We start from the raw sequence: 112,151 nt of genomic DNA, 5'->3' as shown, positions 1-112,151 counted from the left end.
ATCGTCACACCGGGTGCGAACTGTCGGTGGGGTGTGGAACCCTGACGAAGTGGTCAATAGCCCTTCTCAGACCCCGGCCGAGGCCTACGTGGCCTCCCAGCGCCGTGCTCGGTACCCCCAGCTGACCCGGTTCGCCGCGGAATCGTCGTTCGAGTTCGACGACTTCCAGATTCGCGGCTGCGAGGCGCTCGAAGACGGCCACGGTGTGCTCGTCTGCGCGCCGACCGGTGCCGGGAAGACCGTGGTCGGCGAATTCGCGGTGCACCTAGCCCTCGCCGAGGGCCGCAAATGCTTCTACACGACACCCATCAAGGCGTTGTCGAACCAGAAGTTCGCCGACCTCGTCGGCCGCTACGGCGCCGACGCCGTCGGCCTGCTGACGGGTGACACCTCGATCAACGGCAACGCGCAGGTCGTGGTCATGACCACCGAGGTCCTGCGCAACATGCTGTACGCCGGGTCCTCGACCATCGCGGAGCTCGCGTACGTGGTGATGGACGAGGTCCACTACCTCGCCGACCGGTTCCGCGGCGCCGTCTGGGAAGAGGTCATCCTCCACCTGCCCGAGCACGTCCGGGTCGTCGGTCTGTCGGCGACGGTGAGCAACGCCGAGGAGTTCGGCGAATGGCTCGTGGAGGTCCGCGGCGACACCACCGTCGTCGTCGACGAGCATCGTCCCGTCCCGCTGTGGCAGCACATGCTGGTCGGCAACCGGCTGATGGACCTGTTCGCGGGCCAGGAGGAACACGCGCCCGGCGCCGAACTGCGGATCAACCCCAGCCTGCTGCGCCGCACCGAGGAGGTCGGCCGCGGTTTCGCCCCGGCCGGGATGCGCGGGCCGAGGGGCCGGCGAGGGGCGCCGTCACGGATGCCGCGGTTCCGGCCGCCGTCGCGCACCGACACGGTCGAGCGCCTGGACAACGCCGGTCTGCTCCCCGCCATCGTGTTCATCTTTTCCCGTGCCGGCTGCGACGCCGCCGTCGGCCAGTGCGTCCGGTCCGGCCTGCGGCTCAACAGTCCCGAAGAGGTCGAGAAGGTCCGCCGCATCGTCGCCGAACGCACCAAGGACCTGCCTGAAGGCGACCTCGGCGTCCTCGGCTACTGGGAATGGCGTGAGGCGCTCGAACGCGGCATCGCCGGGCACCACGCCGGGCTGCTCCCGGCGTTCAAGGAGACCGTCGAGGAACTGTTCGTCCAGGGTCTGGTGAAGGTCGTCTTCGCCACGGAGACGCTCGCCCTCGGCATCAACATGCCCGCGCGCACAGTCGTGCTGGAACGGCTGGTGAAGTACAACGGCGAGGCGCACGTCGACCTGACGCCGGGGGAGTACACGCAGCTCACCGGGCGAGCCGGGCGGCGCGGGATCGACGTCGAAGGCCACGCCGTCGTCGCCTGGCAGCCGGGGATCGACCCGAAGCAGGTCGGCGGTCTCGCCTCGACCCGGACGTACCCGCTGCGGTCGTCGTTCCGGCCCGGTTACAACATGGCGGTGAACCTGGTCGCGCAGGTCGGTGCCGAGGCGGCCCGCGATCTGCTGGAACAGTCGTTCGCGCAGTTCCAAGCCGACCGGTCGGTGGTCGGGACGGCGAGGCGGATCGAGCGGAACAAGGAGGCCCTGCGGGGTTACACCGCCGCCATCACCGGTGAGTTCGACGAGATGCTCGAGTACGTCGAGCTGCGCACGAAGATCTCGGCCAGGGAGAAGGCGCTCTCGCGGCAGAACACCTCCGCGCGCCGGGCCGGCACGGCCGAGTCGCTGGAGAAGCTCCGCAAGGGCGACGTCATCGCCGTGCCCGCGGGCAGGCGCGCGGGTCTCGCGGTCGTCGTAGACCCTGGCCTCGACCCGATCCGTGAACCGCGGCCCGTCGTGGTCACCGAGGACCGCTGGTCCGGTCCGCTCTCGGTCTCCGACTTCCCGGCGCCGGTGGAAGCGCTGGGGAACATCAAGCTCCCGAAGCACATCGAGCTGCGTTCACCCCAGACTCGTCGTGACATCGCCTCGAGCCTTCGCAACGCCGGAATCTCTTTGCCCGGCAGGCAAAAGCGCCGCGCCGGGGCCAATGAGGACGGTGAGCTGGCCGCGTTGCGGCGCGCGCAGCGCGCGCATCCGTGCCACGGTCTGGCCGAGCGCGAGGCGAACCTGCGCTGGGTCGAGCGGTACCAGCGTCTCTCGGCCGAGACCGAGCAACTGGAACGCAAGGTCGCCGCGACCACGCATTCGCTCGCGCGTGCGTTCGACCGCATCCTGCGGCTGCTCGGCGAACGCGGCTACCTCGGCCCCGAGTCCAAGGGCGACGGCGAGGACCGCGTCACCGAACACGGCAAGCGCCTCACCCGTCTCTACAGCGAGTCCGACCTGCTCGCCGCCGAATGCATCCGGCACGACGTCTGGAAGGGCCTGGCACCCGCCGAACTCGCGTCCGTCGTCTCGACGCTGGTCTTCGAGGCACGCCGTGACACCGCGGGGGAGCCGCGCCTGCCCGCGGGCAAGGTCCTCGACGCCTGGCAGGCGACCACGCGCCTGTGGATGGAACTCACCGAGGACGAGCGGCGGCACAAGCTGGACCGCACTCGCGAGCCCGACGCCGGCTTCGCCTGGCCCATCTACCGCTGGGCGCGCGGCGAATCGCTGGAGAAGGTCCTCACCGCCGCCGAGGCCAACGGGCAGGAGCTGTCCGCCGGTGACTTCGTGCGGTGGTCACGGCAGGTCATCGACCTGCTGGACCAGATCCGCGACGTCCTCGGCAGGGCGGATCCGGTGGGCGCGGCGGCTTCGGACGCGGTGAAGGCTTTGCGGCGAGGGGTTGTGGCGGCGGGCGGCGCGTAGCGGGTCTCGCGGGGGGTAAGGACGGGTTAGGCCAAGGGTGTCTCAGGTACCTGCTGCGGTGCGCGGGTGGCGGTGTCGCGTGACCAGCGGGACAACTCGCGTGACTGGATGGACGACACGTGTGTTCAGAAAGACGACTCGCCGCGCAGCCGGCCGCGCGCGTGTCGTCCGTCGGCTCACACGTGCCGTCCAACCAATCACGCGACACGACCGGGCAGGCGTGAGCGAGGGGGTGTCCGGCTGTCCTGAAGGCCACCGTCGAGACGTTGAGCGTCCTGAAGGTGGGCCTTCAGGACACCTGCGGCAGGGTCGCGACCCCGCCTCGCGAGTGGTGAGGACGGTTCTGACCGCCTGCAGCATTCACAAGCGGGCCCCTTGGCGGGTTTCCGCAAGTAGTCGTCTACTTGCGGCCGGGCAACGGCGAGGAAAGAGCGGGACGTGTCCCCAATGCCTCATTGGGGACACCCAGCACACCCTGCCGCAAGACCGGACTGACCACTCACGAGACCCAAGCACCTCCGAAGGGTCCCGCGACCAGCGCTGGGTCGTTGTTGATGAAGGAATTGGGACACTCAACGTCCCAATTCCTTCATCAACAACGACCGTGACCCGAGGCGAAAGGACGGTTAGAACCGTCCCTGCCATTCACGAGGCGTTGGGCTGACCGGCGGATTCGATGCCTCCACTGGTGTGAGCACGGTCGCGTCGAGTTGTACCGACACCACCCGGGAACAGTGGGCAGAGGCGCCGACCTGTGGTTGGATCGCCCACGACGGCCAGGTGATACCGGCCGGTGACGATGGCGGAGAAGGCGGAGGCGAAACGATGAGCACGCCGTATGGCGGCAACGACCCGCAGCAGCAGCCCCAATGGGGGCAGCAGCCGGGCTACGGGCAACAGCCGGGCGGCGCTCAACCGCCGAGCGGGCCGCAGCAGCAACCGCAATGGGGTCAGCAGCCGCAGTACGACCCGTCGCAGACGCAGCAGCAACAGCCCCAGTGGGGCCAGCAGCCCGCGCCCTACGACCCGTCCCAGCAGCAGCCGGGGTATCCACAGACCGGTCAGCAGCCCGGCTACGACCCCTCCCAGACGCAGCAGCAGTGGGGTCAACAGCAGCCGCAGTACGGCCAGCAGCCGGGTTACCCGCAGAGTGGACCTCAGCAGCAGCCCGGCTACCCACAGAGCGGACCTCAGCAGCAGCCGCAGTACGGGCAGCCGCAGCAGCAGGGCCAGTACGAGTACGGCCAGGGCCAGCTCCAGGGCACCCAGGGCGAGGCGCAGGACAAGCCGAAGCCCAAGAAGGGCCTGTTCATCGGGATCGGCGCGCTCGTGGTGATCATCGCCGCGGTCGGCATCCTCGGGTTTGTCACGCCGGGCTGGTTCAACACCCAGGTCTTCAACAACACGCAGATGCAGACCGACGTGCAGAAGCTGCTCACCGAGACCTACGGGATCAAGGAGATCAGCGCGGTCTCCTGCCCGTCGGGCCAGGAGGTCAAGGACGGCGTGAAGTTCACCTGCACCGCCACGATCGAGGGCAAGCCCCAGGAGGTGCCGATCACCGTGAAGGGTGACACCGGCAACTACGAGGTCTCACCTCCCGCCACCGCCAAGTAAACGACGGGCGCTCGGGGCGGTCGATCCTGCATGATCGTCCCATGAGCGACTTCTCAGTGCGGCCGCTCCGGTCCGATGAAGACCGGGCGGCGTTGGATCTGTTCAGGCGGGCCTTGCACGTCAAGGAGCTGACCGACGAGGAGTGGTCGGCCGCCGCGGTGTCGTCCCAGCCGGAACGTGGCTTGGGCGCGTTCGACCCGGAACTGATCGGCACCGTCCGGTCCTTCGATTCGGAAGTGACCCTGCCCGGCGGTGGCACCAGGCCGCTCGCCGCGGTCAGTCTCGTCGGTGTCCGCGCCGACCGCACTCGCCGTGGCGTGCTGACGGCGTTGATGCGCGCGCAGTTCGAGGATTTCGCCGCCCGCGGTTTCCCCGCAGCGATGCTGCACGCGTCCGAAGGCGCGATCTACGGCCGGTTCGGCTACGGCATCGCAGCGCGGGGCAAGTCGATCGAGGTCGACAGGCACCGGGCCCGGTTCCGCCCCGAGGTCCCGGCCGGTGGGCAGATCTCGTTGCTGGATCTGGAAGGCACCATCGAGCAGTGGCCGTCGCTCTTCGACGCCCTCCCGCGTACCCGCCCGGGCATGATCGCGCGGAGCCCGAATCTGTGGCCGGGCTACGTTCGTGAGGCGCGCCGGGCGACCACTCCGATCGCGACCGCTGTGCACCGTGGCCCGGACGGGGTCGACGGCTACGTCACCTACACCGTCGAGCGGGCCCATTCCGGCGCCCCGACGCAGATGAAGATCCAGTCCTTCCATCACACGAGTCCCGACGCGTTCGCCGGGCTGTGGCGATACCTGCTTTCCGTGGATCTGGTCGACCGCATCACCGCCGAGAAACGGCCGCTCGACGAACCGGTCGAGTTGCTGTTCACCGACCCGCGCCACGCGACGGTGCAGAAGACCCAGGACGAAGGCTGGCTCCGGCTGGTCGACGTGGCCAAGATGCTCGGCGCCCGGACCTACCGCGGTGAACCGGTCGTCATCGAGGTGAACGATCCCTTCCTGGAGCACAACTCCGGCCGCTACCGCCTCTCCGAGGACGGCGTCGCCCGCACCACGGACCCGGCGGACCTCGGACTGGACGCCGATACCCTGTCGATGCTTTACCTTGGCGGCTGGCGCGCGTCGGATCTCGCGACCGCAGGACGCGTCCGCGCGACCGGCGAGTCCGCGCTGGAGCGTGCGGACCTGCTGTTCAGCACGCGAGCGAACCCCTGGTGCGGTACCTTCTTCTGACGCTGGAAGATCACGTTCGGTGGGGGTGGAGAAGCTTGAGCAGGCGAGCCGTCGCGACGGTCGTTCTGTGCTGTGCCGCTTCCGCGGTGCTGTCGGCGTGTTCGGACACTCCGGCACCCGCACCCGCACCCGCGCCGGCGACGAAGACCGTCACGGTCCCGCCGACGACGAGCACGCCGGTCACGAGCAGCACGTCGGGCGGTTCGTCCTCCTCCAGCGCTCCGGGCAGAGTCTTCGACCCCAGGACCATGCAGGCGGACGTGAAAAAGGTCCTCACCGAGACTTACCAGATCCGCGACGTCGGTGAGGTGCTCTGCCCGTCGAACCAGACGGTCAAGGACGGCAGCACGTTCAGCTGCACCGTCCAGGTCGGCGGGGAGGGCAAGACCGTCACGATCACCGTCACCGGTGAGGACGGCCGCTACGAAGTCGGCGCACCCGGCTGAAAACCGGTTGGGATTCGCCGGTTCCGGGCGGCAGGATCCCTGCCATGAGCGAATTCCACGTACGTGCCGTGGCCGAAGGTGAACAACGCGCCTGTCTCGAACTGCTCGAACAGGCCTTGCACGCCAAGCCGATTTCGGACGAAGCCTGGGCCAAGATGGCTCCGACCTGGCCCGCGGCCGGGAAATTCGCCGCATTCGACGCTCACGGCACCCCGGTGGGGATCGCCAGTTCCTTCCACACCGAGCTCACCGTCCCAGGTGGACGGAAGCTCGCGACCGCCGCCGTCGACGGGATCGCCGTCCGCGCCGACTGGACCCGCCGCGGCATCCTCACCGCGATGATGGCCACCCAGCTAAAAGACATCGCCGCGCGTGGTGTCCCGCTCGCCGCGTTGCATGCTTCGGAAGGCGTCATCTACGGCCGCTTCGGCTACAGCGCGGCCACCTACGGGAAGGGTGTTCTCGTCGAGCGCCCCCGGGCCGAACTCCGTGACGGTGTGGGGCGCGACGGCGTGGTCCGTTTCCTCACCCCTGCCGAGGCGGTCGAGCGCGTTCCCGCTCTGTACGGCCGGTTCGCGGGCGAACGGCCGGGTTTCGCCGCCCGTCCCGAGATGTGGTGGCCTGGTTTCTTCGGCCGGATCGTCACCGGGGACGGCGGCTACCGTGCGGCCGTCCACAGTGGACCGGACGGCGAGGACGGCTTCGTCGTCTACCAGACCGTCGACATGCGCGATCGGCAGGCGCCGGAGCGCGGTGCGCTGCTCGACATCCGTGAACTGCACGCCGCGACACCGCGGGCTTGGGCGGGACTGTGGCGTTTCCTGCTGTCGATCGACCTGGTCTCGGCCGTCGCCGGACGAGGCCGACCGGTGGACGAGCCGATCGCCGGACTGCTCACCGATCCACGTGCGGTGAACACCACCGAGGTCACCGACGACCTGTGGGTGCGGCTCGTCGACGTGCTCGCCGCGCTGCAGGCGCGCACCTACGGAACCGCCGAAGCCGTGGTGCTGGAAGTGCTCGACAGGCAGCTACCGGACAACAACGGCCGCTACGCCGTCGGCCCGAGCGGCGTGGATCGCACCACCGCCGAAGCGGACCTGAGGTTGGACGTCGACACCTTGGCGTCGCTGTACCTCGGCCACGGCCTCGTCAGCGACCTGGTGACGACTGGCCGTGTCGAGGTGCTGGACGAGGCGGCGGTCACCCGTGCCGACGCGCTGTTCCACACCGTGCGTGCTCCGTGGTGCGGGACGTTCTTCTAAGCCGGGTCGCGACGGGGTTTGATCCGCACCCGCGGCAGCGTGGGTGCGGGCAACCACGCCATGGTGCCCTCATAGCCCTCCACCCGGCCGAACCGATCCGCCTGCGCCTGCCACGCCTCGCGGTACTCGGCGATCTCCTCGTGGCTTCGGCCGACGAAGTTCCACCACATGAGGAGTTCCTCGGTGAACGGGGTCCCGCCGAGGAGGAGTACCCGGGCCGCTTCGCCGCCATGGTTGGCCAGTTCCAGTCGTCCAGGACCGGGGGCGAGGTAGGCGAGTTCCCCGGTGCCCAGCGCGGTTCCGGCGACGGTGACGGAGCCGATGTCCTGCAGGACACCGTGTTCGAAGGCCGGGTCGACGTCGAGGATCACGGCCGACCCGGGCTCCACGGTGAGTTCGGCGCCCAGCAGGGGAGTGAACGGCGGGACCGGTGACGTGGTCCCGGCGAGGCTGCCGAGGAAGACCCGCGCGGTGGCGCCGTCCAGCCGGCGCAGCGGCGGCGCGTAGTGCCGGAAATCCCGTGCGGTGTCGCGGTGTTCGTCCGGTAACGCGATCCACAGCTGGACGCCGTGCAGTGTCGAAGTGTCCGGTGTGGACACCTCCGAGTGCGCGATGCCGTGCCCCGCGGTCATCAGGTTGAGTTCACCTGGCCGGACCAAGGCACGCGTGCCGATGCTGTCGCGGTGCTCGATCTCGCCGCTGAACAGCCAGCTCGCGGTCTGCAGCCCGGTGTGCGGATGCGGCGCGACGTCCATCCCGCCCGATTCCGACACGTCCTGCGGTCCGTAGTGGTCGGCGAAACACCACGCGCCGATCAGGGACCGCCGCCGTTGCGGAAGTGTCCGGCGGACGCGGAGCGCGCGCGGCCCGCCGAGCGGGACCTCGCGCGGGGTCAGCACGGTGACGCCGTCGCCCGGCCGGCCCCGGCACAGCAGTTCGGCCGGGTCGGTCTCGGTGTTGCTCAAGACTTGGGGAGCGCGGCCAGCAGACGCTCCACCGAACGACCGAGGTTCCAGCGCTCCGCCAGTTCCGCGACCTTGTCCGGGTCGGCGGGCTCGGACGGCACGGTGTCCGGCCGGGACTGCTCGACCGGCGCGTCGGCGGCGACCCGGACGACGGTCGGCGCGACCGCGAGATAGTCGGCGGCGTCGGTCAGCCGCAGTCGCGTCTTGAGCGGCACGCGCGAGTCCCCGGCGTTGGACGCCTCGATGAGTTCCTGCAACGAACCGAACTGGGTGATCAGTTTCGCCGCGGTCTTCTCACCGATCCCGGCCACGCCGGGCAGCCCGTCCGACGGGTCCCCGCGCAGCGCGGCCATGTCGGCGTACCCGGGGCCCGCGTTCCCCGCCGGGATCCCGTACTTCTCGGCGAGCTCGTCCGGGCCGAGGATCTCGGCCTTGTTCCAGCCCTTGCCGACGTAGATGACGACCGCGGGCGTCGGTTCGTGGCGTACCAGCTGGAACAGGTCACGGTCACCGGTGATGACCTCGACCGGTGACCTCTTCTCGCGGATCGCGAGCGCGCCGATGACGTCGTCGGCCTCGTACCCGGCGGCCTCGGCCGTCGCGAGCCCGAAGGCCTCCAGCAGTTCCAAGATGATCGGCACCTGTGGCGTGAGTGTGTCCGGCACCTCTTCGACGTCGCCGCCCTCCGGGACCTCTTCGGCCACGCGGTGTGCCTTGTAGCTGGGCAGCAGGTCGGTGCGGAACTTCGGCCGCCAGTCCGCGTCCAGGCACGCCACGAGCCGGGCGGGCCGCCGGTCGACGAGGATCCGCGCGACGGTGTCGGTGAACCCGCGCACGGCGTTGACCGGCGTCCCGTCCGGGGCGGTCATCGACTCGGGCAGTGCGTAGAACGAGCGGAAGTAGAGGCTCGCGGAATCAAGGAGGGCGAGAGGTCCGGTCACGCGGACAGCCTGCCACGTTCCGGCCCGAATGTCCGTGAAGGACCCGACCCCCAGCCGAGTCCTCCACGGACACCGGTCAGGCGGCGTAGGGCCGGGCCTGACGTGCGTCGCGCAGAGCCTGCGCCCACCAGCTCAGCTGGTTCAGCTGTGTGGTGGCCGCGAGATCGGCGCCGTCGGCGTCCATATGTGCGCCGTCGGGCCCGAAGTTGTTCCAGGCGTAGGGGAAGCTCACGGTCTCGCGGATCGTCACGGCGTGGAGTTCGGCGAAGACCGGACGCAGGTGCTCGACCGCGCGCAGGCCGCCGGAGATCCCGCCGTAGGAAACGAAGGCGACCGGTTTGCCGTGCCATTCGCGGCTGGTGTTGTCGAGGGCGGTCTTGAACGGGCCGGGGTAGCTGTGGTTGTACTCGGGGACGATCACCACGACGGCGTCTGCGGCTGCGACGCCGGGCGAGAGGCCGTCGGGGGTTTCGGCGAGGTCGATGACGGACAGGTTGACGTCTTCGCGTTGTTTGGCGTGATCAAGGAACCACTTCGCGACTACGGGAGCGAAGCGTCCTTCGCGGACGCTGCTGATCACGACGGCGAGGTTGTAGGGCGCGGCAGTTGTCATGTCGCAGACCGTAAAACCTTAACCTTGCTAGAGGTCAAACTCCGGATTCGCCAAAACCTGAACGTGCAATTGCAGAGGCTCTTTGCAAAGGTTTCTCTGCGATTGTAGGGTCGGACCATGGGGAAGAGCGAGAGGTATCTCGCGCGGATCGACGGCCGCCTTCTGCGAGCGTTGTCGCATCCGCTGCGGGTCAGGATCCTGGAACTGCTGCGGGAGGACGGCCCGGCGACGGCATCCGGGCTGGCGAAGCGGGTGGGAGAGAGTTCGGGGACCACGAGCTGGCATCTGCGGCAGCTGGCCGAATGCGGCCTGATCACGGACGACGCCGAACGCGGCAGCAGACGCGACCGGTGGTGGAAGGCCGTCCATGAAGGCGATCGACTGCACGCCGAGGACTTCATCGACGACCCGGATCTCGCCGGCCCTCTCAACGCCTACGCGCACACGATGGTCGAGCGGCGCTACGCCGCCGAAGCGCACTTCGTCGCCGAGGTACGGGACTGGGCCGACGAGTGGATCGATAAGGTCAGTTTCCACGACTCGCCGCTCTCGCTGACGCCTGACGAGACCGCCGCGCTGAGCGACGAGATCCTCGAGGTCATCGACCGCTACCGACGTCCCGAGAAGGAGGGTGACACCCAGGTCCGCGTTCACTGGGGGGCCTTCCCGAGGCGATCGCGGCCGGAACACCCATGAGCAGGTTGCCGCTGGGGGCACTGGTCGCGGCTTCGGGGTTCTCCTCGGCCGGGGTGGTGATGACGCTGATCGCGATTCCCTGGTACGTCCTGCAGAGCACCGGCAGCGGCACGAAGACCGGCCTCGTCACCGCGGCCGAAGTGCTGGGGCTGATGGTCGCCGCGTTGCTGGGCGGGCCGATCGTGGACCGGGTCGGCACGCGCCGGGCCAGCGTCGGCGCGGACCTGCTGACCACCGTCACGGTGGTGCTGATCCCGCTCGCCCTGAACACGACAGGGCTCAGCCTGCCAGGACTGATCGCGCTGTCGTTCGTGATGGGTGTGTCCCGTGGGCCCGCCGACACCGCGAAACAGGTCTTGCTCGCGGGAGTCGCCAAAGCGGGCAGGGTCCGCACGAGCCGGGCCGCGAGCGCCGTCGAAGCCGCGATGCGGACCGGCCGGATGCTGGGCGGCCCCGCGGCGGGCGCGCTGATCGCGCTGATCGGGCCGATTCCGGTGCTGTTCGTCGACGCCGGCGCGCTCCTGCTGTCCGCGTCGCTGGTGTTCGCCCTGATTCCCGCGGCCGCCGGTCCGCCGAGACCGTCGTCGGGCGGATACCTCAAGGAATTGCGGGAAGGGCTCGGGTACGTGAAACGCGACGGCGTGCTGCGTGCGATCGTCGGCATGCTGATGCTCACCAACAGTCTCGATTTCGGACTGCTCGGAGTCCTGTATCCGGCGTACGGCGATCAGGTCCTGCACAGCACCGCCCTGATCGGCGCGATGATCACCGCGGTCGCGGTGGGCGCGCTGCTCGGTTCGGCGCTCTACGGCTGGATAGGTCATCGGTTCTCGCGACGTTCGGCGATCTTGGTCGCGGTCGCCATCGAGGGCGCGCCGAGGTTCGTCCTCCTGGCGCTGGAACCCACGCCGGTGCTCCTGCTCGTGGGCCTGGCGGTCGCCGGGACAGGGGCGGGCGCGCTCAACCCGATCCTGCTGCCGGTGGTCTACGAACGGGTGCCGGAAGCCGTCCGCGGCCGCGTGCTCAGTCTCCTCGTCGGCGGAGTGCTCGCCGCGATGCCACTCGGCTCGATGGCGGCGGGGCTGCTGCTGGACGGCGTCGGACTCGTCGGCGCGCTCGCGACGTTCGGTGGCCTGTACCTGATCGCCACCACCTTCCCGGCGATCTTCCCGGTCTGGCGGGGACTCGACGACCCCGCCCCGATCGGGGGTGACCGGCTGGTGAGCCAAGGGGCGCGGACCGACTAGGCTCGGCGTCATGTCGCGCCGTTCCCTGCACCACCCAGCCCCCGATGTCGCCGGCCTCCGCGCCCGCCTCGACCGGGCCCGTGCCGCGGCGGCCGCCGCGGACACCGACGCCCTGCTCATCGCGCCCGGCTCGGACCTGCGCTACCTGATCGGACAGGCCGGGGGCTCCTTCGAGCGGCTGACCACTCTCGTGATCCCGGCCGACGGCGCCCCGGCGCTGGTGCTGCCGAAGCTGGAGGCTCCCGGCTACGCCGATGTCCCGGCCGAGGAGCTCGGCATCGAGGTCATCACCTGGGTCGACGGGGACAACGCCTACGAACTGGTCGCCGACAGGCTTGGCAAGCCAGGCCGGGTCGCGGTCAGTGACTTCACCCCGGCGCTGCACGTGCTCGCCTTCCGCGGCGCGCTCGGCGACGCCGACCAGACGCTCGCCGGTCCGATCGTGCGCGAACTGCGGATGCGCAAGGACGCGGCCGAAATCCAGGCGCTGCGTGACGCGGGCGCGGCCATCGATCGCGTCCACGCCCGGGTCCACGAGTGGCTGCGGCCGGGCCGGACCGAGGCCGAGGTCGGCGCGGACATCACCGCCGCGATCGTCGAAGAGGGCCACACCCACGCGGACTTCGTGATCGTCGGCTCGGGCCCCAACGGCGCCAGCCCGCACCACGACGTTTCCGAGCGGGTCATCGAGCGCGGTGACGTCGTCGTGGTCGACATCGGCGGCCCGATCGCGGAGGGCTACAACTCCGACTCCACCCGCACCTACGCGGTCGGCGAGCCGCGCGACGCCGACGTCGCCGAGACGTACGCGGTCCTGCAGCGTGCCCAGCGCGCCGCGGTCGAGGCCGTCCGCCCGGGTGTCACCGCCGAGCAGATCGACGCCGCCGCGCGCGACATCATCGACGGCGCCGGCTACGGCGAGTTCTTCATCCACCGCACCGGCCACGGCATCGGCCTCGACGTGCACGAGGAGCCCTACATCATCAAGGGCAACGCGCTGCCGCTCGAGCCGGGTATGGCCTTCAGTGTCGAGCCCGGCATCTACCAGCCGGGCCGCTGGGGCGCCCGCATCGAGGACATCGTCGTGGTCACCGAGGACGGCGTCGAGTCGGTCAACCAGCGTCCGCACGACCTGATCGTGCTCGACGCATGACCGGTTCTCTTGAGCCGCTGGACCAGGCGATCGTGGGAGAACTGGCGGCCGACGGGCGACGCAGTTTCACCGATCTCGCCGAGCGGGTCGGACTCTCGGTGTCGGCGGTGCACCAGCGGGTGCGGCGGCTGGAGCAGCGCGGCGTGATCCTCGGATACACCGCGCGGCTCGACGGCGAGCAGATCGGCCTCCCGCTCACGGCGCTGATCTCGCTGACGCCGAACGATCCCGCCGCCCCGGACGACTACCCGCAGCGTCTCGAGCACATCAAGGAGATCGAGTCCTGCTACTCGGTCGCCGGGGACGAGTCGTACATCCTCCTGGTCCGGGTGGCTTCGCCGCTCGGCCTGGAGGATCTGCTCCGCCGGATCCGCGAGTCCGCCAAGGTCTCGACCCGGACCACGGTGGTGCTGTCGACACCGTTCGAAGGTCGCTCGCCGACGCTGTGACCGGGCCCTCCGGCAGTGCTTTCTCGAAGAGTGGGGTGGACTTGCGCGACGCTGGTACGATAAAAGGTATGGCAACACGTAAGGTCACTCTTTCACTCGACAGCGGTGCGCTCGAGTTCGCCGAGCGGGCCGCCAAGGCACACGGGATCTCGGTCTCGTCGTGGTTGTCCAAGGCAGCCCGCAGGGAAGCCGTCCGCACCGGGTACACCCCGCAGCGCGCTCCGGTCACACCGTCCGCCGAATCGGACGAGGCCGAGCTGACCGCCGCGGAGAAGGATCTGCGTGCACAGGGGTGAAGTCTGGACGTATCACCCCCCGACCGAACCGGCACGGCAGCGCACCGTCGTGCTGCTGTCCTCGGACGGGGTGAACGAATCCGAGCGGCCGTGGCTGCTCGGTACCGAACTGCTCGACCGTGATCCACAGGACATCCTCGGTGTCGCCGTCGACGCGCGCTATTGGGTCTCCACGCTGAACCTCACGCGCCTGTACCGGCCGTGGTTCGACGAGAGGATCGCGGAGATCGACCAAGAGGTCCAAGAGCGCATCGACATCGCGTTGCGCGCCGCACTCGACCTCTAGCGGGCGATCACTTCGGGCGCGGCGTGCAGTTTGCCGTCGGGCCCGGAGAGGCACGACGCGTTACCGCCGCGTGCGGCGAGGAACTCGTTGAGACAGTTCGCGACCTGGGCGTGCCCGTTCGCGTTGGGGTGGAAAGACTCCTGCAGCGCGTGGCTCGCACGGTCCACCTGGCCGAGGTCGCGCAGCTGCAGCGTCAGCCTGCTGAACCACTCGTTCGCCGGGTCGCTGCTGCATGCCTCGCGGCCCGCGCCCGCCCGTGAAAGGTCGAGGAACCGCGCACTGCTCGCCCTCGACGCCTGCTTGAGCCCGTCCGACAGGACGGAGACGCCGTCGCGCCGCATCCACTCCAGATCCTCGGTGCGGAACGGGCAGCCGTTGAGGCTGCGAAGTACCTCCGGGATCTGAGGTCCGACAGGCGAGGCGTACGACATCAGCACGAGCTGGTAGTCCGCCGGGACGTAGCCGGCCTGTGCCAGCACCTTCTTGACGTCGGCGACGGCGTTGGTCACCTTCGGCACCATCGCGTCCACTTTGGACTTCCAAGTGGTGCGGAGTGCTTCGCTGCACGGCGGATTCTGCGGCGAGAACCACGCCTTGAAGCACTCGCTGACTTGAGCGGAGAACTTCGGCTCGTCGTTCGCGCCGATCGCGATCACCACCGCCGCGACCCGATGGTCCTTGATCAGGTTCGCGAGCTGCTGAGCCTGCGAAGGCTCGGTCCACTGCTTCGCCTCGCCAAGGGCGATCTGCTCCGAAGGCGCCCCTGAACACGCGAGGTTCACGCGCGCGGTGACGTCGGGAATCTTGATCTGCTCGACGAAGGCGTTGGGGGAGCGGTGGCACCAGTTGCCACCCTGACCGTTGGTCGTGGGCGTGTAGTCGCCCGCGCCTTCGCCGGACACGGTGCTGTCGCCGATGGAGACGACCGTCAGCGGCCCCGTCCCCGGTGGACCCTGACGCGGGGACGGCTGCCCTGGGCGGCTTTCCGACCCGGTAAAGGCAATGAACCCGACGAGAACCACCACGAACGTGAGCGCCAGAGCACCCCACCACCACCGGAAACGTCGCATCGTCACCGGATTCTACGGACACCCGGTCCGACCGGGTGATCCTGGCGGTGTGACGGTGGCCCCAGGCCCGCCGTGTATGCCCGTCTTAAGTACACCAAGGCCCCTTCCTTGGGCCTAGCGCAAGGAAGGGGGCCTTCATGTACTGGGGAAAGCGCGGTTCGCAGGTGGGGTGGTGAGTGGCGTTGCGGGTCAGGTCGACCTCGCGCGGGGAACGGTGAACAGTTCGTCGCCGACGCGCGTACCGTCGCCGGGTCGCGCGCTCTCATCTCACGGCTGCGCGAGTTCGAGCACGAGATCGAGGCAGAGCTGGCCGATGAGCTGGAGAGTGACATCCGGTTCTCGGGCGACGGTGAACTGGTCGCCGCACTGATCGTCGCCGCGTACCGCACCGTCGCCGTGGCGACGACCCGGCGCCGCCTCGCCGGAGAGGAACTGGCGGATCTCGTCGCGGACCACCGTCAGTGGCTGGACTCCGCTTTCACCGTGCTTTCCGGCGCTTTTCCGGACTGACCCGGCGGGAACCCATCCTGGACGCGACGATCGCCGCGCCGGGCCCGGAGACCTCGCCGAGTGCCGCGTCCCGTCCGGCGATCGCCATCAGGAGCGCCTCGCCGGGGCCGTGGACCTCCGGTCCGGATCCGGCCGACCAGTCGAGGTCCGTCGCGACGAGCCGGAGCCCGCGTGCTCTCCAGCCTGCCTTGATCGGCGGGGCGAAGCGCGCGAACGCCAAAGCGTGGCGCAGTCGATCGGGCGGCACCTCGCGCGGAAGGCTCAGCGGGCGGCGGATGTCCTGCTGGTGGATGAGACCGTCGAGCAGCGCCACCCGGCCGCCGAAAGCGGCGGTCAGGCCGCGTGGTTCGAGGTGCTCTTCGATCCTTGAGATCAGCTCTTCCGGTGTCCGCTCTGGTTTCCGTTCGACAGCGAGCGCGTTCATCCGGTCGAGTCGCAGCCCGCCGCGTACGGCCTGGCGAAGCAGATCGCGGTAGCCCAATGCGTCGTAGTCGACGACGTGGGTGACCACTTCCCGGACCGTCCACTTCGAACACAACGTCGGCGCGTCCCAGCACACGGGCGGCAGAGTTCGCAGGAACGCGGCGAAATCCGCCCGTTCCTGCCCTGCCAGTCGCGCGACTTCGTTCACCGGGCGCCTCCCGGGCTCACTGGTAGTCGAGCCAACCACATACGTAGTAGTTCGTGTCCTCGTTCCGTTCGACGTACCAGGAGTAGACCACGTCGCCCGCCATCCTTCCGTTCCGCGCGCTCCGCTGGGTGACCTTGGCCTGCACGGTCACGAACTCCTGTCCGGTCTGGACGGAGTACGGCAGCATCTCCCAGCGCTCGACGTAATGCCCGTGGAGCTCGAACCCCAGCAGTGTCTCGCGCAGGCGCGGGCAGGTGCCGCTGCGCAACGCGGTCATGTCGTGATTGGCCAGCCCGTTCATGTAGACCTGGAACACCCGGTCGATCGCCGCGGGCTCGAGGCCGGGAGCGGCCGACGAGGTCGGCGCCGAGGGCGTCACGGTCAGTGTCTCGGTCTGGACCGAGGGGGCGGTGTACGACGTGGGCGTCGTGGGTGAAGAGTCGGCACGCGGAACCGAAAGGCCACCCCGGCACGCCGACAGTGCCGTACCAAGGCCGATCAGGAGCACGCCCGCCTGAACGCGCGAAGTCAGAGGTCTCACGCCGCCGACGTTAAGCGGCCTTCATGAAATTCGGATGAAGCGAGGCCCAGCGCCGGGCCCAGCGGTACTGCAACCGGATCCTTAGCGGATGCACGGCCCGGTCGAGGAACATCAGCTCGTCCAGACGGCAATCGCACGGGTTTCCTTCCCGTGTGTCCTGCGGGAAACTGCCGCCGATCTTGATACCCCGCGGGTCGGTCACGGACGCCAGGTCGGGTTCGGGCTCGCCGGCGACGGCCCAGGGATCACCCGGATCGACGTAGAACCCGTCGACGGATGTTCCGTTGCGGTACAACGCCATCGTGCCGTTGTCAGTTGGAGCCAACCGTGTTTTGGGTACGTTCCTGCCGGTGCGTGGATGGCGGTTTCGCGTGACTGGATGGACGACACCCGTGACTGGATGGACGACACGCGGCGAATTTCTGCCGGGCGCGTGTGTCCGTCCAGTCACGCGAAACCGGCCGTTCGGTCCACCCCGTCCTTACCACTCACGAGGTCGTCAGCAGTTCGCCAGGAAGTGCCGCAGTACGCGTGTGCCGAACCGCAGGCCCTCGACCGGGACGCGTTCGTCGACACCGTGCGCCATCGCGCGGTAGGGGAAGCCTTCCGGCAGCCACAGCGGCGCGAAGCCGTAACAGTCGATCCCGAGCGGGCTGAAGGCCTTCGCGTCCGTCCCGCCACCCATGCAATAGGGGACCACGACGGCTTCAGGGTCTTCCGATCGCAGCGCGTCCGCCATCGCGTCGAACCACGGCGAATCCACCGGGGCCTGAACCGGCGGCTGGTGCGCGACGAACTCGCGGGCGACGCCTTCGCCGAGCATCGCGTCGAGTTCGGCGAACAGGTCCGGCTCGGTACCGGGGAGGACGCGGATGTCCACCTGGGCCTCGGCCGAGCTCGGGATCACGTTCACCTTGTAGCCGGCGTCGAGCATGGTCGGCGTCGTGCTGTTGCGGACGGTCGGCACCACCAGAGCCCCGGCGGGGCCCAGCCGCGCGATCGTTCCGTCCACATCGGACAGATCGATCGGGACGCCGAGTGCCTCCCCGGTGCGTTCGAGAAAGGCCTGGACCGTCGGGGTCAGCTGGACCGGCCAGCGGTGCGCGGCGATCTTGCCGAGTGCGGTGACCAGCCGGGTGACCGCGTTCTCGTCGTTCGGCCGCGACCCGTGCCCCGCGCGGCCCTTGGCGGTCAACCGGAGGTGGGCGGTGCCGCGTTCGGCGGTCGCCACCGGATAGAGCCGCACGGTCCGGCCGTCGGCGGCGGGGACGTGGTAGCTGTAGGCGCCCGACTCGCTGATCGCGGCCGCGCACCCGTCGAACAGATGCCGGTGTGCCGCGGCGAGCCAGTGCGCGCCGTACTCGCCCTTGTCCTCCTCGTCGGCCACGAACGCCAGGACGATGTCCCGCCGCGGCCGGACGCCGGAGGCGAGGGCGGCGAGGACCATCGCGCAGAAGTCCTTCATGTCGACCGCGCCGCGGCCCCACAGGAACCCGTCGCGGACCTCGCCCGAGAACGGAGGCACCGACCAGTCGGCGGCGCCGGCCGGGACGACGTCGAGATGCCCTTGCACCAGCAGCGCGGGCAGGCTCGGGTCGGTGCCCGGGACACGCGCGATCACGTTCGCGCGCCGGTGTGCGGACTCGATGATCTTCGAGCCGATCCCGAGCCCGGACAGCAGCGACGCGACGTACTCGGCCGCATCGCGCTCGCCCTCGGAATCCCCGTTGCCCCGGTTCGTGGTGTCGAACCGGATCAACTGCGAACAAACGTCGACGACATCGAGTTCAGCCATAGATACCCTGCACCGCCCCAGCCGCGATCGCCGTGACGATCTTGAACGCCTTCATCGCTTCGGTCATGTCCGGCGCGTCGAAGCCGACCCGCCGTACACCGATCTGTTCCACCGTCGGGATCACCGCCGCGGCCTGCGCGAGATGACTCGCGTCGAACTCGACCTCGATCCGGTGCGGAGTGGTGAACCGCTCGCCCCGCCCCGCCCGGTTCATCGAGTCCGCCGCGGCCGAGGACAGCAGTTCGGCGGTCCTGGCAGGCGGCAGGCAGATCGCGGCGTAGCGGCTGACGCACTCCTTCACCGTGACCAGTTCGGCCTCCGGCGCGTAGTCCTGGGCGTCGTCACAGGCCTTGTCGTCACCGGAGACGACCAGCACCGGGACGCCGTATTCGGCGGCCATCGCGGCGTTGAGCCTGCCTTCACTGGCGGGGACGTCGTCGAGCCACACCCCGGTGATTTGGTTCTCCAGGTACGTGTGGGACAGGACGCCGTCGAACCCGGCGCCGGCGTGGTAACCGAGGAAGACGACCCCGTCGACGCCGGTATCGATGCCCTGCATCATCGAGAGTGGCTTGTGCCTGCCGGTGAGCATCCGCGCCCGGCCGTCGAGGTCTTCGAGCAGGAGGTTCCGCTGGGACGAATGCGCCTCGTTGACGAGTATGTCGGTAGCACCGGAGTCGAACAGACCGGCGATGGTGGCGTTGACGTCGCCGGTGAACAGGCGCCGGAATCGCTGCCACTGCTCGGTGCCGGGGATGACGTCTTCGGTCCAGGTGACGCCGGTGGCGCCTTCCATGTCCGCAGAGATCATGATGCGCATCCGGGCACCCTAACCGAGGCGCTTTGCCCTCGCCGCCGGAATCAGGGCCAAGAGCCGGAACGTGGGTACACCGCCCAAGCGCGCTCCCAGGCCGCGGCCCGGTGCCGGTCCAGCACCAGCCGGACGACCCGGTAGAGCAGGGCCAGCGCGGCGACCACCGCGAACCACAGCCAGAGGCCGACGAGCACGGAATCGAAGACGGCCGTGGACGCTGTCCTCGGGGCGGCGGTCGGCTCACCGCGCGCGTCCAGCCAGATCGGGACGGGAGATCCGGCGGGACTGCCGGGCGTCGCGAGGACACCGCCGGTGTGCCGGGCACCGCGTGAGTCGGTCCACGTCGCCTCGGTCGTGGAATCGTCGGTCCCGACGCTCTCGCTGTCGACGATGCGGATGGGCGCGGACTTCACCAGGTACGCGGTGGTGGCCTGACGTCCGGCCGCGTCGGCGGCGGCCGCGGCGACCTGCCTGCCGTGGTTGGCGGAGCCGGCTGCGGCCGCGACCGGGACGGCGAGGAGTGCGGCGAGGATGACGAGCTTCAGGAGGAGGGCTTCGAAGCGGTCCGAGCCGCGCGCGAGCGAGTTGTGTCCGGGAAAGAGCCGTCGGCGGAACCGGGCGATCGGACCGCTGGACCCGTGCACGGGGGACCCCATTCCCTCAGACCGCGAAAACCTCCGGCTGCGATTCTGGATCACCGGGGTACCACTGTCGCGGTATGGGGACACAGACCACTCTGTGAACCCGTACACAACCTTTAATTCGTTTTGCCCGTCCGCGTTCTCCCGCTACCGTCTTCGTCATGGGGATTTTCTACTTCTACCTGTGATTCTCGTCTTCGACGCGGCCCTGGCGTAGAGCCTTCGCTCCGCCGGGCCGCGTCCTTCCGCGTGCGCCCTTTTCCTTCGCCGTGCGCGGAACCTCCCTGCCCGATCGCGATCGGCCGCGCCGAGAATCAGGAGGACGCCTTTATGCGTACCCCGCATCAAAATCCCGGAACACAACTCGTGCTCTCCGGTGTCACCAGACGTTTCGACGACCACGTCGTACTCGACCAGGTCGGCTTCACCGTCAAACCGGGGGAGAGGGCCGGCGTCATCGGCGACAACGGCTCGGGCAAGTCCACCCTGCTGAGACTGATCGCCGGCCGCGAAGAGGCGGACAACGGCACGGTGACCGTCACCGCGCCCGGCGGCGTCGGCTATCTCCCGCAGACGCTGGAGCTGCCCGACGCCGCCACGGTCGGGGACGCGATCGACCTCGCGCTGGCCGACATCCGAGAACTGGAATCCCGGCTGCGGGCGGCCGAGGAGGCGCTCGAGACCGCTGGGGACCTGGCCGTCTACAGCGATCTCACGGCCGCCTACGAAGCGCGCGGTGGTTACGAGGCCGACGCCAGGGTGGAGGTCGCACTGCACGGGCTCGGGCAGCCGGGTCTCGACCGCGGACGCGCGCTGGGCAGTCTGTCCGGCGGTCAGCGGTCCCGGCTCGCCCTCGCCGCCACCTTGGCCGCGTCGCCGGAACTGCTGTTGCTGGACGAGCCGACCAACGATCTCGACGACGAAGCCGTCGCGTGGCTGGAGAACCACCTTCGCGGGCATCGCGGCAGGCTCGTCGCGATCACCCACGACCGGCTGTTCCTCAGCCGGGTCACCACCACGATCATCGAGGTCGACGCCGACCGCCGGACCGTGCACCGGCACGGCAACGGCTACGCGGGTTACCTCGCGGCGAAGGAGGCCGCGCGAGCCCGGTGGATCCGGGAATACGAGGAATGGAAACAGGAGAAGGCCCGGAACGAGGCACTGGCGGACGCCAACATCGACCGGTTCTCGGCGATCCCGCGCAAGGCCCCGGCGGCCTTCAGCGGGGCTGGTGCGTTCCGGGCCCGGTCCCGGGCACACGGGGCGATGAGCCGCATCCGGTCGGCCCGCGAGCGGATCCAGCGGCTGGAGGCCGACCCGGTTCCGCCGCCACCGCGGCCACTCCGGTTCTCGGCGCGGATCGCCGCCGGTGGCGCGGAAGCCGATCAGCACGTGGTGAAGGTGGACAACGTGTCGGTGGCCGGACGACTGCCGCCGACGTCGCTCAGCGTGCTGCCGGGGGAGCGAGTGCTCGTGACCGGTCCCAACGGGGCGGGCAAGACCACGCTCATGCGGGTGCTCGCGGGTGAACTCGTTCCGTCGACCGGCTCGGCGGACCGGGCGGGCCGGATCGGGTTCCTGCACCAGAACGGCGGCCTCGACGGCGACGCTCGAAGCGTCCTGGCGGTGTTCGCGGGGGAGGGTGACGAGGAGGAGGCCGCAGAGAGGCTGCTGTCGCTGGGCCTGTTTCGTGCCGCGGATCTGCGCAAACCGGTCCGGGAGTTGTCCGTCGGGCAGCGCCGCAGGCTCGAACTGGCCAGGCTGGTGACGGTCAGGACCGACCTGCTGCTGCTCGACGAGCCGACCAACCATCTCGCCCCCGATCTGGTGGAGGAGTTGGAGCAGGCGCTGTCGGAGTACCCCGGCGCGCTGGTGGTCGTCACCCACGACCGGCGGATGCGGCGGACGTTCGAGGGCAGGCGCCTCGAACTGGCGCCCGAGCCGATCGCGGTTTGAGCGTCACCTCATGGGCGCGAGCGGTCCGTCCACCTTCGCCGGGTTGAGGCAGCTGTTCAGCCCGTCCACGAGCGAGCAGAGACCCGGCCCGCGCTTGAGCCGGTAGCCCCGCGGCACGCCGCCCGCCGTGACCAGACCCTGGTAGGCGGGAACGGCGTCCGTGGGGCGCCGGGTCAGCGCGGGATCGGTGAAAGCATCCACTGTGTACAGTCCGAACCGGGCGCGATAGCTGCCCCATTCGTAGTTGTCGGTGAGGCTCCAATAGTTGTAGCCGATGAGATTCATCCCGTCGGCCTTCGCCCGCTGGAGTCAGTAGACGGTGTCGCGGACGTTGTCCCCGCGCGTGTAGTCCGCGTCGCGTGGCTCGCCGTTGTCGGTCGCCATGCCGTTCTCGACGATGTAGAGGGGCAGGCGCGGGAACCGGTTGTGGTAGCTGCGCAGGGCGTAGTAGATACCTTCGGGCTGGAGCTTCACATCCCAGAACTTGTCGGTCGCGGCGGCGAACACCGTCCAGTTGTCGATGCTGAGGCCGTAGTAGTAATCGATGCCGATGAAGTCGAGCTTGTCCTTGACCTGGTCGAGGAAGAACCAGTCGGCCATCCCGTTGACCCCGGTGAGGTAGGCCTGGTTGCTGGTGACCTTCGCGGCCGGATCGATCTCGTGGATCAGGTCGTAGGCCCGCCGATGCGCCTGGACGACGTTGGCCTGCGCCGCGAAGTACCGCGTGGGGGCGAGCGCGCCGACCTTCTGTTCGTTCTTGAGGAAGATGAGCGGCTCGTTGAACGTCACCCAGAGGACGTCCTGCCCGGCGTAGCGCTCGACGATCTTCCGGCTGAACTCCAGCCACGCGTCGGCTGTCCGTGTCTCGGCCCAGCCACCCTGATCGAGTGCCCAGCCCGGGTAGACCCAGTGGTTGAGGGTGATCATCGGGGTCATGCCCGCTACCCGGACCTGCCGGAGCACGTCGTCGTAGAAGGCCAGCTCGGTCTCGTCCCACCGGCCGGGCGAGGGTTCGACACGGGCCCACTCGACGCCTAAGCGGTAGGTGTTGACACCTAGCCCGGCGGCGAGGCGGATGTCGTCGGCGTAGCGGTGCCGGAAGTCCACGGAGTCCCGGTACTCGTCGACGCCGTCCTTTCCGGCGGAGCGGTCCACGAACCGCTTCCAGTTGCTGTCCGGGGCGCTGCCTTCGGACTGGTAACCCGACGACGCCACGCCCCAGTAGAAGTCACGGGACCAGCCGTCATCCTGCGATGCGGACGCGTTCACAGCGGAAAGTGTCGCGCATAGTGAGACGGCGACCACCAGAGCCGACGCCCGGCGTAACCTTCCCCGATGCTCCGGCCACTTCGCCGATCATTCACCGTTTCCCGCCATCTTCCGGACGCTAACGTGGGTGAACGGCGTGAACAAGCGGCCGTCCGGTGACTTCGACGATGACGTTGGGGAGATGATCGACTTGACCGGCAGCACGGTCCGCCACGCTGTCTATCTGCCGCCTTTCGGCCCGTTCGGTGAGCCCGCGGTGCTCGTCGACCTCGCCGTACGAGCCGAGGCGGCGGGCTGGGACGGCTTTTTCCTCTGGGACCACGTCGTCGCGGACACGATGCCCATCGCGGATCCGTGGACGACGCTCGGTGCCCTCGCGCACGCCACCAGCGGTCTGCTGTTCGGGCCGATGATCACGCCACCCGCCCGGCGCCGCCCATGGGTGGTCGCACGGCACGCGTCGACGGTCAGCAGGCTGTCCGGCGGGCGGCTGATCCTCGGCACCGGCCTCGGTTCGGACGAATCCGGCGACTTCAGCCGATTCGGTGAACAGACCGACCTGCTGACGCGGTCGGCGATGTTCGACGAAGGACTCGACGTCATCCGCGCGATCTGGTCCGGACGGCGGTTCGATCACGACGGTGCGCACTATCAGGTCGCGCTGGCCGAAGCACCGCCCGAGCCGTTCCGGATTCCGATCTGGGTGGCGAGCTCCACCGACAACCCGCGCGTGGTCCGGCGAGCGGCGTTGTGCGACGGGATCTTCCCGAATCCGGAAGACCACACGCCGACCGCCGAAGAAGTCGCCGACACCCACCGCGCGCTCGGTCTTGCCGGGCTGGAACCGGGACGCCCCTTCGACATCGCGGTCGCCGGGAACGCGAGCCCCGCGTGGGAGGAACCGATCAAGGTGGACCTGCCTGCGCTGGGGCAGGCCGGGATGACGTGGTGGATGGAGTCGCTGATGGTCCACGATCCGCTGGAGCTTTCGCGGAAGATCGTGGACGCGGGTCCGCCGCGGTGGTGAGGCTAGCGCCGAGTGTTCCGAGTCCGTGAAGGACTCCTTGAGGGACTCTGGGTCCCTCAAGGAGTCCTTCACGGACCGCAGCCCGCGCGGCCGTAGCCGCCGTTCCGGTCGTAGCTCAGAAGCACAGATGCCTTCTCTTCGCGCAGGATCGCCACGAGACACGCTGCGGCGTCGTCAGTGCTCGCGCGGACGACGCGGACCCAGTCCGGCGGGTCCGGGTAGAGGATCGCGCCATGGCCGCTGCCGGCGTATCCGAGGTGCACGACCCGCTCGACGCCCAGCATGTTCGCGCTCGCCTCGAACTCGGCCCGGCGTGCGGCGTCCGCGCCTCGCATGCCGATGGTGGCGACCACCAGGACGACGCGATGCCCGTCGGCTGCGGCGCGCGCGAGGGTGCCACCGGTCAGCAGCACTTCGTCATCGGGGTGCGCGTGGAAGGCCACGATGGTCGTCACGCTCCGAGCATGCCCGAGGTCGCCGAAACAGTCGGTGGTCAGGTCTTGACCGTCCGTGGAGCCCGTAGGTAATCTCTCCTTCACCCTCCAATAGTAAGGAAAGTTTCCTATTTAACTCCGCCGCCCTGACCGTCGGCCCACCAACGCCGGTGCCGCCGACGCGAGAGGAGAAGCCGAATGCGTTGGGACAAGTTCCGTCTCCGGATGACGGCCGCACTGGCCGCCGGACTGCTGGCCCCGATCGCCACCGCCAGCACCTCGACGGCGACCGAGACCGCGGCAGAACCCGCGACGCGGGCCGCCGCCGCCCTGCCGCCCGGCAGCCCGGCCGCGGTCAACGGACAGCTGAAGGTCTGCGGCCTCCAGCTCTGCAACTCCGCAGGCAAGCCGATCCAGCTCCGTGGCATGAGCACCCACGGAATCCAGTGGTACAGCCAATGCGTCAAGACCGCTTCGCTCGACGCGCTGGCCAACGACTGGAAGGCCGACGTCCTCCGGATCTCGATGTACATCCAGGAAGGCGGCTACGAGACCAACCCGCGCAAGTTCACCGACATGGTGCACGGGTACATCGAGGAAGCCACCAAACGCGGCCTGTACGCCCTGGTCGACTGGCATCAGCTCACCCCCGGCGACCCGAACGCGAACCTCAGCCGCGCCAAGACGTTCTTCACCGAGATCGCCCAGCGGCACAAGGACAAGACCAACGTCATCTACGACATCGCCAACGAGCCCAACAACGTCAGCTGGGACCGTGTCCGCAGCTACGCGGAGCAGATGATCCCGGTCATCCGCGCCCAGGACTCCGACGGCGTCGTGCTCGTGGGCACCCACGGATGGGGCTCGCTCGGCATCTCCGACGGCCGCAACGAGACCGACATCCTCAACAACCCGGTGCGCGCCACCAACTTCATGTACACGTTCCACTTCTACGCGGCGTCGCACAAAGCCGAGTACTTCAACGCCCTGACCCGGGCCGCGAGCAAGATCCCGCTGTTCGTGACCGAGTTCGGCACCCAGACCGCCAGCGGTGACGGCGGGAACGACTTCACCAACTCCCAGAAGTACCTGGACTTCCTGGCGTCGAAGAAGATCAGCTGGACCAACTGGAACTTCTCCGACGACAACCGGTCGGGCGCGGTGTTCAAACCGGGCACCTGCTCGGGCAGCTCCTTCACCGGCACGGCTCCGTTGAAGCCCGCCGGCGTCTGGATCCGGGACCGTATCCGCACCGCGGACAACTTCCCGACCTCCTGATCCCGGGAGCGCGCATGTCGTGAAAGGGGCTGTCCTGACAGGGTTCGTCAGGACAGCCCCTTTCACGACACTTGCTCAGCCCAGCGGTTCGAAGTCGAGCGCGGCGAGGCGGTCCGGGTCGGCGAGGATGTCGATCGCCGCGATCTTCCCGTCCACGACAGTGAAGGCGAAGACCGTCTGCGGCACGCCGTCCTTGGTGACGACCATCCCGGCCGCGCCGTTGACCAGCGCGGGCCGCAGCTCTCCGCCGGCGCCCGTCTGCCGGAACATGAGCGCCTGACCAGCGACCGTGGCCGCCCCGCGCACGGAGCGCGAGGTTCCCGCCGGAGCCGCGCCACCCTCGGCACGGAGTACCACGTCCGGGGCGAGCACCGACACCAGCGCGTCGAAGTCGCCGTCCCGCGCCGCGGCGAAGAACGCGTCGACGGCTTCCCGCTGACGGCCCAAGTCCGCGTCGGGCACTGTGGGTGACCCTTGAAGACGGCGGCGGGCGCGGCTGGCGAGTTGCCTGGTCGCGCCCGGCGTCCGGCCCACGATCGGCGCGATCTCGTCGAACGGCAGGGCGAACATGTCGTGCAATACGAACGCGAGCCGCTCGGCGGGGTCCAGTGTGTCGAGCACGACCAAGAGTGCGAGCCCGACCGAATCCGCCAGCAGGACCTGGTGTTCCGGGTCGATCCCGCCCGCTTGGCCGATGATCGGGTCGGCGAGTTGCGCCCCGACCGGGTCCTCGTGGCGTGACTTGCGCGAGCGCGGCATGTCGAGGCAGATCCGGCCGACGACGGTGGTCAGCCAGCCGCCGAGGTTGTCCACGTCTTCGGCGCCTGCCCGGTTGAGCCGCAGCCAGGACTCCTGCACGCGTCGTCAGCCTCGCTCAGCGAACCGAGCATCCGGTACGCCACCGCCCTCAGGTGCGTCCGGTGTCCCTCGAAGCGCCGCGCCAGCCAGTCGTGTTCGTCCACGGTCCCCATCCTTCATCACTGTCCGTCGTAACCCTGACGGATGGCTGACGGAAGATGTGACGGCGGAGGCTCAGTCGCGCGCCCACCGTGTCGAAGACCGGACCCGCCGTTCGACGCGTAGGCAGAACCGACCGAAGGAGCGAACCGATGTCCTCGACCGTGCTGTACATGTCGATGTCCCTCGACGGCTTTATCGCCGGCCCCGATGTCAGCCTCGAGCAGGGGCTCGGTGCGGGAGGGGAGCGGCTGCACGACTGGCTGTTCGCCGGAGAGGCCGGCAGGGTGAATCGCACGATCCGCGACGAGTTCATGGCGACCGGCGCGGTCGTCGCCGGACGCGGGACCTTCGAACCGGCCGAAGGCTGGGGCGGCGATCACCACGACGGCGTCCCGATCGAGATCCTCAGCAGGCACCCGGCGCCGGAATGGGCGGCGAACTGGCCGAAGGTGCGCTACTCAAACGATGTCGGGGCCGCGGTGCGCGCCGCCAAACTGGCCGCCGGTGACGAGGACGTCCTGGTGCACGGCGCGAGTACGGCCCAGCGGATGCTGCGCGCGGGGCTGCTCGACGAACTCGAGATCCACCTGGTCCCCGTGCTGCTGGGCGATGGGGTCCGGCTGTTCGAGCACCTCGGCATCGCGCACCGAGAACTCGAGCGGGTGCGGGTACTCGAAGGCGAGCACGGCGTCACTCACCTCCGTTACCGCGTTGTCGGGTAGCCGCCATCGACCTCCTTCACCGGCTTGTGGGGGTTTGGCGTTCGGTGAACTCGCGGTAGTTGTGCGTCGAGCAGGGCGAGAAAGTCGAACTCGCCGGTCTTCGAGATGGCCCCGATCGGGCAAGCCGCGACGCACAACTCGCGTCGACCAGGAGCGTCGCCAGGAGCACGAAGTTGCCGAACTTCGGATGGATCATCTTGCGGTGCAGCCCCACGGCGCCGAGCCCGGCCGGGATGGTTCTCCCGCTCCGACGAGGGTCCTGGTGCCGGGCAGCGCCCGCAGGACGTGCTCCCGCTCGCCGGTCAGATCCGGGTGATCGAGTGAGACGGCCGCCGCGTCGTCGGCACCTGGGGGGCGAGGCACATCTCCTCGAGCCAGGCGGCGTCGATCACCGGCGACGGCTTTTCGTGCGTTTGGCAAGCACCGCCTGTACCGGCGGATGGCTCGCCAGTTTCTTGGGGAGCGGGTCGGTCACAGCGCCTCCACGATGGTCGCGTTGGCCTGGCCGCCGCCCTCGCACATGGCCTGCAGCCCATAGCGAGCGCCGTGGTGGTGGAGCGCGTTGACCAGCGTGCCCATCAGCCGGGTGCCGCTCGCGCCGAGCGGATGCCCCAGCGCGATCGCGCCGCCGTGGACGTTGACCTTGGCCGGATCTGCCCCGGTTTCCTGCTGCCACGCCAGCACGACACTGGCGAAGGCCTCGTTGATCTCGAACAGGCCGATGTCCTCCAGCCGTAGTCCCGCGCGACGCAGCACCTTTTCCGTCGCCGGGATGACGCCGGTGAGCATGAGCAGCGGGTCGGATCCGGTGACGGCGAAACTGTGCAGGCGGGCGCGAGGCCGGAGACCCAGCCGGACCGCGGTCGCGCTGGAGGTGATGAGGACGGCGGAGGCCCCGTCGTTGATCGGGCTGCTGTTGCCCGCGGTCACCGACCAGTCGAGCTGGGGGAATCGCTCGGAGATCGCCGGATCCTGGAACGCCGGACGGAGCTTGGCGAGTGTCGCGAGGTTCGTGCCCTGGCGGACCGATTCGTCGGTGGACACCAGGCCGGACGGCGTCTCGATCGGCACGATCTGGCTCGCGAACCGCCCGAGTTCGTGCGCCCGCGCCGCCTTCCGGTGCGACGACACCGCGAACTCGTCCATCGCCTCGCGGCTGAGCGACCACTTCGCGGCGATGAGTTCGGCGCTGACCCCTTGCGGTACGAGGCCTTCCGGATAGCGCTCGGCGACGCCGGGACCGAGGGGATCGGTACCGGGCAGGACGTTCGACCACATCGGGACTCGGCTCATGGACTCGACACCACAGGCGATGACGACGTCGTACGCGCCGGCCAGCACGCCTTGCGCGGCGAAGTGCACGGCCTGCTGACTGCTCCCGCACTGCCGGTCGACGGTGGTCGCGGGCACGCTTTCCGGCAGCCCCGCCGCGAGTGCCGCCCAGCGTGTGACGTTCTGAGCCTGCTCGCCGACCTGGTCGACCGCGCCGCCGATGACGTCGTCGATCAGCGCCGGGTCGAGGCCGTTGCGTTCGACGAGCGACCGCAGGGTGTGGGCCAGCAACTGGACCGGGTGGATCTCGTGCAGGGCGCCACCGGGCTTTCCCCTGCCGATCGGAGTACGGACGGCGTCCACGATGACCGCGTCGAGCACGGCTGCCTCCAAGAGTGAGTTGGGATCTCCAACTCACTGTGGCATCGAGTCGGTTGGAAATCAAGACTCACTGGGTTTACGCTGGTCGCATGACCGAAGGACGGAGGGATTGCTCGATCGCCAACGCGTTGGAGGTGATCGGGGAGCGCTGGAGCCTGCTCGCGCTGCGTGAGGTGTTCTTCGGGGCGCGGCGATTCGATCAGATCGTCCGTAACACGGGGGCGAGCCGGGACATCCTGACCGCTCGGCTACGCAAACTCGTGGAGACGGGGATCCTCGAAAAGCGGCTTTACGAGGAGCATCCGCCTCGCTACGAGTACGTGCTCACCGAGGCGGGGCACGCGCTCAACCACGTGCTGCTGAATTTGATGGCATGGGGCGACAAGTATGTCACCGAGGGGCCGCCGCCGACGGTCTGGCGGCATTCCTGCGGGCAGGATCTGGCGCCGCGGACGGTGTGCGCGCACTGCCACGAGCCGGTGCGAGAGAAGGACATGACGTTGGTGCGGAGCACGCGCCGCGTGGTCGGCTCGTGAGTGGTGAGGACGGTTATTCGTCGCTGCGTGAGGCTGATGATGGAGGAATGGGAGGTGAGTGTCCCCATTCCCACATTGTCGCGGGGTCACACCGGTCGCGGAGCTTGATCAACAGAGGTTCTGGGGCATGCCCCCTCCGGCACACGCCCGAGTGGGGAAGATTTCGGACGTTCACCGTCTAAAATCTTCCCCACTGGGCCCTTGCAGGCGCTAGCGATGTCAAGTCCGGATTACCACCAGCAGCGCTGACCACTGGGACAACCGTGACGCCAACCTCGGACCGGTGGACCTGACACCCACCACGACACGTTTGCCCTTCCAGTCAATAGAACCGTCCTTGCCGCTCACGAGAACCCTCTCAGGAAGCGGCTTTCCATTTCCGCTCGATCAACCGCATCAGTGCCGGATAGACGAACAGGTACCGGAACGGCTTGATGAACCCCATGTACGCCCGCCCGAACCGGCCGTTGGGCCGGACCAGTACCGCCATCTGACCGCGATATCGGCCCGGCCCGTTCTCGACCCATGCGAGATGCAGGATCCCGTGCATGGTGCTGTTCGCCATCTCCGCGGCGAATTCGTCGTCCAGCCGGTAGATCGGCGTGAACGGCAGCCAGTCTTCGTCCGGGCCGGTGGGGGTGTCGCGGAGGTCGTCCGGCAGCCTGTCACGGATCGATTCGACCCGTGAATCGAGGCCGGAATCCCGTTCGTCCAGTCGGAACAGTGCGCCGAGTTTCCAGCGCAGCGCCCACAGCGCGCGGACGATCAGGGGCGCGCCCGCCGGGAAGTCGCCCGACGAGAACTGCTTCACCAGTCTGGCGAAGTCGTCTGGCCCGCCCGGTGTTTCCAGCGCCCAGACGTCTTCGATGTCGAAGTCGCCCGCGACCTCGTGGATCCGCCAGGACCGCGTGGTGTGCGCGGTGTCCGCGAGTTTCACGCCGACACCAGCTGGACGATCTCGCGAGGCCGGACTTCGCGGTCGTCGAAGGCGACGTCCACGTCCGCCGAGCCCAGCGCTCGCATCGAAGCGGCCTGTGCGGTTTCCGATTCCCAGCGCACGATCGAGACGACCGCGTCGCCTGTCGCGGTGACCCAGCATTCGGCGGCGAGGCAGCCCGGAGTGGCCCGCAAGGCGATGGCGACCCGCTGAACTCGCGAGACGAAGTCGTCGTGGTGTTCGGGGTGCGGATAATGCGTCGCCACGAATCCGACAGTCATGTCTGTTTCCTCCCAGTGAATTCCGCCATCTATACGGTAGCGTATATATCGACGTCGTGGTGGCGGGGTGACGCGGGATACGGTGATCGTCATGGCTGCGGAAATCCGGACCCCACCGAGCGCGTGGATCGACGCCGGGCTGCGCGCGCTGTCGACCGGCGGCCCCGACGCGGTCCGCGTCGAGGCGCTCGCGAAGACGTTGGGCGTCACCAAAGGCGGTTTCTACGGGCATTTCACCGACCGCGGCGCGCTGATCGAGGAAATGCTCGCCACCTGGGAGCGGAGGAGCACCGGGGAGTTGTTCGAGAACGTCGAGCGCGGAGGCGGGGACGCCAGGGCGAAGATCCGGCGTGCGGGCCTGCTCGCGGGCGACCGTCTCCTGCCGGTCGACCTCGCGATCCGCGACTGGTCGAGGCGAGACCCGGCGGTCGCCGAGCGGCTCCGGCGGGTGGACAACCAGCGGATGGACTACCTGCGCTCCCTCATGCGCGAGATCTTCACCGACGAGGACGAGGTCGAGGCCCGGTGCCTGCTCGCGTTCTCCCTGCTCGTCGGCAAGCACTTCATGGCCGCGGACCATGGCGGTCGCAGTCGCGACGAGGTCACCGAACTGGCCGGGAAACTGCTGCTCGCCGGTCAGGAGTCCCTTCCTGGTAAGTGATGGCCCCTTCATCGAGGGTCACGGGGACTTCCCGCATGTCATGCAGGGAAGGCGTCCTTCGCGCGGAGAGATTGGGTCGATCTGCTTCCCACGCCGGGCCGGCGACGCGGGGAAGGCCTCTCTCCCCGCTCTTGAGGTCAGGGTCCCGCCAAAGTCGAGGTTTTGCAGGTCAGGTCGGGCGGCTAGTCGTCGCTGCGTGGGGCTGACGATGGAGGAATGGAGACGTTGAGTGTCCCAATCCCTACATCGTCGCGGGCTCGCACCGGTTGCGGAGCTTGATCAACAGAGGTTCACGGACATATGCCCGGCACACGGTCGAGTGCAGGCGCTAGCGATATCAAGTCCGGATCACCGAGAGCAGCGCCGACCAGCAGCTCCGCGACTTTGCCGGGACCCTGATCCTCAAGGTAGGGAAGGAGGCCTTCACGGGCTCTGGACTAGAGCGTGTCTCCCGAACTGAGGTTGGCAGGTTGGGTGAGGACAGGCGCGCGCGTTTCTTGTCGGCCGGGGCCTCGGTTTTGCGGAGGTGGGCCGCTGATCTGGCTGAGTGGGTGACCAGCGGATGCCGCGGCCCGGCTGCGGAAATCCGAAAGCGCGCTTTGAGAGACACCGACTAGTCGTCGTCCTCTTCCGGCGTCGTCGGGACCTGCTTGCGCGCGACGTAGATGAGCAGCCCGATGATCACCACGGGCCCGACGAAGATGAGGATCTCGTCCCAGCCGCCCTGGTGCATCATCATCACCCGCGCCGCGAGGGTCATACGCCGGAGACCAGCGCGATCCCGAGTGCGGTGTAGGCGATCATCAGTGCCAGCATGGGGTATTGGCCCACCTTGACGTAGTTCGTGCGCAGCACGCCGACGGAACGATCATGGGCCGAGGTCACGGCCAGCACGTGCCCGGCGACGATTCCGGCGATCTGCACCAGCGCGATCACTCCGGTCGAGACGACCGTGTAGTCGATCGTGCGGCCGAAGCCCTGCTGCCCGGAGAACACGGCGAACGAAAAGTAATGCGCGACGGTGTAGCCGACCATGATCGGGATCAGCGAAGGCGCGAACGCGGGATACGGGTCGAACCCGCGGCGCAGGTACGGCCTGGTCAGGCTGATGGCGCCCGCGTAGGCGCCGTAGGTGAGCGCGATACAGGCCGCGAGCCCCGCGGTACCGCCGAGGACACCGGCGTCCAGCGACGTCCAGAACGGGAGCCGGGTCAGGCCGTCGAACGCCGTCGAGCCGAGCACCACCAGCACCAGCGCGGTCAGCCACGGCGCGGGGGAGATGGTGAGCAGCCCGTCGAGCGGATTCCGGACCACGAGACGCCCGTCGCCGCGCCTGCCGAAGGGGGAGAGGGCCGCGATCAAGCGCGCGTAGACCTCGAAAGCGTCACCGCGGTCGAACCAGCGCGGACCGAAGACCACACCGAAAGCAATGTGTATAACGGCATACACGGCGCTGAAGAGGGCGATCGCACGTGGCGAGTCCGAATGCGGGAAGACCAGTTCCAGCCAAAGAAACGTGAGGAGGCCGAGGATCGCGGGCAGGTAGCCCAGTCGGTCCGGGAGTTCGCGATGTCGTGCGGGGATCAGCGACGCTACCGTCCTCAGTGGATTCAGTCGCCGCCAGACGGGCCCGAACAGCAGTGAAAGCGGGACCAGGCCGACCCAGAACCAGGCGTAGAACCACGCCGGAGCCGGGTTGGCGGCCGAACTGGCGGGACCGGCCGTGGCCATCGCGAGGAACCCCGCGAACAACACCACGCCGAGCACGCGCAAAGCGATCCGGGTGAAGGCGCTGGCGACGATCCGTTGCAGTGCGAGTGGGAGTGCGCGGCCGGCTTCGGCGCCGCGGAGCTTCGGTTCTTTCCAGAAAATCGTGAGCGCGAAGAACGAGATCACGACGGCCGCCGCGCCTGCGTAGAGCGCGAGCCACAGCGGGACCGGCAGATCGGACCGGCCGCCGAGACCGTGCGCCAGGATCATCCGCTCACCCGGAGCTTGGTCACCGCCGCGCCGCTCTTGTGCAGTTCCACCTCGAAGATCCCGTCGATGTTCGCGGTGAAGGCGACGGTACCCGGGACCCCGGGAGCCAGTTGGGCGGCCTTGTCGTAGCCGTGGACGTGCAGTTCGTCCGCCTGGTCGGAGGTGACCTCCAGCGCGACGTTCTCGCCGGTGCGCACCGCGACCTCTTCCGGGCCCGCCGTGCGCTTGCCCTCGGTGATCGAGAACTTCACGGTCCGGGGACCGGTGCCCGGCGCCGGTTCGGAACCGGTCGATCCCGAACAGCCCGTCACAGCCAGCAGCGCGGCCACGGTGATCCCGCAGATCCCGCCGATCCTCCGCATCGAGGTCCCTCCAAGTCGTACGCCCCGGCTTGCCTGGCCGGGACCTTGCCCCTATCGTGTTACCCCAAGGTAACAGTTACTGAGGTTAGCAGGAAGGCGAACAACGGTGTTCTTGGCTCAGGAGAGCCCGCCTGCGGGCGGTGCGCAATTCGGGCAGATCGTCATCGCGGGCCTGATGTTCACCGCGGTCTTCCTGCCTTTGGCCGTATTCGTCCTCCGGGAGCGCGCGGGCAAGAAGACCGTCTTCGGTCGCGTGGCCGACTGGATGGGTGACTTCAGCGGTCTGCCGCGCTGGGCCGCGCTGCCGATGTTCGTCGCCTTTCTCTCCGGGATGTCGGCGCTGATCGGCGTCTACTGGGACGTGCCGATCCACATGGAACTCGGCCGCGACGAAGGCCCGCTCGCGAATCCGTCGCACTACCCGATCTACTTCGGACTGATGGGTATCTTCGCCAGCGGCGTGCTCAGCGCGACCCTGGCGACCGAGAACCTGCCCAAGCGCACGTTCAAGATCGGCCCGCACTGGCGGGCGCCGATGGGCTCCATCCAGATGATGGCCACCGGTCTGGTCGGCATCGCCGGCTTCCCGCTCGACGACGTCTGGCACCGGCTGTTCGGCCAGGACGTCACCGAATGGGGCCCGACGCACGTCCTGATGATCGGCGGCGGGGTGTGCGTCGTGCTCGGCTTGCAGCTGCTGCTCGGTGAAGCACGGCAGGTCGGCGCGACCGGACCGATCGTGCGTCTGCTCGGCCCGGTGCTCGCCGGTGCCTGGATGATGGGTGCTTCGGCGTTCCTCATGGAGTTCGACCTCGGCGTCCCGCAGTTCCCGATGCTGTCCCAGGTCGTGCTCGTCGGCCTGATCGGCGCCTGGACGCTGACTTATGGGCGGTTGTCCTGGGGCCCCGGCGGCGCGCTGATCGTCGTCGCGGTCTTCCTCGCCACCCGTGCTTCGTTCACCATCATTCCGCTGTTCGCGGACCTGCACGTCGCGTCGCTGCTGCCCTACGTCGCCGAAGCGGTGATCATCGAGGTCGTCGCCTTGGCGATGCGCAACCGACAGGGTTACTCGTTCGCCGCTGTCGCCGGTCTGCTCGTGGGGACGGCCGGGATGCTCGCCGAGGCGGCGCTCACCCACTGGTTGATGCCGAACCCCTGGCCCACGGCGCATCTGCCGTTGTTCATCCTGTTCGGGACCGGTGCGGCACTCGCGGGCGCGTTCATCGGCGTCTGGCAGTTCCAGCGGGTCGAGGAGACGGCGACGCTGGAACCCGCGGCCGGTCCCCGGCACCGGATCGGGCTCGTCGGTGCGCTGGGTGCGGTCGCCCTGATGTCGGCGGTCGCCGTCCCTCAGGATCCGGAAGCGGGGTTCACCGCCGACATCAGGCTGACCGAGGCCGCCACCGGGCTGCCGATCTCGAACCCGCACGGCGGCGGCACGCCCCGATGGGTCGACGCAACCGTCACGATCTCCCGGCCGGACCTGGCGGGCGACGCCGTGTGGCTGAACGGCTTCGCTTGGCAGGGCGGCGATTTCTTCACCGCGCCGCTGGAGAAGATCGGTGACGGCGTGTACCGCACGGCGCAGCCTCTGCCGGTGTTCGGGCAGTGGAAGACCGGGATCCGCGTGCACGTCCCGAACCGGATGATGGGGCTGGCCCCGATCTACGCGCCCGCAGACCCGGCAGCGAACGCACCGGCGATCGACGCGGCGTCGGGTTCGCGCGCGTTCATGTCCGAGATCGAGTTCCTGCAACGGGAGCGGAAGTCGGAAACGCCCGCCGTGCTGTGGACGATCGCGTACGCCACCGTCGGACTTATTTTCGCGGGTATGTGGGCCCTGTTCGCGTGGCTCTACGCGGCCGCCGCCACCGCGCGGCGCCGGGAGGTCTCCGTCGGCTGAGACGGGACGGTTACGCGGCGTCACTTTGCTCGCGCTTCGCCGCTACGTATCGATTGAGCATCATCGCGCGCAAGTCTTCTGCAAGCCCGGTTCCCTTGAATACCCAGGACAGTGCACGTGTGCCCAGCTCACGCGCCGGAGTGGTGACTCAACGCTACTGTTTTCGAACGTAAAGTAGCAGTCGACCACGCGACGACATCCGCCGTGCACGATCGGTATTGGCGAGTCATTGCGCGGTTACCGCGACATGTGGTTACTTTTCCGCTTCGGGGGTTGGGCACAGCGAGTTTTCGATGGGGTGGTCTTCGTGCGCACAGAGCGTTTTCCCAGGCGACGGCGCGGTATCCGCGTGGTCGCGGTCCTTGCCGCTTCGGCGGTCGCGGCGGTGCCTTTCGTGCCGGCCGCGGCGGCGCAGCAGCAGGGCAAGGTCCTCCGGGTGGCGCTCACGACCGGTATCGACCACCTGAACCCCTTCACCGCCCAGCTGGCGGCGTCGACGCAGGTCGGCCGGTTCAACTACGAGTTCCTCACCCTGCCTTCGGCCGAGGACACCCAGCCCACTGGTGGCATCGCCGAATCGTGGAAGACGTCGGACGACAAGCTCACCTGGACCTTCACCATCCGCCAGGGGATGAAGTGGTCCGACGGCAAGCCGATCACCGCGCAGGATCCCGCGTACACCTTCCAGCGGATGCTCGACGACGAGAACGCCCGCACCGCGAACGGCAGTTACGTCAGCAACTTCGCGTCGGTTTCAGCGCCGGACGACAAGACGCTCGTCATCAAGACCAAGGCCCCGCAGTCGAGCATGACCTCGCTCGACGTCCCGATCGTGCCCAAGCACATCTGGGAGCCGATCAAGGACCTCAACGCCCCCTCGACCGACGAGATGGCCGTGGTCGGCGTCGGCAGCGGCCCGTACCTGCTGACCGAGTACAGGAAGAACGAGTTCGTGAAGTTCAAGGCGAACAAGGACTACTGGCGTGGCGCGCCCAAGGTCGACGAACTGCAGCTGCTGCAGTTCAAGGACGCCGAGGCCGCGGTCAACGCGCTCAAACAGGGCGAGGTCGACGTCATCAACCGGCTCACGCCGACGCAGTTCGACGCGCTCAAGAGCGAGAAGAACATCACCACGAACAAGGCTCCCGGCCGCCGGTACAACGAGCTCATCATCAACTTCGGCGTCAAGAACGTCCTCGACCAGCCGATCGGTGACGGCAACCCGATCCTGAAGGACATCCGGGTCCGCAAGGCGATCGCGCAGGCGATCGACACGGAGACCATCGTCCAGAAGGTGATGAACGGCTACGGCCAGCCCGGCACCGGTGTCGTGCCCGCGATCTACAAGGCCTACACCTGGAGCCCGTCCGAGGCCGAGAAGGCCAAGTTCGACATCGCGGCCGCGAACGGCACCCTCGACCAGGCGGGCTACCCCAGGGGCGCGGACGGCATCCGCGTCGCCCCCGGCGGCGCGAAGCTGGAGTTCCGGCTCGCCGGCCACGCGAACCGGCCGTTCGACCAGCGCACCGCGCAGTTCGTGAGTGGCTGGCTCAAGGACATCGGCATCGCCGTCAAACAGGAACTCGTTTCCGACGACGAGGTGGACGACCGCACCACCGCGGGCAACTACGACCTCGCGATCTCCGGCTACGGCACCTCGCCGGACCCGGACTACGCCCTCAGCCTGAACACCTGTGCGGGCCGTCCGAACGCGGAGGGCAACGGCGGTACCTCGTCGACTTTCTTCTGCGATCCGCGCTACGAAGACCTGTACAAGAAGCAGCTGACCGAGTTCGACCCGGCCAAGCGCGCCGAGCTCGTCAAGCAGGCGCAGGCCGTGCTGGCAGGCGAGTACGTCGATGTCGTCCTGGACTACGACAACGTGCTCGAGGCCTACCGCTCGGACAAGTTCGCCTCGTTCGCCAAACAGCCGCAGCCCGACGGCGCGATCCTCGAGCAGTCCGGCTACTGGGGCGTCTACGGCGCCACCCCGGTGGACGCGGCCGCGGCGAACCCCGAGGAAAGCACCAACACCGGATTGTGGATCGGCATCGGCGCGGTCGTGCTCGTGGTGCTCGTCGGCGGCGGCGTGCTGCTCGTGCGGCGCGGCAAGTCGGCCGACGACCGGGAGTAAGGACCGCGTTGACCGAAGCACTCAGTTCCCTCGACCAGTCCCCGGCGCTCGTCGATCCCGACGAGCGCCGGGGCGGGACCGGCACCGCCCGGTTCGTGCTCTCCAAAATCGGCGGTGCGCTGGCGAGCCTCGCGCTCGTCGTCGTCCTGGGGTTCTTCCTGTTCCGGACGCTGCCCGGCGACCCCGTTCGGTTCATGGTCCGCGACCGGCCGACCGACCCGAAGATGATGGCCGAGCTCCGGGCGCAGATGGGCGTGGACAAGCCGCTGTTGCAGCAGTTCTGGGACTACATCGTCGGCCTGCTCCAGGGCGACATGGGGGTTTCGTACCTGCAGCGGCGCCCGGTCTTCGACATGGTCGGCGAGCGACTGTGGCCGACGATCCTGCTGGTCGGCAGTGCGACCGTGCTCGCGGTCGCGTTGGGACTGTGGCTCGGCATTCGCGCGGGGTGGCGCCGGGGGAGCAGGTTCGACAAGGTCCAGACCGGGATCGCGCTGACCCTGTGGTCGGTCCCGCAGTTCTGGCTCGGGCTCATGCTGCTGGTGGCGACCAACGGCCTCTTTCCCAGCCGCGGCATGCATTCGCCGGATGTCGAGCCGGGCTTCTTCAGCGAAGGGCTCGACGTCCTGCACCATCTGGTGCTGCCGTGCGTGACCCTGCTGGTGGTGTTCTACGCGCAGTACATGCTGGTCATGCGGTCGTCCCTGATCGGCGAGATGAACTCGGACTACCTCACCACCGCGCGGGCCAAGGGGCTGCGCGACGACCTCGTCCGCAAGCGGCACGCCGTGCCCAACGCCCTGCTGCCGACGGTGACGCTGGTCTTCATGCAGTTCGGGATGGTCGTCTCGGGCGCGGTCTCGGTCGAGGCCGTGTTCAGCTGGCCAGGGCTCGGGCAGCTGCTCTACGAAGCGCTCCGCGGCCCTGATCTGCCTGTCCTGCAAGGAGTCTTCGTCACCCTCGCCGGCGCGGTGGTGCTGATGAACCTGCTCGCGGAGTTGCTCTACCGCGTGCTCGACCCCAGGGTGCGGACGGCATGACCACAGCGGAGAAACCCGGTTCGATCGTCTGGCGGCGCCGTCGCGCGGCCGTGGCGAAGCATTGGCACGAGTTCACCACGAACAAGGCGGGCGTTTTCGGGCTCGCGTTCCTCGGGCTCATCACGGTGCTGGCCATCCTCGCGCCGGTGATCTCGGACGAGTCCGGGCTCGACGTCACCAAGGCACAGGGCGGTTCGCTGACCCCGCCCAGCGGTGAGTTCTGGCTGGGCACCGACATCGACGGCCGTTCGGTGCTGCTGATGACGTTCTGGGGTGCGCGGATCTCCCTGCTCGTCGGGTTCTCGGCGGCGTTCCTGTCGGTGCTGATCGGTACGATCATCGGGATCGCGGCCGCGCATTTCGGCGGCTGGCTGTCCGGGTTGTTGCTGCGGTTCACGGACTTTTTCCTGGTGCTGCCGTCGCTCGTGCTCGCGGTGGCACTGGCCTCGGTGCTGGAGCAGGGCGCCATGACGGTGATCGTCGCCATCGGCGTCACCGCGTGGCCGAGCACCGCGCGACTGGTCCGGGCGCAGACCCTGACGATCGAGGGCCGCCCGTACATCGAGCGAGCGAAGGCGCTCGGCGGCGGTCACCTGCACATCGTCGGCAAGCACGTCCTTCCCGGCGTCATGCCGCTCGTGCTGGCCAACACCACACTCGTCGTCGGCAACGCGGTCATCGCGGACGCGACACTGGCGTTCCTCGGCGTCGGAAACCCGAACACCATCTCCTGGGGAGCCATGCTGCAGACCGCCCTGAACAACGGCGCGATCAGCAAGGGAGCCTGGTGGAACCTGCTGCCTCCGGGTATCGCGATCGTCGTGGTCGTTCTCGCCTTCACCCTCGTCGGACGCGCGCTGGAGACCGTGCTGAACCCGCGCCTGAAGGGACAGCACTCATGAGCCCCTTGCTGGAACTGAAGAATCTCGGCGTCACCTACGCCACCGGAAGCGGTGAGGTCGCCGCCGTCCGCGGCGTCGACCTCGTGCTCGAACCCGGCGACACCCTCGGGGTGGCGGGGGAGTCGGGGTCGGGGAAGTCGACCGTCGCGATGAGCGTGCTGCGGCTGCTTCCACGTTCGGCGAAGGTCAGCGGAGAGATCCTGCTGGACGGCGAAGACGTCACGGCCATGAAGTGGGGACGGCTGCGCGCGGTGCGCTGGGCCGAGGCTTCGGTCGTGTTCCAGGGCGCGATGCACGCGCTTAACCCGGTCCGCCGGATCGGAGAGCAGATCGCCGAGCCGATCCGCCTGCACCCACCCGGCGGCAAGGCGCTCTCGGACGCCGGCGTCCAGGCCAAGGTGTCGGAACTGCTCGAACAGGTCGACCTGCCGCCCGGCCGCGCCGGGGCGTACCCGCACGAACTGTCCGGCGGCCAGAAGCAGCGCGTCATGATCGCGATGGCGCTGGCCTGTTCACCGCGGCTGATCATCGCGGATGAGCCGACCACCGCGCTCGACGTCGTCGTCCAGGCGCAGGTGCTCGACCTGCTGGGCAGGCTGGTCGCCGAACAGGGGATCGGCCTGATCATGATCAGCCACGACCTGTCGGTGCTCGCCGCGACCTGCCGCCGGATCGCGGTCATGTACGACGGCGAGATCGTCGAGGAGCGGCCGAGCGCGGAACTGATGAGCGCGCCGCACCACGAGCACAGCAAGGCGCTGGCGGCCGCGTTCCCGACCGTCGGTGATCCGGAGTCCCGGTTCGCGCCCGCGACCAGTACCCCGTTGCCGCCGGAGCCGGAACGCACCGGAGAGCAGCCCGCGCTGCTGGAGGCCGAAGACCTGCGTGTCAGCTTCCGTGACCGCACCGGCAAACGGATCGACGCCGTCGCCGGGGTGAGCCTCCAGGTGCGCAAGGACGAGATCGTCGCGCTCGTCGGCCAGTCCGGCTCCGGTAAGACGACATTGGCCAGGACGCTGCTCGGGCTGCAGAAACCCGACTCCGGCGCGGTGCGCTACGACGGCAGATCCGTTCCGCTCGGCGGCGCCGGGCTCAAGGCGTACCGGCGGCAGGTCCAGCTGGTCCTGCAGGACCCGACCAGCGCGCTGAACCCGAACCACACGGTGTACGAGGCCGTCGCGGAAGGTCCCCGCATCCACGGCATGAGCGCGAGCGAACACGAGATCGTCACCAAGGCGCTCGAAGCCGCCGAACTGAGGCCTGCCGAGAAGTTCCTCGACCGGCTCCCGCACGAGCTGTCCGGCGGGCAGCGGCAGCGGGTGGTCATCGCCGGTGCGCTCGCGCTGGACCCCAGTGTGATCGTGGCCGACGAACCGGTGGCGTCGCTCGACGCGTCGGTGCGGGGGGAGATCCTCGCGCTGCTGCTGCGACTGCGGCGTGAACTGGGTCTCGCCGGGCTGGTGATCACCCACGACCTCGGGCTGGCTTGGAACATCGCCGACCGCGTCGCGGTGATGTACCGCGGGAAGCTCGTCGAGGTCGGTACCGTGGAAGAGGTCCTGCTGGACCCGAAACACGAGTACACGAAATCGCTGCTCGCCGCGTTGCCCGGTGGCGTCGCCCAGCGTTCGGCGGTCGACCGCTGAGCGACGGAATTCCCGTGTCCGAAGCGGGAGACACCCATTGCCGCGCACTCGCACAGGCGCGGTGTGTAACCTCCAATCTCGAAATGGCGACCACGACAGACTCCCCGCAGACGCCCTCGGCCGGTTCGCTCGGCGAGCGGCTCCGGGTGCCATCCCGGTTCCCGTACCGCACGATCGCGATGGGAACCGTGGGCAGCACACTGCTGATGCTGGCCGCGCTCGGCGCGGGCGGCATCCTCATCCGTGACCCGATCCTCGGCCACGGACCGTTGTCGTGGATCCGCTACGGCCACGGCCGCGTCCTGGCCAACGTGATGCTTTACACCGGCTTCGCGTTGATCATCTGGGCGTGGGTGCGGCTGGGCCGCTACGCGCTCGCCGGCCGGATCGGCAGCCGTCCCATCGTGATCGCCGCGGCCTGCTGGATGGCACCGCTGCTGGTGTCGCCGCCGCTGTTCACTCGCGACGTCTTCTCCTACCTCGCGCAGGGCGCGCAGCTGCTGAACGGGCTGGACCCGTACGCCAACGGCCCGGCCGAGCTGGTCGTGCTGCCGGACGTCGTGCAGAACGTCCACCCGCTGTGGCAGACCACCCCCGCGCCGTACGGCCCGCTGTTCCTGCTGGTGGCGAAGGGGATCGTCGCGGTCACCGGCAACGACATGATCTCCGGAGTCATCGCGACCCGCCTGGTGCTGATGCTCGGCCTCGTCGGGATGCTGTGGTCGCTGCCGCGGCTGGTGAAGCACCTCGGCGGCAAGCTGCCGATCACACTGTGGCTCGCCATCGCCAGCCCGATGACGGTGATCCACCTCGTCGGCGGTCCGCACAACGACCTGCTGATGCTGGGCTTCCTCACCGTCGGCGTGCTCGCCGCGCTGGAGCGCAAGCACGTCTTGGCGATCGTCCTGGTCACCATCGGGATGCTGATCAAGCCCACCGCGGCCTGGGCGTTGCCGTTCCTGGTCTGGGTGTGGGCGAACCACCTGCCCGGCGACCGGAAAGGGGCCAACTTCTTCCGCGCGGGCGCCGCGTCGGTCGGGATCTTCCTGCCGGTGTTCGTCGCGGGCACCTGGCTCTCGCTCGGCTCGGTCAACCTCGGCTGGCTGACCGGCCTCAAGGCGCCGACGCTGATCGCGAACTGGATGAACTTCCCGACCGGGATCGGCGAGATCTTCTACTCGCTGGTGAACCTGGTGATCGACGTCGAGGTCTCGCCGTTCGTCACCGTGTTCCGGGCGATCGCGATGGTCGGCCTGTTCGTCTTCGCCGGCCGCCAGTGGTGGCTCGCCCGCGACGGTGGCAACCCGGCGATCCACCGGATGGCGATCGTCCTGCTGGCCGGTGCGATCGTGCCGCCACCCTCACTGCCGTGGTACCTGACCTGGGGTTTCGTGGTCCTGTCCGCCTTCGAATGGCGGCGCCGGAACCTCGCGGTCGTCGTCGCGGTCTCGGTGTTCGTGACGCTGGTGTACTACCCGACCGGCGAGCAGGCGCTGTACGACTGGTGGTTCATGGGCGGCGTCGTCGCTGTGAGCGTGTACGCGGCGGCTTCACTGCTGAGGCCGGACCCGTTGGGGATCGTCGCCGCTTGGCGGGGTAAGCCGGTGGAGCAGTTCCTGCCCGCCGAGGCTCCGCGCTCCTGAGGTTGGTTTTAGTACGTGAAGGGGTCCTTCACGTACTAAGGGGAGGGGGCTGGGTCCGAGAGTTGGGGTGAGTGGCGATTCGGGTTCCGGGGTGGGCCCTGTACTCGCTTACCCGCTGGCTTCGCTGATCCGGTCTGGCTCCGCAGCCTTGATGTCTCCAATGCCACCTTGGGGACATCAAGCCGAAGTTTTGAGACCGAAGCGCTAATCGCTACCTCTGGTCCGCGAAGTAGCGAAGGAGGCCTTCACGGTCGGGAAACGGCTGTGTAAGGGTCTTTGCGCGCTTCCGGTGTGAAGTTTGTGCTCCTGAGGCGATGCAAGGTCCGTGAAGGCCTCCTTAAGGAACCCAGAGTCCCTTAAGGAGGCCTTCACGGACTACCGCACCAAAACGTATAACGACCTATACGGTTCAGCGAAGGTGCTATGCCTTAAACGGCACAGCGTAAGAAAACGCTAGGAAGCCCGCCACTCACTCCAAGAGTGAACCAACGTACTGACCACGGCGTGCGGAGGCGGCTGCGTCTCGTACTGCGGATACTTCTCCCGCAGCAGCCGCACCGGCAGCGCCTGCTCTTCGGGATCGGTCAGCACCCGGGCGACCCCGTCCGCCCGTGCCCACCACAGTCTGGCCCAGTCCTCGTCGTAGTGGTCGGTCAGGAAGCTGACCGCGGGGTTCTCGGCGATGTTCTTCAGCCGCCGCAACGCCGTCGTGCTCTTCGGCTTGTGATCAATTGCGAACGCGACGGAATCGCCCTCGACGACGAACGTCACCGGCACCAGGTGGGGCAGACCGTCCGAACCCGTCGTCGCCAGTCTCGCGATCCGCTCTGCCGCGAACCGGGCGCGGGCTTCCGTCGGCGTCGACCGCATGTCCGCAACGGTACCTAGGCCGAGCGTCGCACGCGGAGCACGTTGTCCGAACGTGTTCCCTGCTGTCCCTCCGGCCCCGGGAAGTCGCGGGTGATCACCTCTTGCACCTCGACGGACCATTCGCTGTCGGCGAGCGCCAGTGTTTCGAGTACTTCCGCGGGGGTCGGGAAGTGGAAGTGCTCATGCGGCGGCTCTTCCAGCCAGGTCGGCCAGCCCGCGTGTCCGGCGACCACCAGGGTGCCGCCCGGCGCCACGGCTTCGGTGGCGCGACGGAGTGCCTTGTCCCGTTCGCCGTCCTCGGCGACGGGGGAGTGGAAGAACTGCGCGGAGACGAGGTCGAAGCGTCCCTCCGGGAATGACTTCGCCAGGTCGTGGCGCTCCCAGACGATGCCGTCGACACCGGCCGAGGCCGCGTGCCCGGCGGCACGCTCCAGTGCGGTGTCCGAGATGTCGACGGCGGTGACGCGCCAGCCTTGCTGTGCGAGCCAGATCGCGTCGCCGCCTTCGCCGCAGCCGAGATCGAGTGCCGTGCCCGGCGTCAGCGTGGCGACTTCGCGCACCAAGAGCGGGTTCGCCTTCCCGCTCCAGACCTGGTCCTTGTCCCGGTAGAAGTCTTCCCAGAACTGCTGTGTGGAATCCATGACCGAAAGATGCCTTCAGTCCGGCTGATTCCGCCAGTTTCGTTGCCGTTATGGCAAAAGCAGGAGTGTGCCCGAGTCGGCGTCGAGAGTGGCCCGCGCGCCGAGGGGGATGGTCGGCGACGCCGGGACGTGCCCGAAGCCGAAGTCCCACACCATCGGCACCCCGAGTGGTCCCAGCCGGTCGAGCATCAGGTCGCGGATCGCCTCGGGAGCACCGCATCCGCTCCACGAGCCCAGCACGATCCCCCGGACGCCGTCGAGCCAGCCCGAACGCAGCAGCTGGGTGATCATCCGGTCGATCCGGTACGGGCTCTCGGTGACGTCCTCCAGCAGCAGGATCGCCTCACGCGCCGAGCCCTGTTCCGGTGTGCCGAGACCGGAGGCCAGCAGGGCGAGGTTGCCGCCGATGAGTGTGCCGGTCGCGGTGCCCGGGACCAGCGGCGACGCCGTCGGCGAGGCGATCGTCCGGATTTCCTCCGGCTCGAACAGCGACAGCCGCAGGTGTTCGGCGGCCACCGCGTCGAACAGTGTGGTCACGGGCAAGGGGGAGAACAATGTCTCCAGTCCCATGTGGACGTTCACGGCCCGGTGCAGCGCGGTCACATCGCTCGACCCGGCGAACACCTTGGGCCCGGCCTCCCGCAACGCCGCCCAGTCGACAAGGTCGAGCATTCTCTGCGAGCCGTAGCCGCCACGGGCGGCGAGGACACAGGTCACCCCCGGATCCAGCCAGGCCCGCGTGAACTCGGCGGCCCGCGCCTCGTCAGGTGCCGACAGATAGCCCGTGGCGGCCGCGCGGACGCACTCGCCGACACTGATCTCGACACCCCAGTCATGCAGCACCGGCAGTATCTTCTCGAGAAGCTCCGCCGGAACCGGACTCGCCGGAGCGACCAGAGCGATCGTGTCGCCCGGGCGTACCTTCGGCGGCCTCACCGGCTCAGCCGCAGCTTCGGCACGCCGGGCGTCTCGAAGCCGAAGACCTGGCCATAGAACGAAAGTTCCGCTTCGAGCGCGGCCACGATCGTCTCGGCCTTCCGGAAACCGTGCTGCTCTCCCTCGAACCTCAGGTAGGCGTGGTCGATGCCCCGCCCCGCCAGCCCGGCCACGAACCGGTCCGCCTGCTCCGGCGGGCAGATTTCGTCCTCCAAGCCCTGCAGGAACAGCAGCGGGCCGGCGAGGGTGCCCGCGTTGTTGATCGGCGAGCGCTCCCGGTAGCGCTGCTCGCTCTCCGGCAGCGGCCCGATCAGCCCGTCGAGGTAGCGGGACTCGAAGTCGTGCGTCTCGCCGCCGTCGCCCGTCCACTGGGTGAGATCGAGGATCGGGTACATGACGGTGCCCGCGCGGTAGGTCGTCGTGGTGGTCAGCGAGGCGGCGGAGGTGTAGCCGCCCGCGCTGCCACCGCGGATCGCCAGCCGGTCGCCGTCGACGGTGCCTTCGACGGCGAGTGCCTCGGCGACGGCGACACAGTCCGCGACGTCGACGACGCCCCACTGTTCCCGCAGCCGTTCGCGGTAGGCGCGTCCGTAGCCGGTCGAGCCACCGTAGTTCACCGTGACGACGGCGATGCCACGGCTGGTGAAGTAGGCGATCTCGAAGTCGAGTACCGCGCTGTCCCGGCCGGTGGGCCCGCCGTGCGGGTACACGAACAGCGGCGGCAGTTCCCCGTCCGGCGCGGCGAAGTCGGCGTTCGCGGGCAGATAGAGGAAGGCCGGGACCTGGTCGCCGTCGTCGGTCTTGAAGATCCGCTCGACGGGTGTCGACAGGTACGCGGACGAAGGCGGTTCGGGCGTCGTCGCGAGATCGGTGACCGTCCCACTTTCGAGGTCGACCTTCACGACGGCGCCTTCGCGTTCCGGGCCCGCCGCGACGCCGACGACTCCACCTTCGTGGACGGCGAAACCGTTGGTGGACCACGCGGTCAGGTCGGCGGCGGTCGGCACCGGGGTCACTTCCCGGGCCGCTTCGTCGAGGATGGCGAGCCTGCCCGACGCGAGGACGGCGAACCGGCCGTCCCCGAGCGGCGTGAACCAGCGTGTGCCGAGTTTCCACTGCGCGCCGCCGATCTCCTGCTCCGTCGGCGCCAGGTTCGTGAGGCCGCCGTCGAGCCCGACGCGGTGCAGATTCCACCAGCCGTCCGGGTCGAGCAACGCCAGCAGGCTGGCCGCCGACTCCCATTCGACCTGGCAGACGGCGATGTCCGCCGCACCCGCGAGCACGCGGTGGGGTCCGAACGTCCCGTCTTCGCGGAGCTCGGCGACGCACAGTTCCGTGCCGTCCCAAGGCATCGCGGGGTGGTCCCAGCCGATCCACGCCGCTCGCGCGCCATCGGGCGACAGCTGGGGCGCGGTCAGGAAGTGGTGGCTGGCTGCCAGGACCCGTTCCGGGCCACCGTCGAGGGGAACCGCGATGAGGTCGCGGGCGATATCGACGCGCCTGGTGCCGGTGCTGCGTTCACGCACCAGCCACACTTCGCCGTCACGGCCGGGCCGGAGGTCGCTGTAGCGGATGCCGTGCCGAGTCGCCGGCTCCGGTGTCAGGGGTGTCGTTTCGCCGGTGGTCAGGTCACGGCGGTAGACGCGCTGATCCGTCCAGTGGGTGAAGACGAGGACGTCGCCGAGCACGAGCCAGGGACGGCCGCCGTACTCGTGGACGCGGTTCCGGACGTTCCAGGGGGCGGGAAGGACGTCTTCGACGGTGCCGTCGGCGCGTGACCTCACGAGGGTGACGCGGCCGCCTTCACCGGTTCTCGCTTCGGCCCACCAGACCTCGTCTCCCACCGTGTCGAGCCATTGCGCGCTGACTCCCGACGCCGCGACATCCGCGGCCGACAGGGGAGACGTCCAGGTGCCGTAAGGGGCGATCTCAACCACGGTTGAAGACTAGGATCGCCCCTTTGCTTGCGGTGGCCCGGGGCACACCTGGCCCCGGCCGAGTTTCGCCCTTGGCTGAACCGCGGGGCGGTGGATGCCGATCATGGGGCCGTGGCCTAGGGTCAACGGTGCCATGTCTCGCGTAATCCACGTCTTCCGCCAGCCCGACCGGTTCGTCGCAGGAACCGTCGGTGAGCCCGGCGACCGCACGTTCTACCTCCAGGCGTCCGAGGACGTCCGCACGATCAGTGTGACGATCGAAAAACAGCAGGTCGTGGTGTTGGCCGAAAGGCTCGGCTCGCTGCTGGAAGAGGTCGCCAACCGGTTCGGCGCGGACGTACCGGACGACGCGCCCGACGAGCTACTCGACGTCGACCCCTTGACCGTTCCGGTCGAGGAGGAGTTCCGCGTCGGCACGATGGGCCTCGGCTGGGACGCAGACAGCAGTGCCGTCGTCATCGAACTGCTCGCGATAACCGAGGGCGAGGTGGACGAAACGGTCGTTCTGGACGACACCGAGGAAGGGCCGGACGCCGTCCGTGTCTTCTTGACCCCTGGCGCGGCGCGCGCGTTCGCCGAACGCGCCGACAGGGTGGTCAACGCCGGTCGCAAGCCGTGTCCGCTGTGTGCCGAGCCGCTCGACCCGGCGGGGCACATCTGCCCGCGGCAGAACGGGTACCGGCGCGACGTCGACGTCCTCGAGGACTGACCGGGTGGCGGAGACTTCGCTGGAGCTGGTGGCGCGCGGCAAGATCGACGTCGAAGGCAGGCTCGTCGACGCCTCCAACGTCACCCTTTTCTGCGCGATCGAGCTCGACGGCGTGACCGGCAAGGTCGTGTACAAGCCGGTTTCGGGGGAGCGGCCGCTGTGGGACTTCCCGGACGGGACGCTCGCCGGCCGCGAGGTCGCGACGGCGATGGTCGCCGAAGCCTCCGGACTGGGCGCGATCCCGCCGACGGTGTTGCGCGACGGGCCGTTCGGGCCCGGCATGGTGCAGCTGTGGATCGAGACCACCGAAGAGGAACTGGTCGACGTCCGATCCCCGGAGAGCCTGCCGGACGGCTGGCGTGTCGTGCTGCACGCGCACGATCGTGACGGTGAGCCCGCGGTGCTCGCGCACGCGGATCGTCAGGGGATGCGGGAACTGGCCGTGCTCGACATCGTCGTCAACAACACCGACCGCAAGGGCGGGCATCTGCTCGACGGCGCCGACGGCCGGATCTACGGCGTGGACCACGGGATCTGCCTGCACACCGACCCGAAGCTGCGGACGGTGCTCTGGGGCTGGATCGGCGAGCGGCTCACCGAGGCCGAGGTCGGCAAGCTGCGCGGCTTGCGCGAACAGCTGGACGGCGAGTTCGGTGAGGCGCTGAGCGAGCACCTCACCGGGTTGGAGATCCGCGCGCTCGCCGAGCGCACCGATATCCTGCTGGCGGAGGGTGTCTTCCCAGCGCCGGGGGATGACTGGCGTGCCATCCCGTGGCCGCTGTTCTGACGAATTGATCGATCGCTGGGGGCGACGGTGACCGAGGTGATGGACGATCAGGCCCGTGAGCGCCTGATCAAGCGATTCGGTGAAGACGTCGCGAGCTGGTGCGACGCTCTGCCCGCACTCGTGGCGCGGCTGGCGAAGCAGTGGGGTCTCACCGTCGTCGACGCGAAACCGGGCAACACCGGCCGCACGCTGATCTGCGTCGGGGACGACGGTGCCAAGAAGGTTCTCAAGCTGACCCCGGAGCTCACGATCGCCGAGTCCGAGGCCGCCGCGCTGCGGGCGTGGGCCGGCTGCTCGCGGGTCGTGCGGGTCCTCGCGACCGAACTCGCCGACGGGGCGATCCTGCTGGAAGGCATCGATCCCGGCACGCAACTGCTGGAGGTGGGAGCGAACGTCCCGTGGGCCGAGGTCGGTGACCTGCTGACCCAAATCCACTCGGTGACCCCGCCCGCCGGCTTCTCGACACTCGAAGAACGCGTCGCTTTCATGTACGGGCTCGCGGAGCGGGAGCTGCGTGGCTCGGTGGCCGAAGCCACCCTGTCTCTGGAGACCCTCGAGCGTGCCCGGCTGCGGGCGCTCGACCTCGCGGCCAGCGGGGGAGGGAAGTCGATCGTGCACGGTGATCTGCATCCGGGCAACGTCCTCGACGGCGGACCCGGCAGGGGAGCGGTCGCCATCGATCCGCGCCCGAGCGTCGGTGACCCGTCGTTCGATCTGCCCGACTGGGTCACGCTGCCGATGACCGAGGGCGGCACGCTCGAAGACGGGCTCGACGCCATCGCGCCGCACCTGCCCGGGTTCGACGCCGAGCGTGTCCGGGCGTGGTGTGTCGCGCTTTCGCCGCTGTTCGTGATGCGTCCGCTCGAACGCGGCGAACGGACCCCGTTCGTCGAAGCGATGCTGCGGATGACAGCCTGACCGGCGTGGCGGGGAGACGCTGACCCCGGCCACCGCTAGCGTCGTCCGCCGTGCGCTCCCATTCGTACGACGACGTGCTGTCCGGCCCGCGCAAGCGGAAGATCCCCGAGGTGCCCGCCGAACCGGGGCTCGTGGTCGAAGACCCGGCCAGCGGGTACTGCGGTGCCGTGGTGAAGATCGAGTACGGCAACGTCGTGCTCGAAGACCGGCACGGCAAGCACCGGGTGTTCCCGCTGAACCCCGCGGGCTTCCTGCTCGAAGGTAAACCGGTCACGCTGGTGCCCGCGAAGGCGGCTCCCAAGGCGACTGCCCGGCGGATCTCCGCGTCCGGGTCAGTCCAGGTCCAGGGCCTCAAAGCCCGGGTCGCGCGCGATTCGCGGATCTGGGTGGAAGGCAAGCACGACGCCGAACTCGTCGAGCGGGTCTGGGGCCACGACCTACGGGTGGAAGGCGTGGTGGTCGAACCACTCGATGGGGTGGACGTACTGTCCGATCGCATCGGCGAGTTCGGTACTGGACCCGGCCGCCGCCTCGGGGTGCTGGTCGACCACCTGGTCGCGGGTAGCAAGGAGTCCCGGATCGTCGACGCGATCCACGACGAGAACGTGCTGATCACCGGGCATCCGTACATCGACATCTGGGAGGCCGTGAAGCCGTCGGTCGTCGGGATCCGAGCCTGGCCGAAGATCCCGCGTGGCACGGAGTGGAAGCAGGGCATCTGTGACACGCTCGGCTGGGGCGAGCCGTACGAGGGCTGGCAGCGGGTCCTCGCGGCGGTCGGCAGCTACCGGGACCTGGAAACGCCGCTGATCGGAGCGGTGGAACGGCTCATCGACTTCGTCTCCGACCCGGGCGATGAGTCCTGAATGTCTGCTTTGCGTGAGGTCACTCAAGGTCACGCGTCGGTCACGTCGGTTTCGCTTCTCCGGTATGAATCGGCGCGATCTGGGAGCATGAACGCATGACAGGCGCTCTCATCTGGCTGATCGCCGGCATCCTCTTGATCATCGCCGAGTTGCTCTCGGGTGACTTGTTCCTGCTCATGGTCGGCCTCGGAGCTTTGTTCGGGGCAGGCTCGGCCGCGCTGACCGGGAACCCGTTCATCGACGTCGCGGTGTTCGCCGTCGCCTCGGTCGGGATGCTCGCCCTCGTCCGCCCGGTCCTCAAGCGCCGGTTCCTTTCGGGGCCGGACATCAAGACCAACACCGACGCGCTGATCGGCGCGCGAGCGATAGTAGTGTCCACTGTGGACGTCGAAAGCGGCCAGGTGAAGCTGGCGGGCGACGTCTGGTCGGCACGATGCATGATCGACGGAGAACCGATCGCCCCGGGCACATCGGTGACGGTCGTCGAGATCTCGGGCGCCACCGCGGTTGTTTCGGCCGCGTGGTGAGCCGGGCGACCGTACCGCAACAGGTTTCTACGTAAGGGGAAAGGTAGTTGTCAGAGACAGTGGTATTCATCGTCGTCGGACTGCTCGCGTTGTTCGTGGTCGTCGTCGTGGTCAAGGCGATCATGGTGGTGCCACAGGCCCAATCCGCCGTGATCGAACGGCTGGGCCGGTTCCGGACGGTGGCTTCTCCCGGCCTGACGTTTCTGGTGCCTTTCCTGGACAAGGTGCGGGCGCGGATCGACCTTCGTGAACAGGTCGTCTCGTTCCCGCCCCAGCCGGTGATCACCGAGGACAACCTGACCGTGTCCATCGACACGGTCGTGTACTTCCAGGTCACCGACTCGCGGGCCGCGGTCTACGAGATCTCTAACTACATCGTCGGTGTCGAGCAGCTGACCACCACGACGCTGCGAAACGTCGTCGGTGGGATGAGCCTCGAGCAGACGCTGACCTCGCGTGACTCGATCAACAGTCAGCTGCGTGGCGTGCTCGACGAGGCCACCGGCCGCTGGGGCATCCGCGTCGCGCGAGTCGAGTTGAAGGCGATCGACCCGCCGCCCTCCATCCAGGACTCGATGGAGAAGCAGATGCGTGCCGACCGTGAGAAGCGCGCGATGATCCTGACCGCCGAAGGTCAGCGTGAGTCGGCGATCAAGACCGCGGAAGGTCAGAAGCAGAGCCAGATCCTCGCGGCCGAAGGTGCCAAGCAGGCCGCGATCCTGAGCGCCGAGGCCGAGCGGCAGTCGCGCATCCTACGGGCGCAGGGTGAACGAGCCGCCCGGTACCTGCAGGCGCAGGGTCAGGCGAAGGCGATCGAGAAGGTCTTCGCGGCGATCAAGGCGGGGCGCCCCACTCCCGAGGTCCTGGCGTACCAGTACCTGCAGACCCTGCCGCAGCTGGCACAGGGCGACGCGAACAAGGTCTGGATGATCCCGAGCGACTACGGCAAGGCACTGGAGGGCTTCGCCCGCGCGCTCGGTGCCCCCGGCGACGACGGTGTGTTCCGCTACGAGCCGCCGAAGGAAGACCCGGTCGAGAAGCCGGACCTGGAGGACGAAGAGGTCCAGGGCTGGTTCGACACCTCCAGTGACCCGAAGGTCGCCGAGGCTGTCGCGGCCGCGGAAGCCGTGGCACGCAAGGAGGTTCCGGCACTGGGTGTCGCGACGCCGCGGCAGGAGCCGCCGGCTCCGCGTCAGGTTCCCAAGGCCGCGCCTGCTCCCGAGCCGGAGGCCGCCCCGGAGCCGCCGCGGCAGCAGGCTCCGCCGCCCTCGCAGTTGCCGCAGCCCCAGCCGCCCGCCGGTCCGCAGGGAGGCCCGTATCAGGGGCCGCCGTCGCAGGGGCCGAGCAATGGGCCGTTCCCGCAGCAGGGTCCGTTCGGCGGGCCGCAGGGCGGGCCACCGCAGCGCTGATCCCAGAGCCGAAAAGAGGGCCGTCCCGTCCGGGGCGGCCCTCTTTCGTTCTACGGAGTCCACGTCGCGCCGCCGAGGTCTGACGGTTTCGCCGGTTGAGCGTCACCGCCGAACGCTTCGGCGGCGGCGTGGGCACGTAACTCTTCGATTTCGTCGATCTGCCGCCGGGCCCGCTCGAGCAGGTCGTCGAGTCGGCCGGCGTCGATGCGTGGGTCCCTGTCGGCGCGCACCCGCAGGGTTCGCCACCCGGCGGCCTTGCCTTCGACGCCCAGCCGTAACGCTTCGAACTCCACGACCCTGCTCAGCGGGGATCTGGACACGAGCCGCCCGTTCGGCTTGAACCGCGCCGCCTTCTCCGCCGCCCAGGCCGCGACCGCCTTGTAGCGGCGGACCGGGATGTCCAGCGCCGCCATCACCGTCAGCAACGCGGCACGGTCATCCGCGATCTCGTGGGCCAGTTTGCCGAGCACACCGCTGGGATCCCGGTCGCTTTCGGCGACGCGCTTGGCGAGTTCGGTTCCGGCGATCGCGCCCGCCAGATGGTCGTTGAGGTAGATGCCGAGCAGGGCCGAGTCGGGGGAAGAGGTGTGCATGACCGACGCGTACCCGATCCGCAGGTGTCGAAACCGGGCGTGGTTCGTGGCCGAGGAGCGCAGGCTCTGGTTCTACACTCCGGTGTCCGACGACCGGCCGACGCCGTTCCTCGACGCGGCTCGGGGCAACCTTGAGGTCGCTGTCATGGTCGCGACGTTCGACCCGCCCGATGACGTCCGCCAGGTGCGGATGATCGGGCCCGCGAGGCTGGAGACCAAGGACGTGGCGCGGGTCCGCCGCAGCTACGAGCGCTACCTCCCCGGCTGGTCCTCTGGCTGGGAGGAGCACGCGGCGTCGCCGGACGCGCTGCTGTGGTCGATGTCCCCGGACCGGGGGATGGCCGTGACCTACCCCGCCTTGGAGAACCGGCCGGTGTTCCGCTGGGCGAACGCGGCGGAAGGACCGTTCGACTCCTGAGGAGTCCGCGAGGCTATTCGGGAGATTCGTGGCGTTCGGCGGCGTTCCACAGGATGGCGATGGGTGCCTGGCCGGGCTTCTCGCGTCCGGCGAACTCGTCGATGAGCGCGTCGATCCTCCTGTTCAGCTCGGCCTGGTCGCCGGGATCCAGCCGCAGAACGGCCCGCCGGGTGTGCTGGGGGACCGAGGGGTCGTTTTCGCTGATCTCCGCGCGGTGTGCGTCGAGGATGGCGAGGTCGACTTGGGCCGTGAGGTGACGATCGTTCGGCGGCTCGAGGTTGAGCCGCCAGGTCTTCTTGGTCGCCCGGTAGGGATGTTCCCAGGCTCCTTTGTCTCCGCGCCGTGGGGTCTCGGCCACGAGAAATCCCGTCGAGGTCAGTGCTCGCAGCCTGCGCAGCAGCGTGGCCGGTGCGACGTCGAGGCGTTCGGCGAGTTGCTGGTTGGTCCAGGCAGTGTCGACACACAACCGCAGGATGCGCCAGCTCAACGGGTGGGAGAGCGCGCGCAACTCTTCAGGCGTCGCGGCTGGTTGCTCGGGCTGTCCGGCCATTGACAGGAGTGTAATCGATTCGCATACTCAAAATCAATTTCATGCAGTGAAATCGATGGGAGTCGGCGTGGACTCGGTCAAGGAATACGTGCATCGGCACCGGTTGCGGCATGAGCGGGAGCTCACCGACTGGGTCGCGGTACCCAGTGTGAGCGCCACAGGAGAGGGCATGGAACGTGCTACGCCGTACGCGCGGGAGTTGCTGGAACGCAGCGGGCTGAGCGCGCGGGTCGTGGACACCGGAGGCTGGCCGATGGTCGTCGGGCACGCGGCGGGTCCGGCGGGCAGCCCGCATGTGGTGATTTACGGGCACTACGACGTTCAGCCGGCGGGGCCGTTGGACGAGTGGCACAGTCCGCCGTTCGAGGCGAGCGTCCGCGACGGCCGGATGTACGGGCGTGGCACCGCCGACAACAAGGGGCAGCACCTCGCCCAGCTCCTCGCTCTCCGCGCACTGCGCGAGATTCACGGGGGACTGCCGTGCTCGGTGACCGTCGTGCTCGACGGCGAAGAGGAGATCGGCAGCCCTCATCTGACCGGCACACTCGCGGCGATGCGGGAGGAGCTGGGCGCCGATCTAGCGCTGTGGAGCGACGGGCCGGTGCATGACAGTTACGAGCCGACGGTCATGCTCGGAGTGCGCGGGGTGGTGGCCTTCGAGATCACCGTGCGCGGCGCGGACAGCGCGCTGCATTCCGGAAACTGGGGCAACGTCGCGCCGAACCCGGCCTGGGAGCTGACCTGGTTGCTGTCCACCATGCGCGCACCCGACGGCCAGGTCACCATCGACGGCTACGACGCGGGCGCGACGCCCTTGACCGACGCCGAAATCGATGCGGTCCGAGCACTGCCGATCGACACCGCCGCGATGCTGGCGGGAGCGGGACTGGACCGGATGGACGTCGGCAACGGACACGACGTCAACGAACGTCTCGCGATGCCGACGTTCACCATCAACTCGTTGACCTGCATGGACAACAACGAGCATCGGACGGTCATCCCGTCGGTCGCGGTGGCCCGGTGCGACATGCGGCTCGCCTGCGGGCAGCGGGCCGAGACGGTCATCGACGCGGTCGGCGCACACGTCCGCAAGCATCTACCGCACGCCGAGCTGCGGTTCGGGGCGGCCATGGAGGCGTCCCGCACCCTGCCGGACGCGCCGTATGCCGATCTCGTGCTGCGTGGAGTGACCGAGGCACACGGGAAGCCGGCTCTGGCCGTCCCGGCGCTGGGCGGCAGCCTGCCGATCGCGGCCCTCACCGACGGTCTGGCCCTGCCCTGCTACGGCATCGCGCTGGCGAACGTCGACGAGCGCAACCACGCGCCGAACGAGAACTTCGAACTCCATCGGTTCCACCAGGGCATCGCGACCGCGGCCAGTGTCCTGTCCAGCATCGGCCGCCGATGAACGCGACAGTACGGCTCGTCGCGGCCGCCTCGACCGGGAACATGCTGGAATGGCTGAGCTTCACCGCCTACGCACTGGTCGCCGACCTCATCGCGCGGCAGTACTTCCCCTCGGCCGACCCGATGACCTCGTTGATGTTGGCGCTGGGTACGGCCGTGGCCGCCTACCTGGTCCGGCCGCTCGGCGCGGTGGTGCTCGGTGTCTACGCCGACCGGGCCGGACGGCTGGCTGCCCTGACCATGGCCATCCGGCTGATGACCCTCGGTTCGTTCCTGATCGTGGTCCTGCCCGGCTACCAGGAGATCGGCGTGTTCGCGCCGATCGGGATGCTCCTCGCGCTGGTGATCCAAGGATTCTCCGCGGGCGGTGAGTTCGGCTCCGCCACCGCACTGCTCGTCGAAAGTCACGCCGGGCGGCGTGGCTTCATGGGCAGCTGGCAAACCGCCAGCCAGGCGTTCGCGGTCCTGCTCGCGACCGGACTGCTCGCGACCACGAGCAGTGCCCTGAGCCCGGCGCAGTTCGACGCGTGGGGCTGGCGGATACCGTTCGTGGTCGCCCTGCTCCTCGGCCCGGCCGGCTACTACATCCGCACCCGGCTTCGAGACTCGCCCGAGTTCACCACCGCGCGCGCCGCGCCCGCGTCCGGACCACCGCGCCCACTTGCCGACCTCCTGCGGAACGACAAGGCGCGGGTTCTGCTGGTCATGGGCATGATCGCGATCTCGACGGGATTCTCCTACCTGATCACCTACATGCCGACGTTCGCCATCCGGCAGCTCGGCATGTCACCGTCGACGAGTTTCACCGCGACGTTCGTGACCGGTGTCGTCCTCACCGTGCTCACCCCCGTCGCCGGACATCTCTCCGACACCGTGGGGAGAACCCGGATGCTCACCGCGGCCGCCGTCGTCATCGCGCTCATCAGCATTCCGTTGTTCCTGCTCATCCGTGCCGTACCGTCTTTGGTCGTCCTGGTATCGGCCTTGGCGCTGATGGGTCTGGTCAAAGCCTGGTACGCGGGACCCCTGCCCGCGTCGATGGCCGAAATGTTCCCGGTCGGCACCCGGGGCACCGGGCTGTCGATCAGCTACAACCTCGGCGTCATCCTCTTCGGCGGACTCACCCCGGTGGCCATCACCCTGCTGATCTCGGCCACCGGGTCCACGCTCGCGCCCAGCTATTGGATCACCGCGCTCGCGGTACTCAGCTGCGCCTGCGTGGTGCTCGCCCGTCGATACCGGCAGCCCGCTCCCGCCGCCGATGAACCCAGGGTCACCCCGGAAGTCAAGGCTCCCTTCGACTCCTGAGGAATTCGAGCGTCCGGTACTCGTCGACCACCGCGGCGAGTTCGGCGATACGGGCCTGCCCGGCCTCGATGAGCCGTTGCCCGGCGGCCGTCCACCGTTCGAGGTCGGGGGACATCGGCGGGATCTCGGCCAGGATCTCCGCGCTTTCGGCGAGACTGAGCCCGACCCGCCGGGCGGCGACCGCGAGCCGAATCCGGCAGATGGCGTCGACCGTGAACCGGCGCGCGTTGCCCGCAGTGCGCTCGGCGGTGATGACGCGGTAGCGCTCGTAGTACCGGACGGCGTTGGCCGAGACCCCCGCCTTGCTCGCGACCTCGCCGATGGTCAGCGTGGCGTCGATCCGCGTTGTCATACCGCACTCCGTACCGTGGTGGGTTCCGTCATCGGGACGGCCGGGGCGGGCCGGGTCCTCAGCCTGACCACCAGGGCGATCACCATGACCGCGAGGACTCCGGCGAGGGTCACACGGTACCCGGAGACGACCTCCGCGATGAGTGTCGTGCCCGCCCCCGGGTCGCTCAGCGCCGCGAGACCTCGCCCTCCGGTGGCCGCCGCGGTCAGCCCGGTGAACACCGCGCTCACCGCCGCGGTGCCGACCGCGGTCGCGATGGTGCTGGCCAGGGGGAGGATCGCGGAGCCGGACGCGAGATCCGGACCGTGCAGGTTCCGGCCGGCGCTGACGATGGTGGGCATCATGATCGCCCCGGTGCCCGCTCCTTGGAACACTCCCAAGATCGCCAGCACCGTGTACGGCGTTTCCGGCGTGAGGACGAGCATGGTCAGTCCGGTCGCGGCGATCGCCAGGCTCAGCCCGGTCCCGACGATGATCCGCGGGCCGAACCGTTCCAGGACACGGGCGGCGAACTGGATGCTGAGGCCCATCCCGATCGTGGCCGGCACCATCATCAGCGCGCTGACCAGGGTCGAGTCGCCACGCATGAGCTGGATGTAGGCGGGCATCAGCAGCATCGAGCCGAAGTACGGCGCGGCGTACAGGACGAGGACGACGGTGTTGCGCCCGAAGGTCCGGTCACGCAGCAGACGGATGTTCAGCAGTGGCGCGCGATGGTGCCACGACCGGCGCGCGAACACCGTCATGAGCGCCAGTCCGGCGGCGACGATCGCCACCCGGGCCACTACGCCGGTCGTCTCTTCGCTGAGGCCGTAGGTCACCGCGACGACACCGGGGACGAGCAGCAGGCCGCCCACGAAGTCCATCGGGGTCCGTTCGGCCGACGGCGTCCCGGCGGGCACCCAGCGCAGCACGCCCACGACGGCGAGCAGGGCGGGCGGAACGGTGATGAAGAACAGTGCCCGCCACGACAGGCTTTCCAGCAGGACGCCGCCGAGCAACGGGCCGAGGATCGGCCCGATCAGCAAGGGCAGCCCGGTGATCGTGGTCATCCGGCCCCGGCGTTCCGGGGCCACCGCGCCGAAACCGATGGTCATCCCCAGCGGATTGATCAGACCGCCGGCGAGGCCCTGGACCGCCCGCGCGGCGATCAGCCACCCGAGATCACCGGCGGCTCCAGCGGCCGCGGACGCCGCCGCGAACACCAGCAGCGCGATCAGGTACACCCGGCGCGCTCCCCAGCGTTGCGCGAAGGTCGCGGCGAGTGGCATCGCCGCGACCATGCCGAGCGCGTAGGCGGTCACGATCCACTGGATCGTCGTGAGCGACGCGGAGAAGGTCGTCATGAACTGCGGCACCGCGACGGCGACGATCGTGGTGTCGAGAACGGCCATCAATCCGCCGAGCGCGATCACCGCCGCGATGCGCAGTTCCTGTCCGGTCAGCCGGTTCATGCCGCACTCGCCTGTTCCGCGACGCGGCCGGCGCGCAGGGTGCGGGCCCACCAGTCCAGCTCGGTCATCGTCGCGGTCAGCGCGCCGCGCTCGCCTTCGGTGGCTTCGTACCCGTTCGGACCGAGACGGGTCCACGGGGCGTTCAACAGCACCGCGTCGCGGGTGGTGGTGGCCCTCAGCTCGGGGAAGATCAGCCGCAGCTGCTCGATCGCGCGGATGCCGCCCGAGCCGGCGCCGTAGCCGACGAACGCGACGGGTTTGTACGCCCATTCCTCGAAGTGCCAGTCGATCGCGTTCTTCAGCGCGGCCGGGAAGCTGTGGTTGTACTCCGGGGTGACGACCAGGTAGGCGTCCGCGGCGTGCAGCCTGCCGCTGATCGCCGTCTCGGTGCCGCCGGGCCGCGTTCCCCGCAGCGGGAGATCGACGTCGGCGAGATCGATCGGGTCGACCTCCAGGTTGTCGATCGCGGCGAGTTCGGTCAGTAGCCAGCCCGTGATGGCGTCGGCGAACCGCTCGTGCCGGACGCTGCCGATGATCACGGCGAGGCGAAGTGGGGACTGTGCGGTGGTTTCTGTGCTCATGTCGATGACGCTAAAAGCTCGTCCATAGGCGAGCTCAAGCCGTTGCGGCCCTGGTCACGATTCCTGGACCTCTACAAAGGTCGAAGTTGTAAGGGTTGACATGTAGGGAAATGCCTACGTACTGTGCCGGGTATGAACATCGACCGGATCCAGTTCCTCACCGTGCCCGTTTCCGATCAAGCCAAGGCGCGGGACTTCTACGTCGGCAAGCTCGGTTTTGATCTGCTCATCGAGGTCAGCGGGCCGTTCGTCCTGGCCGACCGGCCCGTGGGCGATCTCGACCACGACGCGTGCGTGCATCTCCAACCGACCACCACCGACGTCGATGTCGAGGAGATTCCTTGGGGGCGTGTGACGTCCCCGAAGGATCCGGACGGCAACGGGATCGGGCTGCTCGAAGCTTCGAGCTACAGGAACCGGCCGCGCTGATGCCGGTCAACGACGACGTCTTCGCCGCACTCGCCCATCCGGCCCGGCGCGAGGTGCTGGGCATCCTCCTCGAAGGCCCTCGGGCGGCGGGGGAGATCGCCGAACGCTTCGACATGCGGCGCCCGAGTCTGTCGGAACACCTTCGGGTGTTGCGGGAGGCAGGCCTCGTCCGAGAAGAGAGGCAGGGCCGCAATCGCGTCTACTCCCTGGAAGCCGCGCCGCTGCAAGAGGTTTCCGACTGGCTTTCGCCGTATGAGCGGTACTGGCGCGGCAAACCGGGGCAACCTGCGTGACCTGCCCGAACCGGACCTGCTCGAACGCCGGCTGCGGATGCCGAACGACATCGAACCGGTGGTGGGCCACCGGTTCGCACTGCTCGCGGATCCGGTGTCCGCCGCGGGTTTCGCGGGCGGCCCGATCGCTTGCGAAGTGCTGGCCGTCGAGCCGGAACGGCTGCTCGGCATCAGCTGAGTGAACCGACAGCTTCTTGCCTGCTCGGCGACACACTCACGCGTCCCCTGGTCCGCCTTCCGATGGGTGCGGCCGGGGTGACGGTCCGAGGACGCGCGACAAGTCCGTTGTGGTCGCTGGCCATGGCAAATCACGGTAAGTCCGGTGGCTGTCGTTCGGTCACGACCAAGTCCCGACCGATGCCGATGACGATCTCGCCTACCGGTCCGACGCACACCGCTCCGAATGCGTCGGCGTATTGGAGGACCGTGGTCTGTTGAGAAGCAGAAAGGTCCCACACACGCACTGTCCCGTCTTCGCGGTGGGCGTTACAGGACCTCGCCCGCCGACGCAGAGCGAGTTCGAGTTAGTTCGAAGCGACGCCGATCGGGCATTCAGGTGAGGCGACGAGCCCGGTGTACGGGTGCCGCTCGGCGGGCTGAGGGCGCTGACGAGATGAGACGAGGGAACGCGTGCTGGCCGACGCCCACGTCCACACGGCGAGCAGCCAACGCCCTGGGCAAGGGGGCCGACCAGGCCAAGCGCTTCCATCTGGGTAGCATCCGGGTATGTCATCACCGTTTAGGGGACCGATCTCGTGCTCCGTGCTACTAGCTACCGCTTAGTTTGTCTTGGCGATTCCTTCACCGAAGGGGTCGGCGACGACGATCCGTCGTTCCCCAACGGCGTCCGCGGCTGGGCCGACCGTGTCGCGGGCCAGCTCGCGGGCAACTACCGGGACTTCCGCTACGCCAACCTCGCGATCCGCGGCAAGCTCCTCGGGCAGGTCCTCACGGAGCAGCTCTCTCCCGCGCTCGCGCTGAGCCCGGACCTCGTGACGCTGTACGCCGGCGGCAACGACCTGATGCGACCCAAGGTCGACATCGACGCTCTCCTCGACGACTATGACGCCGCGGTCGGCACGATCGTCGCCACCGGAGCGCGCGTCGTCCTCTTCACCGGTGTCGACGGGGTCGAAGACGCGCTGTTCCGCAGGATCCGGGGCCGCGTCGCGATCTACAACGAGCATGTCCGGGGCATCGCCGCACGGCACGGGGCGCTGCTCGTGGACATGTGGGCGATGCGACAACTCCGGGACCGGCGTCTCTGGGCTCCCGACCGCCTGCACCTGAACTCGTCGGGGCACAACAAAATCGCCATCGCCGTCCTCGACGCGCTCGGCGAACCACACAAGCTGACATCCGCCGAGCTGGGGTCGCGGTTGCCGCTCAGCCCGCAGGCGCGGCGCACCGAGAACCTTCAGTGGGGCAAGGAACACGCCGTGCCATGGATCAAGCGCCGGCTACGCGGTGAGTCCTCGGGCGACGCGCTCGCGCCGAAGCGACCGACGATGGACCCCTACGCCTGACGCGGCCGGAGCCCGTCGAAGAGGATGCAGATCGTCCGGGTCCGTAACTCGGGCCCGGCGTGCTCAGCCGCCTTCGCCGTCCCGATGATCACCGGGATCAGTGCATCGACGCCGAGGTCCTTGCGGACGTCGCCGGTGTCCTGCGCGCGGCTGAGGAGTATGCCCAGCGCGTCCTTCAGGCGGACGCCAATAACCGATCCTGCCGACGGCACGCTGACTCCGGCCGCTGACAGAGCTTCGAAGTAGGCGTTCTTGGCGTCTGCCATCTTGATCCAGCCGGTCAGAAACCCGAAGAACGCCGCGCCCGGATCCGGCGATTCGGCGGCGACGGTTGCTTCCGCTTCGTCGGCGAAGCGGTGCAGACGCGCGTAGAGAACCGCCTCCAGCAGGGCTTCTTTCGTCGGGAAGTGCCGGAACACCGTGCCGACTCCGACACCTGCTTCGCGGGCGACTTCCTCGGTCGGCGCACTGGTGCCCTTGGCCGTGAAGACGCGCTCCGCGGCCTCCAGCACCCGTGTCCGGTTACGGCGGGCATCGGCTCGGAGCGGTTTCTCGTCCGTCACAGCGGGGACCTTAGACCTGAGGTCAACGGCCAGTCGGGCGGCTGGGTCATGAGTGATGAGTCGCGTTCGAGCGGACAGGTATTTCGCCTACATCGTCACGGGTTCGCACCGCTCCAGCTCGAGCGGCACCGGATGACCGCCGGCACGGAGTCGCGTTCGCGGGTACCACCGTCACAGCCCGGAACGGTCCTTTTTGGACAGTAAGGCCAGGCTTATCCCGGAAAGTCCAAAGAAACATGCGCTCCGGCGGTGTTCTGAAGAGTTCGGACGACATTGCCGAGGGGGCGGTGATGTGTCAGCATCGTCGACATGACGGTCAGGGATGCCAGAATGGCCACTTTTGTCTTCCTGAGGGATCGAATCCACGGACTGCTGGCGTCCACTGGCTGCGGCTTCGACGTCTACCCGCATGGGTCCTTCATGAAGGGTACTCAAATCGATCCGTACGGCGACGTCGACGTGGTGGTCGAACTTTGTCACCCGGTCGTGCCCGAATGGCGGGGCGGCTTCGAGCCGGCCCCCGGTACACGGTTCGGCAAACGGGTGAAAGGCCGAACGCCCACTCCGGAGTTCCTGTGGTTCAAGGAAACCATCGCGCAAGCGCTGAGCTACGACTTCGAGATGATGTCGCCGGGCCTCGGCGCGATGGTCGCCTGGGGCAAGGTTCAGCGGGTGCTCAAGGTGGCGCCGGTCTTCCCCGGCCACGTCAACGCCGATCTGCTGGTCTGCCAGCGGTTCCTGGAGACGCCGCCCGTGTCCCTGAACACCGCCGATCAGGGAGTCATTTTCTGGGACGGATACGGTGAACTGCAAGTGAGTCATCCGAGGAAGTACATCGCGAAAGTCAAGGAAAAGGACATGCGCACCGACGGCATGTTCACGCAACTCGTCCGGCACTTGAAAGCGAACCACGTCGGTCTCAAGCATCATGGCGGCGGAGGCGGGCGTTCGTCCATTCCGGGGCAGAACGTTCCCATGGACTCATCGCTGGGAGTTTCCTCGGCGACGCTGGAAATGCTGGCGTACGGAGTTCCTAACGACCTTTACTCTTCCCGGAGCCTGAACGCGACACGGAAAAAGGTGAGAGCCCATCTTCGCGGTGTCGCCGAGACCGAACGCTCGCGTGAGTCCTTCGTGCCCTGGGATCTCGTCAACGACACGACCTATTCGCACTGGATCGAGTTCATGCACGGAGGATTCAGGATGCTGCTCTCGAACGAGAAGATGTGGGCCTGACGATCAAGCTCGCGTCAGAACGAGGCCGGGAAGGGAAACGGTTCGTAAGAGTTGCTCGTCGCGTCGAAGGTGAACGCCGTCCACCGGCCGTGCTCCGGCGACGCCAGCCGGGCACCAAGTGCGACCGCGATCGCGACCGGCCCGCTGAGGAAGATCGCGTGCCCGCCGGTGCGAGCGCCGGACGGCAGCGGCGCCTCCCGCCAGGCGCGGCAGGTCTGCTCCACCGCGCCGGTGAAGGTCGCGGTGTCCTCGGTCAACCGTGACGACGAAGTCCGGAGCCGCAGGAGGTAGCCGAAGCCGTGGCGGCGGCAGGACACCATCACCTGGTCGAAGAATTGGTCGCCGCGGCCCTGCAGGTCCATCGCGAGGGCTACCTTGTCCGGGTCGCCGCCATCGAGGGCTTCCAGCCTGTCGACGTCCAGCGGTTCGACGCGTGACTCGATCGCGCGCAAGGATGTCGCGGGGAAGTACGCAGGCTCGCCGTCGGCCTGCCGGATGGCGTGCACCAGCACCTCGCGGGTGTGGGTGTGGCCCAGCCGGGAGCCGAACCAGAACGCGACGTGCAGCGGCATGGTCGGGATCAGGTTGAGCCGGACGGCGTCGGGAGTCAGGCGTTCGGCCATCGTGGTGGCGGACAACGTCTCGTCGGCGAGGGCGTCGACCAGTTCGCGGTCCCAGGCGCCGTCACCGGCCAGCTCGAGGCCGACCTTCAGCGTGATCGTGCACGTGCTCTGACTGAACTTCTCCGCCTGTTGCCCCAGTTGCCGGGCTCGTGCCTGCCCACGCCGTCCGTCCGACGCGGTGACCACGATGCCGACCCGCACTCGGCGACGGGCCCGGTTCCTCGACCAGAGGCCCAAGGCGACCATGGCGAGCCCGGCGGCGAACGCCAGGACGAACCACCAGCGCCCGGCGGGCTCGCCTGCCAGGAACGATTTCGCGGCCTCGACCCCGAAGCCGCCCGCCGCCATCCCGCCAACGGTGAGTTGCGCCGTGCCGTCGGTGACGGCTGTCCACCGTCCGGTGGAGCCGCCGGAAGTGCCGCCGGAGCCGACGACCGTCAGCCGGGGCGAAACCGGCCGTCCTGAACCTGTCACCACGACCATCCGTTCGGTGCCCGATCGAATAAGCGGATCGGACCACTCTATTCGGCCGGGTGGCGGATGCCGCTGACTGACTCGCCGTCGCGCCGAAAGTCGAGGTGGTTCTCCAGGCCGGCGTTTCATCGGAATTTCATCGACGGTCGATACCGTCGCCGAGATCTCGGTTCTCGTCCGCGTCGCCACTCTATCCCTTGTGTGACAACGATTGTCGCTCTTCGACGGGACCGCCTGCAGCTGAATTCATCGATCCAGAGGGGGTCGGGGGCATGTCTGCCTTCGCGTGGGCTCGTCGTCCGGTTCGTCATCGCCAGAAGGCCGTGGTGGTGGCGTTGATCTTGACGTTGGTGGCGATGGCGGTCCCTGGGGCGGCACCGCCGCCGTCGGTACGCGGGGCGGGGCAGGCCTCGGGCGCGGACGGAGCGGTGGCGGCTCCGGAACATCCCGAGGGGACGTCATTCGACCCGAATCGGATCAAGGACATCAAGGCGGCCGATCCGGGAGCCGGGGTGAACCTGATCGGGCCGCCGTCGGCGAACAACCTGGGTGACGCCCGGTTGTCGTACCCGCTGGAAGTGCCGAAGGGACGGGCGGGCCTGGAGCCGAAACTGGCGGTGGCCTACAACTCCTCGGGTGCGAACGGCTGGCTGGGGATGGGCTGGGACGTGTCCTTGCCGTCCATCACGGTGGACACCCGCTGGGGAGTCCCGCGATACGACCAGGGACTGGAGACCGAGACCTACCTTCTGAACGGTGAGCAGCTCACACCAATCGCCCACCGGGGCGAATTGCCGAAGCGGACGGCGGAGATGGTGTTCCACGCCCGGGTGGAAAGCCGGTTCGACCGGATCGTGCGACACGGGGACAACCCGGCCGGTTACTGGTGGGAGGTCACGGACAAGGCGGGTACCCGCACGCTGTTCGGCGGGGCGGCCGACACGATGTTGACCGACAAGGCGGGCCGCGTCGCCACCTGGGCGGTGCGTGAAGTCCGTGACACCAACGACAATGTCATGCGCTACCGCTATGCCAGGGTGGACGATGGCGGGACCGAGAAGTCGACCGTTCCGGGTAGCAACCTGTATCCGCGGGGGATCACCTACACCGGCCGCGGCGACGCCGAGGGCAAGTACTCGGTGACGTTCCTGCGCGACCGGGACCGGGGTGAGCCGCGTCGCGCGGACGTGCAGATCGACGCCAGAGGCGGGTTCAAGAAGGTGACCGCGGACCTGCTGCGGCGGGTCGAGGTCAAACTGGAAGACCGGCTGATCCGGGCCTATGAACTCGACTATCGGACCGGTGCGTTCGCCAAGACGCTGCTCGCGTCGGTCTCGCAGTTCGGTGCGGACAACCGCCTGTTCACCACGCACTCCATGGACTACTTCGACGATGTCCGTGACAAGGACGGCAACTACGACGGGTTCGCCGGGGCCGCGAAGTGGACGGTCGCCGATGACGATCTCGGGGTGAACGTGCGCGAAGGTGAGGCGTCGGCGTTGTCGGCGTCCACGTCGGTGGGGGCGGGCGGGCACCTGTACACGGGTTACAACCCGGCCTTGCCGATCAAGTCGGGTTCGGCCGGGGTGAAGATCGGTGCCAACGCCGGTGTGTCGGACGGGCTGCTGGCGCTGGCCGATGTCAACGGCGACAACCTGCCGGACAAGGTGTTCCGCAAGGACGGCGAGGTCTGGTACCGGCCGAACCTGGCCGCACCGGGCGGTCAGCCGAAGTTCGGTGACACCCCGATCAAGCTGACGGGGCTGCCCGCCATCTCCTCGGAGTCGACGCTGTCGGGCACGATCGGGGTGGAGGCCTACGCGGGGGTCGCGGCCCAGCTGGATCTGGTGTCCACGATCACCACGTCGGACCGCTACTTCTCCGACGTCAACGGCGACGGGATCACCGACCTGGTCAACAACGGCGGTGTACTCTTCGGATATCTGGACGCGAACGGGCAGCCCGCCTACAGCGAGGACAGCAAGCGGACGCCGGTCCCGGTGGGCGGCGGAGTGGCGTCGGGGAAGTTCGTCGGTGATCAGCGGGCGGCGTTCGACCGCGCGGTGGACACCTCGCCGCTGCTGGACAGCGTGCGCCGATGGGTCGCGCCGTTCGACGGGAAGGTCCGGGTGGACGGGCGGGTGCGGCTGGTGCCCGACACCAGCCCGGAACGGGCCGCCTATGACAAGGCCGACGGCGTGCGGGTCACGATCCAGCACAAGGACACCGAACTGTGGGCGCAGCGGATCGGCCCGGCCGACCACATGGAGTTCGCGCCCACCGGCGTCGACGCCGTCCAGGTGCGCAAGGGTGACGCGATCTACTTCCGCACCCAGTCCATTTTGGACGGTAAGTACGACACGGTGGCGTGGGACCCGACGATCACCTACGAAGGGAACGCCGGGGTCGACGTCAACGGGTTGAGTAACACGGTTTTCCAGGCGTCGAAAGACTTCACCATGGCCGGGCGGCAGTCCAACGTGACCGCGCCGCTGACCGGGACCCTGCGGCTGACCGGCGACGTGGTCAAGGACAAGGCGACCTCGGACGAGGTCACCGTGGTGATCAGCCACAAGGGCAAGGACGTCGTGTCCCAGAAGCTGCCCGCCGCTTCCACCGGGACCACGCCGATCGATCTGTCCGTGCCGGTGACCAAGGGGGACAGTCTGTCGTGGCGGTTGCGGGTGGATTCCTCGATCGACCCGACCGTGGTGAAGTGGGTTCCTCAGGCGCATTACACGCAGGCCGAGGGCGTGGAGTCGGTGGTGGACCACGCCGGGAAACCGACGATCGTGATCCACCCGCCGTTCGAACTGGACCTGTATCCGGTGTCGGACGGGACCAAGCCCCAGCAGTCGTGGAAGGCGACGAAGACCGGTCAGCTGACGGTGGCGCCGAAGATCGAAGCCGCCCTGACCAACAAGGACAAACACAAGGTCGCGGTCACGGTCAAGAAACGTGGCGGTCAACTGGTGGGCAAGACGGTGATCGAGGTCGACGGCTCGATCTTCCTGCCGACGCTGCCGCCGAGGTTCACCGTGCCGGTCACCGCGGGCGATGAGCTGTTCTTCGATTTCGCCACGCTGTATCCGATCGCGCCGACGGAGAAGTTGACGGTGTCGGCGACGGTCAGCGACAACGGGTGGCTGTTCACCCCGGTGCCGACGGCGTGGCACGCGACCGCGCCGCAGGGCGCGTTCGCCCAGCCCCATCGCGGCTGGGGCGTCATCGGCTACCAGGGGCAAGGGGACCGGGCGACCAAACCCATCGTCGAAACCGATCTGGTGCTCGACGAGAGTTTCAAGAACTCCCTTCCCAAAGCACCCAAGGAAGAAGACGTACCGGGCTTCAAGGCGAACCCGAAGGTGGACACGCCGCGTATCGCGGTGTTCGCGCCGCTGCCCGCGCAGGGGAGATGGGCGGGTGCCGACGAGGGCACCTTCGTCGGCGCGGACGCCGCGGCCAGTTCCCGCTACGGCAGTGACACCATCGACGTACTCGCCGATTCCGACGTGGCGGGGGCGAAGGGCGTGCCACGGCGGGGGATGAGCGTCCAGGTCTCCACCACGCTCGGCGTCGGGCCGGTCTCCGGCAGCCTCGCCGGTGGTATCACCGCCGGTGGTGTCGACTTCCTGGACCTCAACGGCGACCGGTTCCCCGACGTCGTCGGATCCGATGGGATCCAGTACTCCGACATGGCGGGCGGCCTCGGCGGGACCAGGGGTGAACTCGACGGGCCGGTGCGTGACTCGAACTCGATCGCGGTGTCCGTGGCGGCGAGCGCGGGCAGCCCCGCGCACACCAAGGGCACCGCACGGGGCACCGACGCCCCGACCGCCGAAATCGGCGCCGCCACCGCCAGAGCCGGACTCGAGATGCCCGCACTCGGACTGGGCGGCAGTATCGGCGGCGGCGAGTCGGCGGCCAGACTGGAACTGCTCGACGTCAACGGCGATGGTCTGCCCGACAAGGTCTACGCCGACGGCGATGTCGCGCTCAACCTCGGCTACTCCTTCGCCGAACGTGAAGCCTGGCCCACCGGTCCGGTCAACACCGGGCAAACCGCCAACGTCGGCGTCAATCTGGGATTCAACCTCGACAACTACGGCTTCGCCGGCGGGGTTTCGGCGACTCTGGGCACGTCGACGACCAAGGCGGGCCTGACCGACGTCAACGGGGACGGCCTCGCCGACCGCGTGTTCACCGGCGACGCCGGGCAGCCGATCTCCGTGGCGATCAACACCGGGAGCGGACTCGCGCCGCCCGTGCCGTTCCGCGGCGGGTTCAGTGAGGTCGCGGTCGACAAGAACGCCACCCTCGCCGGCGGTGCCTACTTCACCTTCGGCTTCCCCATGCCCTTCGGCGGCTTTCTGGTGTTCAACCCGGGTGCCGACGCCTCCACCGGCATCGGCCGCAGCGAGATCGGCCTGCGTGACGTCAACGGTGACGGGCTCGCAGACCACGTCAAGTCCACCCGCGACAACGAATTGCTTGTCTCGGCCAACCAGACCGGCCGCACCAACCTGCTCCGCGGCGTGACGCGGCCGATGGGCGGGCGGATCGACCTCGACTACACCCGCACCGGCAACACCCAGGCCATGCCCGAATCCCGGTGGGTCCTGTCCCGAACCGGGTTGTCCGACGGCCGACCCGGCGACGGCGCCGATACCCAGCTCACCACCTACCGCTACGAGCACGGCAAGTACGACCGGCTCGAACGTGAATTCCAGGGCTTCGGCAAGGTCGTCACCGAACAGCGCGACCCCGGCGCGGCCGACGCGCTCTATCGCTCGACCACTGACGAATACCGCACCGACAGCCCGTACACGCGTGGCTTGCTCACCCGCACTCTGGCCACCGACAACGCGGGACGGCCGCTCACCGAAACCGTCAACACCTACCAGCTCCGTGACACCGCCGACGGCGGCGGCACGGGGAAGCCGGCCAGTGTGTCCCCGCAGCTGACCAAGGTGGACAAGCACTTCTTCGAAGGCACTGCCACACCGGGAAAGTCCACCCGGGTCGAGATGTCCTACGACGCGTACGGGAACCTGATCCGGTCGTTCGACGCGGCCGACGACGGCGCCGCCGACGACGTGGAAACCAGCTACGGCTACAGCGCGTCCGACCAGGCCTGCCGGGACCGCAACATCGTCGGCACCGCCAACCTGGTCAAACAGCGCGGCAGCGCCGTCTCGCGGCATAGCGAATCCACAGTGGACTGCAAGACCGGAACGGTCCGGCAAGTCCGCCAGTACCTCACCGACACCGTCTCGGCGGACATCGACCTGGAGTACTTCCCGGACGGGAACCTCAAGTCGGTCACCAAACCGGCCAACCGGACCGGTCAGCGGTACCGGCTGGAGTACGGCTACGACACCGTCGTCGGCGTGCACATCGAGTCCATAGTGGACAGCTTCGGATTGCGGTCCAGCGCGACGCATGACCTCAACTACGGGCAGGTGGCCAGTACCACGGACCAGAACGGTCAACAGGTCCTGCACGGCTACGACAGTGTCGGACGCTTGGACACGGTGACCGGACCCTATGAGATCGGGTCCGGCAAGGCCACGATCGATTTCGACTATCACCCCGAAGCCGTCGTCCCGTATGCCACCACCCGGCACCTCGATCGCAACGCCGCCGGCGTGCGCGAGGACACCATCGACACCGTCACCTTCACCGACGGGCTCAAACGCGTCCTGCAGACCAAAAAGGACGCGACGGTCGCCGATCGGGCAGGGGACACCCCTGCTCCGGTCATGACCGTGTCCGGCCGCACGAAGTTCGACTTCCTCGGCCGGGTGGTGGAGCTGTATCACCCGGTCACCGAACCCAAGTCCGGCGACAACGCCACGTTCAACACCGCCTTCGACACGGTGAGACCGACGCGGATGTCGTTCGACGCGCGGGATCGGCTGGTGAAGACGGTCTCGCCGGATGAGGTCACCGGCACCGTCGCCTATGGATTCGGGCCGGACCGGGCCGGGGTGACCAGGTTCGAAAGGATCGTCACGGACGGGAACGGCAAGCAGAAGCGTGCCTACCAGGATGTCCGCGAGCTGACCACCGCGGTCAAGGAATTCAACCCGGCCGGCGGGCAACCGGTCATCTGGACCGGATACGACCACGACCCGTTCGGGCGGATCATCGCCGTGACGGACGACAAGGACAACGTCACTCGATCCGAGTACGACGCCCTCGGCCGCCGCACCGTCCTGGACAGCCCGGACGCCGGCCGCACCGAGACCCGCTACGACCTGGCGGGGAACCCGACGGCGAAGATCACCGCGAATCTGCGGCAGGGCGACAAGGCGATCGAGTACGACTACGACCAGAACCGCCTCAAAGCGGTCCGTTATCCGATCTTCCCGGCGCACGACGTCACCTACACCTACGGCACACCCGGTGCACCCGACAACGCGGCCGGCCGGATCACCGAGGTCCGCGACGCGGCGGGCACCGTGACCCGCGGCTACGGTCCGCTCGGGGAAACCACCCGCGAAACCCGCACCGTCAAAACCACCGGGCAGGCGGATCGCGCGTACACCACCAAGTGGCGCTTCGACGCGTTCAACCGAGTTCTGCAACTGACCTATCCGGACAGTGAAGTCCTCACCTACACCTACGACAGCGGTGGGCAGGTCGTTCGCGCCACCGGAACAAAGAACGACACCGACTACACCTATCTCAACCGGCTGGACTACGACAAGTTCGGCCAGAAAGTCCTGCAGGAGGCCGGGAACGGGGTACGTACCACCTACACCTACGACGAGGCCGACCGCAGGCTCGCCACTCTCAAGTCGAAGACGCCGGGGGACGCCGAGTTCCAGAATCTCGGCTACAGCTACGACAAGGTCGGCAACGTGACGAAGCTGACCAACGACCCGCAGCAGAACTCGGCGATCGGCGGTCCGAGCAGCCAGACCTACGGCTACGACGACCTCTACCGGCTCACCTCGGCCAGCGGCCGGTACACCACCGAAACCAACCAGGAGAACAAATACACCGTGGCCCTGAGCTACGACTCCATCCACAACACCACTACCAAGACCCAGCACCACGAGATCACCGAGGGCACGACCCCGCCTGCTCAGGACGAAGCGGACACGGCGTCACTGAACCGAGGCGGCGGGGCGGGCGCGGCGTCGTCCGGACCGTTGTGGTCCGGGCCGATCGAACCGGTCGAGGATCCGGCCAACCCGCCCGGCATCCAGGACAAGACCAGCTACGACTATCGATACGAGTACGGCGGCGGTAAACCGCACGCGCCGAGCAAGGTCGGGCCGATCACCCAGGCCTACGACGCGAACGGGAATCTCACCGACACGGTGAACACCACCGCGGACGACGGAAAACGGCGTCAGTACGTGTGGGACGAGGAAAACCGGCTCGTGTGCACCCAGGACACCGCTGCCGCGACGGTTTCGCAATCCCCGGCGGGTTGCCAGGGCGCCACCGTCAGCTTCACCTACGACGCGGCCGGTGAACGTGTGATCAAGAACGGCGACGGCAGATCCCTCTACCCCAACCGCGCCTACAGTGAACGTGACGGCACCGGCTACAAGCACGTCTTCGTCGGCGACAGCCGCCTCACCACCAAAACGGTCGCGGCCGACGGCGATGAGAACGACCAGTCCTTCTTCCACGCCGACCATCTCGGTTCTTCCGGCTACGTGACCGACAACCAGGGCAAGGTCACCGAGCATCTCGAGTACCTGCCGTTCGGGGAGACCTGGGTCGAAGAGAAGGCAGGCCAAAGCGGCACGCCATACAAGTTCACGGGCAAGGAACTCGACGCCGAAACCGGGCTCTACTACCACGGCGCCCGCTACTACAACCCCAGAACCCAGCTGTGGGCGAGCGCGGACCCCGCCTTGCCCGACTATCTGGATTCCGGCGTCGCGGGTGGCATCGGCGAACCCCGCAACCTCGCCGCCTACACCTACGTCCACAACAATCCCGTCAAACTCACCGACCCCACGGGGAAGTTCCCGGTGGTCGACGACCGGACCATGGCGGAAATGGAGGTCCAGTACAAAACGAGGACAACGGGCGCGGGCGCGAAGGTTCTGTTCTCGAAACTCGGCCAAGAAAAGATGGTCACCCCCGAGGAAAAAGCCATCTTCGATCGAACGAGTCTCCTCGACCTGAACTTGATGAACAACCTCGCCGAAGACGCGAAGGCCAATGCGGCCGGGCACTTCGGCGGTGCCCAGGGTAACGGCGAGGACGCGACGCGGGACGGGGATATCGGCAACGCGCACCAACACGCGTTGTGGAACGCTTTGCTGACGAAATACTTCGGCAGGGACAGGGCGAAGGAGCTCACCGACGCTCACGAGGCGACATCGGAGAACACGAACCGCCCAGCCGAGTTGATGGACCTGTACAACAACCGCGTCGGCCGGGACGTCTACAGCGAGCTCGCCGACAAACTCGGCCGCGAACCCAGCGACACGGAGGTCGCCGCCGCGGTCAAGGACGCGGTCATCAGTGGGAGAACGGTCATGATGGTCGACCCGGGTAACCCGCAGAGCAAGCTCCAGTGGACGGGGCCGAAACAGTGACGGCCGATTCGGAATGGAGTGAACGCGGCGTGGTGATGGCGCCAGGGTGAGGCTCGTGAGTGTGAAAGACGGCTGAAACCGTCGGTCCCTGTCGCGCGGTCGCCCACCCCCAGTACAGGAAAGCCCACTGGGGCGACCGGCCGAGTGTTCCGAGTCCGTGAAGGACTCCTTGAGGGACTCTGGGTCCCTCAAGGAGTCCTTCACGGACCGCGATCCTGATACTCACGACGCCGTCTGCCGTTCATGAGTGCGTGTCCGGCGATGGGTGGTGACTGAGGACCTTGGTCCGGACCCGTAGGCGTCGTCCGCAGGCCGCATCCCAGGCCGGTGAGCGGCAGATTTCGAGTGCGCAAGGTCGGCACGACGTCGGGTGGCGAAGCGGTCTCGTTGCCATGTGGATCAACGGTCCGTCAGTCCACGGAATGGTGTCGGCGTCGGCGTCGGCGTCGAGGTCAGGCCAGCGCCCGACCAGTTCACCGACGTAGTTCCCGAACGAAGTGGTCGGCGGGATGTTCCGGCCCCCCATAGGTTCGGCGTGGAGGGATACGAACGTCGCGCTTGCTGTCTCGTCGTCGGCAGGCATCGGGCCTTCCCAAACAGCGAGGTGGTTGCTCATGAACTCGGTCTTCCCCCGGTGCCCACGGTGCTGCCTCGCGGCCGCCCAGGCGTTCCGGCCGTCTGAGTAGTCACTGTCCGTAGATCACGACGACGTTGCCCCAGGGATCGCGTGCCACGGCGCGGACTTCGTGCGGGCCACGTTCCGGTTGCCGGATCACGTCTCCGCCGTGCTCCACGATGGCGGCCAGGGCCGCGGCCACGTCTGGAACCTTGAACGACGCCGCGGGCACACCACCGGTGACGTCCTCGGCGGGACCGGCGAGAGCGAGAGTGGTGCCGCCCGCGTCCAGGGCCGCGTAACGGTCACCGTCCACGAATTTCGTGGCCAGGCCCAGAGCCGCGGAGTAGAACCGCACGGCGGCGTCGACGTCGGCCACCGGGTGCAGCACGTTCCCGATCCTCGCGTTTTCGTTCATGGGACGACCGTAGCAAAACGCTGGCACGGCGAGGTTTCCATTGTCAGCCGGATGCCACCTTCGCCAGTGGGAGAGGCCTAAGCGGATGCTGTCGGCTCAGGCCGGCCGAGCGAGGGGAAGCGGTCTGGAAGCGGTGGCCATGGTGATCGTGGTGGCGGCATTGGCGAAAGCGGAGATGGGCGGGATCACCGGGTGGCAGCGGCGGTGACGATCGACGGCCGCGTCGCTGGTGGCGCCGCGATCGAACGCCGTGGCGACTCCGAAGACACTCGTCAGTGTCCTTCCGGGTCGGTGCCGATCCGGTAGTGCACGGGGCGGCCATCGGCGTCCCGCACCGGGACCGGTTTGCCGTCGGCGTCCACGATTTTGCCGTCGACGATCTTGTCGCCGTTCTCCAGCTGGGAGAAGGCTTTGAGGTCGGAGTAGTCGATCACCCGGGTCGCTGTCGCGAACACCGACGGGTCGGTGCCCGCCTTGCCCGGTTTCAGATGGTTGAACACCAGGTTCAACACGACGGCCATGAGCGCGGCGGAGCTGATCCCGGAGTGGAAGATCGTGCCGACCCATGTCGGGAAGTGGTGGTAGAAGTCCGGCGCGGCGATCGGGACCATGCCGAAACCGACGGAGGCCGCGACGATGACAAGGTTCAGGTTCCCGTTGTAGTCCACTTTGGACAGTGTCTTGATGCCGGCCGCCGCGACCGTGCCGAACAGCACGAGACCGGCGCCGCCCAGGACCGGGTACGGGATCGCGGCGACCACCCGGCCGAGTACCGGGAGCATCCCGAGGACCAGCAGCACCACTCCACCGGCGGTCACCACGAACCTGCTCCTGACCCCGGTGATCGCGACCAGTCCGACGTTCTGGGCGAACGCGCTCTGGGTGAACCCGTTGAAGATCGGAGCGATCGCCGAGGACGCCATGTCGGCACGCAGGCCGTCGCCGATCCGGCGCTTGCCGACCCGCGTTCCGACGATCTCTCCCACCGCGAGGATGTCGGCTGTGGTCTCGGTGAGGGTCACCAGCACGACGATGAACATCGACACGATCGCGGCGATGTCGAAGGTCGGTGCTCCGAAAGCGAACGGGGTCGGTATCGCGAAGATCGGGCCGTCCCCGACCTCGGAGAAATCGGCCTTGTCGAGGACGGCGGCCAGCACGGTGCCTGCCACGATCGACAGGAGGATCGAGAGCCGGGAGATCGCCGGGACGGCGACCTTGCTGAGCACCAGCACGATCGTCAGGGTCAGCGCGGCCAGTCCGATGTTGGACACCGAGCCGAAGTCCGCCGCCTTGGTGTTGTTGCCCATCGCCCACTGTGCCGCGACCGGCATCAGGCTGAGCCCGATCACCGTGATCACCGTCCCGGTGACGACCGGCGGGAAGTACTTCACCAGCCGCGAGAACACCGGCGTGATGAGCAGGCCGAGCAGCGTGGAGGCGATCACCGCTCCGAACACCGCGGGTAGTCCGCCATCGGCCACGATCGCTGTCATCGTCGCCACACCGGCGAAGGAAGTGCCCTGGACCAGCGGCAGCCGGGAGCCGAAGAAGGGTACGCCGTACGACTGCAGGATTGTCGCCAGTCCGCCGATGAACAGGCACGACGCGACGAGAAGCCCGATTTCGGCGGGCGAGACGCCTGCGACGCCGCCGATGATCAAGGGTGGCGCGATGATCCCGCCGTACATCGTCAGGACGTGCTGGATGCCGTAGGTGAAACTCTTGCCGATCCCAAGCCGTTCATCCTCGGGCCTGCCTGCCTCTTCGGCCCGTGTCCTCTTCACCATGGATCCGCCTCTCGGTAGAAGCGAGCGATTCCAGCTAATTTCAATCTGCGGAGATTAGCTTCCGCATGGCAGAAGTAGCAAGACCGAATGTGGAGTCGCGGTCCGGCTATCGGAAACACGGGGGACGTCTCGAAGAACGCGATGTGCTCGACCGTGATCATCATGCTGACGCAGATCAGGTGTGCAGCAGGCAACCTCGACTGCGCATGCCGAGAGGCGATCGCGACGACGATGCCCGCCGCCAAGTGGCCGACCGCGACGGGCACAGCGAAGCCGGCGGCCGGCACCGCATTGACCGAGGGGCGTGGGCCCGACCACCGGTCGTGATCCGTGGTAGGCGACGGCACCCACCGCGGGGCGTCGTCGGGACTGTCGCGTCAAGTGCGTTTTCGGCCGTTCTCCCCGCGAGAACAGTGGCCGAGCGGATGGCGGTGTCGTCGCCGCTTAAGGTTCGGCGTATGAGCCGGCAGATCCAATTCACCGACCCCAATTTCAAGCTCGCCGTCGTCCAAGAGCTGATGTACAGCCAGGACCTCCTGCCGAGCTTCAACCTGCGGGAGTACGCCGCCGAGCAGGGCTTCACCTACGACGACGGGAGCGTCGAGGCAGTACCTGAGGCCCTGGCCTATTTCGAGGCGCTCGAGGTCCCCGTCGAGCTTGCGGAGAAGGTCACCGAGATCGGGATGGACGGCGGCAACGAGATCTACCTCGAGATCGCGCCGAACTGGGACGGCGAGGACGGACTGTTCGACGTCGACGAATTCGCCGACGTGCGGCACTTTCCCAACCTGAAGTCGATGACACTGCTCTACACGGGCAACGAGGAGGCACTGGAGACGTTGCGTGCCCGCGGCATCGAGGCGGACTGGCTCTGACCTCGGCCGTGTTCGGACGGCGATCCGGGAGAATTTCCGCATGACGGGTTCTGGTCTGGCAACGCACGTGGGAAGCCTCGCGCCGCGGTCGACCTGAGCATCGAACTCGGCTCGTCCACCCGGACGTGCGTGGTGGCGGCGATGACCTCGGACTCGGGCGCGAACACGCCGGCACCACACCCTCGGGCACGGTGTACATCGCGCCCACGTAGTCGAACGCGGTATCCCAGCGACTCCAGCACGCGGCCCCGGTCGGGCCACGTGCCACCCATCTCCAGCCCGGCCCCGTCGAACCCGGCAGTGCCGAGATCGCGCGCACACGATCATGACATCGACTTCCGGAGAAACCATCGAACACCTGCCTTCTGTCAGCGTGCACGGGAACGTACGTGCGGCGGTTTGCCCCGGTCGATGGACACTGACGCCCGGCACGCCGCGTATTCGTGCCGGTGGGAGGGGCTGACCGGGCGCCTGGCACAGGGGCTGGCGGCGGACTTCGTGGTGCTGGACCGCGATCCGTGGGACTACGGTTCCTGGAATGAGCTGGTTGACCGAAACCCGGAACTCCTATGACGCCGACGCGGCCGGTTATGCCGATGAGACCCGCGACCTGCTCGACAGGAAGCTCCACGTTCGCGCGGGGGTCGTGCTGTTCGCCGACCTGGTCCGCGCGATCGGCGGCGGGCCGGTCGCCGATGTGGGTTGCGGGCCGGGGCACACCACCGCGTTGCTGCGGGAGCTGGGCGCGGACGCGTTCGGCATCGACCTGTCACCCGCGATGATCGAGATCGCCCGCCGCGAGCACGCCGGCGCGCGGTTCGAGGTCGGTTCGATGACCCATCTGGAGCTCGCCGACGGCTCCCTCGCGGGTGTGCTCGCGTGGTGGTCGCTGATCCACATCCCGGACGAGGCGGTGCCGGGTGTACTCGGACAGTTCCACCGGGTTTTGCGGCCGGGTGGGGTGCTGGCCGCGGGATTCCACGTCGGTGACGAACCGGAAAACCGGTCGACCGGGGACGGCGACCGGTCCGTGCACGCGTATGGGTACCTTCGCCGACCGTCCCGTGTGGCCGATTGGCTCCGTGGGGCGGGCTTCACCGTTGAGGCACAGCACCTCCTGAATCCGGACGAGCCGAAACCGGGCGCGATCCTGTTCGCCCGCCGGTCCGCGGCATCGCCGATCAAGACGGGGTGACCTCTATAGCAATGTGAGTTTTCTGGGATCGGGCCGCGGTCGTGCTCGCCGAAGTCCTGGCCGGCCGGCGCGACCAGGACGGGATCGCCGGCGCCCGCCTGAGACCGGCGGTCCTCGCCGACGACGGCGAACGGATCATCCGCTTCGGCGAATACCTCTCTTACGAGTCGTACGGCGAAAACTGAACGGCCCGGCAGGGTCAGGGGAGGACTTCGCCAAGCTTGTCCAGTCCCTCGCTGATCCCGTCCTCGACGCGCCGGTACGTGTCGGCGCTGGTGACCAGGCTGTCCGCGACGCCGCCGATCGTTTCCGCGCCCGCCGTCAGCCGGTCGCCCGCCGCGGAGATGTGCTTGGTCAGCGCGTCGCTGAAGGTGGCGGCGGCGGGAACCTCGCCGAGCAGATGTGACACCAGTTGCAGCCGTGACACCGTGCCCGCCGCGGCGCTCAACGTCGACGTCGCCCCGTCAAGGACACCTGCGGCACCGACCAGCGAGTCGGGATCGGTTTCATAACCGGCGTCCCCTGGGGAGAGCGCACCGTCCGGGTCCAGGCCCAGCTCGTCAAGGGAGATCCTGGTCAGCTCTGGCTCGTCCCACTTCTCGCCCGGGTTCTTCTGGTAGCCGTAGGCGCCGGATTCGTGAGCCAGCACGATTTCCCCGTCGATCTCGACGGCTTCCTCGACACCGTGTGAGTCGTAGCCGTCTTCGTTGCCCGGCTCACCGCCCTTCAGCTCGATTTCTTCGCGATCGTTGAAGTCGAACAGTTCCGGCGTCCGGTCCTGCCGGTAGAACTTGCCGCTGTGCCCATCGGACGAGGAGAAGATGAACTCGTCGTCACGCACCACGACACCCTGGACGTTGTTCGGCGTCTCGATCGGTTCCCCGGCCTTGTCCGGCTCGGGTGAGCCGTTCTTGCCGACGGGGACTTCGTAAAGCCGGTTGTTGGTGTAGTCGCCCACGAAGAGCTTGCCCTGGGCGTAGGTGACATAACTGTGGGCAGGTGTGGGGACCACGTCGACGGCGTCGACCGGTGTGCCGCTGTCCTGTGCGGCGTCCAGCTTGGCCTTGTCGTAGACGTACACGTAGCCGTTGGACGACACCCAGACGTGTTCGCCGTCCGTCGCGACGCCACCGGTGTGCGTGGGCGCGCCTACTTCGCCGTTACCGTTGAGATAGACGTTGCCCGCTTCGTTGCCGGTTTCGTAGTCGACGTAGGTCAGCCGGCTCGGCGTCAGCCCTGGACCGATCGGGCTGTCGCCGTCCCCGTCCCCGTCCCCGTCCCCGTCGTGGTACGAGCCCACGAGCAGGTTCTCGCCGTCGTAAGCCAAGCCCTGGGATGTCCACGGTTGTCCCGGATCGACACCGCTGATGTGTGCGTTGCCCTCGTCGTCCCAGCCGCCGCCGTCGTTCGTGGCCGCCATCGCGTTCAGCTTGCTTTCATAGGCGTGCTGGGCGACGGTCAGCGCCCGGACGGTCCGCATGGCGATTTCCGGTGCTTCGGCGAGGTCGTTCAGACCGAGCTTGCGCCACGGCGCGATGGCAGTGTCGGCCGATGTCCGCAGCGTCGAGTACGCCTTGGAAGCGCCTCTGACGGCCGATTCGGCGGCGTGGAGCTGTTCGTATACCTCTGCGAGGGCCCGCGAGGACTCTTTCGCCTTGCCGACGAACTCCGCCGCCGCCGTGCCGCGCCATGACCGGGCCGCTCGCAGGGCGCCACCGGAGATCTCGTTCGCGACGGTCTGCAAAGAGGCCCTCGCGTCGGCGATGGTGGCGCCGACCTCGGCGATGCCCGCCGCGTCGCCCGACGTGAGCTTGGCGTAGAGCGGTTCGGGATCAAGGAACGGCATCGGCTCCTCCTCGAGCGGCGGGCACGTGAAGCTACCTTTGGCCCTGTTCGGGGTGAGGTGGCGAAGGGTCGTGAGCGGTAGCTCGCGTTCTGACGCCGGCAGGCGAACAACGGTTCCCGCGACCCTTCGCCACCCTATGCCGGCGCCGGCCCCCTGTGGACGGTCAGAGTTTCAGTGCCATGCCGGCGGCGCCGAACTCCGCTTCGAGGATGCCGTCGAGCAGAGGGAAGGTCGCCCAGTCGTTGTTGGTGTGGACGGCCAGCGTGTGGGAGCCGTCGGGTTCGCCCATCACAAAGGTGCACGTGCCGTAGCTTTGCCCGGTGCCACCACGGAGTTTCCTGCCGTTGGACAGGGTCAGTTCGTACAATCCCAGGCCGTAGCGTGTATTCGCGAGCCAGTGCGCACCCTCGGTGGAGACGGTGGTCCACATCTTCTCGTGCTGTGCGGGCGGCAGCAGGCTTCCGTCGATCATCGAGGTGAAGAACACGAGCAGCTCGTCGAGGGTCGACACCACGTTGGCCGCGCCCCATCCGGCGGAGGTGTTGACCTCGGTGACGTCGAAGGGCGGCAGTGCGGGGTCCTCCAGCATCGAGGGCCAGTTCTCCGGGGTGACCTCGTCCGGACGGACTCCCTCCCTGAGGAAGACCTTCGAGTATGCCCGGGGATGGCGTCCCCGGTAGCCGGTTTCTTCGCGCGGACGTGCGAAAGTGTGCTTCAGTCCCAAGGGGCGTACCAGGGTTCGGTCCACTTCGGACTCGAAGGTGTTCCCGGTGGCCTTCTCGACGATCGCCGCGGCGAAGCCGAAACCGCCGTTCGAGTACCAGAAAGCTTCGCCTGGCTGGTATGCCGGCGGCTCCGACACGGCGAGCTCCAGCACGTCCCCGGGCTCGAAGACTTCGAAGCGGTGTTCGTCGAAGGCGGACCGGATGTTGTATCGGCGCTGCACCTCCTTCGCCATGCCGGTGGCGAACAGGCCGCTGGTGTTGGACAGCAGCTGCCGGATGGTGATCTTGGTGCCGTCGTAGTCACTTCCGTCCATCGCGCCCGGCAGCCAGTGTTCGACGGTGTCGTCGATGTCCAGCAGCCCTTCGGCCTCGAGCTGGAGCACGGTGGCCGCGGTGAACGCCTTGGAGATGCTGCCGGTGTGCAGGTGCTCGCCGGGCACTCGCCGGGCGCCGGTCGTCGTGTCGGCCTGTCCGATGGAGCCGTACCACGTGCCGTCGCCGTCCTGGATCTGGACGACGACGCTGGGCGCGCCCAGCTCGCTCACCGCGCGGTCCATGGCCTCGCGCACCTTCGGGCGTCCCGTGCTTTCGACGTCTGTCATGACGTTTCCTCTCAGCTGGTTGTCGTACGCCTCAACGGTGACCGTCGGTGATGACAACCGGCTTACAAAGCGCTGACAGGGGCTGAGTGCGCTGTCAGCCTGGCGACAGCGTCGGCCCGGGTGAGCCGCGCACCCCTCTGGAACGCGTCGTCGTAACCGTGTCCGCCGAGCCGCCGGGTGAGCTCGGCGACCAGGTCGCGCAGCTCCGGGTCACCGCGGTCGAAGACGCCGCGAACGGCCTGGCTCAGGCCGAGCGCCGTCGCCGCGCCGACCGGGTCGCCCTCGAGGAAGAGCAGCCTCGCCAGCTGCTGGGCTGCCGGCGCAGGGGTTGCGTTGGCCTGTGCGGCGGCGAGCGCGGCAGGCAGCAGTTCGCGGGCACGATCCGCGTTCCCGGTCGTGAGATGAAGTGCGATCCTGGCTGGTGCCAGGATGTTCTCCACGTCCGGCAGCCGCTGCCGTCGCGCCAGCGCGGCCAGCTCGTCGAGTTCCCGTGCCGACTGCTCGAAGTCGCCGGAGCGCCGGTGGATCTCGGCGCGGCCCAGTCGGATTTCGAACTCCATGTACCGCAGGCCGAGTGCCCACGTCAGATCCTCGGCCGCGTCGATGTCCTGCCCGGCGCCGTCGAGGTCACCGGCGCGCATCCGCACCGCGGCCAGCCCGACCAAGTAGGAGACCTCGTCCTGCGACCCGGCTCCGGCGGACAACCCGAGGGAGCGTTCCAGTGCGGCGATCGCCGCGTCGTGGTCGCCGCCGACGGTGTGGACCTCGGCCAGGAGGGCCGTCGATACCGCCGTCCAAAGCCGGTCACCGGTCTCGGCGAACTCCGTCGCCGCCCGTTCGCGTGCGGCGGCGAGCCCGGCCCAGTCGCCACGATCCCCGGCCGCGGTGGCTTCCAGCAAGGACACGCAGGCCCCGGCCCAGGTGTCGGACCCCTTCCTCACCCTGGCGAACTCGCCCATGACGAGGTCCTCGAGGCCCATCTGCTGCGCCAAGGGGAGTGTCACCATCAGCAGGAACGGATACCGCTCGAAGGCGCCGGTTTGCGAACATCCGGCGATCAGGGCGCGCACACGGTCCGGATCGGTGCACGGCGCGTTCTCGCCGATCAGGGCGTCGATCGCGGTGAAAGCGGCGCGGGCGTCGTGGGGGAGCGCGTCGCCCAGAGTGAGCGCCTCGGCGATCGACAACTCCGCCCGTGCGTCGTAACGCACCGCGTACCAGTACCAGTGCAACAGGCCGAGCAGCCGGACCACGGCGTCCGCGTCCCGGCCATCGAGGGCTGACCGCAACGCGAACACCAGGTTGTCGTACTCGGCGGCGATGACCGCCAGCGAGGCCGGTTGGTGGTGAGACCGCGCGAGGGCTTCGTGTCCGGTGGCGAGCGCGGCGAAGTGGCCGACGTATCGGCCTCGGATCGTGTCCCGTTCGCCTGCTCGGGAAAGTTCTTCGGCAGCGAAGGCGCGGATGCTCTCCAGCATCCGATAGCCGTCGTCGCCGTGCTCCACGAGCGACTTGCCGACGAGCGAGTCGAGCACGTAAAGGGCGTCCGAGCACACCGCTTCGATCGCGTCGAAGGTGGCGGTAGCGGGGAAGAAGGCCAATCGTCGTGCCACGATCCGTTCGCGGTCGCTCAGCAGGTCCCAGCTCCACTCGATCACCGCACGCAGAGTGCGCTGACGAGGCAGGGCCGCCCGGTTCCCGGTGGAGAGCAAGCGGAACCGGTCATCGAGATGCCGTGCGACCTGGCCGATGCTCATCGAGCGCAGCCGCGCCGCGGCCAGTTCCAGCGCGAGCGGCAAGCCGTCGAGGCGGCGTACCACGTCCACCACGGAGTCCACGGTGGACTCCGTGAGGGCGAAGCCCGGCCGGACGGCGGCCGCGCGGTCGGTGAACAGCCGCACCGCGGTCGATTCGCCGGGATCGGTGCGCTCGCCAGGGACGTCGAGCGGGCCGAGGCGGCAGAGCGCTTCGCCAAGGACGTCCAATGGCTCCCTGCTGGTGGCCAGGATGGTCAGCCGCGGCCGGGATTCGAGCAGATACTGGGCGATTCGCGCGGCTTCGGCGATGAGGTGCTCGCAGTTGTCCATGACCAGCATGGCGTCATCCCCGCCGAGCAGCGTGGCCACGCGATCCAGGGGCTCGGCGATGCCGGTGGCGAGGCGCTCGCCGCTGAGTGCGCCGAGGATCGCATCGGCGACCCCCTCTGGACTTTCGACGCCTGCCAGCGGGACCAGCCACAGCCTGCCGCTTTCGTACGCGTGGTGCCGGGACGCTGCTTCCAAGGCCAGCCGGGTCTTTCCGACGCCACCGGGGCCGACCACGGTGACCAGCCGGGACCTCCGCACCAGGTCCGCGAGCAACGCGGATTCACCGGTGCGGCCGACGAACGACGTCAACCGCGACGGCAGCCTGCCCGGCGCGGGCCCCGGGCGGACCGTTGTCCCCTCCATCTCTCCGCGCAGCACGGCGACGTGAGTGCGCCGCAGTACGGCGGAGGGATCGACACCGAGTTCGACGGCGAGCCTGCTCCGGATGTCCTCGTACGCGGCGAGCGCCTCGGACTGGCGGCCCGCCGCCGAAAGCGCGCGCATCCGCAACGCGGCCAGGCGTTCCCGCAAGGGTCGCGCGGCGCAGGCCGCCTCCAGATCGGGCAGCACTCCGAAATGCCGGCCCAGCCGCAGCTCCGCTTCGAAGCGGTCTTCACGGGCCGCCGCCCGCAACTCCTCAAGGCGCGCACCAGCGATTTCGGCGTACGGAGCGGCGAGCACGTCCGCGAACGCGTCACCGTGCCACAGCGCGAGCGCGTCCCCGAGCGTGGCGGTCGCACGCTCGGGTTCGCCCGCCAGGAGCTCACGGCGGCCCCGTGCGGCCAGGACTTCGAACCGGAGCGCGTCCACGCTGTCGGCGGGCAACGCGAGCCGATAGCCCGCGGCGGGCGACTCCACCACTCCCGGCTCCGGCAGCGCCCGTCGAAGACGGTGTACCAGCGCGTGCAAGGTGTTCGTGGTGGCCGCAGGGGATTCCGTTCCCCAGATGTCCTCGATGAGCGCGCCGGCTGACACCGCCTCGCCCGCCGCGAGCGCGAGCCTGCCTATCAACATCCGAGGCCTCGCACCACCGATATCGACCGGTTCGCCGTCATCGCCGAAGACCCGCACCGGCCCCAGCACCATCACCCTCAACCCCACGACGGGGAGCCTAATCTCGAGGCCGAGCAACGAGCTATGCGCCGTCGTTGCCATCACGCAGGGAATGGATCATGCTCTGCAGGCTCCGGAACGCGCCTGACTGCTCGGTCTCGGTCATGCCGGCCAGCATTCTGACCTCGACGGACCGGACCGCTAAGGTCGCCTTCTCGAGGTTTCGTCGGCCTCGAGGCGTGAGCCGTGTGGGAAGAACCTTTCCGACGGGTGCCGCGGCGGGCCTGGTCACGTGGCCCTCTCGGTCCAGTGTCTGGAGCAGCACGTTCACCGTCTGGCGTGTTACGAACGCGCCCCGTGCGAGTTCGGAGTTCGACAAGCCCGGTCGTTGAGCCAGCAGTTCGAGGCAGGAGTAGTGCATCCGTCGCCCAGCCTGGCATCGGTGCCGCGATCTGGCTCCACGCGACAGACGTCCAGGCCATTCACGATGCGCTCGTCACCGACGGCCACACCATCGTCTCCGCACCGATCGAAGGCCCCTTCGGTCGGACATTCACCTTCGCCGACCCCGACGGCTACCAGGTCACTCTCCATGACCGTGGCTGAGGCGGGCACCCTGGTCACCCGAAACGATCACCGCCGTCGGACGGAATCAAGTGTGTCTCGGTGGGCTCGCTTCCGCCGGGTTCCGCACTGCCGCCGTCGATCTGTCGGATTCGGACGGCGACCTGAATCGCCTTGCTCGGCACGAGTCGGTCATTGAGGCCGCGAAGAACGCGAACGCCCGACATGTCTACTACACCAGCGGAGTTCGAGCCGACGACGACCGATTCGAGAACAATGCGGACCACGTCGAGCCGGACGTGATCTACGACGGCGGCAACGAGTTGACCTCTACCAAGCTTGAGGTTCTACAGTGCTTTCCATGACGGTACAGCTGAATCACACCATCATCAACGCTACCGACCGGGCCGCCACGGCGGGCTTTCTGGTCTCGATCCTCGGGCTGCCAGAGCCCGCTGAATTCGGCCCGTTCCTGGTGGTCCAGACCGGCAACGGGGTCTCGCTCGATGTCATGCACAGCACCGAGGAGTTCTCCAGGCAGCATTACGCGTTCCTGGTCGAGGAGGATGAGTTCGACACGATCTTCGGGCGGATCCGTGAAGGGGGCCTGCCGTACTGGGCGGGGCCGGGGCACCGCGGCGCCGGCGAAATCAACACCAATGACGGCGGCCGGGGCGTGTACTTCGACGACCCCGACGGTCATGTGCTGGAGATCCTCACCCGTCCATACGGATCCGGCGTCTCCTAGAGGGAGGGGCGCGGTCGCCTCGGCTTGCTGAACGGGCGGAAGGGACGACGATGCCCGCTCGGCAGCACGTGCTCCGCTGGCGTTTCGCCCGGCGCAGGGCGACCACTGGTACGCCCAGGCAGCCGAGCGTGATCGTGGTCAGGATGACGATGTTCAAGCTCCCGCACGACCAGGCTTTTCCCGACCAGTTCCACGGCCTGGCCATGGGAACTTCGCGTGAAGTCCCCGCTTGGAGGCCGAGCCGCGTCACCTTGCTCGGAGACGCCATCCACGCGATGTTGCCCACCAGGGCCTCAGGGGCCAGCTCCGTCCTGCAGGACGCGCGCCGCCTCGCCGACGCGATCCTGTCCGTGCACGTCGGCGCCCAGACCTGGGAACCCGCGATCGGTGGCTACGAGGTCCTGCTCCGACACGACGGTTTCGAGGCGGTGCGGGCGTCGTTGAACGGTGTCCGTGAGTTCGACGAAGATCTCGCGACCGCCATGTCCGCCTCCTGGGGCTGGCCGTGGGCGCCGGGCTTCGCGCTGACGACGGCGCTCGTCTTCTACCTCGTGGGGGAGAGCAACGATCAGGCCGAACTGACCTGGGCGGGGCTGATCTCGTTCGGCGCCGCCGCACCCTTCGTCCGGGACTGGCGTGACGCGGCACTGCTCGTGTTGCTGGGCGGAATGGTGTTCTTCCTCGGCAATACGGTCCGTCAGCGCAGACTCGCCGAAGAGGAACGTGCGGCACAGCAGGAACGACGGCTCGCCGAGGAGACACGCGCGGCTCTGCTGGAGGAACGCGCGGGCATCGCACGGGAACTCCATGACGTGGTCGCGCACCACATGTCCGTGCTCGCGTTGCGAGCGGACTCGGCACGGTTCCGGTTCGCCGATACTGCCAAGGCCGACCGCGAAGCCGAGATCTGGCGGGAGTTCGCGGACCTCGCCGGAACCGCCCGGGAAGGACTGACCGAACTGCGCAGGCTGCTCGGAGTGCTCCGGTCCGAGGATCGCGCTCTCCTGGTCGCTCCGCAGCCGGGGCTGGCCAAGGTGGTCGAGCTCGTCGAAGGGGTCAAGGCCGCCGGCACCACGTGCGAACTCGAACTGCGCGGCGACCTCGACGCTGTTCCGGTGGGGGTCGCGTTGTCGTTGTTCCGGATCGTGCAGGAAGCACTCAGCAACGCGATCCAGCACGCGCCCGGGGCGTCGATCTCCGTCGAACTCGTGACCGGGCCGGGTTTTGTTCGCCTGGTCATCGAGAACGGTCCCGGGCCGGATCCGAAAAGGGCCGGACAGGCAGGCGGCGGGCACGGTTTGGTGGGGATGCGAGAGCGGGCGGCTATGCTCGCGGCGGATCTTGAGGCAGGGGAGAGGCCGGGCGGTGGTTTCCTGGTCGCCCTGACCGTTCCGCTCGATCGTGAAGGGCAGCCGCAACCGTGATCTCTCTGGTCATCGCCGACGACCAGACCATGGTCAGGCAGAGTTTCCGGGCGGTGCTCGACGCGCAGGCCGACATGCACGTGGTCGGGGAAGCCGCGGACGGCACCACCGCCGTCGCGTTGTGCGCCGAACTCGAACCGGACGTCGTGCTGATGGACGTGCGCATGCCCGAACTCGACGGTCTCGAGGCGACCCGGCGGATCGTGGCAGGGCGGCAAGAGGTCCGTGTGTTGATCTTGACCACCTTCGACATCGACGACTACGTGTTCGGTGGGCTGCGGGCGGGCGCCAGTGGCTTCCTGTTGAAGGACTCGCCGCTGGACGACCTGGTCACGGCGGTCAGGGTGGTGTCCGCGGGCAACGCGCTCTTCGCGCCGACGATCACCAGGCGGCTGATCGGCGAGTTCACCCGTACCCACGCGTCGGCACACGCGGGTCACGCGCTCGTGGCCGAGTTGACCGCGCGTGAAACCGACGTGCTCCGGCTGATCGCGCGTGGCCTCTCCAACACGGAGATCGCCGAAGCGCTGGTGATCGCGGAACAGACCGCGAAATCCCACGTCAGCAGGGTTTTCGCCAAGCTCGGTGTGCGAGATCGGGCGCAAGCGGTCATGGTCGCCTACGAAGCCGGGCTCGTCGTGCCGGGTGACACGGCTTATTGAGGGGTTAGGCAGAGGTGTCGGGTTCGAGCGCGGTTCCGCTGCCGGACCGCGTCCCTCACTGTGTGGATTTTGGGACTTCAGATGACCCCAAAATTTGCACAGTCCCGCACGAGGAGTCCCCATGACGACCGGATCCGAGGGGGTGTGTGGAAATAGGGACACTCAACCTCCCTATTTCCACACACCCCCTCAGACGGCTTACCCACGACCAGGCGAAAGTCCCGGGAGGCCGTCATCGGCAACGCGCATTTGATCGTTCCCCTCGTCGCTGGCCACTTGACTCCCCCGGTGTATAACGCCATATAAGTTCGGAGTGGGTGAGTAGTATTCTTCCGTGTCCGGCGCGTTCTCTCGCCCTTCCCGCGTATAAAGCAAAGAAACGCAGGATGCCCGAGATGACACAGACGAGGAACGCGAACAGGCAGGCGCGGGTCGCGGCCAACAAGATCCGATACACGGTGATCACGCTCCAGCAGCCACAGCACGCCGAACAGCAGGGTGGGCAACAGGTAGTAGAGGACGACCGGGACGAAGATCCGCAGCCGCTCATCGCCGCCCGGGCGGACAATCCGTTCCTGGAGAAGGCATACCGGTCGCTCGGGGGAGAGGTGCAGCGGTTCAGGTTCTTCGCGAAGCTCGGATCCGCCAGGGGAGCGCCCGGACTGGTGGCGGGGGAGCGGGACGAGACGGTGGCACGGATGCGTCGGCACATCAAAAACGCCAAGCAGCGCGTCCTGAAAGACCGGAAGTCGGTCACTGTCCTTTCTTCAAGTGTATAACCTCATATACATTGGTGCTGATTCTAAAACATTATTATTCATTGACAAAAACCAGCTACGACTCCGGTAACACATACACGCGCCGTCCGGCGTGCGCAACCCGCGATCTTGTCCGGTTGCTCCGGCTCGTAGTGCATCGGTCGTCGAGGATTTCGGCGGCTGCTGCGGATTGTTTCGGGTCCATCGCGGCGGGCAGGAACACCGCGTCGAACGGGCTGAATCAGCGCGCGATGAGCCATCAGAAGCCATGGAACATCCTGTCGCCACCGTGGAAGACCCGCTGCCCGTCAGCCTGCACCACCCCGGTTCAGCTGCGGGTCGCCCAGTCCGTCGGCCAAGGTGTGGTCGCGCTGACAGGAACAGTTGCGGGCGGACCGACCGCGGCGGTGGACAACGGCGAACTGCCAACCGGGTTCGACGTCGACCAGGCGCTGTTCGTGATCGTCGCCGCCGGGCCGGCACCGAACGCGGCCATGCAGCTCCAGCACGACTGGGCGGCGGTGGGCCGGTCCCGCCGCGCGATCGAACGGGCGTGTTGGCGCCTACCCCTCGGCGAGCAGGTTGAGGAAGAAGACGCGGATGTCCTCGGCGAGCAGGTCCGGCACCTCCATCGCGGCGAAATGCCCGCCGCGCTCGAGCTCCGACCAGTGCCTGATGTCGTACAGCCGCTCGGCCAGCGGTCGCACCGACTGCGTGATGTCGTACGGGAGCACCGCCACGCCGAGTGGAACCCGGCACGGTTCGATCCCGCCGCTCGGGATGGCGTCGTGGTGCAGCCGTGCCGAGGAGGCCGCTGTCGCGGTCAGCCAGTACAGCGAGATGTCGGTGAGCATCCGGTCGTCGCTGACCGGCGAGCGGGGATCCGTCCACTGTGCGAAGCGCTCGGCGATCCAGGCCAGCTGGCCGACCGGCGAGTCGGTGAGTGCGTAGCCGATGGTCTGTGGGGTCGCGACCTGCAGGGCCTGGTAGGGCGGGCGATTCGCCATCAGCTGCCGGATCCTGTCCAGCCGGGCTTCGTCCTTTTCGGACAGTTCGACGTCAGCGTCCGGATCCGGTCGGGTCGGCAAGTAGTTGACGTGTACACCGACGACCTGCTTGGGAGCCGTCGCGCCGAGTGCTGTCGAGATGCCCGAGCCGAAGTCGCCGCCCTGTGCGCCGTAGCGCTCGTAGCCGAGCCTGCGCATCAGCTCGGCCCAGGCTCGCGCGATTCGGACGATGTCCCAGCCGCGTTCGTGGGTCGGTCCGGAAAACCCGTAGCCCGGGATGGACGGGATCACCAGGTGGAAGTCGCGTGACAGTGGCTCGATCACGTCGAGGAACTCCAGGAACGAACCGGGCCAGCCGTGGGTGAGGATCAGCGCGAGCGCGTCCGGGTTCGCGGACCGGACGTGGACGAAGTGGATGTTCTGACCTTCTATCTCGGTGGTGAAGTGTGGAAGCTCGTTGAGCTCGGCTTCGTGTGTGCGCCAGTCGTAGCCGGTGCGCCAGTGCTCGGCCAGTTGCTTGAGGCGTGCCAGCGGGAAGCCGTAGTCCCAGCCCGCGTCGGTGACCTCGTTGGGCCAGCGGGTGCGGGACAAGCGGTCATGGAGATCGTCGAGGTCGGCCTGGGGGATGTCGATGCGGAAGGGCTTGATCACGGTCTTGACTCCCGGTGACTCATTCGGCACCTAAACGTTTAGGCGCCTAACGTTTTGTCTCCGAACGATACTCCAATCGTTCGGGCACCCAACGATTGGTTAGACTCGTCACATGGAGAACTCGGCCGAGGAGATGCCTGCCCGGTGGCAGGGCCTGCCCAGCTGGCTGCTCACGCAGACGGCGAACCACGCGCATCGCCTGGTGACCGACGGGTTCTCCGCCGTCAACGCCCGGGGTTACCACTACCGCGTGCTGGCGACGCTGGAGGAGTTCGGGCCCGCCAGCCAGGCGACACTCGGCCGCCGCAGCGGAATCCACGTCAGCGAGATGGTCGCGACGATCAACGAGCTCGCCGAACGTGAACTGGTCGAGCGTGCCCCGGATCCCGCCGATCGGCGGCGCAACGTCATCTCGCTGACCACCGCGGGCAAGCGGCAGCTGCGACGGCTGGAAAAGCAACTGGCCGAGCGCCAGGACGAACTGATGGAGCCGCTGTCGCCCGGCGAGCGGGAGCGGTTCACCGAGCTGCTGTCGAAGCTGCTGGATCACCACAACCGGCGAACCGGCGAGGACTGGCTCGACTAGGCCGGTCTCGCGGATCGGGCACGGCGCCGGATTGTGGCCTTCCCCACGTGGACTGAACTGCGAATATCCAAGATCGAACGACAAAACGACTTCGTATTGTAGACACTCTGAGCGTGCTCCGAGAAGTCGACGATCTTGCTCAACCCGCCGGTCCCGAGGCGGCACCCCACCAGGGGCGTCCGGCGCGTGCGTTCGAGAGAGTTCTCGACCGGCTGGCCTGGTCGCCGTATCCGAGGGCGATCCTGCTGTATCTCGTGATCCGCACGGCCAGTGTCCAGTTGCTCGACCTGCTGGCCGCCGGGCGCGGCGGGACGCTGACCGATCGCCTGACCGCCTGGGACGGGCAGTGGTATCTGCGGTTGGCGGTGCACGGGTACGCCGATCTGCCGGGGACGCTGGACGCGGCGAGGCAGCCGTATTCGGACGCGCCGATGGCGTTCTTCCCGCTGTATCCGAAGCTCGTCGAGGCGGTGATGTGGCTCGGGCTCGATGTCGTCACCGCGGCGCTGGCGGTGTCGGTGCTGGCCGGGATGGTGCTCGCGTGCGGCTTGATCCGGATCGGGCGGGCGGTGTCGGCGGAGCGGGGTGACCGGACCGGTCTGCTGCTGGTGGCGCTGTGGGCCGGGGCGCCGATGGCGATCGTGTTCTCGATGGCTTACACGGAAGCGGTGTTCTGCGCGTTGGCGGTGTGGGCGCTGGTGAGTGTGCTGGAGCGGCGCTGGCTGCCTGCCGGGTTGTTCGCGTTCGCGGCAGGGCTGTCGAGGTCGACGGCGGTGGTGCTGGTCGCGGTGGTCGTCTTCGCGGCGCTGATCGCGGCCATCCGGCGCCCCGGGGAGCGGGCGCCGACGCTGGCGGGTGCAGTGGTCGCGCCGCTGGGGGTGGCGGGGTACCTGGGGTTCGTGGCCTACCGGACGGGGAGCTGGACCGGTTGGCAGGACATCGAGCTGCGGGGCTGGAACACCGAGTTCGATTTCGGGGTGGAGACCTGGGAGTCGGTGCTGGCGCGGTTGACCGCGGACGACTCGGTGTTCAGCACGCTGACGGTGTTGATCCTGCTCGGGGCGGTGGCGCTGGTCGTGGTGGCGGTGTGCGCGCGGGTGCCGTGGCCGTTGACGCTGTACGGCATCGGGGTGCTGTTGCTGGCGATCGGTACGCGGGGGCTGCCTGACGCGAAGATCCGGTTCATCCTGCCCGCCTTCCCGGTGTTGGTCCCGATCGCGATCGGGCTGTCGAAGCGGCGGACGGCGACGGCGGTGGTGGCCGCGACGGCGTGGGTGGTCCTGGGTGCGTGGTTCTCGGCTCACGCGCTGACGGCGTGGCGGTACGCGATCTAGCCGGATTCCCTGCCGGAAGCGGCAGACACTGTATCGGCCTAGCCCGCCTGCCGGGTCCGATGGTCGGCGACGTGGACCCTGGTCGCGCAGCGGGTGGAGCAGAACCGGCGGCGTCCGTTGCGGGAGACATCGACGTAGACCGTTTCGCAGCCTTCGCGGGAGCAGACGCCGAAGCGGTCCGGAGCGTCGCAGACGAGGTGCGCGAGTCCGCCGGCGGTATAGGCGTGGACCCGGGCGACGGTGCCGGCGTGGGCGTCGACGTAGTGCAGGTGAGGCGCTTTGCCTTCGTGAGTGGAGATGTACGGCTTCGACGCGGAATCGAATAGCAGGGCGTTGACGAGGTCGACGCGCTCGGCGGGGTCCGCTTCGAAGACGCGGCGGAGTCGCCGGGTCCAGGCGACGATTTCGGTCGCTTCGCGCTTCTGGACGGCGGCGACCGTCATGCGGTCTTGGAAGATCGCGGTCAGCTCGACGGGCCCGGCGTCGTCACCGAGGTTCACCAGGTCGGCGGCGATCTGAGCCGCTGCCCCGCCGTAAGGGTTGAAGTGCATTAACTCATTACAGCACGATCGGGGCATGGAGTCGAAAGAGTGCCCGCGGTGCGGGTGGCCGCTGACCGAACTGCCCGCAAGCGCGACGAATTCACAACGGGTCTCCCGGGGGAGTCTCGAGTACATCCGGTGTCTGTGCGGGAGCTGGCTCGCACGCGTCGACGGTGTCGTGATCGGTGCGACGAAGTCCCAGCTGGGACAGGCTCAGCTCTGACGGTGGCGCGCGTCGGCGAGCAGTTGCGCGAGCGCGTGCACGGGAGAGGTCTCCAGTTTGTGCCGGTGGGCGTCATAGCGGTCGCGGGTGGTGCGGATGTCGGCGTGACCCAGCAGGTCCTGGACCTTCTGGACCGGGACGTCGTTGGCCAGCAACAAGGTGCCGGTGGTCCGCCGCGCGGTGTGCGGGGAAATGGTGTTCGCTTCGGCGAGTCCGGCAGCACGGGCCTGTGCCCGAAGAAGGAACCAGACGTCGCGCTGTGCCAACGGCTTTCCGCCGGGTTTGGTGCCGTCGTAGCGGTGGGGCATGGTCGCGAGCAGCGGGCCGGTCAGTTCGTCGGGGCGGACGCCGGTGCGGGTGGCACGCAGGTCGAGGTAGCGGCGTAGCGGGTGCTGGGCGGCGGGGACGAGCGGGACGAAGTCGCGGTGGCCGCCTTTGGCGGTGTAGCGCAAGATCGTGTGCCCGGCGTCGGTGTCGAGGTCGCGCACGGTCGCGGTGGTCAAGCCGGAGACACGCAACCCGGTGTAGAACAGGATCGCGACGACGGCGGCGTCACGCCACGACGGTTCAGTGTCGTTGGCACGGGCCCGGTTCTCCATGTGGTTCAGCAGTTTCGCCGTCGACTCGCCGCCGAGCGCCGGCAGCGGCGGGGTCTTGCCGGTCTTGGGCCGGTTGACCGCGGACACCGGGTTGCGGTCGGCGATGTCGTTGGACTGCAGGTACCGGTACCAGCTGGAGATGCCGGCGAGGGTGCGCGCGACGGTGGAATCGGCGGCCGGCCGGGGCACGCCGTCCCTGCCGGTGACGGTGAGGGTGTTCTTCCAGGCGTCGACGTCGGCGCGCCGGGCCGTCAGCGGGTCGAGCCCGGTGCGGGCGCACCAGCCGAGCCAGGCGGAGAGGTCGGCGTAGTACGCGCGGCGGGTGTGGTCGGTCTTGTCGGTTTCGAGCCAGAGCGCGGTGATGTGCCGGATCGCGTACCGGTCGAGCGGGTCGGCAGGCGGGAGCGCGGGCAGCAGCGCGACGGCTTCGGCGAGGACCTGCCGCCGGTTCTCGGCCCTGGTCTCCGGCAGCCCGGTCTTCGGTGGCTCCAGCGCGGCGGGAACGAGTTCGGCGGACATCGTGATCACCCTAACGCAAGGTGACCGCCACGAGTCGGTTCGCGTTTCGTGAACCAGGCGACGGCGAAAATCGAGCTGCTGGAGCAGATCCCGGTGACAGGGCCGATTCTGGCCCCGTCACCGGACTTCCGTTTCGCCGGGGCTCAGGTGTAGTAGCCCTCCACCGGAAGCCTGGCTTCGTCGAACAGCGCCGGACCCTCCAGCCGTACCGCTGGTGCGGTGGACGGCGGCTTGAGCGCGTTGACCTGCTCACCGGAGAGGGCGAACACGACCCGTCCCAGACCGGAGCGTTCGATGGCCCCCTGGCACATCCCGCACGGCTGGCAACTGGTGTACATCGTCGTCCCGGCCGCGACGGACGGCTCCAGTTCGCGCGCGGCCCAGACGGCGAGCTTCAGTTCCGGGTGCAGGCTGATGTCCGACTGCGACACCGTGGTGTTGTGTTCCTCGGCCAGAACCGAGCCGTCGGGGCCGACGAGAAGCGACCCGAAGGGCGGGTCGCCGTCCGTGCGGGACTTCGCGGCCAGCTCGATGGCGTGGCGGAGGAACTTCTCGTCTTCTTCGGTCATGATCGCTCCCGTTCCGGCCGGTATCGGCCCAGTTCCCAGTGTGCGGCCACGGTCGCCAGCGCCTGCCAGGCGGCTTCCGGGCGGAGGGTCTCTTCAGGGTCGCCGGAGAACGGGTCGAGCACGACCGTCTCGGCACCGAGGTGGCGAAGCCGGTCGAGGTCGTCGACGATCTGCTCGATCGTGCCTTCTCCGGCGAGGCGGTCCGGTCCGGTGACCGGACGGCCGGTGATGTTCAGCAGGATCCGCGGGGTGAACGCGGGGACGGGCCGGTCGTGGGCGTCGGCGATGGTCTTGACCCTGGTGAGCGCTTCGGTGAGCCAGGGGAGGGTGGCCCTCAGCGGATGCCAGGCGTCACCGACGCGGACGGCGCGGCGGATCCCCGCGTCGCTGTTGCCGCCGACCCAGATCGAGATGTCGCCGGCACGGTAGTCGGCGTCGTTCGCCCAGGCCTTCCGGACGGCGTCGAGATGGTCGTCGGTCAGCCGCCCCCGTTTCTCGAACGGGACATCGAGTGCTTCGAACTCCTGGCGAGCCCAGCCGGACGCGACGCCGAGCACGAGCCGTTCGCCGCTGAGCTGGTTCAGGTTCGCGGCCATCCGGGCGATCAGCAGCGGATGCCGGTACGGGACGATGAGCACGGTGGTGCCCAACCGGATCCGGCTCGTCACTCCGGCGAGCCACGACAGTGTCGTGAACGGTTCGTAGAACGGCGCCGGGTATTGCTCGGCGACGTCGGGGGTGATGGCGACGTGGTCGGACACCATGAGCAGGTCGTAGCCGAGGCCTTCGACCGTGGTGGCCCAGCCGCGGAGGATTCCGGGGTCGGTCCCCGGTCCGAAATTCGGGACATTGACACCTATTCGCACAGGTCAAGGCTATCCGTGCGGGGGAACGCCGGGAAGAGATCTTTCCCGGTGTAGCGGCGTTCGCGCCGTGGATCTGCCGGTATTCTGGCCTGATGACCGAGACTCTCGACGCGACGGACTGGGCGATCCTGGTCGAGCTCCAGAAGGACGGCCGTCTTCCGCTCACCGAACTGGGGAAGCGGGTCAGTCTGAGCGCGTCGGCGGCGACGGAGCGGGTCAAGCGACTGGAGTCGGCCGGGGTGATCACCGGCTATCGCGCCGACGTCGACCTCGAAAAGGCCGGGTACGTGGTGCTCGCGGTGGTACGGCTGAAGTACCCGGGCAGCAAGCACACGCCGTTGCACAAGCTCCTGGCGGAGCGCACCGAGATCCTCGAGTGCCTCCGCACGACCGGTGACGACTGCTATGCGCTGAAGATCGCGGCGCCGTCGATGGGGCGGCTGGAGGAGATCGTGAACGAGCTGGCGCTGTTCGGGAGCACGAACACCAACATCGTCTACAACCAGACGCTGCCCTACCGGGGGCCGCAGGGCCCGTAACCTCCCAGAGACCCATGACGTGCCATCTCGCCGACCGCCCTCGGAAGACCTCCCGGTAGAAGCCGCGTGCCCGCTCGCCGTCGTGGAACGGGATCTCGAAGTGCGCCACCCGTCCGATCGTGGTCATCGACCCCTGTCTTGGCAGAGGACTTCGGCCTCCCCGAACCACCGGCGCAGCGCTCCGAGCAGCTCCTGCTGGTCTTCGCCGGCCCATGCCACGTGACCGTCCGGCCGCAGCAGCACGGCGGGTACATCCAGCTCTTTGCCGACGTCGACGACGTGGTCGACCCGGTCTCCCCAGTCCCGCACCGAAAGCCTGCCGGTCCGGTCGAGCAGCAGGCCGCGGCCGCCGTGCATGAGGCCGTAGAGATGCCCCTGCTCGAGTTCGAGGTCCCGCATCCGGCGGCCGAGCAGTTCGTGCCCGTCACCGAAGTCGTAGTGGATTCCGGTCGCGATGATTTTCTCGGTCAGGTACCGGTTCACCTCCTCGAAGTCCATCAGCTCCGACAGCAGCCGCCGCACAGCCTGGGCGCCCGGATCGAGTGACATCAGCAGCATCTGCGCGCGGGTGTTGTTCAGTACGCCGTCGGCCACCGGATGGCGTTCGGAGTGGTAGGTGTCCAGCAGGTCATCCGGTGCCCAGCCGTCGACCGTGGCGGCCAGCTTCCAGCCGAGGTTGAAGGCGTCCTGGATGCCGAGGTTGAGTCCTTGCCCGCCGACGGGTGGGTGGACGTGCGCGGCGTCGCCCGCCAGGAACACGCGGCCGACCCGGTAGCGCTCGGCCAGCCGGGTCGCGTCGCCGAAGCGGGAGAGCCAGCGTGGGGAATGCGCGCCGAAGTCGGTCCCGGCGGTGGCGACGAGCTGACGTTTGACCTCGTCGAACGACGGCGGGACCCGGGGATCTTCGCTCACGCCGTCGGCGGGCACGACGACCCGGTACACCCCGTCCCCGATCGGACCTGCGCCGAAGCGCAACTGGGTCTTGCGGACTTCGGTCATCACCGCGACCACGGTTTCCGGGTCTGCGGTCAGTTCCATCTCACCGAGCAGTGTCTCGACAGTGGTCGGCTCGCCAGGGAAATCGACGCCGAGGAGTTTCCGCACCGTGCTGCGGCCGCCGTCGCAGCCGACGAGGTAACGCGAGCGCAGCCGTGTTCCGTCGGCCAGTTCGACCTCCACCCCGTCTTCGTCCTGGCTCAGCCCGGTCACTTCGCGAGCGCGCCGGATCTCGACACCGGCCTCGGCGGCGTGTTCGATCAGCAGCCGGTCGGTGATGGTCTGGGGGATACCGAGAACGTAGGCGTGAGCGCTGTCCAGCGACGAGGCCGGTTTGACGATGCCCGCGAAGTACCCCGTGATCGGAGCCTGCTTGCCGTGCTCCAGGAATCGCTCCAGCATGCCTCGCTGGTCCATCACCTCGATGCTGCGCGCGTGCAGGCCCAGCGAGCGGACGACCTTGGTCGGTTCCGGCTCCCTCTCCAGGACGACCACCCGCACACCGTGCAGTCGCAGTTCGGCGCCCAGCATCATGCCGGTCGGACCGCCACCGGCGATGATCACGTCGATCAAGAGTTCCCCCTGTGTTCTCGTGGCTACGGCGGGAGATTCTGCGGTACGACAGGGGTCTTGCCGCAAGCCCCATGATGCGCTATATGTTGGAGGTGGCGGGGAGAGTCGATCTCCCTGCCTTTGCCATGTCCGGATGGTGTGACCCGCGTCGAACATGTCGGAGATGGGGCTCTGTAGGTCGTTCTTGACGACGCACGTGTTCGCGGACGGGGAACCGGAGCGCCCGTTCGGGATCGGAGCGATGATCGGCGGCGGTGCCAACGCCACTGTGCCAACGCCACTGTGGCCGCCCTGGCCGTCCGGGCTGCCCGGCGGGCGTTCGGCCCGGCACCGCAGGCGTGGCCCGAGACCTCGCCGAATCTCGCGCTTCCGCCGCTGGATTCTCGTGATCAGCGCTCCTGACCGGCACCGTAACCGGCCGCTTCTCGCGCCTGCCCGACGTGGTATCCGGAGCGGCGAAATCGGCGTGGGCTGCTCGATCGCCTCCGGGCACAATGATCGGGATGTCCAGCAGTCCGCGCTCGGGTAGGCGCTGGTGAAGGGGGAATGGTGACGTCCTACCGGTAGGCGCGGCTCAACGGAATCGCGTCGTCGAGCCGGACGAGCTGGTGCTCAGACCGGTTCGTGCTGGGAGCGCCGGGCGTAGGCGCGGGCGGCGCGGGCCCGGTCACCACACCGGACCGAGCACCACTGGCGCCGTCCGTTGCGCAGGAAGAACCGGCTGCAGGGAGCCGACCCACAGGCTGCGATCCGCTCGGCGTCCGGCCCGGTGAGCAGGTCCGCGGCGTTGGCGGCGAGCGTCGCCAACGCGTGCTCGACGATCTGGGTGATCGGATGCGACGCGGCGCGGTACAGCCCTCGGATCGGGTCCCAATGCAGGAGTTCCGCCGTGGGGACTTTGCTCAGTGCATCGTTGACGGCGTTGAGGGCGCTCTGCGGAGCCGGTTGCGAGCAGGACCGCGAGGCGAGCAGTATCCGCACTTGCTCACGCAGTGAGCGGACCAGCGACGCGCACATCTCCCGCAGACCGGCGTCGATCGGCGCGAGTCCTTGGTCGACCAGCCAGTCCGTCACGGCGGCCGGGGTGCCGAGGAGATCGACGCACTGCCCGCCGGGCAGTGCGATCGCGGTGTTGGCGAGGGCGAGCGCGACGTACTGCTCCGCACCCGGCGCGGGCGGCAGGTCGGTACCGGCGGTGTCGTCCACGTCCTCATCGTAAGTGCCACTCAGTCCTCACGGAAACTATTGCACTTTTCCGTGAGGAAACGCTAGCGTCACTCACGGAAAGAATTAGGATTATCCGTGAGGTGGAAGATGAGCGAACAGTTCTCCGTCCAGGTCTTCGGCGGGCCGACCGCGCTGATCCACTACGGCGGCTTGCGGTTCCTGACCGATCCGACCTTCGACGAGCCCGGCTACTACGGGGAGCCTGACGGCAGGCCCGGCCTGACCAAGACGGCCCCGGCTTCGGCGAAGCCCACCGACCTCGGCCACGTCGACGCCGTCCTGCTGTCCCACGACGAGCACCCCGACAACCTCGATCACTCCGGCCGGGCACTGCTGGCCGACGTGCCATTGACACTCACCACGCCCAGTGGAGCGGGACGGCTGGGCGGCACCGCGAAAGGGCTGGAGACCTGGGAAGCGGTCGAACTGACCCGGCCGGACGGGGGAGCGGTGACCGTGACCGCCGCGCCCGCGCTCCACGGTCCGGAAGGGGCGGAGAAGGTCACCGGCGACGTCGTAGGCTTCGTGCTCACCGCACGGGATCTGCCGACCGTCTACGTCAGCGGCGACAACGCCTCGCTCGACGCCGTCCAGCAGGTCGCCGACCGGTTCGGCCCGGTTGACGCCACCGTGCTCTTCGCCGGGGCCCCGCGACTGAAGCCGGTTTTCGACGGCGCCCTGCTCGTCCTCGACAGTGCCCTGGCCGTGGAGGCGACGAAGATCCTCGGTGCCCGCACGGTCATTCCCGTGCACATCGACAGCTGGGACCACTTCACCGAAGGCCGTGACGACGTGGTGGCCGCGTTCACGGCCGCCGGTCTGGCGGATCGGCTGCAGTTCGGCTGACGCTGAAAGCCGCGGAGTTCGACATCCGCACCCCGCACTGGTTCGGCGCCACCGGCGCCGGTCCCGTCGAGTACCTGAGCCTCATCGGGCAGTAAGGCGAACGCGCGCACCTCCGCGTCGCGCCGTCCCGGTAGCAAGAAAGGAAGTACCGCCATTCCCACCGTGACACCGCAGATCCCCACCCCGGACGGTCAGGCCGACGCTTTCGCCGCCTTCCCCGACGGTGACGGGCCGTATCCGGGCGTTCTCCTCTACCCGGATGCCTTCGGGCCGCGCCCTGTCCTCCATGAGATGGCCACCGAACTCGCCGAGCACGGCTACTACGTCCTCGTCCCCAACGTCTTCTACCGGCACCGCCCGGCACCGGTGTTCGACCTTCCCGAGCACGTCACGGCCGAAAACCGGCCCGGGATCTTCGGCCAGATCATGCCCTTGATCGAGGCGCACACCACCGAACACGCCCTGCGCGACGCCGACGCCTACCTCCGATTCCTCACCACCCAGCCCGAGGTCCGCTCCGGTCCCGTCGCCGCGATCGGCTACTGCATGGGCGCCGTCCTCGCGATGCGCACCGCGACCGCCCACCCCGACCAGGTGGCAGCCGTCGCCGGATTCCACCCCGGCGCCCTGGTCACCGACGCGACCGACAGCCCACACCGACAGGTTCCGAAACTCACCGCCCAAGTCCACCTCGGACTCGCCGAGAACGACATGACAACCGGGGCCATCACCGAGATCAGCCAGGCGTTCGACACCGCCGGCGTCGGCTACACCTGCGAGATCTACCCCGGAACCGTCCACGGCTTCACCATGTCCGACACCGACGCCTTCGACCCCGAGGGATCCCGGCGCCACTGGGACCGGCTGCTCGACCTCCTCGGCCGCACCCTCACCTGGAGCCACTCGATCCAGACGTTGCGGAACCCCGGGTTCGCCCCGGGATCGCCGTGGTCCTGCAACCGGATCGGGGCAGGCGGCGGACTCTCCGGGCGACCGGCCCCGGTCTTGCCGTCGATCGCTACGTCGTCGTGCACCCGCTCCCCGTTCCACCACAGGCTCACCCGCGCGTCGGCGCCCTTGATGCCTTCGAGTCATAGCGCGCCGCGCGGAACCTGATGTCGTAGGTCTGCCACTTGCCCGGCGCGGTCGCCGCGTTCACGTCCGGCGCCTTCTTCGTGTAGCCGGTCGGGCCAGGACAGTCGGGGTTCGACTCCCCGGAACCGCACTCCCGACGCCCCTGTAGCCCAAACGCGCTTATAGAGGGGGAAGGTCACACGTGTCGTGCTCGTGGGCGGGGCTGGTGGTGGGGTGAAGGTTCGCTTCGCCGCGTCTGATGCGGCGAAGGAGCCTTCGGCTCTGAGGTCATGACCGGGCCGGTGACGTGGGGACTGTGCCGACATCGGAGGACGCCGGCGGTCCCGCGCCTCTGCGCGACACGTTTGGTCTTCCCCCCGAAGGACGCGTCCAGTCCAGGTTCAAATCCTGGGGGAGCAGCACGCCCGATCCCGGTGGGTGTAGCGGCAGCACGACGGACTTTGGACCCGTCGGTCCAGGTTCGAACCTGGACCGGGAGCCGACAGGTCGTGCCATACGCCTGCGAACTAGACCAGCCTCAACAACGCCCAGCGAACCTTCACACCTTGTTGCGCGATCCCGGCGAACCCGTCTTACTCGGGCACCAGCTTCTCCACCGCGGCGACGCTGAGTCCTGCGGCGTCACCGACCAGTTGACTGTCGTGACCACCCCGCCTCCGGTGCCCGAAGCGCAAGCCGCTGAGCGCCGAAATGCGACGACCGGGTGTCCTCTACCCCGGTGATTCTTGGTTCTCAACGAGCGCCTTCGCGAAACGACCTACCCACTTTTCGTGCCCAATCTGATCGAGCGCGACGGCCGAACGAGCCCCATCTATAGGTACTCCGTCGATGCTCAGTCATAAGGGGCATTATCACGGTATCTCGCCTCGCCCGAAGTTACGCGTTAAGCGGACGCGTTACTGGTTTAGCGTATCGCGTATCACCTCGAAAACCAGGTTCGCCAGGGAGCGCCGGATTTCGCCGGTGGCGATACCGGCGATCCGCAGGCGGTCGCCCCCCTACCGTGGCCGCATGAACTCACCGATCACGGGCACGGCTGCCGGAGTGCCGTTCACCGCGTTACCACCGGACGGCGACGAGAACACGCCGCTGATCGTCACCTGGCACATGCTGGACGCGCCGAGGTCTGACGCGGCGTTCGCCGCCGCGCTGCCGATGCACGGTCTGCCCGCGTGGCGGGTGCACCTCGGGATGCCGATGTGCGGGGCGCGGATGGTCGACGGCAGCATGGACGCCGGCCTGGCGCTGATGCGCGAGGACGTCCTGATGTCCTTACTGCACCCGTTCGTTCGGCAGGCGACCGAGGAGTTCCCGGCCGCGCTGGCCTCGCTCCGGGCACAGCTGCCGGTCGACGACGGCCCGATCGGAGTGCTCGGCGGCTCACTGGGCGGTGCTGTCGCGTTGCGGGTTCTCGCTGACACCGAGATCCCGGTCTTCGCCGGCGCCATCGTGAACGCCGCTGTCCGGATGCGGTCGGTCGTCGACCTGTTCCCCGGCGACTACCTCTATGACACTGAGTCCGAGAAGGCCGTCGACAGCCTGGACTTCGTTCCCAAGGCGGACGTCCTCGCCGAGCGGGCGCCGTTGCTAATCGTCAGCGGCGAGCGGGACCACCCGGATCTCCGCGCCGACGCGATCCGGCTCGCCGAGGCGATGGGGGACCGGTCCGAGCTGCTGTCGATTCCCGGGCTGGAACATCCGCTGGCCGAGGAGCCCGGCATCGAGCCCGCGCCGCAGCTGCCGTCGGCTCGCGAGGTGGACGCCGGGCTCACCGCCTGGTTCCGGCGCCACCTCGCGCGAACGGGCTAGCTCACCATGCCGCCGTCCACCCGCAGGACCGTGCCGGTCACGTAAGAGGAACGGTCACTCAGCAGCCACGCGGCCGCCTCCGCGACCTCCTCCGGCTCGGCCACTCGTCCCAACGGGGTCTGGGCGTTGAGCTGCTCCAGGATGCCAGGAGAGGCCTCGGCCCACTCGGTGAACATCTCGGTCATCGTCGTGCCGGGGGCGACGGCGTTGATGCGGATCCCTTCCGGGCCATAGGTGACGGCGGCCGAAGCGGTGAGGCTGTTGACGCCTCGCTTCATCGCGCCGTACGCGGGAAGGTCCGGGTTGGCCATCAGGCTGCCGACGCTGGTGTTGTTGACGATGGCGCCGGTTCCCGCGGTGGCCCGGATCGCGGCGATCTCGGCGAGCATCGCCAGCCACGGGCCTTTGAGGTTGACCGCGTAGATGTGGTCGAAATCGGCCTCGGTCACCTGGTCCATCGGGCCGGGCGGCACGTTCGTCGCGCCGTTGTTGAACGCGACGTCGAGCCTGCCGTGCAGTTCCACGGCACGGTCGACGGCCGCGCGCACGCTCGCCGCGTCACCCAAGTCGCACACCACGTGGTCCGCGATGCCGCCCGCCGCGCGGATCTCCTCGGCCACGGTCTTCAGCTGGAGCTCGGTACGGGCGGCGAGCACGACCTTGGCGCCTTCCCTGGCGAACAGCCGCGCCGCAGCGGCACCGATCCCTCGCCCGGCGCCGGTGATGAAAGCGACCTTGCCGTCCAGCAGGCCCGAAACAGTTGTGTTGGTCATGCCTCCGAGAGTTCACCGGCACCGAGGGTCTTATCCAGGCATCGCCGGTACCTGACTGCCGCGCCGCCATCGTCCACACTGGAGGGGTGGACAGACGACAACTGGGCGACTTCCTGCGCAGCAGGCGTGAGCGGATCACCCCCGCCGACGTGGGCCTGCCCGCCGGGCCGCGCCGCCGCACACCGGGACTGCGCCGCGAGGAGGTGGCGCAGCTGGCGTTCATCTCGACCGAGTACTACACGCGGCTGGAGCAGGCCCGCGGTCCTCAGCCTTCCCGCGAGGTCCTGGCGGGGCTGACCAGGGCGCTGCGACTGTCGGACGCGGAACGCGATCACCTGCATCACCTCGCGGGCGCCCCGCCCGGTCCGCCGCCGGGACCGTCCCGTGAGGTCCGCCCGAGCATTCTCGCGTTGTTGCGACGTCTTCCGCAGGCCGCGGCGATCGTGCTGTCCGCGACCTACGAGGTCATCGCCTGGAACGACCTCGCCGCGGCCCTGATGGAGGACTTCTCCGCGCTGCCACGCCGCGATCGCAACCTTGTCCGGCGCGCGTTCCTCGGAACATCGGAGCGACGGATGTACGGGGTGTCCGACGTCGACGAATTCTCCGCGAGCGCGGTCCGGAACCTGCGGGCCACCGCCGGCCGCTATCCCGACGATCCCGAAGTCACCGGACTGATCAGCGAACTCCTCGACGGTAGCGACGTGTTCGCCCGGCTCTGGGCCGCGCACGACGTGTGTGCCGCGCCCACCCTGTGCAAGACCTTCCAGCATCCGATGGTGGGCCCGGTGTCGGTGAACTCCGACGTCCTCGACATCAGCGACCGCGACCAGCAGGTCGTGATCTACACCGCCGAACCCGGCAGCCGGTCGGAAGAGGCGTTGCGGTTGCTATCGGTCGTCGGGACGCAGCGGATGGACGTCCCGCGCTGAACGTTTTGTAGGTTCCCTCGATACCAGTGGATCGACGCGCAGCGCGATCGCCAGCGCGAACCGGCCGGCCGGATCGTCGACCGTGCCACCGAACAGTGTCCGCAACTGCCGGATCCGGTATCGAACGGTCTGGACGTGGACGTGCAGTTCGCCGCCGATCGCCTGCGGCTGGTCAGGGCGCGCGAGCCACGCGGCGAGGGTGGCGGTGAGCCGTTGCCGCGCCGGTTCGGGCAGACCGGCCAGTGGCGCGAGGACGTCCTTCGCGAACTCGGCGGCGAGTTCGGGATCGGCGGTCAGCAACAGGTCGATGCGGTGATCTGTGGTGTGGACGAGGGCGCTGCCGCCGAGCGCGCCGGTGCGGGTCAGCCGCCACAGCGCACTCGCCCGGCGGGCGCTGAGCGCGGCCGAGCGAAGCGGCACCACCGGGCCGACCCCCGCCTGCTCGTGGCCGAGCAGGTCACGCAGCCTGGCGAGGTACCACTCGAACCGGTCGGCGGGCATGACGACGGCCGTGAGGTCGTGGTGGCGGCCGATCAGCACCCGTCCCGGCATCCGGTCGAGCAACTGCGGCGCGACATCGGCATTGGTGACGGCCACGACGAGACGGCCGGGCAACACCCACGCGGCCTGGCTCGCCGCGTCGTCGAGCACGTCGCGGGTGGGCGCCGGTTCGGTGAGCAGGAGGCCGAGGAGCCGGTCCCGCCGCGCTTGCCCGGCCCGCGCCGCCTGTGACCGCGCTTCGGCGTATCCGTCGGCGGCCGCGGCGGAAAGTTCCGCGATGAAGGCGAAAAGTGCCTCGCCGAGCTCGACGATCGCCTGGGTCGGCAGATCCACGGCGGGCGCCGCCGAGGTGAGCTGCCGCCAAACACCCAGCGCGGCCGACTGGTAGAAGCCGAGCATCTCCTCCAGGCTGCGGCCCGCGGTGTGCTGGGCCCTGCCTTGTGCGCGGTAGACCTCGCGGTCGGTGGTGATGTCGGGATGGCCGGTCTCGCTGAAGAAGGCGTCCAGTGCGACGTCGAGGGTGAGGTGGAGGTTCGCCGCGGTGCGATCGTCCAGCGGCGTCCGCAACCCGGCGCGGACCTGGTCCATCGCGGCGGACGCGATCGCGGCGGTGTCCGGCTCCAGCCGGGTCAGCACCGAGGCGTCCAGCCGTCGCCACGGTTGCGCCGACGGCGTAGTCATAGCGACAACATAGAGGTAACCTACAAAACTCCGGACAAGAACGCGCGGCTGGAATCTAGTGAGTCACCCACCATCCGGCGGACGCTGTTCGCGGCATTCGACGACGCATGCAGGAGGCGGCAGTGACACGTTCTCGCTGGAGAAGATTCGTTCGTAGCGCCGCGGTGGCGGGCACCGCGCTGACCCTCGTCGGAATCGGGACACCTGCCCTCGCGGCGGAACGCCAGGTGTACGTCGCCATGGGGGACTCGTTCTCCGCGGGCTCCGTCGTCCTGCCGCAGTCCGATCTGCTCACCTGCGCGCGGTCCGCGATCAACTACGCGGGCCTGCTGGCGAAGCAGCTCAAGGTCGACGAACTGCGTGACGTCACCTGCGGCGCCGCGACCACGGCGAACTTCCCCAACCCGCAGAAGGGCATCATCTCCGGCACCAACCCGCCGCAGTACGACGCGCTCTCGGCCGACACGACACTGGTGACCGTCGGCATCGGCGGCAACGACATCGGACTGGTCGGGCTCGCCACGTCGTGCGTGAACCTGCTTCCGGTGGGCGCGTCGTGCAAGGCGGCCAACACCGCGGGTGGCGTGGACAAGTACGCGAACAAGATCGACGCCTTCGCCGCGACCTACGGCACGGTCATCGAGACCATCCGTCAGCGCGCCCCGCAGGCGAAGATCGTCATGGTCGGCTACCCGACCGGGATCAAGCCCGGTGGCTGCTGGCCGGTCGTCCCGGTGCTGCCGCAGGACGCCGACTACATCCAGGCCAACATCGACCGGCTCAACGCGCGGATGGCCGAGCAGTCCGCGGCGCACGGCGCGAAGTACGTCGACATCCGGACGCCGAGCATCGGTCATGACGCCTGTCAGCCGATCGGCGTCAAATGGATCGAAGGACTGATCCCGTCGGTGGTGAACAACAGCTTCGCGCCGCTGCACCCGAACGCCGCCGGACTCGCGGCCGTGGTGCCGAGCATCCGCAAGGTGCTGTAGCCAACCGCTACTCGCCTACCCACGTGTGACATCGACGGCCCCGGCACGGCTGAGTGGGGAAGTTCCGGGACGTTCAACGTCCCGGAACTTCCCCACTCGGCCCATCCGGGGTTGACCAATCTGGGCGTGGATCGAAGCCAGCGGACAGGCCGATGCCGGTCCGCACCACTCACGAGCTGGTGATCAGGCGGTCGGCGCCCAGTACAGGAGCCGGTTCGGGGAACCGGAGCCCGGGTTGGTCACCTTGTTCGGGGTGGCCGCGTTGATCAGGGCGGTGGCCACCTGTGCGGGCGTGGCGGTCTTGTTGTTCTGCAGGAAACGGGCCGCGACGCCGACCACGTGCGGGGTCGCCATCGAGGTGCCGCTGATGGTGTTCGTCGCGGTGTCGCTGGTGTGCCACGACGACGTGATGCTCGTGCCCGGCGCGAAGATGTCCACCAGGCTGCCGTAGTTGGAGAAGCTGGACCGCGCGTCGGTGTTGGTGGTCGAGCCGACGGTGATCGCCTGGGTCACGCGGGCGGGGGAGAAGCCGGACGCGTTCGCGTTGGAATTCCCGGCGGCCACGCCGTAGGTGACGCCCGCGGCGATCGACCGGCGGACGGCGTCGTCGAGGGTGGTGGAGGCGCCGCCGCCGAGGCTCATGTTGGCCGCGGCGGGCTTGACGTGGTTCTTGGTGACCCAGTCGATGCCGCCGATGACACCGGCGGTGGTGCCGCTGCCGGAGTTGTTGAGCACGCGGACGCCGTAGATCGTGGCGCCCTTGGCGATGCCGTACTGCGAACCGGCGATGGTGCCGGCGACGTGGGTGCCGTGGCCGTTGCCGTCCTGGGCGACGGCGTCGTTGTCGACGAAGTCGTACCCGTTGCGGGCGCGGCCGCCGAAGGTCTGGTGGCTGATCCGCACGCCGGTGTCGATGACGTAGACGTTCACGCCCGCGCCGGTCGAGGTGTAGCTGTAGCGCTGGTCCAGCGGGAGGTTGCGCTGGTCGACGCGGTCGAGACCCCAGGACGGCGGGTTGACCTGCGTCGCGTCCGCGTGGACGACCTGGTTCTGTTCGACGGACACCACTGAGGGGTCGGCGGCGAGGCGCTTGGCCTGTCTCTCCGACAGGGTCGCGGAGAAGCCCTTGAGCGAGCTGCTGTAGACCTGCTCCACCTTCGCGCCGAAGCGACTGGCCAGCGCGCCCACGACGCCGGCATCCTTCAGCGTGACGATGTAGCTGTTCGGGATCGCTTCGGGGGCTCCCGCGGCGAGGATCTGTCCCTCAGCGGCCTGCGCGGGAGCGGCGGTCACGCTGATCGCCACTGCGACCGCGCTCGCCAATCCGGCACGGCACAGCCAACGCGCTTGTCTCATCTCTCGCATGTGTTCGTCCTGTCATTCGCAGGGGACCGGCCGGTCAAGACCACAGCGGCGGAAAGCGGTCCAGCTCGACCGCATGGGACGGCACCTGCCGAATCCCACGAAGATCGAGGTTATTGAGCGTTTGACATGGCCGATATCGACTGAATGGGGCAGGACCCGACCTTCGTCTGACGGCCATTGGCGGCGGGTGCCCTGCACGGAAAGTGCACGTCGCCCCCTCCGTACGCTGTGGACGGAACACCTGCCGAGCATCTGGAGTCCGAACCACCGTGCCTGTCACTTCGAGCCTGCGAGCCGACTGCGAGAACTGCTTCGGTCTGTGCTGTGTCGTCCCGGCCTTCGCGGCGTCAGCCGATTTCGCGATCACCAAACCGGCCGGACAGGCGTGCCCGAACCTGCGCGAGGACTCCCGGTGCGGCATCCACGACAAGCTCCGCAAGACGGGCTTCACCGGCTGCACGGTCTACGACTGCTTCGGCGCGGGCCAGAAGGTCTCCCAGATCACCTTCGACGGCGAGGACTGGCGGAAAGCGCCGAAGACGGCGAAGTCGATGTTCGCGGTCTTCCCGGTGATGCGGGACCTGCAGGAACTGCTCTACTACCTCACCGAAGCGGCCGCCCTGCCGACGTCCGCGACGATCCGCGACGACCTGGCGGCGCTCATCGACCAGACCGAGGCGATGACGCTGCAGCCGCCCGGCGTACTGCGGGAACTGGACGTCCACGCGCACCGGGGCGCGGTGAACGGCCTGCTGCTGCGGGCGAGCGAACTCGCCCGCGCCGATGTGCCGGGCAAGAAGAAGGACCGGCGTGGCGCCGACCTCATCGGCGCGAAGCTCAAGGGCTCGAATCTGCGCGGCGCGCTTCTTCGCGGGGCTTACCTGATCGGCGCGGACCTGCGTGGCGCCGATCTGCGACAGGCCGACGTCATCGGAGTGGACCTGCGCGACGCCGACCTCCGTGGCGCCGATTTCCGGGAGGCCCTCTTCCTCATCCAGTCGCAGTTGGACGCGGCGAAGGGTGACACGACGACGAAGCTGCCGGAGTCGCTCTCACACCCCGCTCACTGGTGATCCTTTGTGGACGATGTCCGCTGCGCGGAAAAGTGTGCATCGGATGAGCGGTTTGACTGCGAGACTGGGCCCATGCGTGCCGATCGCCTGGTGGCCACCCTCCTGCTGATGCAGGCTCGTGGCCGTGTCACGGCTTCCGAGCTGGCCGACGAACTCGAGATCTCGGTCGCCACGGCCCGGCGCGACCTCGAAGCGCTGTCGGCGGCGGGTGTGCCGGTCTACCCGCAGCCGGGACGAGGCGGTGGATGGTCGCTGATCGGCGGCGCTCGGACCGACCTCAGTGGACTGTCGGCGTCGGAAGCGCAGGCGTTGTTCCTGCTCGCCGGGCCGGCGGCGTCGATCTCGCCCGAGGTCAAATCCGCGCTGCGGAAGCTGGTCCGGGCCTTGCCGGATACCTTTCGCGCCGATGCACAGGCCGCCGCGGACGCGGTCGTCATCGACCCGTCGCGATGGGGCGAGCGGGAGAAGGAACGGCCCGAACTGCTCACCGTGCTGCAGGCGGGCATCGTCCGTCGTCGCAAAGTCCGCTTCGGTTACGCGAAGAGGGGCGCGGAACCGGTCGAGCGGGTCGTGGATCCGTGGGGACTCGTGGACAAGGACGACGTCTGGTACCTCATCGCGGGCACCGAGAAGGGTCAGCGCACCTTCCGGGTCGATCGCATCTCCGACGCCGAGGTGAGTGACCTGCCCGCCGGGCGGCCGGACGACTTCGAGTTGTCGCGGGCGTGGGAGCAGGTGGTCGACCAGGTCGAGCGACGCCGGTCGGGGCTGGACGCGACCGTGCTCATCGCCGAGCGGCACCTGCCGATTCTGCAGGACCACTTCGGGCGCCAGTCCATTGTGGAGGAGACGCTCGACGACGGGCGCGTGCGAGTGACGGTGTCGGCACCGGTGGCGTGGATGATCGCCCAGCAACTCGCGGGCTGGGGCTCGATGATCGAGGTGCTGGGCCCGCCGTCGGTGCAGGCAGAACTCGCGCGGATCGGCGCGGAACTGGTCGAGCGCTACGCGACAGCAGTGCGGTAACCCTGAGGGCTGATGCCGTGCTCGCGTTTGAACGCGGTGCTGAGCGCGAACGAACTGCCGTAGCCGACCTGCCGTGCGACCGCGCCGATCGTGACGTCGGGGTGCTGGCGCAGCAGATCCGCGGCGAGTGCGATGCGCCAGCCCGCGAGATAGGCCATCGGCGGTTCGCCAACCGCGGCGGTGAACCGCCGGGCGAACGCGGCACGGGAGACACCGGTGTCGGCCGCGAGAGACGCCACCGTCCACGGCTCGGAAGGTTTGTGCTGCAACAGTTTCAGTGCCCGCCCGACGACGGGGTCGCGGTGGGCGCGGTACCAGGTGGGCGCCGCGGCGCCGGGCCGGTCGAACCAGGTCCGCAGCGCGGCGACCAGGAGCAGGTCGAGCACCCGGTCCAGGACGGCTTCCTGGCCCGGCGTGTCCTTGACGATCTCCCCGGCGAGCAGCGGCACGAGCGGATTCTCCCACTCCTCGTCCCGCACGACGAGCAGCGACGGCAGCGCGTTGAGGAGCCGTTTGCTGATCTCGCCTTCGAGCGGGTACGTGCCGGTGAGCAGCACGACGGGGCCATCCGGGTCGCTGCCCCAGGTGCGGACGCCGAAGTCGGACAGTTCGGTGAGGTGCTGCCCGTCCGGGGTCAGACATTCCTGCCCCGGCAGGATCATCGCCTGCGGCGGTGTGGCCGGATCATCGGCGACGACATACGGATCCGGGCCACGGGCGATGGCGATGTCGCCGGTGCCGAGACGGACGGCGTCCCCGTGATCGGGCACGACCCAGGACTCGCCGCGAACCTGGGCCATCACCGTCAGCGGTGCCTCGTCTGCGACGCGCAGTGACCACGGCGGGGTCATGACCGACTTCAGCAGGAACGCGCCACGCGCACGGGGTCCGTCGAGTAGTCCAGCGAGAGGATCCATGCCGCGAAGTGTAGACGATGAAACATGGAAGAGAGCCTCTGAACTATGTTCCGTCTCATCTCGGGGCGCTTAACTAAGGCCATGACAAACACGAAGAACAACGAGACGGTGCTGGTCCTCGGAGCGACGGGCAAGACCGGGCGCCGCGTGGCGCAGCAACTGACCGACCGGGGGATCGAGGTCCGGAAGGCCTCGCGGCCCGCGTTCGACTGGGACGACCGATCGACCTGGACGGCCGCGGTCACCGGCATCAGCGCGGCCTACCTGACCTACTACCCCGACCTCGCCTTCCCCGGCGCCGCCGAGGCGATCCGCGACTTCTCGAAGCTGGCCGTGGAACACGGCGTCCGTCGGCTGGTGCTGCTGTCCGGCCGCGGCGAGGAGGAAGCCGTGGTCAGCGAACAGGGTGTGCGTGACTCCGGTGCCGAGTGGACGGTCGTGCGGGCCAGCTGGTTCGCCCAGAACTTCAGCGAGCACTTCCTGCTGGAACCGGTGCTCGCCGGCGAGATCGTGCTACCCGCCGGGCAGGTGACCGAACCCTTCATCGACGTCGAGGACATCGTCGACGTCGTGGTGACCGCACTGACCACCGACGGGCACGACGGCCAGGTGTACGAGCTGACGGGGCCCCGGTTGCTGGGTTTCGCGGACGCGGCGGCGGAAATCAGTAAGGCTGCGGGGCAGGATGTCCGGTACGTTCCGGTTTCCGCGGCGGAGTTCGCCGCGGGCGCGGCCGAGCAGGGCGTGCCGGAGGAAGAGATCGAAGGCCTGACCGACTTGTTCACGCGGGTGCTCGACGGCCGGAACGAATCACTCACCGGTGACGTCGAGAAGGTGCTGGGCAGGCCCGCGAGGGACTTCTCCGAGTACGCGGCGAAGGCCGCGGCCACTGGGGTCTGGAATCGATGAGACGAGCGGGGATCGGAAGGGAGGCGACAGGAATGTCGACGCTGAGCGGAATCGTCCTGATCGCGGCCGTCATCGCGGCGGGGTTGATCGCGGGCTTGTTCTACGCCTACACATGCTCGGTCATGCCGGGACTGGCACGGGCCGACGCCCGGACGTACGTGACGGGGATGCGGGAGATCAACATCGCGATCCTCAACGGCTGGTTCGCACTGAGCTTCGGCGGTGCGCCACTGCTCGCCGCGGCGGCGGCGGCGCTGCACTTCCGATCGGAGCTGCGGTCCGCGCTGCCG

104 protein-coding genes, 1 tRNA gene and 8 pseudogenes (1 of these 113 running past the window's edge) are annotated in these 112,151 nt (G+C 68.3%); 61 read left to right on the top strand and 52 right to left on the bottom strand.

Annotation, left to right across the window (positions count from 1 at the left end):
* The first annotated feature begins 49 nt into the window (after window positions 1-49).
* From ACM6LR_RS10140 to ACM6LR_RS10130, 3 genes are all read left to right on the top strand, one after another.
* Window positions 50-2,827, top strand: coding sequence for a DEAD/DEAH box helicase (locus ACM6LR_RS10140; RefSeq protein ID WP_414943639.1), 2,778 nt, complete (start codon window positions 50-52; stop codon window positions 2,825-2,827).
* A gap of 825 nt (window positions 2,828-3,652) precedes the next feature.
* Window positions 3,653-4,444, top strand: a complete 792-nt coding sequence (locus ACM6LR_RS10135) for a DUF4333 domain-containing protein (RefSeq protein ID WP_414938954.1) — start codon at window positions 3,653-3,655, stop codon at window positions 4,442-4,444.
* A 41-nt stretch (window positions 4,445-4,485) separates the two neighbouring features.
* Window positions 4,486-5,685: a GNAT family N-acetyltransferase gene (locus tag ACM6LR_RS10130; protein ID WP_414938955.1), complete on the top strand. Its 1,200-nt coding sequence runs from the start codon at window positions 4,486-4,488 to the stop codon at window positions 5,683-5,685.
* 10 nt (window positions 5,686-5,695) lie between these two features.
* On the opposite strand, the gene ACM6LR_RS10125 is transcribed toward ACM6LR_RS10130, so the two are convergent.
* The gene (locus tag ACM6LR_RS10125; RefSeq protein ID WP_414943638.1) at window positions 5,696-5,935 is read right to left on the bottom strand and encodes a hypothetical protein; all 240 of its coding nucleotides are present in this window, start codon (window positions 5,933-5,935) and stop codon (window positions 5,696-5,698) included.
* Here ACM6LR_RS10125 and ACM6LR_RS10120 point away from each other — a divergent pair.
* Window positions 5,934-6,131: a DUF4333 domain-containing protein gene (locus tag ACM6LR_RS10120; RefSeq protein ID WP_414943637.1), complete on the top strand. Its 198-nt coding sequence runs from the start codon at window positions 5,934-5,936 to the stop codon at window positions 6,129-6,131. The genes ACM6LR_RS10125 and ACM6LR_RS10120 overlap by 2 nt on opposite strands.
* A 44-nt stretch (window positions 6,132-6,175) precedes the next feature.
* Window positions 6,176-7,396 carry a GNAT family N-acetyltransferase gene (locus tag ACM6LR_RS10115; protein ID WP_414938958.1) on the top strand — a complete coding sequence of 407 codons (1,221 nt, stop codon included), beginning with the start codon at window positions 6,176-6,178 and terminating at the stop codon, window positions 7,394-7,396.
* Here the strand turns inward: ACM6LR_RS10115 and ACM6LR_RS10110 are convergent.
* The 3 genes from ACM6LR_RS10110 to ACM6LR_RS10100 form a co-directional block, all read right to left on the bottom strand.
* Window positions 7,393-8,361 (bottom strand): pirin family protein, encoded by a 969-nt coding sequence (locus ACM6LR_RS10110; protein ID WP_414943636.1) that lies wholly within the window; start codon window positions 8,359-8,361, stop codon window positions 7,393-7,395. The two genes, ACM6LR_RS10115 and ACM6LR_RS10110, sit on opposite strands and share 4 nt — an antisense overlap.
* Complete coding sequence (locus ACM6LR_RS10105) at window positions 8,358-9,302, bottom strand: 5'-3' exonuclease (protein WP_414943635.1); 945 nt, start codon at window positions 9,300-9,302, stop codon at window positions 8,358-8,360. The genes ACM6LR_RS10110 and ACM6LR_RS10105 overlap by 4 nt, the downstream gene beginning before the upstream one ends.
* 76 nt (window positions 9,303-9,378) lie before the next feature.
* Window positions 9,379-9,915 carry an NADPH-dependent FMN reductase gene (locus tag ACM6LR_RS10100; RefSeq protein ID WP_414938961.1) on the bottom strand — a complete coding sequence of 179 codons (537 nt, stop codon included), beginning with the start codon at window positions 9,913-9,915 and terminating at the stop codon, window positions 9,379-9,381.
* Window positions 9,916-10,032: 117 nt separating this feature from the next.
* Between ACM6LR_RS10100 and ACM6LR_RS10095 the strand changes: the two genes are divergently transcribed.
* The 6 genes from ACM6LR_RS10095 (at window position 10,033) to ACM6LR_RS10070 (ending at window position 14,042) form a co-directional block, all read left to right on the top strand.
* Window positions 10,033-10,611 (top strand): ArsR/SmtB family transcription factor, encoded by a 579-nt coding sequence (locus ACM6LR_RS10095; RefSeq protein ID WP_414938962.1) that lies wholly within the window; start codon window positions 10,033-10,035, stop codon window positions 10,609-10,611.
* Entirely contained in the window at window positions 10,608-11,858 is a 1,251-nt protein-coding gene (locus ACM6LR_RS10090; protein ID WP_414938963.1) for an MFS transporter, read from the top strand. The genes ACM6LR_RS10095 and ACM6LR_RS10090 overlap by 4 nt, the downstream gene beginning before the upstream one ends.
* Before the next feature lie 10 nt (window positions 11,859-11,868).
* Window positions 11,869-13,011 carry a M24 family metallopeptidase gene (locus tag ACM6LR_RS10085; RefSeq protein ID WP_414938964.1) on the top strand — a complete coding sequence of 381 codons (1,143 nt, stop codon included), beginning with the start codon at window positions 11,869-11,871 and terminating at the stop codon, window positions 13,009-13,011.
* On the top strand, window positions 13,008-13,460 hold the full coding sequence (locus ACM6LR_RS10080) for an Lrp/AsnC family transcriptional regulator (RefSeq protein ID WP_007035424.1): 453 nt from the start codon (window positions 13,008-13,010) through the stop codon (window positions 13,458-13,460). Before ACM6LR_RS10085 ends, ACM6LR_RS10080 begins: the two co-directional genes overlap by 4 nt.
* Window positions 13,461-13,528: 68 nt before the next feature.
* The gene (locus ACM6LR_RS10075; protein ID WP_409491415.1) at window positions 13,529-13,756 is read left to right on the top strand and encodes a hypothetical protein; all 228 of its coding nucleotides are present in this window, start codon (window positions 13,529-13,531) and stop codon (window positions 13,754-13,756) included.
* Window positions 13,743-14,042, top strand: coding sequence for a hypothetical protein (locus tag ACM6LR_RS10070; RefSeq protein ID WP_409491416.1), 300 nt, complete (start codon window positions 13,743-13,745; stop codon window positions 14,040-14,042). The genes ACM6LR_RS10075 and ACM6LR_RS10070 overlap by 14 nt, the downstream gene beginning before the upstream one ends.
* Here ACM6LR_RS10070 and ACM6LR_RS10065 read toward each other — a convergent pair.
* The 8 genes from ACM6LR_RS10065 to ACM6LR_RS10030 form a co-directional block, all read right to left on the bottom strand.
* Window positions 14,039-15,112 (bottom strand): GDSL-type esterase/lipase family protein, encoded by a 1,074-nt coding sequence (locus tag ACM6LR_RS10065; RefSeq protein ID WP_414938965.1) that lies wholly within the window; start codon window positions 15,110-15,112, stop codon window positions 14,039-14,041. The two genes, ACM6LR_RS10070 and ACM6LR_RS10065, sit on opposite strands and share 4 nt — an antisense overlap.
* 267 nt (window positions 15,113-15,379) lie before the next feature.
* On the bottom strand, window positions 15,380-15,568 hold the full coding sequence (locus tag ACM6LR_RS10060) for a hypothetical protein (RefSeq protein WP_414938966.1): 189 nt from the start codon (window positions 15,566-15,568) through the stop codon (window positions 15,380-15,382).
* 22 nt (window positions 15,569-15,590) lie between these two features.
* On the bottom strand, window positions 15,591-16,253 hold the full coding sequence (locus ACM6LR_RS10055; protein WP_414938967.1) for a maleylpyruvate isomerase family mycothiol-dependent enzyme: 663 nt from the start codon (window positions 16,251-16,253) through the stop codon (window positions 15,591-15,593).
* A gap of 16 nt (window positions 16,254-16,269) precedes the next feature.
* Entirely contained in the window at window positions 16,270-16,794 is a 525-nt protein-coding gene (locus tag ACM6LR_RS10050; RefSeq protein WP_414938968.1) for a hypothetical protein, read from the bottom strand.
* A gap of 10 nt (window positions 16,795-16,804) precedes the next feature.
* Window positions 16,805-17,119, bottom strand: coding sequence for a hypothetical protein (locus ACM6LR_RS10045; protein ID WP_414938969.1), 315 nt, complete (start codon window positions 17,117-17,119; stop codon window positions 16,805-16,807).
* A gap of 174 nt (window positions 17,120-17,293) precedes the next feature.
* Window positions 17,294-18,589: a M20/M25/M40 family metallo-hydrolase gene (locus tag ACM6LR_RS10040; RefSeq protein WP_414943634.1), complete on the bottom strand. Its 1,296-nt coding sequence runs from the start codon at window positions 18,587-18,589 to the stop codon at window positions 17,294-17,296.
* Complete coding sequence (locus tag ACM6LR_RS10035) at window positions 18,582-19,409, bottom strand: M55 family metallopeptidase (RefSeq protein WP_414943633.1); 828 nt, start codon at window positions 19,407-19,409, stop codon at window positions 18,582-18,584. The genes ACM6LR_RS10040 and ACM6LR_RS10035 overlap by 8 nt, the downstream gene beginning before the upstream one ends.
* 41 nt (window positions 19,410-19,450) lie before the next feature.
* Window positions 19,451-20,047 carry a hypothetical protein gene (locus ACM6LR_RS10030; protein ID WP_414943632.1) on the bottom strand — a complete coding sequence of 199 codons (597 nt, stop codon included), beginning with the start codon at window positions 20,045-20,047 and terminating at the stop codon, window positions 19,451-19,453.
* Between the two features lie 327 nt (window positions 20,048-20,374).
* Between ACM6LR_RS10030 and abc-f the strand changes: the two genes are divergently transcribed.
* On the top strand, window positions 20,375-22,003 hold the full coding sequence (gene abc-f / locus ACM6LR_RS10025; RefSeq protein ID WP_414943631.1) for a ribosomal protection-like ABC-F family protein: 1,629 nt from the start codon (window positions 20,375-20,377) through the stop codon (window positions 22,001-22,003).
* Window positions 22,004-22,006: 3 nt separating this feature from the next.
* Here abc-f and ACM6LR_RS10020 read toward each other — a convergent pair.
* Window positions 22,007-23,272, bottom strand: a pseudogene (locus ACM6LR_RS10020) (family 1 glycosylhydrolase).
* 127 nt (window positions 23,273-23,399) lie between these two features.
* On the opposite strand from ACM6LR_RS10020, the gene ACM6LR_RS10015 reads away from it, so the two are divergent.
* Window positions 23,400-24,299 carry an LLM class flavin-dependent oxidoreductase gene (locus tag ACM6LR_RS10015; RefSeq protein ID WP_414938975.1) on the top strand — a complete coding sequence of 300 codons (900 nt, stop codon included), beginning with the start codon at window positions 23,400-23,402 and terminating at the stop codon, window positions 24,297-24,299.
* An 89-nt stretch (window positions 24,300-24,388) separates the two neighbouring features.
* Here ACM6LR_RS10015 and ACM6LR_RS10010 read toward each other — a convergent pair.
* Window positions 24,389-24,754: pseudogene (locus tag ACM6LR_RS10010) on the bottom strand (PIG-L deacetylase family protein); the annotation flags it as partial.
* A 177-nt stretch (window positions 24,755-24,931) separates the two neighbouring features.
* Between ACM6LR_RS10010 and ACM6LR_RS10005 the strand changes: the two are divergent.
* The gene (locus tag ACM6LR_RS10005; protein ID WP_414938976.1) at window positions 24,932-26,011 is read left to right on the top strand and encodes a glycoside hydrolase family 5 protein; all 1,080 of its coding nucleotides are present in this window, start codon (window positions 24,932-24,934) and stop codon (window positions 26,009-26,011) included.
* Window positions 26,012-26,086: 75 nt separating this feature from the next.
* On the opposite strand, the pseudogene ACM6LR_RS10000 reads toward ACM6LR_RS10005, so the two are convergent.
* Window positions 26,087-26,973, bottom strand: a pseudogene (locus ACM6LR_RS10000) (sigma-70 family RNA polymerase sigma factor).
* Window positions 26,974-27,120: 147 nt separating this feature from the next.
* On the opposite strand from ACM6LR_RS10000, the gene ACM6LR_RS09995 reads away from it, so the two are divergent.
* A complete protein-coding gene (locus ACM6LR_RS09995) occupies window positions 27,121-27,693 on the top strand; it encodes a dihydrofolate reductase family protein (RefSeq protein ID WP_414938977.1) in 573 nt (190 codons plus the stop codon).
* A 192-nt stretch (window positions 27,694-27,885) separates the two neighbouring features.
* Here the strand turns inward: ACM6LR_RS09995 and ACM6LR_RS09990 are convergent, their stop codons facing one another.
* A complete protein-coding gene (locus tag ACM6LR_RS09990) occupies window positions 27,886-28,056 on the bottom strand; it encodes a hypothetical protein (RefSeq protein WP_414938978.1) in 171 nt (56 codons plus the stop codon).
* Window positions 28,057-28,164: 108 nt separating this feature from the next.
* A complete protein-coding gene (locus tag ACM6LR_RS09985; RefSeq protein WP_414943630.1) occupies window positions 28,165-29,346 on the bottom strand; it encodes a thiolase family protein in 1,182 nt (393 codons plus the stop codon).
* A gap of 89 nt (window positions 29,347-29,435) precedes the next feature.
* On the opposite strand from ACM6LR_RS09985, the gene ACM6LR_RS09980 reads away from it, so the two are divergent.
* Window positions 29,436-29,882 (top strand): winged helix-turn-helix transcriptional regulator, encoded by a 447-nt coding sequence (locus ACM6LR_RS09980; protein ID WP_414943629.1) that lies wholly within the window; start codon window positions 29,436-29,438, stop codon window positions 29,880-29,882.
* Between the two features lie 358 nt (window positions 29,883-30,240).
* Here the strand turns inward: ACM6LR_RS09980 and ACM6LR_RS09975 are convergent, their stop codons facing one another.
* On the bottom strand, window positions 30,241-30,819 hold the full coding sequence (locus ACM6LR_RS09975) for a DUF2867 domain-containing protein (protein WP_414943628.1): 579 nt from the start codon (window positions 30,817-30,819) through the stop codon (window positions 30,241-30,243).
* Window positions 30,816-31,100, bottom strand: coding sequence for an antibiotic biosynthesis monooxygenase (locus ACM6LR_RS09970; RefSeq protein WP_414938981.1), 285 nt, complete (start codon window positions 31,098-31,100; stop codon window positions 30,816-30,818). Before ACM6LR_RS09970 ends, ACM6LR_RS09975 begins: the two co-directional genes overlap by 4 nt.
* A 91-nt stretch (window positions 31,101-31,191) precedes the next feature.
* Here ACM6LR_RS09970 and ACM6LR_RS09965 point away from each other — a divergent pair, with 91 nt between their 5' ends.
* The gene (locus tag ACM6LR_RS09965; RefSeq protein ID WP_414938982.1) at window positions 31,192-31,761 is read left to right on the top strand and encodes a TetR/AcrR family transcriptional regulator; all 570 of its coding nucleotides are present in this window, start codon (window positions 31,192-31,194) and stop codon (window positions 31,759-31,761) included.
* Between the two features lie 613 nt (window positions 31,762-32,374).
* On the opposite strand, the gene ACM6LR_RS09960 is transcribed toward ACM6LR_RS09965, so the two are convergent.
* From ACM6LR_RS09960 to ACM6LR_RS09950, 3 genes are read right to left on the bottom strand one after another with little or no spacing between them, the layout of a single operon-like run.
* The gene (locus ACM6LR_RS09960; protein ID WP_168214319.1) at window positions 32,375-32,521 is read right to left on the bottom strand and encodes a hypothetical protein; all 147 of its coding nucleotides are present in this window, start codon (window positions 32,519-32,521) and stop codon (window positions 32,375-32,377) included.
* Window positions 32,518-33,741, bottom strand: a complete 1,224-nt coding sequence (locus ACM6LR_RS09955; protein ID WP_414943627.1) for a hypothetical protein — start codon at window positions 33,739-33,741, stop codon at window positions 32,518-32,520. Before ACM6LR_RS09955 ends, ACM6LR_RS09960 begins: the two co-directional genes overlap by 4 nt.
* Window positions 33,738-34,103 carry a hypothetical protein gene (locus tag ACM6LR_RS09950; protein WP_414938984.1) on the bottom strand — a complete coding sequence of 122 codons (366 nt, stop codon included), beginning with the start codon at window positions 34,101-34,103 and terminating at the stop codon, window positions 33,738-33,740. The genes ACM6LR_RS09955 and ACM6LR_RS09950 overlap by 4 nt, the downstream gene beginning before the upstream one ends.
* A gap of 106 nt (window positions 34,104-34,209) precedes the next feature.
* Here ACM6LR_RS09950 and ACM6LR_RS09945 point away from each other — a divergent pair, with 106 nt between their 5' ends.
* The 6 genes from ACM6LR_RS09945 (at window position 34,210) to mptB (ending at window position 43,371) form a co-directional block, all read left to right on the top strand.
* Window positions 34,210-36,006: a hypothetical protein gene (locus tag ACM6LR_RS09945; RefSeq protein ID WP_414938985.1), complete on the top strand. Its 1,797-nt coding sequence runs from the start codon at window positions 34,210-34,212 to the stop codon at window positions 36,004-36,006.
* A 349-nt stretch (window positions 36,007-36,355) separates the two neighbouring features.
* Entirely contained in the window at window positions 36,356-38,140 is a 1,785-nt protein-coding gene (locus ACM6LR_RS09940; protein WP_414939155.1) for an ABC transporter substrate-binding protein, read from the top strand.
* Between the two features lie 8 nt (window positions 38,141-38,148).
* A complete protein-coding gene (locus ACM6LR_RS09935; protein ID WP_414943626.1) occupies window positions 38,149-39,180 on the top strand; it encodes an ABC transporter permease in 1,032 nt (343 codons plus the stop codon).
* Window positions 39,177-40,082 (top strand): ABC transporter permease, encoded by a 906-nt coding sequence (locus ACM6LR_RS09930; RefSeq protein ID WP_414938987.1) that lies wholly within the window; start codon window positions 39,177-39,179, stop codon window positions 40,080-40,082. Before ACM6LR_RS09935 ends, ACM6LR_RS09930 begins: the two co-directional genes overlap by 4 nt.
* Window positions 40,079-41,728 carry a nickel ABC transporter ATP-binding protein NikE gene (gene nikE, locus ACM6LR_RS09925; protein ID WP_414943625.1) on the top strand — a complete coding sequence of 550 codons (1,650 nt, stop codon included), beginning with the start codon at window positions 40,079-40,081 and terminating at the stop codon, window positions 41,726-41,728. Before ACM6LR_RS09930 ends, nikE begins: the two co-directional genes overlap by 4 nt.
* 83 nt (window positions 41,729-41,811) lie before the next feature.
* Complete coding sequence (mptB, locus tag ACM6LR_RS09920; RefSeq protein WP_414943624.1) at window positions 41,812-43,371, top strand: polyprenol phosphomannose-dependent alpha 1,6 mannosyltransferase MptB; 1,560 nt, start codon at window positions 41,812-41,814, stop codon at window positions 43,369-43,371.
* Window positions 43,372-43,824: 453 nt separating this feature from the next.
* Here the strand turns inward: mptB and ACM6LR_RS09915 are convergent, their stop codons facing one another.
* The 4 genes from ACM6LR_RS09915 to ACM6LR_RS09900 are packed head-to-tail and all read right to left on the bottom strand — an operon-like array spanning window position 43,825 to window position 47,755.
* Window positions 43,825-44,241: a TIGR03668 family PPOX class F420-dependent oxidoreductase gene (locus tag ACM6LR_RS09915; RefSeq protein ID WP_414943623.1), complete on the bottom strand. Its 417-nt coding sequence runs from the start codon at window positions 44,239-44,241 to the stop codon at window positions 43,825-43,827.
* A 14-nt stretch (window positions 44,242-44,255) separates the two neighbouring features.
* A complete protein-coding gene (locus ACM6LR_RS09910) occupies window positions 44,256-44,882 on the bottom strand; it encodes a class I SAM-dependent methyltransferase (RefSeq protein WP_414938991.1) in 627 nt (208 codons plus the stop codon).
* A 48-nt stretch (window positions 44,883-44,930) separates the two neighbouring features.
* A complete protein-coding gene (locus ACM6LR_RS09905; protein ID WP_414943622.1) occupies window positions 44,931-45,818 on the bottom strand; it encodes a S66 peptidase family protein in 888 nt (295 codons plus the stop codon).
* Window positions 45,815-47,755, bottom strand: a complete 1,941-nt coding sequence (locus ACM6LR_RS09900) for a S9 family peptidase (protein WP_414938993.1) — start codon at window positions 47,753-47,755, stop codon at window positions 45,815-45,817. The genes ACM6LR_RS09905 and ACM6LR_RS09900 overlap by 4 nt, the downstream gene beginning before the upstream one ends.
* 133 nt (window positions 47,756-47,888) lie before the next feature.
* Here ACM6LR_RS09900 and ACM6LR_RS09895 point away from each other — a divergent pair, with 133 nt between their 5' ends.
* The 6 genes from ACM6LR_RS09895 (at window position 47,889) to ACM6LR_RS09870 (ending at window position 52,971) form a co-directional block, all read left to right on the top strand.
* Window positions 47,889-48,464 carry a DUF3090 domain-containing protein gene (locus ACM6LR_RS09895; RefSeq protein WP_414938994.1) on the top strand — a complete coding sequence of 192 codons (576 nt, stop codon included), beginning with the start codon at window positions 47,889-47,891 and terminating at the stop codon, window positions 48,462-48,464.
* 4 nt (window positions 48,465-48,468) lie between these two features.
* Window positions 48,469-49,251 carry an SCO1664 family protein gene (locus ACM6LR_RS09890; protein WP_414938995.1) on the top strand — a complete coding sequence of 261 codons (783 nt, stop codon included), beginning with the start codon at window positions 48,469-48,471 and terminating at the stop codon, window positions 49,249-49,251.
* A 39-nt stretch (window positions 49,252-49,290) separates the two neighbouring features.
* Entirely contained in the window at window positions 49,291-50,169 is an 879-nt protein-coding gene (locus ACM6LR_RS09885; RefSeq protein WP_414939156.1) for an aminoglycoside phosphotransferase family protein, read from the top strand.
* Window positions 50,170-50,219: 50 nt separating this feature from the next.
* On the top strand, window positions 50,220-51,035 hold the full coding sequence (locus tag ACM6LR_RS09880; RefSeq protein ID WP_414938996.1) for a DUF3097 domain-containing protein: 816 nt from the start codon (window positions 50,220-50,222) through the stop codon (window positions 51,033-51,035).
* A 95-nt stretch (window positions 51,036-51,130) separates the two neighbouring features.
* Complete coding sequence (locus ACM6LR_RS09875; RefSeq protein WP_414938997.1) at window positions 51,131-51,562, top strand: NfeD family protein; 432 nt, start codon at window positions 51,131-51,133, stop codon at window positions 51,560-51,562.
* Between the two features lie 59 nt (window positions 51,563-51,621).
* Window positions 51,622-52,971 carry an SPFH domain-containing protein gene (locus ACM6LR_RS09870; RefSeq protein WP_414939157.1) on the top strand — a complete coding sequence of 450 codons (1,350 nt, stop codon included), beginning with the start codon at window positions 51,622-51,624 and terminating at the stop codon, window positions 52,969-52,971.
* Between the two features lie 50 nt (window positions 52,972-53,021).
* On the opposite strand, the gene ACM6LR_RS09865 is transcribed toward ACM6LR_RS09870, so the two are convergent.
* Complete coding sequence (locus ACM6LR_RS09865) at window positions 53,022-53,564, bottom strand: hypothetical protein (protein ID WP_414943621.1); 543 nt, start codon at window positions 53,562-53,564, stop codon at window positions 53,022-53,024.
* Between ACM6LR_RS09865 and ACM6LR_RS09860 the strand changes: the two genes are divergently transcribed.
* Entirely contained in the window at window positions 53,563-53,982 is a 420-nt protein-coding gene (locus ACM6LR_RS09860) for a hypothetical protein (RefSeq protein ID WP_414943620.1), read from the top strand. The genes ACM6LR_RS09865 and ACM6LR_RS09860 overlap by 2 nt on opposite strands.
* Window positions 53,983-53,995: 13 nt before the next feature.
* On the opposite strand, the gene ACM6LR_RS09855 is transcribed toward ACM6LR_RS09860, so the two are convergent.
* Complete coding sequence (locus tag ACM6LR_RS09855) at window positions 53,996-54,532, bottom strand: helix-turn-helix domain-containing protein (RefSeq protein WP_414939000.1); 537 nt, start codon at window positions 54,530-54,532, stop codon at window positions 53,996-53,998.
* Between the two features lie 67 nt (window positions 54,533-54,599).
* On the opposite strand from ACM6LR_RS09855, the gene ACM6LR_RS09850 reads away from it, so the two are divergent.
* Entirely contained in the window at window positions 54,600-55,940 is a 1,341-nt protein-coding gene (locus ACM6LR_RS09850) for a M20/M25/M40 family metallo-hydrolase (protein WP_414943619.1), read from the top strand.
* Window positions 55,937-57,247: an MFS transporter gene (locus ACM6LR_RS09845; RefSeq protein WP_414943618.1), complete on the top strand. Its 1,311-nt coding sequence runs from the start codon at window positions 55,937-55,939 to the stop codon at window positions 57,245-57,247. The genes ACM6LR_RS09850 and ACM6LR_RS09845 overlap by 4 nt, the downstream gene beginning before the upstream one ends.
* On the opposite strand, the gene ACM6LR_RS09840 is transcribed toward ACM6LR_RS09845, so the two are convergent.
* The 3 genes from ACM6LR_RS09840 to ACM6LR_RS09830 are packed head-to-tail and all read right to left on the bottom strand — an operon-like array spanning window position 57,225 to window position 59,634.
* Entirely contained in the window at window positions 57,225-57,599 is a 375-nt protein-coding gene (locus tag ACM6LR_RS09840; RefSeq protein WP_414939003.1) for a MerR family transcriptional regulator, read from the bottom strand. The genes ACM6LR_RS09845 and ACM6LR_RS09840 overlap by 23 nt on opposite strands.
* Window positions 57,596-59,053 (bottom strand): DHA2 family efflux MFS transporter permease subunit, encoded by a 1,458-nt coding sequence (locus tag ACM6LR_RS09835; RefSeq protein ID WP_414939004.1) that lies wholly within the window; start codon window positions 59,051-59,053, stop codon window positions 57,596-57,598. The genes ACM6LR_RS09840 and ACM6LR_RS09835 overlap by 4 nt, the downstream gene beginning before the upstream one ends.
* The gene (locus ACM6LR_RS09830) at window positions 59,050-59,634 is read right to left on the bottom strand and encodes an NADPH-dependent FMN reductase (RefSeq protein ID WP_414943617.1); all 585 of its coding nucleotides are present in this window, start codon (window positions 59,632-59,634) and stop codon (window positions 59,050-59,052) included. The genes ACM6LR_RS09835 and ACM6LR_RS09830 overlap by 4 nt, the downstream gene beginning before the upstream one ends.
* 132 nt (window positions 59,635-59,766) lie before the next feature.
* Here ACM6LR_RS09830 and ACM6LR_RS09825 point away from each other — a divergent pair, with 132 nt between their 5' ends.
* The 3 genes and pseudogenes from ACM6LR_RS09825 (at window position 59,767) to ACM6LR_RS09815 (ending at window position 61,882) form a co-directional block, all read left to right on the top strand.
* Window positions 59,767-60,063: a VOC family protein gene (locus ACM6LR_RS09825; protein ID WP_414939006.1), complete on the top strand. Its 297-nt coding sequence runs from the start codon at window positions 59,767-59,769 to the stop codon at window positions 60,061-60,063.
* Window positions 60,063-60,360, top strand: a pseudogene (locus ACM6LR_RS09820) (metalloregulator ArsR/SmtB family transcription factor); the annotation flags it as partial. The gene ACM6LR_RS09825 and the pseudogene ACM6LR_RS09820, both read left to right, overlap by 1 nt.
* A gap of 751 nt (window positions 60,361-61,111) precedes the next feature.
* A complete protein-coding gene (locus ACM6LR_RS09815) occupies window positions 61,112-61,882 on the top strand; it encodes an SGNH/GDSL hydrolase family protein (RefSeq protein WP_414943616.1) in 771 nt (256 codons plus the stop codon).
* On the opposite strand, the gene ACM6LR_RS09810 is transcribed toward ACM6LR_RS09815, so the two are convergent.
* Window positions 61,873-62,445, bottom strand: a complete 573-nt coding sequence (locus tag ACM6LR_RS09810) for a TetR/AcrR family transcriptional regulator (RefSeq protein ID WP_414939008.1) — start codon at window positions 62,443-62,445, stop codon at window positions 61,873-61,875. The genes ACM6LR_RS09815 and ACM6LR_RS09810 overlap by 10 nt on opposite strands.
* A 309-nt stretch (window positions 62,446-62,754) precedes the next feature.
* On the opposite strand from ACM6LR_RS09810, the gene ACM6LR_RS09805 reads away from it, so the two are divergent.
* On the top strand, window positions 62,755-63,681 hold the full coding sequence (locus ACM6LR_RS09805) for a hypothetical protein (protein ID WP_414939009.1): 927 nt from the start codon (window positions 62,755-62,757) through the stop codon (window positions 63,679-63,681).
* A gap of 14 nt (window positions 63,682-63,695) precedes the next feature.
* Here the strand turns inward: ACM6LR_RS09805 and ACM6LR_RS09800 are convergent, their stop codons facing one another.
* Entirely contained in the window at window positions 63,696-64,778 is a 1,083-nt protein-coding gene (locus tag ACM6LR_RS09800; protein WP_414943615.1) for an SAVED domain-containing protein, read from the bottom strand.
* A 272-nt stretch (window positions 64,779-65,050) separates the two neighbouring features.
* On the opposite strand from ACM6LR_RS09800, the gene ACM6LR_RS09795 reads away from it, so the two are divergent.
* Window positions 65,051-73,348 (top strand): SpvB/TcaC N-terminal domain-containing protein, encoded by an 8,298-nt coding sequence (locus ACM6LR_RS09795; protein ID WP_414943614.1) that lies wholly within the window; start codon window positions 65,051-65,053, stop codon window positions 73,346-73,348.
* A 686-nt stretch (window positions 73,349-74,034) separates the two neighbouring features.
* Here the strand turns inward: ACM6LR_RS09795 and ACM6LR_RS09790 are convergent.
* Window positions 74,035-74,382, bottom strand: coding sequence for a VOC family protein (locus ACM6LR_RS09790; protein ID WP_414939012.1), 348 nt, complete (start codon window positions 74,380-74,382; stop codon window positions 74,035-74,037).
* 85 nt (window positions 74,383-74,467) lie between these two features.
* Here ACM6LR_RS09790 and ACM6LR_RS09785 point away from each other — a divergent pair, with 85 nt between their 5' ends.
* Complete coding sequence (locus ACM6LR_RS09785) at window positions 74,468-74,590, top strand: hypothetical protein (protein WP_414943613.1); 123 nt, start codon at window positions 74,468-74,470, stop codon at window positions 74,588-74,590.
* A 64-nt stretch (window positions 74,591-74,654) separates the two neighbouring features.
* On the opposite strand, the gene ACM6LR_RS09780 is transcribed toward ACM6LR_RS09785, so the two are convergent.
* Window positions 74,655-76,172: a nucleobase:cation symporter-2 family protein gene (locus ACM6LR_RS09780; RefSeq protein WP_414943612.1), complete on the bottom strand. Its 1,518-nt coding sequence runs from the start codon at window positions 76,170-76,172 to the stop codon at window positions 74,655-74,657.
* 162 nt (window positions 76,173-76,334) lie between these two features.
* On the opposite strand from ACM6LR_RS09780, the gene ACM6LR_RS09775 reads away from it, so the two are divergent.
* The 5 genes from ACM6LR_RS09775 (at window position 76,335) to ACM6LR_RS09755 (ending at window position 78,427) form a co-directional block, all read left to right on the top strand.
* Window positions 76,335-76,499: a hypothetical protein gene (locus ACM6LR_RS09775; RefSeq protein ID WP_414943611.1), complete on the top strand. Its 165-nt coding sequence runs from the start codon at window positions 76,335-76,337 to the stop codon at window positions 76,497-76,499.
* A 131-nt stretch (window positions 76,500-76,630) separates the two neighbouring features.
* Entirely contained in the window at window positions 76,631-77,047 is a 417-nt protein-coding gene (locus tag ACM6LR_RS09770) for a DUF6892 domain-containing protein (protein WP_414943610.1), read from the top strand.
* 411 nt (window positions 77,048-77,458) lie between these two features.
* Window positions 77,459-77,620 (top strand): hypothetical protein, encoded by a 162-nt coding sequence (locus tag ACM6LR_RS09765; RefSeq protein WP_414943609.1) that lies wholly within the window; start codon window positions 77,459-77,461, stop codon window positions 77,618-77,620.
* The gene (locus ACM6LR_RS09760; RefSeq protein WP_414939016.1) at window positions 77,586-78,242 is read left to right on the top strand and encodes a class I SAM-dependent DNA methyltransferase; all 657 of its coding nucleotides are present in this window, start codon (window positions 77,586-77,588) and stop codon (window positions 78,240-78,242) included. The genes ACM6LR_RS09765 and ACM6LR_RS09760 overlap by 35 nt, the downstream gene beginning before the upstream one ends.
* 41 nt (window positions 78,243-78,283) lie before the next feature.
* A complete protein-coding gene (locus ACM6LR_RS09755; protein ID WP_414939017.1) occupies window positions 78,284-78,427 on the top strand; it encodes a hypothetical protein in 144 nt (47 codons plus the stop codon).
* Between the two features lie 14 nt (window positions 78,428-78,441).
* On the opposite strand, the gene ACM6LR_RS09750 is transcribed toward ACM6LR_RS09755, so the two are convergent.
* From ACM6LR_RS09750 to ACM6LR_RS09735, 4 genes are all read right to left on the bottom strand, one after another.
* The gene (locus tag ACM6LR_RS09750; protein WP_414943608.1) at window positions 78,442-80,088 is read right to left on the bottom strand and encodes a WXG100 family type VII secretion target; all 1,647 of its coding nucleotides are present in this window, start codon (window positions 80,086-80,088) and stop codon (window positions 78,442-78,444) included.
* A 163-nt stretch (window positions 80,089-80,251) separates the two neighbouring features.
* On the bottom strand, window positions 80,252-81,415 hold the full coding sequence (locus ACM6LR_RS09745; RefSeq protein ID WP_414943607.1) for a serine hydrolase domain-containing protein: 1,164 nt from the start codon (window positions 81,413-81,415) through the stop codon (window positions 80,252-80,254).
* 62 nt (window positions 81,416-81,477) lie between these two features.
* Entirely contained in the window at window positions 81,478-84,603 is a 3,126-nt protein-coding gene (locus ACM6LR_RS09740) for a BTAD domain-containing putative transcriptional regulator (protein ID WP_414943606.1), read from the bottom strand.
* A gap of 34 nt (window positions 84,604-84,637) precedes the next feature.
* Entirely contained in the window at window positions 84,638-84,976 is a 339-nt protein-coding gene (locus tag ACM6LR_RS09735; RefSeq protein ID WP_414943605.1) for a MarR family winged helix-turn-helix transcriptional regulator, read from the bottom strand.
* Between ACM6LR_RS09735 and ACM6LR_RS09730 the strand changes: the two are divergent.
* From ACM6LR_RS09730 to ACM6LR_RS09710, 5 genes and pseudogenes are all read left to right on the top strand, one after another.
* Window positions 84,967-85,161, top strand: a pseudogene (locus ACM6LR_RS09730) (VOC family protein); the annotation flags it as partial. The gene ACM6LR_RS09735 and the pseudogene ACM6LR_RS09730 overlap by 10 nt on opposite strands.
* A gap of 319 nt (window positions 85,162-85,480) precedes the next feature.
* Entirely contained in the window at window positions 85,481-85,867 is a 387-nt protein-coding gene (locus tag ACM6LR_RS09725) for a VOC family protein (protein WP_414939022.1), read from the top strand.
* Between the two features lie 143 nt (window positions 85,868-86,010).
* Entirely contained in the window at window positions 86,011-87,291 is a 1,281-nt protein-coding gene (locus ACM6LR_RS09720; protein ID WP_414943604.1) for a histidine kinase, read from the top strand.
* A complete protein-coding gene (locus tag ACM6LR_RS09715) occupies window positions 87,288-87,953 on the top strand; it encodes a response regulator (protein ID WP_414939026.1) in 666 nt (221 codons plus the stop codon). The genes ACM6LR_RS09720 and ACM6LR_RS09715 overlap by 4 nt, the downstream gene beginning before the upstream one ends.
* A 395-nt stretch (window positions 87,954-88,348) precedes the next feature.
* A complete protein-coding gene (locus ACM6LR_RS09710; protein WP_414943603.1) occupies window positions 88,349-88,732 on the top strand; it encodes a hypothetical protein in 384 nt (127 codons plus the stop codon).
* Between the two features lie 542 nt (window positions 88,733-89,274).
* Here ACM6LR_RS09710 and ACM6LR_RS09705 read toward each other — a convergent pair.
* A complete protein-coding gene (locus ACM6LR_RS09705) occupies window positions 89,275-90,369 on the bottom strand; it encodes an epoxide hydrolase family protein (RefSeq protein ID WP_414943602.1) in 1,095 nt (364 codons plus the stop codon).
* Between the two features lie 112 nt (window positions 90,370-90,481).
* Here ACM6LR_RS09705 and ACM6LR_RS09700 point away from each other — a divergent pair, with 112 nt between their 5' ends.
* Both ACM6LR_RS09700 and ACM6LR_RS09695 read left to right on the top strand, forming a co-directional pair.
* The gene (locus ACM6LR_RS09700) at window positions 90,482-90,955 is read left to right on the top strand and encodes a MarR family winged helix-turn-helix transcriptional regulator (protein WP_414939029.1); all 474 of its coding nucleotides are present in this window, start codon (window positions 90,482-90,484) and stop codon (window positions 90,953-90,955) included.
* 113 nt (window positions 90,956-91,068) lie between these two features.
* On the top strand, window positions 91,069-92,289 hold the full coding sequence (locus tag ACM6LR_RS09695) for a hypothetical protein (RefSeq protein ID WP_414943601.1): 1,221 nt from the start codon (window positions 91,069-91,071) through the stop codon (window positions 92,287-92,289).
* 38 nt (window positions 92,290-92,327) lie between these two features.
* Here the strand turns inward: ACM6LR_RS09695 and ACM6LR_RS09690 are convergent, their stop codons facing one another.
* The 4 genes from ACM6LR_RS09690 to ACM6LR_RS09675 all read right to left on the bottom strand — a co-directional run bounded on the left by ACM6LR_RS09690 (window position 92,328) and on the right by ACM6LR_RS09675 (window position 95,607).
* Window positions 92,328-92,840: a CGNR zinc finger domain-containing protein gene (locus tag ACM6LR_RS09690; protein WP_414939031.1), complete on the bottom strand. Its 513-nt coding sequence runs from the start codon at window positions 92,838-92,840 to the stop codon at window positions 92,328-92,330.
* 204 nt (window positions 92,841-93,044) lie between these two features.
* Window positions 93,045-94,172, bottom strand: coding sequence for a tyrosine-type recombinase/integrase (locus ACM6LR_RS09685; protein WP_414943600.1), 1,128 nt, complete (start codon window positions 94,170-94,172; stop codon window positions 93,045-93,047).
* 143 nt (window positions 94,173-94,315) lie between these two features.
* Window positions 94,316-94,741 carry a nucleoside deaminase gene (locus ACM6LR_RS09680; RefSeq protein WP_414939033.1) on the bottom strand — a complete coding sequence of 142 codons (426 nt, stop codon included), beginning with the start codon at window positions 94,739-94,741 and terminating at the stop codon, window positions 94,316-94,318.
* Complete coding sequence (locus ACM6LR_RS09675) at window positions 94,738-95,607, bottom strand: LLM class flavin-dependent oxidoreductase (protein WP_414943599.1); 870 nt, start codon at window positions 95,605-95,607, stop codon at window positions 94,738-94,740. The genes ACM6LR_RS09680 and ACM6LR_RS09675 overlap by 4 nt, the downstream gene beginning before the upstream one ends.
* A gap of 92 nt (window positions 95,608-95,699) precedes the next feature.
* On the opposite strand from ACM6LR_RS09675, the gene ACM6LR_RS09670 reads away from it, so the two are divergent.
* The gene (locus ACM6LR_RS09670; protein WP_414939035.1) at window positions 95,700-96,146 is read left to right on the top strand and encodes an Lrp/AsnC family transcriptional regulator; all 447 of its coding nucleotides are present in this window, start codon (window positions 95,700-95,702) and stop codon (window positions 96,144-96,146) included.
* Between the two features lie 73 nt (window positions 96,147-96,219).
* Here ACM6LR_RS09670 and ACM6LR_RS09665 read toward each other — a convergent pair.
* The 3 genes and pseudogenes from ACM6LR_RS09665 to ACM6LR_RS09655 all read right to left on the bottom strand — a co-directional run.
* Window positions 96,220-96,273 (bottom strand): annotated as a pseudogene (locus ACM6LR_RS09665) (hypothetical protein); the annotation flags it as partial.
* Entirely contained in the window at window positions 96,270-97,715 is a 1,446-nt protein-coding gene (rox, locus tag ACM6LR_RS09660) for a rifampin monooxygenase (protein ID WP_414943598.1), read from the bottom strand. The pseudogene ACM6LR_RS09665 and the gene rox, both read right to left, overlap by 4 nt.
* 612 nt (window positions 97,716-98,327) lie before the next feature.
* Entirely contained in the window at window positions 98,328-98,921 is a 594-nt protein-coding gene (locus tag ACM6LR_RS09655; protein WP_414939038.1) for a CGNR zinc finger domain-containing protein, read from the bottom strand.
* Window positions 98,922-99,029: 108 nt separating this feature from the next.
* Here ACM6LR_RS09655 and ACM6LR_RS09650 point away from each other — a divergent pair, with 108 nt between their 5' ends.
* Complete coding sequence (locus tag ACM6LR_RS09650; RefSeq protein WP_414939039.1) at window positions 99,030-99,788, top strand: MBL fold metallo-hydrolase; 759 nt, start codon at window positions 99,030-99,032, stop codon at window positions 99,786-99,788.
* 153 nt (window positions 99,789-99,941) lie between these two features.
* Window positions 99,942-100,679: pseudogene (locus tag ACM6LR_RS09645) on the top strand (dienelactone hydrolase family protein); the annotation flags it as partial.
* A gap of 11 nt (window positions 100,680-100,690) precedes the next feature.
* Here the strand turns inward: ACM6LR_RS09645 and ACM6LR_RS09640 are convergent.
* A pseudogene (locus ACM6LR_RS09640) lies at window positions 100,691-100,968 on the bottom strand (DUF1080 domain-containing protein); the annotation flags it as partial.
* Window positions 100,969-101,291: 323 nt separating this feature from the next.
* Between ACM6LR_RS09640 and ACM6LR_RS09635 the strand changes: the two are divergent.
* Together ACM6LR_RS09635 and ACM6LR_RS09630 are read left to right on the top strand one after the other, a co-directional pair.
* A tRNA-Gln gene (locus ACM6LR_RS09635) sits at window positions 101,292-101,361 on the top strand.
* 533 nt (window positions 101,362-101,894) lie between these two features.
* Complete coding sequence (locus ACM6LR_RS09630) at window positions 101,895-102,692, top strand: alpha/beta hydrolase family protein (RefSeq protein ID WP_414943597.1); 798 nt, start codon at window positions 101,895-101,897, stop codon at window positions 102,690-102,692.
* On the opposite strand, the gene ACM6LR_RS09625 is transcribed toward ACM6LR_RS09630, so the two are convergent.
* The gene (locus tag ACM6LR_RS09625) at window positions 102,689-103,465 is read right to left on the bottom strand and encodes an SDR family NAD(P)-dependent oxidoreductase (RefSeq protein ID WP_414939041.1); all 777 of its coding nucleotides are present in this window, start codon (window positions 103,463-103,465) and stop codon (window positions 102,689-102,691) included. The two genes, ACM6LR_RS09630 and ACM6LR_RS09625, sit on opposite strands and share 4 nt — an antisense overlap.
* A gap of 86 nt (window positions 103,466-103,551) precedes the next feature.
* Between ACM6LR_RS09625 and ACM6LR_RS09620 the strand changes: the two genes are divergently transcribed.
* A complete protein-coding gene (locus tag ACM6LR_RS09620; protein ID WP_414939042.1) occupies window positions 103,552-104,397 on the top strand; it encodes a helix-turn-helix transcriptional regulator in 846 nt (281 codons plus the stop codon).
* Here the strand turns inward: ACM6LR_RS09620 and ACM6LR_RS09615 are convergent.
* Window positions 104,356-105,579, bottom strand: coding sequence for a helix-turn-helix domain-containing protein (locus tag ACM6LR_RS09615; protein ID WP_414939043.1), 1,224 nt, complete (start codon window positions 105,577-105,579; stop codon window positions 104,356-104,358). The two genes, ACM6LR_RS09620 and ACM6LR_RS09615, sit on opposite strands and share 42 nt — an antisense overlap.
* A gap of 164 nt (window positions 105,580-105,743) precedes the next feature.
* Between ACM6LR_RS09615 and ACM6LR_RS09610 the strand changes: the two genes are divergently transcribed.
* Window positions 105,744-106,571 carry an SGNH/GDSL hydrolase family protein gene (locus ACM6LR_RS09610; protein ID WP_414939158.1) on the top strand — a complete coding sequence of 276 codons (828 nt, stop codon included), beginning with the start codon at window positions 105,744-105,746 and terminating at the stop codon, window positions 106,569-106,571.
* Between the two features lie 183 nt (window positions 106,572-106,754).
* On the opposite strand, the gene ACM6LR_RS09605 is transcribed toward ACM6LR_RS09610, so the two are convergent.
* Window positions 106,755-107,936, bottom strand: coding sequence for a S8 family peptidase (locus ACM6LR_RS09605; protein ID WP_414939044.1), 1,182 nt, complete (start codon window positions 107,934-107,936; stop codon window positions 106,755-106,757).
* Window positions 107,937-108,205: 269 nt separating this feature from the next.
* On the opposite strand from ACM6LR_RS09605, the gene ACM6LR_RS09600 reads away from it, so the two are divergent.
* Window positions 108,206-109,009 (top strand): pentapeptide repeat-containing protein, encoded by an 804-nt coding sequence (locus ACM6LR_RS09600; protein WP_414939045.1) that lies wholly within the window; start codon window positions 108,206-108,208, stop codon window positions 109,007-109,009.
* Between the two features lie 72 nt (window positions 109,010-109,081).
* A complete protein-coding gene (locus tag ACM6LR_RS09595; RefSeq protein WP_414943596.1) occupies window positions 109,082-110,035 on the top strand; it encodes a helix-turn-helix transcriptional regulator in 954 nt (317 codons plus the stop codon).
* On the opposite strand, the gene ACM6LR_RS09590 is transcribed toward ACM6LR_RS09595, so the two are convergent.
* Window positions 110,014-110,952: an AraC family transcriptional regulator gene (locus ACM6LR_RS09590; RefSeq protein ID WP_414939047.1), complete on the bottom strand. Its 939-nt coding sequence runs from the start codon at window positions 110,950-110,952 to the stop codon at window positions 110,014-110,016. The genes ACM6LR_RS09595 and ACM6LR_RS09590 overlap by 22 nt on opposite strands.
* Window positions 110,953-111,033: 81 nt before the next feature.
* Here ACM6LR_RS09590 and ACM6LR_RS09585 point away from each other — a divergent pair, with 81 nt between their 5' ends.
* Window positions 111,034-111,861 (top strand): NmrA family transcriptional regulator, encoded by an 828-nt coding sequence (locus ACM6LR_RS09585; RefSeq protein ID WP_414939048.1) that lies wholly within the window; start codon window positions 111,034-111,036, stop codon window positions 111,859-111,861.
* 32 nt (window positions 111,862-111,893) lie between these two features.
* On the top strand, window positions 111,894-112,151 hold the 5' portion of the coding sequence (locus ACM6LR_RS09580) for a DUF1772 domain-containing protein (RefSeq protein WP_414943595.1). 234 nt of this gene lie beyond the right edge of the window; 258 of the gene's 492 nt are visible here — the first part of the coding sequence; the start codon lies at window positions 111,894-111,896; its stop codon lies off the right edge, out of view.

The organism is Amycolatopsis sp. cmx-11-32, from assembly GCF_047608695.1.
Classification (GTDB): domain Bacteria; phylum Actinomycetota; class Actinomycetes; order Mycobacteriales; family Pseudonocardiaceae; genus Amycolatopsis.
Note: the sequence above shows the minus strand (reverse complement) of the source record. Positions and strands in the feature narration are given on the sequence as shown.

Coding starts and splice junctions, on each gene's coding strand:
- ACM6LR_RS10135 (WP_414938954.1), top strand. CDS start 3,653: ATGAGCACGCCGTATGGCGGCAACGACCCGCAGCAGCAGCCCCAATGG.
- ACM6LR_RS10130 (WP_414938955.1), top strand. CDS start 4,486: ATGAGCGACTTCTCAGTGCGGCCGCTCCGGTCCGATGAAGACCGGGCG.
- ACM6LR_RS10120 (WP_414943637.1), top strand. CDS start 5,934: ATGCAGGCGGACGTGAAAAAGGTCCTCACCGAGACTTACCAGATCCGC.
- ACM6LR_RS10125 (WP_414943638.1), bottom strand. CDS start 5,935: ATGGTCCTGGGGTCGAAGACTCTGCCCGGAGCGCTGGAGGAGGACGAA.
- ACM6LR_RS10115 (WP_414938958.1), top strand. CDS start 6,176: ATGAGCGAATTCCACGTACGTGCCGTGGCCGAAGGTGAACAACGCGCC.
- ACM6LR_RS10100 (WP_414938961.1), bottom strand. CDS start 9,915: ATGACAACTGCCGCGCCCTACAACCTCGCCGTCGTGATCAGCAGCGTC.
- ACM6LR_RS10095 (WP_414938962.1), top strand. CDS start 10,033: ATGGGGAAGAGCGAGAGGTATCTCGCGCGGATCGACGGCCGCCTTCTG.
- ACM6LR_RS10090 (WP_414938963.1), top strand. CDS start 10,608: ATGAGCAGGTTGCCGCTGGGGGCACTGGTCGCGGCTTCGGGGTTCTCC.
- ACM6LR_RS10085 (WP_414938964.1), top strand. CDS start 11,869: ATGTCGCGCCGTTCCCTGCACCACCCAGCCCCCGATGTCGCCGGCCTC.
- ACM6LR_RS10080 (WP_007035424.1), top strand. CDS start 13,008: ATGACCGGTTCTCTTGAGCCGCTGGACCAGGCGATCGTGGGAGAACTG.
- ACM6LR_RS10075 (WP_409491415.1), top strand. CDS start 13,529: ATGGCAACACGTAAGGTCACTCTTTCACTCGACAGCGGTGCGCTCGAG.
- ACM6LR_RS10065 (WP_414938965.1), bottom strand. CDS start 15,112: ATGCGACGTTTCCGGTGGTGGTGGGGTGCTCTGGCGCTCACGTTCGTG.
- ACM6LR_RS10040 (WP_414943634.1), bottom strand. CDS start 18,589: ATGGCTGAACTCGATGTCGTCGACGTTTGTTCGCAGTTGATCCGGTTC.
- ACM6LR_RS10035 (WP_414943633.1), bottom strand. CDS start 19,409: ATGCGCATCATGATCTCTGCGGACATGGAAGGCGCCACCGGCGTCACC.
- abc-f (WP_414943631.1), top strand. CDS start 20,375: ATGCGTACCCCGCATCAAAATCCCGGAACACAACTCGTGCTCTCCGGT.
- ACM6LR_RS10005 (WP_414938976.1), top strand. CDS start 24,932: ATGCGTTGGGACAAGTTCCGTCTCCGGATGACGGCCGCACTGGCCGCC.
- ACM6LR_RS09995 (WP_414938977.1), top strand. CDS start 27,121: ATGTCCTCGACCGTGCTGTACATGTCGATGTCCCTCGACGGCTTTATC.
- ACM6LR_RS09980 (WP_414943629.1), top strand. CDS start 29,436: ATGACCGAAGGACGGAGGGATTGCTCGATCGCCAACGCGTTGGAGGTG.
- ACM6LR_RS09970 (WP_414938981.1), bottom strand. CDS start 31,100: ATGACTGTCGGATTCGTGGCGACGCATTATCCGCACCCCGAACACCAC.
- ACM6LR_RS09965 (WP_414938982.1), top strand. CDS start 31,192: ATGGCTGCGGAAATCCGGACCCCACCGAGCGCGTGGATCGACGCCGGG.
- ACM6LR_RS09960 (WP_168214319.1), bottom strand. CDS start 32,521: ATGACCCTCGCGGCGCGGGTGATGATGATGCACCAGGGCGGCTGGGAC.
- ACM6LR_RS09955 (WP_414943627.1), bottom strand. CDS start 33,741: ATGATCCTGGCGCACGGTCTCGGCGGCCGGTCCGATCTGCCGGTCCCG.
- ACM6LR_RS09950 (WP_414938984.1), bottom strand. CDS start 34,103: ATGCGGAGGATCGGCGGGATCTGCGGGATCACCGTGGCCGCGCTGCTG.
- ACM6LR_RS09930 (WP_414938987.1), top strand. CDS start 39,177: ATGACCACAGCGGAGAAACCCGGTTCGATCGTCTGGCGGCGCCGTCGC.
- nikE (WP_414943625.1), top strand. CDS start 40,079: ATGAGCCCCTTGCTGGAACTGAAGAATCTCGGCGTCACCTACGCCACC.
- mptB (WP_414943624.1), top strand. CDS start 41,812: ATGGCGACCACGACAGACTCCCCGCAGACGCCCTCGGCCGGTTCGCTC.
- ACM6LR_RS09915 (WP_414943623.1), bottom strand. CDS start 44,241: ATGCGGTCGACGCCGACGGAAGCCCGCGCCCGGTTCGCGGCAGAGCGG.
- ACM6LR_RS09910 (WP_414938991.1), bottom strand. CDS start 44,882: ATGGATTCCACACAGCAGTTCTGGGAAGACTTCTACCGGGACAAGGAC.
- ACM6LR_RS09895 (WP_414938994.1), top strand. CDS start 47,889: ATGTCTCGCGTAATCCACGTCTTCCGCCAGCCCGACCGGTTCGTCGCA.
- ACM6LR_RS09885 (WP_414939156.1), top strand. CDS start 49,291: ATGGACGATCAGGCCCGTGAGCGCCTGATCAAGCGATTCGGTGAAGAC.
- ACM6LR_RS09875 (WP_414938997.1), top strand. CDS start 51,131: ATGACAGGCGCTCTCATCTGGCTGATCGCCGGCATCCTCTTGATCATC.
- ACM6LR_RS09860 (WP_414943620.1), top strand. CDS start 53,563: ATGACCGACGCGTACCCGATCCGCAGGTGTCGAAACCGGGCGTGGTTC.
- ACM6LR_RS09865 (WP_414943621.1), bottom strand. CDS start 53,564: ATGCACACCTCTTCCCCCGACTCGGCCCTGCTCGGCATCTACCTCAAC.
- ACM6LR_RS09855 (WP_414939000.1), bottom strand. CDS start 54,532: ATGGCCGGACAGCCCGAGCAACCAGCCGCGACGCCTGAAGAGTTGCGC.
- ACM6LR_RS09845 (WP_414943618.1), top strand. CDS start 55,937: ATGAACGCGACAGTACGGCTCGTCGCGGCCGCCTCGACCGGGAACATG.
- ACM6LR_RS09840 (WP_414939003.1), bottom strand. CDS start 57,599: ATGACAACGCGGATCGACGCCACGCTGACCATCGGCGAGGTCGCGAGC.
- ACM6LR_RS09835 (WP_414939004.1), bottom strand. CDS start 59,053: ATGAACCGGCTGACCGGACAGGAACTGCGCATCGCGGCGGTGATCGCG.
- ACM6LR_RS09830 (WP_414943617.1), bottom strand. CDS start 59,634: ATGAGCACAGAAACCACCGCACAGTCCCCACTTCGCCTCGCCGTGATC.
- ACM6LR_RS09825 (WP_414939006.1), top strand. CDS start 59,767: ATGAACATCGACCGGATCCAGTTCCTCACCGTGCCCGTTTCCGATCAA.
- ACM6LR_RS09805 (WP_414939009.1), top strand. CDS start 62,755: ATGACGGTCAGGGATGCCAGAATGGCCACTTTTGTCTTCCTGAGGGAT.
- ACM6LR_RS09795 (WP_414943614.1), top strand. CDS start 65,051: ATGTCTGCCTTCGCGTGGGCTCGTCGTCCGGTTCGTCATCGCCAGAAG.
- ACM6LR_RS09790 (WP_414939012.1), bottom strand. CDS start 74,382: ATGAACGAAAACGCGAGGATCGGGAACGTGCTGCACCCGGTGGCCGAC.
- ACM6LR_RS09785 (WP_414943613.1), top strand. CDS start 74,468: ATGCTGTCGGCTCAGGCCGGCCGAGCGAGGGGAAGCGGTCTGGAAGCG.
- ACM6LR_RS09780 (WP_414943612.1), bottom strand. CDS start 76,172: ATGGTGAAGAGGACACGGGCCGAAGAGGCAGGCAGGCCCGAGGATGAA.
- ACM6LR_RS09775 (WP_414943611.1), top strand. CDS start 76,335: ATGCTGACGCAGATCAGGTGTGCAGCAGGCAACCTCGACTGCGCATGC.
- ACM6LR_RS09770 (WP_414943610.1), top strand. CDS start 76,631: ATGAGCCGGCAGATCCAATTCACCGACCCCAATTTCAAGCTCGCCGTC.
- ACM6LR_RS09765 (WP_414943609.1), top strand. CDS start 77,459: ATGGACACTGACGCCCGGCACGCCGCGTATTCGTGCCGGTGGGAGGGG.
- ACM6LR_RS09760 (WP_414939016.1), top strand. CDS start 77,586: ATGAGCTGGTTGACCGAAACCCGGAACTCCTATGACGCCGACGCGGCC.
- ACM6LR_RS09750 (WP_414943608.1), bottom strand. CDS start 80,088: ATGCCGTTCCTTGATCCCGAACCGCTCTACGCCAAGCTCACGTCGGGC.
- ACM6LR_RS09745 (WP_414943607.1), bottom strand. CDS start 81,415: ATGACAGACGTCGAAAGCACGGGACGCCCGAAGGTGCGCGAGGCCATG.
- ACM6LR_RS09735 (WP_414943605.1), bottom strand. CDS start 84,976: ATGCACTACTCCTGCCTCGAACTGCTGGCTCAACGACCGGGCTTGTCG.
- ACM6LR_RS09725 (WP_414939022.1), top strand. CDS start 85,481: ATGACGGTACAGCTGAATCACACCATCATCAACGCTACCGACCGGGCC.
- ACM6LR_RS09720 (WP_414943604.1), top strand. CDS start 86,011: ATGACGATGTTCAAGCTCCCGCACGACCAGGCTTTTCCCGACCAGTTC.
- ACM6LR_RS09710 (WP_414943603.1), top strand. CDS start 88,349: ATGACACAGACGAGGAACGCGAACAGGCAGGCGCGGGTCGCGGCCAAC.
- ACM6LR_RS09700 (WP_414939029.1), top strand. CDS start 90,482: ATGGAGAACTCGGCCGAGGAGATGCCTGCCCGGTGGCAGGGCCTGCCC.
- ACM6LR_RS09690 (WP_414939031.1), bottom strand. CDS start 92,840: ATGCACTTCAACCCTTACGGCGGGGCAGCGGCTCAGATCGCCGCCGAC.
- ACM6LR_RS09685 (WP_414943600.1), bottom strand. CDS start 94,172: ATGTCCGCCGAACTCGTTCCCGCCGCGCTGGAGCCACCGAAGACCGGG.
- ACM6LR_RS09680 (WP_414939033.1), bottom strand. CDS start 94,741: ATGACCGAAGAAGACGAGAAGTTCCTCCGCCACGCCATCGAGCTGGCC.
- ACM6LR_RS09670 (WP_414939035.1), top strand. CDS start 95,700: ATGACCGAGACTCTCGACGCGACGGACTGGGCGATCCTGGTCGAGCTC.
- ACM6LR_RS09650 (WP_414939039.1), top strand. CDS start 99,030: ATGAGCGAACAGTTCTCCGTCCAGGTCTTCGGCGGGCCGACCGCGCTG.
- ACM6LR_RS09630 (WP_414943597.1), top strand. CDS start 101,895: ATGAACTCACCGATCACGGGCACGGCTGCCGGAGTGCCGTTCACCGCG.
- ACM6LR_RS09625 (WP_414939041.1), bottom strand. CDS start 103,465: ATGACCAACACAACTGTTTCGGGCCTGCTGGACGGCAAGGTCGCTTTC.
- ACM6LR_RS09615 (WP_414939043.1), bottom strand. CDS start 105,579: ATGACTACGCCGTCGGCGCAACCGTGGCGACGGCTGGACGCCTCGGTG.
- ACM6LR_RS09605 (WP_414939044.1), bottom strand. CDS start 107,936: ATGCGAGAGATGAGACAAGCGCGTTGGCTGTGCCGTGCCGGATTGGCG.
- ACM6LR_RS09595 (WP_414943596.1), top strand. CDS start 109,082: ATGCGTGCCGATCGCCTGGTGGCCACCCTCCTGCTGATGCAGGCTCGT.
- ACM6LR_RS09590 (WP_414939047.1), bottom strand. CDS start 110,952: ATGGATCCTCTCGCTGGACTACTCGACGGACCCCGTGCGCGTGGCGCG.
- ACM6LR_RS09585 (WP_414939048.1), top strand. CDS start 111,034: ATGACAAACACGAAGAACAACGAGACGGTGCTGGTCCTCGGAGCGACG.